Source organism: Legionella longbeachae (assembly GCF_004283175.1).
Lineage (GTDB): Bacteria > Pseudomonadota > Gammaproteobacteria > Legionellales > Legionellaceae > Legionella > Legionella longbeachae.
On sequence record NZ_RXNW01000001.1, the window covers coordinates 288,358 to 403,700 of the forward strand.

Genomic DNA, 115,343 nt, shown 5'->3' on the forward strand with positions numbered 1-115,343 from the left:
AAGAGTTTTCTCAGTTTAAAAATGATGATCTAATAGTACAAATACAAGATTGCGAAGAGGAGCTTACAAAGATTAGTGATTCTATGAGCGAAGCAGCCTACGAAGAAAAATCAGTTAATGAATTGGTAACACATGTTGAATCTAGCATTCTCTATTTAGAAAAGGAATGGGAAAAAATTTTTTCTTTTACATTGGGTATAATACCTCCCATAGAGGTTAATCGTGAGTTGCACCAAGAACTCCAGATACTAAAGAGAAAAATGTATGGTTCTTTGGAAGAAAAAGGACTCAATGCTAAATACGTAACGTTGAAGACTAAAATCGCGGATCAAAAAATTGCGCTGCCGATACTCAAAGAGCTCGCTGAAATTCAAATTAATACCATTAGATTGTTAGAAAAAGCAGATTTAATCGCAAGTTATAGTCCTATTGATAGAAAGCAATTGTATGAAGAAATTAATCAACTGCAAAGCCAGATAGAAAAACGCATGGCCGCGATACGCGAGTTCTCAAATGGCATCGTACAAGAAAAATTTGTTGTTACTATTCAAAAGCTTCAAGAGCTTACTCAAGCAAGAGATACCATAGAACATTTACAAAAATTGAGAAAAATTAATGAAATCTACTCCAGGTTTATACAGAGGATTGAGGCATGCAAGTCCGATATGGTATTAGCTCGAAAGAAATTACTGCGAGAGATTGATGCTTTTACAAATGGAGAATTGGGGGCTTCTTTAAATGAGATTCGTAAAAATAACGATTCTAAGGTACAAAATGAGCTTTTACCAATACTCAAAATGCATGCCAAAATTGATTTCTTTAGCAGACTTTACGCACCTAATTCTCTTTTTGATGAAATGGAGAAAGAGGAAGATAAACAAAACATCTTTAAGCAATTAAATCGGGTAATTGCTGAATATAAAATATTTATTCAAAGATATAATGAATTGCCTCAGCGAGCAGCCATAGTAAAACAAGCACTTTATACCGATATAATAAACTTTCAGCACAGCGAACCTGTAATTACTTTGGAAGAACTTCATGACAATGACGACTCTGAAATCCAGGGACAAATGACTCTGATTTCAAACCTGAAGTCTAATCTGAATGAGTTTATGGCAAATCATAATGAAAAGGAAATCAAAAAGGAAATTGAGTTCGACAACGCGCGAGCAAACCTGGAGGAAAAATATTTTGGAGTAAATTCTATATTTGAAAATTATCTACAGGAGCGTGCTCATACATTTTGGTTTAAGGATTTTTTAAGTTCCCTTGCTTCTTTTGCATTAGGGTGCATTGGTTATAAATCCGATGCACAACTGCGACAAGGTTACCTTGATGAGCTGCACACTTCCCTGCAGTTATATCAAGAAAATTCTAGTGAGAAAAACACTAGGAAGCTGTTTCAAAAAATAAATTATGGTCTTACACAGTTCTCCCCCAGAAACAAAATAGATGAGGAGGGTTATGATAAGTCCCTAAACTCCAAGCTGAGTAGGTTTAGAAAAGAACTTAGGTATGTACAAGAAAAATATGCTGTTCATGAGACAGAGGAAAATCAACATCTTTTTAAACACTACCATCAAATTCAGAACTAATTCAGATAATGTGAATTCTATTTATTCTTCATTTTCCATATCCCTTGCCAGTTCGGTTCAGGAGGTTGTTCCTTAAGTATTTTGCAACGTTTAATATAAAGTTGGGAGGGTTTGTCTTCAGGGTATAACATTAACGCATTTTGGAATGATAAAATTGCCTTATCCCATAAGGCTTCATTATAAAACTCAATACCATTGTTGAAATGATTCAAAACATCAATTTGATTTGGGAATGAGTGTTTATCGTGAAAATCAATAATTTCATAAATTGATACAGGATTTACTTTTCCCTTGACAATAACCTTATCAATTTGTCTTGTCCTATACGTAGATTTTAATTGTTGATATGTGAATTCGCTAATTAAAATATGAACACCGTAGTACTTGCATAAGCCTTCTATTCGTGAAGCCAGGTTAACCCCGTCACCAATCACAGTAAAATCCATTCGTTTATCGGAACCAATATTTCCTGCAACAACCTTATCCGTATTAATCCCAATCCCATGTTTAATCGGTACTAAGCCTCTTTTATTTCGTTTCTGGTTGAAATGATTAAGCGCCTTCATCATAGCAATAGCAGCCCGAACAGCGCGATCAGGATCATCTTCATGGGGAAAGGGATTGCCAAAAACAGCCATGATGGCATCACCAATAAATTTATCCAATATACCGCTTTCTTCATGAATACAATCGACCATCAGTGAAAAATATTTATTTAATACATTAACTGTTTCTTCGGCACCGAGTGATTCAGATATAGAGGTAAAATCTCTTATATCTGAGAATAGAATCGTTGCCAAAGTATTTGTTCCACCAAGGGAAAATTCATTGGATTGCAACAACTTTTCTGCCAAATCAGAACTCATATATCGTGACATGGTCGCTTTCATACGTTTTTCCGAGCTAATGTCCTCAATAATCATAATCACACCCAAACGTTCTTTATTCGCGCTGATTAATGGTACTATGTTGATATTAGCTGTTATTTTGGTACCTAGAATATTCAATTCTATATCCATTAAAGTATCATGATTTAATTGTGAACTATGACTATTTATCGCCATAATTCGCTCAATCAAATTGTTTTTATCATCCTGAAAAAGAAAGGATGCATCCTTAAGGACCAGCTCCTCAGGATCAGATAAATGTAATAATTTCATCCCTGCTTTATTACAAGTTACAATCTGATTATTCTCATTAAGGGTAATGACTGTGCTGGTCATACTTTCTAAAATACTTTCGTTGTAATTTTTTATATTTTGAACTTCTTCAAATAATTTAGCGTTTTCTATAGCAATTGAAATTTGTGAGTTGATGGCAATGAGTTGATATTCATTGTCTTCTGTAAATTCTCCGTGTTTTTTATTTAAAACCTGAGTAACGCCTATTATTTTTCCACTTTTATTTCTAACTGGGGCTGATAATATTGAGCGTGTGAAAAAACCCGTTTTCTTATCAAAAGAAGGGTTAAAACGCAGGTCTACATAAGCATGGGGGATGTTGATTATTTTGCCGGTTGTAAATGTGGAACCTGCTATTCCTAAATGATTAGGAAAACGAATTTCCATCTTATTTAGGCCAATACTCGTTTCTGTATATAATTCACCTGTTTTATCATCATTGATAAATAAGGTTGCTCGTTCGGCATCCAAAGCTAAGGTAATGGTGTCAATTATTTTTTCTAAAAGCAAAGAAAGATTAATTTCTGTAGAAACAGTTGAGATGGTTTCTAATAAATGCATATCTCGTTTGTGCGACTCTTCAATTTGTTCTATTGTTAATTTATTCTGAATCGCCATAGCAGCATGCTCGGTTAAAGCTTCCACCATCAGCACATCAGAATCACTAAACTCCGCATCAATTTTATTTAGCATTTGCGTCACGCCAAGTAGTTTTCCCTCCATGCTTTTTAAGGGGACACATAAAACATTTTTGGTTTTAAAACCTGTAATTTTATCAATATTTTTGTTATGTCGCTCATCAAGTTCAGGATGTGCAATGCAAAGCGATTCATTGTGTGTAAACGACCAACCCGCTAAACCTGAATTATTCAGGATTCGTATTTCAAAATTCAGATCTCCTTGGGCTATAAAAGAATAAAGCTCGCCCGTTTTAGGATCATTCAGAAAAATAGTGCCTCGTTCACACCCAATGACGCAGGAAGTTACATCAATGAGCATGGTTAAGATTTCTTTAAGGCTGGAAGTATGTCCGGCATCTCGATAAATTTGAAATAGCAATTTATAGAAATTTTTTGATTTCATATTTTTAATCGCCAGAGTATTATTCATACTGTTTCTCCAGGAAAAGAGGAGTAAGCCCAGGTCTTTTTTTACTGGTTGACCAAGGGTGATTACTTAACAAAGTTCCTCTCCAATAAAACTCTCATTTCTTTAATTGTTTTTTGTAACTGACGGATTTCATCATTTTTTATTTTTACAATTTCTTCAGTTTTTCTTAAATGTTGCAAAGCAAGATTTTCCAATTGCATTCGAAGCTCAATAATTGTTTTTTCTAATTGATTAATCACTTGATGTTGCTTCATGCGCTCGTGTTCAATTTCTTTTTTTGCTTCCAAATCGATAGTTTCCAATCTCAAACGTAACTCAATAATCGTTTCTTTAAGATTTCTGCATTCACTTTCTAGCTTGAGCAAGGACATTGTTATTCTCCTAGAAGGCATCATATAAATCTAATTTCATCATCTTCAATCCAGGCATTAAGGAAATTAGCCATTACCATTGTGTAGCAAGGCGATTTTCTTAATATCAAGTATAAAGGGATGAGCATTCCGTGGTATCTTGCTGTTTCAGCTAATATTTTACATTTGCAATAATTTAACTTCATTTAATACTATTAAGTTTTTCACTATTGGCCGTAGTTTAAAACAGTTATTTTGTACCGCTCATATTCTAAAAGTGTGGTTCATAAGCTTGGCATCGTCAAACCAAATAGATTAATAACTAATCAAAAAGTTTTAAAAAAAATCGAATACCACAGCTCTTCTATAATGCTATTTTAATCCTACTATTTTTATAGTAGGATCTACTAAAAAAATAGTAGAGTGCATGCATTTTATTTTCCGGAGAAAAAATGTCCCCAAAAAAAGAATCACAAACTTTCGTTCATGATCGTCTTCTTACCGAGGTGGAACTTGAATTAATGAATATTATTTGGAGTCTAAACAAGGTAACGATTAAAGAGGTTGTGTCGCATTTATCCAAAGAAAGACCTTTAGCATATACCACTGTAGCAACAGTAGTAAAAGTTCTTGAACAAAAGGGATTTTTGGAATGTCAAAAAAATTCTTATGCCCATATTTTTGTCCCTATTGTTGCAAAGGCTGAGTATGAAAGCAGGTGTATTGATCATATGGTTACTAATGTTTTTGATGGTGAGCCAGTAGCACTTGTGCAGCGACTTTTAATGGCCAAAAAGTTACAGGATAATGACATTTACGCTATAGAAGAAGCGTTGAAACAATTAATTACTGCCGAAAAACAAACAGAGGAGCAGTAATGTTATTTATTGAAATCTTTTTGAGCATCCATTGCTTACTTTGGGTTAGTTCATGGATCATCGGAACCAGTTGGTTAATGAATCAACCTTCTTTTAAACTTAAACTGGGACGATTTTTATTAGTAAGTTGCGTCGTTTCTCCTTTAATTGTTCAATGTATGAACCCAACGCAAAAAATGGAGCGATTTAACTATATATCATTGGATGCGGTGCAAGAATACGTGACGCGACCTATATTAAAGGGAGAGTCATCAGAGAGTATTCAAGAGTTAGCATCGGCTTTTACAATAAGCAACCTGAATTATCTCCAATTATTTTCGATAATATTTTGTTTGTTAATTTTGGGCCGGGGGTATCGCTTATGTTTAGGTTTGTATCACTTGAAATCAATGATTGCCGAGGCAATACCATATCGAGCATCCGGTAACCTGGTTATTAAAGTCTCTCAGCACTGCCATATTCCTTTTTCAGTATTTTTATTGAATAAAGCTTATATTGTATTGCCAGTATCTTTATTTTCTTCTGCTAAAAATGTACAGATTGCGATCGCTCATGAAGGACAACACCATCGTAATGGAGATTGCTTATGGGCATATTTTATTGAGATCTTATCCATTATTTTCATTGCAAATCCGGGAATTACCCGATGGCGCAGGGTTTTATGCGAATTACAAGAATTTTCATGTGATGAAGTATTGGTTGGCCGCCCAAAAATTTCACCCTATGACTATGGCCACTGTCTGTTTGATGTAGTGCAGACAGTATCTCAATGTTCTTTGTCATCTAACCGAAAAATTGCATGCACGGTGGGTATGGCCGGCAAACAAAACGAAGACTGTACTTTTATCATAAGGAGAATTTCAATGTTATCGTCTTATCCTCGCCATGCATCTCGATCTTTATTAGGAGGAATAGTATTTGCAGGGTTTTCTATTTTAGCGCCTATATGTGTTGCTTATGCAGCAGCAGGCTCTTTGACCACTAAGGCAAAGGCAGTGGATACTTCTCATTTAGATCCTAAAATGCAAAAAATTGCAATGAAAGAAATTAATGAAGCTGTTAAACGATATCACGCTAAATCTGGCGTTATTGCTATAGCTGATCCAAGGACTGGCACTATTATTGCGTTTGCTGAATCAAGCAATAATAAAAATAAAAGTTGGAAATCTCGTGTTTTCTCACCCGGGTCAACTATAAAACCATTTATTGCAGCCGCAGCTATTGATACAGGAGTAAGTACTGAAACAAAGAGTTACGATTGTCAATCACCTTATTATGTAGAAGGTAAAAAATTTACCAACTATAATCCTAATGTGAATTCTGCTTCATTGACAGAGGCAATTCAGAAATCGATTAATATTTGTCTTATCAAAGTTTCTCAAGAAGCTGGCGCTCCAGTAATCCGTAAGAAACTCACTGAATTTGGGTTTGATGTAGACAGTTGGTGGCAGACGAATCAAAATGATGACTTACAATTAGCCATGGCGTCACTTGGTGAAAATATCCCCGTCACTATTGAATCGTTGACAAAATCCTACGCTATTCTTGCTAATAATGGATACCCGTTTAATAAAGCTAATACCCCAGTGGTTTCGGAAACGACCAGAAAATCGATCAATCGCATGCTTGAAAAGGCTGTTGTTAATGGTACCGGAAAATTTGCTGCGATCCCTGGTATTGCTGTAGCCGGGAAGACAGGAACAGTAATCGAAAATAATGAGAGGTATCTTGCCTTGTTTGCTGGATATGTCCCTGCTGATTCACCTCGTTATGCCATGGTAGTTGTCATTGAAGAAGGCCATTTGGATAACAAAGGTGAACTATTGGCTTCTGGTGGCGAATTGGCAGCTCCTGTATTTCATAATGTCGCGATAAACAGTCTGAAATAGTATGGATCAATAAGCTATTTATGGATACGGTATTATTGCTGTATCCATATCCCTATCAATTGAAAATGATGTTGGAATTGTTATGAAAAAATTAAGTTTACTTCTAAGTATGACACTATTATTTTGCGCTAATGCTTGGGCTCAAAAAAACTGCTTTTTAGCAAGGGAAAATCAAACTGTATTAAAACACGAAGGGAATGATTGCGATCAACGCTATACTCCTCAATCAACTTTTAAAATCGCCTTGAGCCTCATGGGCTTTGATTCAGGAATATTAAAGGATGCTTTGCATCCTGAATGGCCCTACAAAAAAGAGTATGAACTTTATCTCAATGTATGGAAATATCCCCACAATCCACACACATGGATGAGAGATTCATGTGTGTGGTATTCCCAAGTACTCACGCAACAATTAGGTATGAAGCGATTTAAGCAATATGTTGATGCCTTTCATTATGGTAATGAGGATGTTTCAGGTGACAAAGGCAAGAATAATGGATTAACCCACGCTTGGCTTTCAAGTTCGCTTGCTATCTCACCAACCGAACAGATGCAATTTCTGCAAAAAATGGTCACTAAAAAACTACCAGTGAGTAAAAGGGCTTTTGAGATGACCAAGGATATTTTGTACATCCAGGAGTTAGCCGGTGGCTGGAAACTTTATGGAAAAACTGGGACTGGTGAACAACGACCAAAAGGCAAAAATCATAAAAGTCCTTTAAGACAGGGGTGGTTTGTGGGGTGGATTGAAAAAGATAACCGCAAAGTTACCTTTGTCAGCCATATCACAGACTGCAAAGAGAGTTTTGCGGGTCTAAAAGCGCGCAATGAAGCATTGATTCAATTATTTTACCTGATTAATGAATTAGAAAAATGATTCATGAGAGTTCCAAATAAAAAGTGCTAAAAAATGCTTGACCCTATTGTTGCTATATACCTTAACTTTGTACTTAAGGAGGGAATATGATGACTCAATGGTTCGTAAAAGATTTAAGCAAATTAACTGGCGTTTCAGTGCAGACACTACATCATTATGATCGTATAGGTCTACTTACGCCCTCGTTGCGACGTGCTAATGGGTATCGTGTTTACTCTGAGAAGGATTTATTGAAATTACAACAGATTATTGCTTTGAAGTTTTTTGGTTTTGAGTTGTCACAAATTAAAACCTTACTTATTGAGGAAAAAAGCGCGCTCAAACATTTTAACAGTCAAGTTCAAGTGCTAGAGCAAAAAGCAGCTGTTTTACTTGATGGGGCGAAGACTTTAAGAAGCATTATTGATTCTGTTGATGCCAATCAATCCATTCCATGGGAAACCATTATTCAATTGATAGAAGTGTATAAAATGACAGAGCATATGGAACATAATTGGGTTAAAGAAATATTTACTCCAGATGAGTTAAAGCAGTATGCAGAATTTGAAAAAGAACTCAAAGTGAATACAACGCTTGAGCAAAAAAAAGCTTTTGAAAACAGTTGGCATCAGCTAGTGGAGGCGGTCAAAAATAATCTGGAACAAGATCCTGGTTCAGCGTTAGGTATTGAGTTAGGAAAAAAGATTATGGATTGGGTGAATGGAGTATATGGTACAAAATATGCCCATTTAAGAACCAAGAAATTCGAAAAGGGGTTTGGAGAAGGAAAAGGTCTTGATGAGGTTGGATTGACACCAGAAATTGTATCATGGATGGATAAAGCGATGGATGCTTACTGGAGAGACCGAATTTATGGAATTCTTGAGCAAATAGGGAAGAAACCTTCTTCAACCATATCTGCTCTGTGGCATGAAATGCTTGTGGATATGTATGGTGAAGAAAATTCACGCAAAAATGCCATATACGAAATTGCTTTAAATGATGATAAAGTGAGTACTCAGGCAAAAGCCTGGCTAAAAAATATTTTAGACTCTTAAATTATGGGTTTTTGATCAGAAAGCGAATCATTACTCTGGTTCGTTTATGCTCAGTAACACTGCATTGGCTTTAAGGAACTTGCATACGTCCGCACTCAAACAAACAGGCGCCAATAGATTGTAAGTTGGCGCCTATGCCTGCAGTGTTATTTCCATAACGGTTACAGAATGGTCTTTAAATTTATCCAGTCCAATTCTGCGCCAGCCAAGACGCGTGTAATAGTCGGGGATAGTTGGATCAAAAGCAAAAAGATAGAGATTTTTAAAACCTAAAGTGAGTGCTTTCTCTTTAGTTTTATCAATAAGTTGTCTGGCGATACCTTGCTTTTGGAACGCTTTAGAAACCACTAAAGAGCCGAGCCATGGTGTTAATTCAGGACGGATACCATCATTGACTCGTAACGAGCACATGCCAACAGGCTTTTGATCCTCAAAAGCAACGAAGGTAATTGGTAATTGTTCTGTGTTTAAATGGTTGTGTAAATTATCTTCTACACGCGAAACAGGTACATCAGGGATCCAAATTTGCCCGAGTTCTTCATGCCAAATTCTGGCAAGCTCTGGAATACTGTCTGAATGATGTTTTAGGTAAGCTATTGTTCTCATGATAAGGCCTGTTGCTTGGATGTTTTCTCATTAAATTAATATTGAAAGGGTAGTGAAGTTCTTATCCAAAATATTCAAGTAAAAAAGTGAAGAAGATAAAAAAAAGTCCCAGAATTAAATAAAATAAAAATTGATCTTGAATGAGTTTTTGTTCTTTTTCTTTGGGCCGAAGCATATTAAACGCAATGAAAAGAAAGACGATGCCTGTTGCTATGCATATAAGTTGTACTATTAAAAATAGGGATATAGACATTTGTAATTCTCAATAAACTTCGCAATTAGTGATTAATTTTTAGTAATATATCGCCATGTGAATTTTATAATATTAAATTATTTAAATTAATTATTCTATTTTAAATTCAATAAAATTCATGATAAAAAACCGTAATATAATTAATGCTTTGCTTGGAAAACTAAACATATGTTAAAGGGCTTAAAAGTAATTGATCTGAGTTCGGTTCTTGCCGGCCCATCTGTAGCTACTTTTTTTGCTGAGTTAGGTGCTTCTGTAGTTAAAATCGAACATCCAATCCATAAAGATGTTACTCGAACATGGAAGCTCCCGGATGAGGATCCTAACTCTGAAATTTCAGCTTATTTTGCAAGTGTCAATTTTGGGAAAGAGTACCTATTTTTAGATCTTACAAAAGAAGAAGATTATCTCAATTTTCTTAATCTTATTTTCGAAGCCGATATTTTAATAATGAATTTTAAAAAAGGAGATGATATAAAGCTGCGGCTACAAGACGAGCTTCTTCTTGGCATTAACCCACGCCTCATCATTGGAAAAATAAATGGTTATGGCGATGACAGTGATCGCGTAGCCTATGATCTTGTACTTCAAGGTGAATGTGATTTTATGGCCATGAATGGTACTTATGATAGCGGTCCAGTTAAGATGCCGGTCGCCCTAATCGATGTGCTTGCTGCCCATCATTTGAAAGAAGCTATTCTTCTTGCACTCTATGCGCGAGAAAAAAACGGGAATGGTAAAGTAGTTACTGTTTCTCTTTATGATGCAGCTATTAGTAGTCTCATGAATCAAGCATCCAATTACTTAATGAGGGGACAGATACCAAAACGTATCGGTTCCCTACATCCAAACATTGCCCCATATGGTGAATTGTTCCGTACCGCAGATGGAGCTCATATAGTCTTTGCAATCGGATCTGATCGGCATTTCAAAAAGTTATGTACGGTTCTGGGGCTCTTAGAGCTTCCGGAAAAAGAAGAGTTTAGCAGCAATCAAAATAGAGTAAAAAATCGAGAGCGACTTGCTTCACTCATTGCGGCACAAACAGAGAAGTTGCAAAGCGAGAAACTTCTCGAAGTTTTACACAGTGAACATATTCCAGCAGGAAAAATTATGGATCTTAAAGAGGTTTTTGATAATGAACGTGCAAAAGCACTCATCCGAGAAGAGTGCATTAGTGATATTCCTACAGCACGTGTCGCATCTTATATTTTTAAATAGTGAGTTATTGAGGTTGTATGTCAGTTTGGAATGCAAAATAGGGTGACTGGAGGGAGTAGGATTTATTGACGAAAACAAAAATATGAGCATCAACAGATACTATTAATTTGAGTAAGAGAATATATAATCGATTTTATTATAGTTATTTTCAAGCAAAGTGATGATGGTTAAGTTTCATGAGTTTCACCAGGTAGAGCATCATTTTTTTTCCTTGATTAGTGATGTTCAAACTGATTATGGTCAAATGATTGCATTCGCTACGGGAGTGCCTACTTCGCATTTGAATCCTGTCATTGTGAAGGAAATAGACGAGCAATTTTTAAAAAGTTTATTTCGGTGTCATTCTTTCTATTTCCCAAAGCAATTACCCTGGTCTTTAGTACTTCCAGAGTATTTGTATCAACCTGAATTGGAAAAGCCTTTGCAATCGCTTCATTTTGCGTACACTGAAAAAGGGGTTGCTATGGAGGCTTTAATCGATTCGATGGTATTTCCAAAGTTTGAGTCCTCGTTAGTGATTAAAGAAATGGTTAGTGATTTAAGTGTCTGGAGCCTTCCATTGCTTTATGGTTTTGAATCAACAATGGAGATAACTGATGCTTATAGAAAAAAACATGAGCTTGCAGCTGCCTCCAGTGCAAAATTATATCATTTTTCAGGTTTTATAGAAGATGAAGCTGTTTGCTCTCTTTCTTTATCTTTATGTGGTCAGCACGCACGCATTGATGATCTTGCTACAATTCCAGCATATCAAAAGAAGGGTTATGCAACACAACTTATCCGTGCTGCAATAGATTTTGCTAAAAGACAGCATATAACCAAGTGCTTTTTAGAAGCTTCGGTAACAGGATTAAGTATCTATCAAAAAATTGGGTTTAAAGAATTGTTCATTAATCGTTATTACGAGCAGATACCACTTCAACTTGAAACACCAAGAATGATCTTACGTTTAATCAATGAAACGGATCTTGAGAACATTGCTGAGCTTAATATGGATGCAGAGGTAAGAAAATTTTTCCCTGATGGTGTCCAAACCCCGCAGCAAACGAAACGAAGAATCAAAGAGTTTATGGCTTTTTACCGCGATTATGGGCTTCCATGCTTTGTGATCTGGAATAAACTAACCCAGGAGTTTATGGGGCGATGCGGTTTTGGTCCCCTGGAAACGGGAGAAATCGAAGTAGGTTATTTGCTCGCCCGCAAGTTTTGGGGGAAGGGATATGCTTCTGAAGCATTGAGTGCCTTACTTAATTGGAGCAGGCATCACATTGATTCGGAGTATATTATTGCATTTGCACCTTTAGAACATAAAGCGTCCCAACGGGTAATGGAGAAATGTAATATGGTTTATTATAAGGTTGATTTAGGGCATGGAATTATGAGTAAATTTTATCGCATCAATAACAAATGACTTTAAAATCAAATGTTGTGTCAAAGAGTCAGCAGTGATTAATAATTTTGGAATACAACATTGACAAAAATTATCATTTTAAATTAAAATAATAATTGTATTTTTTTTACCCACAAGAAGGTAGGTTAAAGCGTCATGAAAATTACATCTTAAGAGCGCCCATTTATAGGGCAAAGTGAACGAAGTCATTTTGACTTTCTGTTTTTTTATTGTCCTGAAAGACATGCTTAAGAGTAAATCATGCACCATAAACCGATTCAATTTAAAGACCTAAGTCTTATATATCCACACAAAACCTGTTTTGAATCCTTTAGTAACCAAGTTCATTTTGGTGAGCGCATTACACTTATTGGTCGTAATGGAGCAGGGAAATCAACATTATTAAAAATGCTTTGCGGTCAATGTTTGCCTTCTAAAGGCGACATTAATGTGCCTGATGATGTTCATGTTGGATATTTACCGCAAGTGATTGAATGTTTTCCAACCTTGAGTGGGGGGCAAAAGCTAAACCAGTTATTGACTAAAATTTTATCCGAAAACGCTAATGTGCTCTTGTTAGATGAACCCACAAATCATCTGGATCATCGCAATCGTCGCTCTTTAATGCGCATGCTGGAGCATTACCCTGGAACACTCATTATTGCTTCTCATGATACGGAGTTAATCAATACCGTCACAGATACCCTATGGCATATTGATTCAGGAAAAATCACTATTTTTAAAGGTAATTATGCGGATTATCAACGCTTGCTTGCTAAGCGAAAAATATCCATAGCTCAAGAGTTAGCAAAACTTGCGCGACAAAAGAAAGAAACACATCGTGCTTTAATGAAAGAACAAGAGCGTACCAAGCGTTCACGCATTCAAGGTGAGAAGAAAATAGCCCAACGCAAATGGCCAACAATTCGTTCTCATACCAAATTAGATAAATCTATTACGACCGGAGATAAAAGGTTAAGGCATATTAACCATAAAAAACACCAGTTGTTAGAGGAACGTTCCGCTCTCTATCAACCTGAGGTGATCATACCCAGATTTAAATTAAACGGTTGGGGGCACCATAAGCCCCTGATTAAAATTCAAGATGCGTCTATTCGTTATGAGAATAAGAACTTGATTTTGGATGATATTCACTTTCATCTTAGGGGCTGTGAACGGGTTGCATTGTATGGAGATAATGCATCAGGTAAATCAACTTTTGTTAAAGCGATATTGGGGGCTCCTAAAATTAAAAGGACGGGTGAATGGATTGTGACCGACGGCACAGCTATAGGATATCTTGATCAACATAATCAGCATTTGAATTCTGAAGAAACCGTATTAGATTTGCTGCGATGCAAAATGCCACATGCTTCTCATTCTGAAATTCGTGCCTATTTGAATGATTTTTTATTTCGAAAAAATGAAGAAGTAGGTATAAAAGTCAAAAATCTTTCAGGAGGTGAAAAGGCTAGGCTTTCTTTGGCATTAATTGCTGCAAGTCCTCCTAAACTACTTATTTTAGATGAGATCACTAATAATGTAGATCTGGAAACACGCACCCACATTATTGAGGTATTAAATGAATTTCCAGGGGCAATGCTTGTCATATCCCACGATCATGATTTTTTAGAATCGATTCACATTGAAATCAAGTATCAGATTTATCAAGGGAAAATACATCATTTTAATGATGCACATAGAGGCAATAAAATATGAATACTCACTATTTACCGAATCATCTGAGCAGTTTTATTTGGCATTTTTTAAAACCCTATAAATCTGTAGTAATTCTATTTATTTTGGTTGCGCTATTGGCTGGATTTTGGGGGCCATTTAATAGCTTATTGATTAAATCGTTCATCAATACTTTGGCAGTAAAAACGGGTACGGACATGTCCTCTTTATATTGGATAGCCGGATTCCTGGTGTTGAATTTTATTGTTTTTGACAACGTGACCTGGCGCACACTTGGATTTTTAAACTATAAATACGAAGCACGTATTAAAAACCAAATTATTAGTCAAACTTTTGAGTATGTGTTGGGAGGAAGTACGCAATTTTTTCAAGATAATTTATCAGGGCGAATCGCCGATCAAATAAAAACACTTGCTGAGAATCTCGAGATTATTTTACATCGAGTGTCTGTGGATTTTCTTCGTGGCGCTTCACTGTTGATTGTGTCATTTATAACCGCTTATTCTGTGAATGCATGGTTCTTTTATATTTTATTATTTTGGTTCATTGCTTTTGCTTCATTTAGTATCTGGATGTCAGCACGGTTAGTCCAATTGTCTGATGACCATGCAAGTTCTGAATCCCAGCTATCTGGACAATTGGTAGATAGTTTGGCAAACCAGTCCAATGTACGTATTTTTTCACAAAAAAAATATGAAGTAGTGCGTATGAATCGCTTCTTTCATTTGGTGCAACAGGCGTTTCAAAAAAAAGAGTTATTTATTATTTTGTTATGCTGTGCACAAGGTGGAATGATCGCGGTCATGATGGGGTTTTCTTCTCTTGCTTTAATCGATTTGTATGGTAAAGGTCTTGTAAGTATCGGTGACTTTGCTTTGATTCTTGGATTGTCCATGGAGCTAGGCCATATGATGTGGTACACGATGTATCAAGTAGACCAGTTTAACCAAGCGCTGGGTAAGGCAAGACAAAGTTTAAAGGCATTAGTGATACCCCATGAAATAAATGATAAAAATGAGGCCGCTCAATTAATAGTGACTCAAGGAAAAATTGAGTTTTCCAGGGTTAAATTTCATTACCACGGTGGATATTCTCTTTTTCAAAATAAGTCAGTGACGATCGATGCAGGCCAGAAGGTGGGTTTGGTTGGGTATTCAGGAAGTGGCAAATCAACGTTTGTGAGTTTGATTTTACGACTTTATGATGTTGTTGACGGTCAAATCCTGATTGATGGCCAAAACATATCCGCAGTGACTCAAGAAAGCCTAAGGCGAACCATTGCAATGATTCCCCAAGACCCAACGCTTTTTCATCGAAGTTTAATGGATAACCTACGCTACGGAAGACTGGATGCTTCTGATGAAGAAGTGATTACCGCCTCAAAAAAAGCACATGCTCATGAGTTCATCAGTCTTTTGCCAGAAGGTTACGATACTTTGGTTGGCGAGCGTGGAATTAAGCTTTCAGGAGGCCAGCGCCAACGCATTGCAATTGCCCGGGCACTATTAAAAAATGCTCCAATTTTAATGTTAGATGAAGCCACTTCACAGCTTGATTCTATAACTGAGTCTAACATTCAGGAGAGTCTCTGGGAATTGATGCAGGGAAAAACAACTTTGGTCATTGCTCATCGTTTGTCAACCCTGCTCCATATGGATCGTATTTTAGTATTTGATAAGGGACATATTGTTGAAGACGGTACACATACTGAACTATTAAAGCTTGGGGGGTTATACAAAACCTTATGGGATGCTCAGGTAGGTGGTTTTTTGCCGGATAAAGAGGACGATGGTGGTAAAGAATCTTTAAGTAATGGTAGGAATAAGTAATTAAAGCAGGACTCGTAGTTCAGCATATGCAGGAGAGAGTAAAACATGTCAAACAAGCAAGAGCAACGGCTCATCGAAGTGCATCCTTATGATGCCAATTGGCCTATGCATTTTTTACAGGAAGCAGGGCAGATTAAAAAGGCTTTAGGTGATAATTGTGTTGAAATTAATCACATAGGCTCAACATCAGTATATGGTTTAGCTGCAAAGCCAGTGATCGATATGATTCCTGTTGTTTTGGATATTAACAAAGTGGATAGTGCCAATGCTGCTATGGAAATGCTTGGTTATGAAGCCAAAGGAGAATACGGTATTCCTTTTCGACGCTATTTCCAAAAAGGAGGTATTCAAAGAACGCACCACGCACATGTTTTTGAACTTGGTAATCCTGAAATTGAACGTCATTTAAAATTTAGGGATTGGATGAGAAAACATCCAGAGGATAGGGACGCTTATGCCAGTTTAAAACAAGACTTGGCACGCCAATATCCTAACGACATTAACGGCTATTGTTTGGGTAAAGAGGATTTTATTACAGCAATCGATAAAAAAGCAGGTTTTAATGGATTAAGAATGGTTAAGGCGTTAACAACACGTGAATGAGGAGCGGCACGCCATTTAAGACAATTTTATTTTTTTGACAAGGCAGGGCTTTCTGATCCCTATACTTGGACTTTTGCTCATGACGCTCATGTTCATTTTGTTTTATACCTGGGTGTTGAAATCATAGGTTATGCACATGTGCAATTATGGTCAAAAGAACGGGCTGCTTTACGCATTATTGTTATTGAAGAAGCAAAAAGAAACCATCAATACGGCAGCCAATTTTTAACTTTATGCGAAAAATGGATTAAAAATCAAGGTTATCAAAGTTTACATGTAGAGTCCTCGCCCAATGCACTTAAATTTTATAGAAATAATGGTTATATCGATATGCCATTTGATGATCCTGATGGTTACGAAGGTGATGCTCGAGATACTGCGGTGGGAAAACGATTATGATTCAGCATGAAATTGTCATTAAGTCATTGGAACTAATCGATATTCCCATTCTTGTTGATGCATTTCAAAAAGCAAACTGGCAAAAAACTGCCTCACTGTTTGAAACTTATTATCAAGAACAGCAGCAGTTTGAACGCGTGATATGGTTCGCTTATTTTGAAGACCAAATTGCGGGGTACGTGACTTTAAAATGGAAGTCTCAATATGAGCCATTTGCTCGTCAAAAAATCCCTGAAATTATGGATTTAAATGTGTTGCCCTCTTTTAGGAAACAAGGAGTAGGCACTACTTTACTCAAAGCAGCTGAAGAAAAGGCAGCTATTCAACATGATGTTGTAGGTCTTGGAGTTGGTTTATATGCTGGTTTTGATGGAGGATACGGGCAAGCACAGCGACTTTATGTAAAACGCGGTTATTATCCCGATGGTTTAGGAGTTACTTATGGTTATAAACCAACTGTTCCAGGAGCGGTTTATCCATTGGATGATGATCTTATTTTATGGTTTACCAAAAAATTAAAATGAGTTTTTATGTTATACTACTGCCAGAATTTAGCAGTAGTATGTAGCCAATCATGTCACGAACGGAACGCCTATTCGATTTAATTCAAATATTACGACGTCATCGATTGCCTGTGAGTGGCAAGAATCTTGCAGAAGAATTAGGTATTAGCCTGCGCACCCTTTACAGAGATATTGGTACTTTGCAATGCCTTGGTGCACCTATTGAAGGAGAACCTGGTATTGGTTATGTGCTTAAGCCAGGTTTTGTGCTACCTCCCTTGATGTTTGCAGATGATGAAATTGAAGCAATGGTATTAGGAGCACGGTGGGTTGCCCAGCGTGCGGATACACAACTTCAACTTGCTGCTCAAAATGTACTTGCGAAAATTTCTGCCATTCTTCCTGATGAATTAAAACGCCAACTGGAAACTTCAGGACTTTTAGTACCTCCAGGAAAACACGCTGAAGGTAAGGACATTGATCTCATTCTCATTCGCAAAGCGATTCGATTGGAACGAAAAATAGAATTAAAATATCAAGATTTACAAAATAATCATTCGACACGAATACTGTGGCCCATCGCAATAGGTTTTTTTGATGAGGTACGCCTTATGGTCGCTTGGTGTGAGTTAAGACAGGATTTCCGCCATTTCAGAGCAGATAGAATACTTTGTTTGTCAATTACAGACCAAAAATATCCAGAACGCCGGCAATCCCTTTTAAAAAAATGGCGTACTATTCATAACATTCCCCAATCTTATTGAATGATACTGACAAAAGCTGACATGTATCTGCTTTATATTCTCCACTAGCTTAACAAAATAATAATCAGGAGAAATCATGTTACTTGATCCAAATTTAGTTCTATTTTACGTGCGCAATTTAGAGGGCAGTACGAATTTTTATTCGGAATTACTCAATACACATCCTATACATACTGAATCTGATTATGTTATGTTTTTATTAAAATCTGGATTACGACTCGGTTTGTGGTCTCAATCTGTTGTTGAACCACAACCTACGCTTCTTGGTGGGGGAAGCGAGCTTGCATTTTTGGTTGATTCTGAGCCTACTGTTGATAAACTTTTTGGGCACTATCAACATAAAGATTTTACGATAATACAACAACCAACCCACATGGATTTTGGGTACACTTTTGTAACCTGCGACCCAGATGGTCATCGAATTCGTTTTTTTTCAAAAAAATGATAATGAATAAATTAGTTGGCTTGTTGCAGCGAACTTACATAATTTAATGTGAGTTCGTGAGAAAGATTTTATTAGATCAAGTACCCATTTGGTTTATTGCAGCAAAAAGCCTGTTTTATGTACCAAGGAATTCAAAATTGGATAAAATAAACATTACAGAATCTTTAGCACAGATTTTAATCGCCCAACAATTTCCCCAGTGGAGCAATTTACCTATAGTTGCAGTGAAAAATGGTGGTTGGGACAATAGAACATTTCATTTAGGTACGGAAATGGTAATTCGCATGCCAAGTAGTGCTGAATATGCCGGGCAAATTGAAAAGGAACAAACTTGGCTGCCAAAACTTGCCCCACAACTCCCTATCTCCATTCCTGCTCCAATTGCGATGGGAAAACCAGACAAAATATATCCTTGGAAATGGTCCATTAATCGTTGGCTTCCAGGTGAAACAGCTCTCTGCACCCCAATTAAAGATTTATGTGAATTCGCAAGGCATTTAGCTTTATTTCTTAAGGCGCTTCAAAGAATTGATGCAACGGGTGGACCTATTGCAGGTTCCCATAGTTTTTATCGTGGTGGTGATTTGGCAATTTATGATGCGGAAACACGAAAGGCCATTGAAATATTGCAAGATTACACGGACGCTCATATTGTAACCGAAGTTTGGGAATACGCTTTAGCTACTCCCTGGAAAAATCCACCCATTTGGGTGCATGGTGATGTGAGTGTCGGCAATTTATTACTCTCCCAGGGAAAATTAACTGCCGTTATCGATTTTGGTCAACTCGCAATCGGCGATCCGGCTTGCGATCTTGCTATTGCCTGGACATTGCTTGAAGGTAAAAGTAGACGCATTTTTTTAGACACACTGGAAGTTGACCTAAATACCCAGGCACGAGGACGCGCTTGGGCTTTATGGAAAGCTATGATGTATCTTGTTAACAAACAATCCGATATGAATTTTGAGGCAAAAAGAGCATTGCGGACTATTCATGAAGTGAGCGTGGATCATGTAGGGCATTTGATATGACAAACGCCCATACAGAATGGGCTATCAGTATCTTAAACGATCTGGGATATGCTCATGACCCCATAAAAACTGAAATAATTCATGATACAGCTTGGTCACAGGTATGTCGTTTTCAAACAAAGTTGGGGATGGTTTATTTGAAAAAAGTCCCAGCTGCATTGTCATTAGAAATGAGTGTGATTCAGTTACTCAGGGAAGAGTTTAATGCTCCCGTTCCGAATATTTTCGCTCATAATCAGGAGCTTAACAGTTTTTTAATGCAAGATGCAGGCATTCCCTTGCATGATGTTTTTATGCAGGAGTTTCAGCCTAATCTTTTAATTGAGGCCATGCACGATTATACAATGCTTCAATTAAATTCAACCGATAGAATACAACTGTTTCTTAACTTGGGTGTCCCTGATTGGCGCTTGGAGAAATTGCCGAAACTGTATGACCAATTAATGGCAGAAGAAGAGTTATTGATAGGGGATGGATTAACCCTGCAGGAACTAAAGCAATTAAAAAGTTTAGATGGGAAATTACAATTTCTTTGTGAACAATTAGCCTGCTTCAAAATTGCTGATACGTTTGGTCATGCAGATTTTCATGATAAGAATATTTTGTTTAATCCAAAAACGCATCAAACAACCCTAATTGATTTAGGGGAAGTTGTTATTACTCATCCTTTTTTCTCATTCGTTAACTGTTTACATCGAGCCACTGAACATTTAAAACTTCCAGTTGCTCAATACAGAAAGTTAAAAAAGGCTTGTTTCAAAAATTGGCTTTTCTTGGAGTCTTCCGTTCAAATATTTGAGATTATTGACATTATAAATCAATGCTGGACGATACATGCAGTGCTAGGAGAGTATCGTTTAATTAATAGTATCGCGTCTACAGCAGTGGAATCTCTTTGTCGTCAAGGACGGTTGAGTTCCAAATTAAGAATGTGGATACAGCAATCAGCGACTCATGGTTGATTATCCAGGGCATCTGATGAACTTTGAATATTTTTTGTGTGTCCATTTAGGGTTTTGCAATGGAAATCAAGAGTCAGCTGATTCTGGATTTTTAATTATTTTCTGCATTCAAAAACGATGCTTGCATCAGTTTCATCAGGCAATGCCTCTCTGTTAAATGCTTTAACTAAATGAACATTACTAAAACCAACTTCTGCAAGTACATGGAGCAAGAAAGAAGGGTCTTTGTAAATACGAATTTTATATTCCTCGACTTCTGTCTGTAGCACCCGGTTGTTGTCAATAAGTTCGTATTTACCTATTGAGTAACACAAGTCTCCATCAAGGATTGCCAATTGACTCAGTAACAGGAGTCTTCCATCATCTTTTAGCCATCTTGATCCTCTCCAAATCCCTAATTCTTTAGGAACTGCATGCGCTGTTTCTACTTCAAATACAAAAAGTCCTTTATCCTCCAAGTGAGTATAAATGGTTTTCAATGCCTTTTGGATATTTACTTTTTCTGTAATGAGTCCAAAGGAACCGCTAGGTATAAAAATCAATTGATATCGATTGGATTGATTAAAAATTTCAATAAAATCATGTCGAACATTGGGTTTAAGATTTTTAATATTTGCTTTTGCATACAGTCTTTGCAACATAGATTGACTTGCATCAAATCCATGCACATCAAAGCCTTCTTCAATTAAAGGTAATAAAAAGCGACCAGTACCACACATGGGTTCTAGAATGGGTCCTCGGGTTTCAATTGCATAACTTCTGTAGAATTCGTACTCACCTTGAGGTGCATCAGGTTTACTTAGGTCGTACACTTCTGCGCAAAGGTTTTGATAAGTGTCAAGTTTTTTCATTAGTACTTTATTTCCATGATAATCCTGTTACCTATCAAATAAAATAGCCACGGCATGAGGACTTTCCTGTTTTTCTAAACATACCACATAGTGCTAGTTATACCAAGCTGGCGATTTTACTTCTAAGACCCAAACTTGTTCAATAAATAGAGCTGTTCTATAGTTATACATGAACGCACAAAGGAATGTTATGATTAAATTCTTTCGTAGAAGAAATAAACGCATCCTTTTTAGCCTTCGATTTAGTATTTTGTTTATTTTCGTTATGTTATTTGTCATTACGACTATTGTAATTGCAGTAGTGCGTTCTATCGCATTTTCAGATGAGTTGACATATACCTCTTTTTCCCTGATGCAGAAGATTGCAAACATTGTGTCGCGTGAAGTAGATGTAGAAGTCAGGCCAGTAGAACTTGCAGGAAGGTTTTCTGCGAATCTGCTCGAAGGCGATGTGTTGAAAAATGATACAACACAACTTGTTCCTTATATATATAATATGATTAGCATAACTAAGTCAGTACCAAGTGCTTATTGGGGGAATGAACAGGGTGATTTTATTTATTTACAACGACACCCTGATGGAACGATTAGCACTGAAATTATTCTTCGACATCTTAAACCAATGTTGCATACGTTGATATATAGGGATATACAAGGTCGTATTGTGAAACAAGAGACTTTACCTGCAACTACTTATGATCCCCGTAAAAGACCCTGGTATTTGAAAGCGAAACAGTGGCGCGAATCGATATGGACCGATATTTATACATTTTATCCTGACAGAAGGTATTATTCCGAGCACGAGAAAGGCATTTCAATTGCTACACCAGCATATTTTAAAGGTGGAAAATTAATGGGTGTATTTGGCATAGATTTGAGCCTGGCATATCTAACTCAGTTTATTACCCATCAGAAAGTAAGCCAGCATGGCTATGCATTTATCATTACAAAGAAGGGGAATTTGATCGCTTATCCGATGCCACCCCTTGCCAAAAAGCATTCACCTATTATTTCTCAACCATTAATTTATAGATCCCTGAGCTTTTATAATGAGTATCACTTGAAGCAATTTAGTTTAACCTACAAAAACGAGACGTATCTCATTAATTACAAGCCTATTTTTAGATTTGCCGAGCAGGATTGGATTATTGGTATCATTGCACCTAAAAGCGATTTTGTGGGTTTTTTGCAACAAATTAATTTTGTAACTTTATTAATTAGTATAATCGCCTTGCTGTTAAGTATTGTAATTGTGTCGCGCTTAAGTACACGGGTTGTGAAACCGATTGACTATCTTGTGCGTGAAACAGAAAAGATTCGTCAATTCAAACTGGAGGGCTCTATTAACGTACCTTCGCGCATCAAAGAAGTGGTTGTGCTGCGTAATGCAATTATCTCAATGAGGCGTGGATTACGACAATTTCAACGTTATGTGCCGAAATTATTAGTACGGCAATTAATTGAATCAGGTGAAGATATTCGTATAGGTGGGGTTAGGAAGCAATTAGTCGTCTTGTTCTCAGATATAGAAAATTTTACTACCATTGCGGAAAAAATGGATCCAACAGAATTGATGGAACAAATATGCGAATATTTTGAGGTATTAACCCAAGTGATTCTTTCTCAAAAAGGTACGATTGACAAGTATATTGGTGACTCTATTATGGCATTCTGGGGGGCGCCTTTACCTGAGGAGTCGCCTTGTGAGTATGCGGCTCTAGCGGCATTACAATGCCAGGAAAAAATTGCGGGGTTGAATGATAAATGGGCACAACTAGGTAAGCCCAAATTTGTTACACGCATTGGCATTCATAAAGGTGAGGCAATTGTAGGAAATATTGGCTCTTTAGAACGTGTAAACTATACTGCAGTAGGAGATACTATTAATATCAGTAGTCGTCTTGAGAGTATCAACAAAGTGTATCAAACACATATTCTTGTAAGTGATACTGTTTATCAAGAAATCAAAGGTAGATTTGTTTTACGAATGATAGATCGTGTAGTGGTAAAAGGGCGTACTGGTGCTCTTTCTATCTATGAATTATTGGGAGATGATTTTGCTCATATTCCATTTGATGTAAAAGCATATCAATCCGAATTTGCTCAAGGTTTTACTGCTTACACAAACAATCAATGGCGAGATGCCATGTTACATTTTCAGCGTTGTTTTACTATTTATCCCAAAGATAAAGTTGCACCACTCTTTATCAAACGCTGTAAACAAAAATTAAATATTAAATAAAAACAATTTTAAGCAATATAGCCCTGCTTTAAATGTACTAATGATTCGTGATGCATTATAATAGATCACTTTGAAAGTAATTTGATATTATGTACTCTAAAAAACAATCACAAACCTTATTCGCACATTCCTTAACTATTTATCCTTTTCGTCAGTATGACCTATTGGAGTTTGCCAAACAACAAGGAAATAGAGGGCTCGATGAAGCTGGTGAATGTCATGCACTTGTTTTGGCATTTTTGAGAGACGATAATACACGAGCGGCGCTTAAGGAAAATAATTTAAAAGTGATTTTACCGATTGTTCATCGAATTAGCTTTAAACTAAATGGCGAAGCATATCGTGAGTACGGATCTGAAAGTCCAGAGTACAATACTTATGAATTACCAGGTACAGAACCAAGACAGTTTTATTGCTCTGTTGACGGTAACAATTTTATTGCGTTACTTGGGATGTTAGCGTTTAATCAGGGTGTTGTATTAAAAATAGGGGCTGAAAAGGTTGCCGCTTCCACGCCACAGTCACCAAATCCTACCCATATGCTGGGGATTAAAAAGACTGGTCATGGTGTATACGAGTTATTTGATCCGAACAAAGGAATTTATAAAGGCAATATAAAGGATGTAGCCTTTAAGTTGTTAGAACAGGTCATTCATTATACCGCTAAACCTAAGATGATAGGGTATACTACGACCCCGATAAAATCTCCGATTATTCACCATAGAGCGATGATTAAAGACGATTACTCTACTACTAATAAACTCATCTCAAAACTATGATATTGTGAGTATCGTTTTTACATAATGTTTTTTTAAGTTGTAATATATCAGACTAGTGAATCATGGGTGATTGACTTGCGCACACTATAATTTACCTTTTGATATTTTAGCTTATCCCCAGTAAACCCTGCTCTTTTAATGTACTCCCAGAACAAGGTGTAAAGTAGGCCAAAAATTATATTAATTTTAAAAGACCTTATCCTAAAGTCACGTTCCATGATATATAATTGGTACCTGATATTTTCTGATAATTCATATATATTAACGGGTCTAGGAGGTAAACTTAGAATGAACGGGAATATACTCTCAGGATCGTAATTTAGAGCGAGCTTTGCTAAAAATACGTTGGCACAAATTTTGCCAATTTTCGGTTGTTGAATTAAATCATATCGAAAATCTATAATGTCATGAGCAATCTGAATAAGCTCGCCTGCCTGAGTGGCTTTAGGATATATTGGTTTTAGTGCCGAATAAGTGAGACCTCCATTGTGCTCAATAAAATCAATAACCTTGGAATCTTTTTTTACAAAATGCACCAATAAAGCCATGTAAGCCCCAGATATCTCAATGTTAACGGTCGCAATTTTTTCTCTTAGCTTCATGTTCTGCTTGGAATTGTAGTGCAACGTTAATCGAGCTTGTAATGCCAGTTTATTGGCAAATAAATTACAGAATGCATGTAATTCTTTTTTTGTAATTAATTTTTGCTCGATAAATTGATTAAGTACTAATAAATCATCCTTATCTAATAGTTTTTTTAAAAAGGAATTTAAATGAATGCCTAAAGATGCATCCCCCAAAGCGATGATCATTTCAGGTGAAGCAGTATCGATAATATCATCTAATTTACTGAAAAGTTTTTTTAAACGGTAAAAGTGCATAGCTTTCCGAACAATGAACCAATAATCCCTGGGATATAAACGCATTACAGATAATACAATCGCTAAACTTATGGGATATTTTATGAATCTGCTGTGTGCTATTGTGTAGACCCAGAGTGACAGACAAGGAATGTTTCTCCAATAACATATGAATTGTGTACCATATTTAGCTAAAAGTAACTGGCTAACCATCATGGCAACTAAGGCTGCGGTGATAATAAAGATTAATTTTGAGTAGGGCGCTAACCCATGAATTAAGTTTTCAAATATGCTCTGCATTGAGGTTCTTAATAGGTTAGTGATAAGTTAATCAATACAAACGCTGGGAGTTTACGCCTTTGGATCCCAAAGTATTTTAATCATTGACTCTAGACTAAGTGACACTTTAATAAGCTTAGTTTGAATTTCTTAATATGTCTAGAAAGAAGAATTGCTGTTTTGACATTTTGGGGTAACAATCATTAGCGATGAGCTATTATTCTAATTGTTTCGGCGGTATGACAGGAATACTGTCAAAATCACATGTACAGTTACTCGTTGCCTCTGGGGGAAGTGGTACTTGGGCGAAATCAGAAGGAAAGCATACTGAGACATTCCAAGCTGAATCACCAGGATTGATAGTGCCTGGCATAGGCCAAAAACGTTTAGAGATATAAGTCTTACCTTTATCACTTTCCCAAAAAATGGGAGAAAATTGTGCACGAAACATTAAACTCTCGGCTTCCGAACAGGTAAAAGTTTCACGCACCCAAGATTTTCCCGAGGGAACTGTGGGCGTTATTAAAACTTTTTCTGTTGCCGCGTCAATTACGTCTACCGTTACATTATAATTAGTCCAACAATTGTCTTTGACCAATGTATAATAGCAAGTAAAAGCCCATAATGGGCAGGAAGAAATGAAGCTTAGAGTGAAAATAAAGAGTCGTGCTAACATGGTTCAATCCTTTCATTAATTAGGTTCTGTTAACCATTTTGCTTTTTACTCCAAAATAACATGTTCATATAAATAAAATGTTAACAGAAGATTCGAGCAGTTGTAAAAAGACTCATTTCATTTTTAAAGCAAAAATTGTGTTAAATTCTGGCATCGAATGTTCATTTTAATTGTAGCATATTTATATTTTCACTGATTTAATCGGAAAATCATTATTTTTAAATGATACCCTTCTATGGAATTATGTGGTTGTTCTAAAGCAGGGCTTAAAAACCAAATAATTTTGGAATCGTTTAAATTTTGTCCTTGCAGGAGTGAATTAATACAAAAATGATTAAGTATCGAATCAATAATTTTAAATAAAACATAATAAAAACAATAAATTAATTGATTATTGGCCAATAAAAAAGTAGGGTTGCGGTTTTGTGAATCCAATCACAATTTATATGTTTTTTAGATCACTGTGAGTTATATCTATTGACGATGTTGTAATAATATGCAATATAGATATTTAATTTTCAATTATTAAAAATAAGTATTTTCAAGGGTCGTTTGTTATGGGTCAACATGCCAAAATTTCATTGTTTAGCGCAACAGCACTTTCTGCTACTGCTATGGTTGGATCAGGATGGCTTTTTAGCGCTCAATTAAACGCTAAAATTGCAGGAAATTATTCTTTTGTTGCGTGGGTTTTGGCAGCATTATTAGTTATGGCGGTTGGGTTATGTCTTGCACAAGTTGCATCAATTTATCCGGTTCGAGGTGCAACTGCTCGCTCTAGTGCATTGTCTCATAATAATATTTTTGGTATGCCTTTTGCTTTTGCCAATTGGTTTGGCTTGATGGTGACTATTGGTACAGAAGCCCAGGCAACTACACAATACTTAGCTGCTGCAATCAATAGTAATGTTTTAATGACGGAACATTCATTGACTCTTTACGGTAAATTATTTGCATTGAGTATCTTGGTAATTTATTTATTAATTAATTACTTTGGTATTAAATTGCTCGCTAAAATAAATAATACGGTCACAGTAATTAAAATTCTGAGCCCTATATTTACTATTGTAGTTTTTTTGATTATGCGTTTTGATACGAGCAATTTTAGTTTGGATACTGGCTCGCAATATGGAGTGGGTTCTGCAATTACTGCGATCATTTCAGCAGGCTTAATTTATTCTTATAATGGTTTCCAATTAGCAGTTGCTTTTGCGAGTGAAATAGAAAACCCCAAACGGAATATTCCTTTATCAATTGTGCTTTCAATTGTCATTGTGATGTTTGTTTATATGCTATTGCAATTATCATTTATGGGGGCTGTACCTCACGATATGTTAGGCAGTGGCTGGAGCAGCCTGAATTTTCATTCGCCTTTGATAAATTTAGCTATGTTGTTAGGCGTGAACTTTTTAGCAATGATCCTGATTGCAGATAGCATAGTGAGCCCATCAGGTACGGGGTATTCTTACTTGGGTGGGGCTTCTCGAATGTTCTATGCTATGGCTAAAGAAGGGCAAATGCCAAAAAGAACGATTACTAAATTACATCCACGATATAACCTATGTCGTCGCTCATTACTCATTAATTTTACTTTAACTGCAATATTTCTATGGAATTCGGACAGTTGGGCTTCATTAATGGTAATTGTTACAGGTTATCATTTAATTGGATATATGGCAGCCCCAATTAGTATGGGCGCTATAAAACCTAATACCAGAATATTTGGGATAATTATCTTTTGTATTCTTGGTTTAATGATGAGTACTTTGCCTGCTGTTGATTTTCTAAAAATGAATCTGTCTATTTCAGTTTTGATGGTAATTTATGGAGCAATACAGATAACAAGAAAAATGAAAGTAACCACATTATTAGTATTATCAACACCATTTCTCACTTATTTGTGGTTAATTTATTTTTATCAAAATATGTATTACATTCTATTAATATCAGCTCTTTTTTATGCACTGATTACTCATAAAGAATATGTCAAATTGTGTAAGGAAACTAAATTGCTGGCTGAAGATGATGAAGTTGTGCTCAAGACCAGTCATAGCACAACAAGTACTCCAATTAATGAAGTGTACCAGCAATAAGTATGAATTATAAAAACAAAGCGAAACAGGCGCTCCTATTGCCTGTTTCGCTTTGTTGCTTGTAATACAGAAAACCGCTGCGGTTTTCGTAGACTGTGTTCCCAAAAATCTAAAAATACAGCTCCGGCGGCTATTTATAAAGCCATAAAGCCATAAACCTATAGCTAAGGATAAATCCTGGGTTTAGCGGAGGTACCTGGTGACTTCTCAGTCCTAATGATCCAGGTCTATAAGGGATTAAAAATATTCTTACTTTCTATCATTTGGGAGCTCTCTCCACCACAAGTAGAGGGGAGCTCGCAATTTGTGAATTTAAAATTAAAATTGCAGGATATATTTATTATAATTTTTGATGTATTGATTTGAGAATTCGTATTGCAATAAGGCGTGATTAATTGATTGTAATAATGAATCATTAGTGAGATTCACAGCGATGCCCAAACCATGACCATAGGGTATGGGCCTACCTACAGTTCTAACTTCCCCTGATGAATTTGCTGCCCAGTAAAGTGCTGAAGGATTATCCAAAATCACAAAATCAATTTTTTCATTCTCCAATGCTTCTAGCATCTCTTCAGTGCTATGTACACCGTAAAACGGCACAATGGTCGGATTTTTTATGTCCATTCCTTTTACTTCATCCTCAAAGATGGAATCACCATCTACTCCTATGCGTTTGTTATTTAAAAGAGCTAAATTAAATGGTTGATGAGCATAAGTGTGGTTTGTAAGAAATCTAGAGTAGGTTAACAAGTAGGGATTACTGAAATTAACCAACTTTAAACGTTCCGGAGTGATTGAAATTGCATTGATTGCCATATCAATCTCTCGTCGATTTATTGCCGGAAGCAAGTCTCTGAATCTCATGGGATGAAAAGTGCAGGCACGATGCATTATATTGCAAAGTGCTATTGCTGTTTCGATATCAAAACCAAAGAGCTCATTATCTGCTCCTTGCATAATGAAAGGAGGATAAAAGCGTCCTATTCCTACTTTTAAAGGTTGATCTTGTGCCTGAACTGCAGCAGTGAAACAAAAGAGTAAAAACAACAAGCCTTTAAAAAATTTCATCAGTATCTTCTTTTACAATATCTGTATTTAAGATAATAAATTAAATCAAAACAAATGGCATCGTCAATTTTTTATTATTATATGAATAATTTAAGAAATTAAAGAAAAAGTGTTGAAAAGGATTAAATGAATTTAATATATCCCCAATGTGAAAACCTTTCTTCTCCTGGATGAGGACTATAGACCTTATTTGAGAATCCGAAGAGATTCACTTTTTTTCTGTCTACCAAAAATGATTGTTTATTTACTTTTATATCCCATAAGAAAAAATGAACGCCCTGATTTTATTAACAATTAGAATATGTAGGTCAAATTGTTTGCTTAATGCTTCCTTAATAATTAATTCGTAAAATATTGTCTCATTTATTTTGGTGGTTATTATGAAAACAAAAGTAGAGTATGGTACTGGATTTACTTTAACCTATGAGGGGGTGCAATTTACTGAGGAAGGAATTCAATATAGTGATAAACCTTTAAGTAAATTAGTAGAGCATGAAGGCAAGATACCATCAAAAACATTTCAATTTTGTGAAGATTTTAATAATGTAGGTGCATTAATCATGCGTTTTCATTTTGGTCAATCGCAACGTAGTGCTTCCTTGACCCAAGTAGTTCGTAGTAATTATAAAGATTATGCGATTGATAAAATAGGAGAAGGGGCTGATCAAACTGATTTTTTTGATGTTCCCCAGGATGTTTCAAACGTTATAAAAGATAATTTAAAACTTCATCAATTGTCTTCATATCCTCTAGGCGAGGCCAAGATTCTTAATCGCCTAACTCAAGCTGTTTATGAGCGAAACTCAATGATATGTGGAGAGCAGGGTTTATTCGGTACTATCCATACAGCAGTTTGGCAGCCCGTACTCGCATTACCAGGCCTGTTGACAAAAAATGATTTTATTTATGTTCCTTGTTTACTTGATATAAGCCCAACAGAATACAAAGAAATTTCAGAAGCCTTAAATGATGGTAATTTTTTATTGGATGAAGATAAGACAAAACTCACTGTAAAAGAGCGTACTATTGATCTTAATTCTCTTTCAGATATTAAAATTCAGCCTCAATTGGAAAAGGGATTATCTTTTCAAGATAATGAATTGTTGGTGACTTCAAAAAAATCCAAAGGAGCACCAGCGCCACTTGGATGGATAATTCATCTTCCAAGTAAAAGGGCTTTAGCGCAAGTTGATACAGAAGACTTGATGAAGCTGATTCGGTTAGCTGAAGGCAAGTTCCATCAACTTACTCCTGCGCAGCAAAAAATCTTAATGTCTGGGCGTCTAGAAGATAATGAGCGCGTACGCGTGATCCAAAATCGTCAACTTAACGTTATGCTCTCAATCTTTGCTACCTTAGAAAAAGACTTTAATTTTGATCCAACACCATTAATAAACAATGTATTGAAACAAATCGCAAAGACGACTCGGAAATATATTGAAGAAACAAACGTCCTCGATGATTTTCTCACTGGTTTTATACAAACAGCGATGATCCAACATTTAGTAGTGACTCAGGAAAAAAGTAAAAGAACAGAACTTCCTGTGGCATTTCAGTTAGGTTTCAAAGCAATAGAAAATAATGCTAAAGCACTGGCCTATGCATTTAATATGAAAGATGGAAATGGGGTTCCTGTACTGCATCTTGATGAAGAAGAATGTTTTTATCAGGATAAAGAACTTCCTGATTTAGGCATGAAAGGAGTGCTATTGGCACCAAGTTTAACTGACAGTAGACACTGCGCTGCATTGCTTTCTACTGCAATTCTTGTTGCCGAGCAAATGATTTTAGAACAATTGCTCACTTGCGTTTTTCAAAAAGAGAGTAATGAGGAATATCTCCACACATTTCAATCGTTGCTTAAGATATGTCAAGGTAAAAATAGCCAAAATGCTTATGAGGATTTATATCGCTTAGCATCCAAATGTAAAGAGTCAGAAGATGGTATACCGCTATTGGGATTGCAATATGAGCATTGTGCTGAATTAATCACCGCACTTCGTTCTTACATAGGAACTGATGTGCTAATACATTTTGCGTCACAATTAGGCACAGAAGAACACTCAACTCCAGAAAAAATAGTGGGAAACATACCTCCTCTTGATCAAACTGGGTTGATTAAAAGTTTGGAACACTTACATTTAATTTGTTCAGAATTACAAAGTCTACCCGGAATATCTGCAGCAAAGGTTGGTTCCGGTGGTGCGGTTCTGGGAACATCGTTGATTATCGCAAAACTTTTTCCCGATTTGGCAAAATCACTTGGGATTAATGAGAATCAGGCGGTGACTGTACCTATAAAAACTGACCGAGAAATAGACAAAAAATTGATAATCCCAACATTGTCTGCTTGTCCATATCTTAAAGCAAAGCAAAGAGAATACAATGCGCCTTGTAAAAATAGAAATACCTTTTTCATGGAAAATAAGGTTAAAACAAACACTACAATGGATCTTGGTATAAAATCTGAAGTGGAACAAAAGATATCAAGTTCTAAACAAAAATCCTCATCTTTGTGTAAGTTTTTTATAGGTACAACAATTACTACTCTTGGAATAGGCGGTACGATTTTGGCTTTAGGTTTGGGTAGTTAATATAAAATTCGATATAAATAACCTGTGTTCACGATAAGAAAGCAGGGATGTTGGGGCTGGGGAATTGTACACCATCTGTAAGCGGTATGCAGTAACAGAACGCGCATATATCCCCAGGTTTCCACTGTCATTGACTAAAATATTCGTTAAACCCTCATCCCTTACATAGTTCTGGATAACGGTTTAACTACAATATGTAGTGACTCCGCGGCGGTTTTCGGGATCATTTAGCGATTTATGATCGTTAAAAATATAATTTTTAGGTTAATCATTCAGGAGTATAGCCCGCTGGCTTTTCTGATCCCTCGCCAAAAAAATATTTTTGCATTTCTTCTTTTAAAAAGTCGCGTGCCCTGGCTTCCATTAAGTTCAAGCGATATTCATTTATAAGCATGGTTTGATGACTTAGCCACATATTCCAGGCTTGCTTGGATACTTCATTATAAATTCGCTCTCCTAATGTTCCTGGGAAGGGAGGTTTTAACATGCCTTCAGCATCTTGTTTCAATTTACAACAATGCACTATTCTGTTCATATTTGCCTCTTATTCATAACAACGTGCTATAGTTTACGTGTTATTTGGCAATTTTGTACTGAAAATTACTTTTTATTTTTAGTCCGAACGATGTTTCGCTTGGGCCAATAAAATATGTTGTGAAAGAATTTGTTCTTGTTCACTTGTTAACTCATTAAATGATACTGCAGTACGATAAGTATGTTCAGTTTGGTATTGACTGTAAACTACAGTGCCCTCAACTATTATAGGTATCATTTTAGGTTTGGTATAAATTACTAATTTTAAACGTGTTTTCTCTTTAATAAGATCTGGCGTTTTAAATGCCATTCCCCCCAGGCTTATATTGACTTTACGCAAATGAATCGTATTCGTCATGAGCATTTGTCGCGATAAATAATCAATTTTTGCATTGAGTAAATTAAGATAATGAGCTATGGTTGGCTCCTTGAGCGCTATAACTTGGGTTAACTCTGCCATTTCATAATCAATCTCTTGAAAATAATGCGCTGCTTCCAGGTACCGTTGTCCATTTTTTCCTAAGAGTTGCTCCACAACTGCTCGATCGGGACATAACTCCCCCGGTTCTAAAATTTGATAATTAAAGTAGATATGATCTTCTACCCGAAAATGTTGTCGTCTTTCATGTATAGGCATAATAGCTCCATTTACTACCTTTTAAGGAACAAATTAGCTCACTTGGAATTAAAGAGAGAATTTAATTTGTTCTTGTTCATTGATTTCCTCGGTATTTGCTACATCGAGTAACGTTTCTTTTGTAATAGTATAAAGTCCTTTTTCTAATTCAGTTCTAATAATTATAGGATCAACTTGATTTAATTCACTATATTGTGTTTTTGATGCTAATAAAACCGTAAAAGATTGGGGGGCACGTAATTTGTGGATTATCTTTTCTACGGTATTTGATAATTCACTACTTTCTTGTTTTGCCTCAATGTAATTTTTTGTGTTATTAATTCTTTGAATGCACTCATCCAGAAAACATATAAATTGAGAATCATTGATTTTGTTGTGTTTGATTGCCTCCATAACCACAGCATTAAATTCTGATACTCTATCCAATTTTAATGCAGCAATAAATGCATCATTTAATTGAGCTGGAATATCTAAAACAGGCATGAGCTTCTGCAATTGTTGTTGGGCTTCAAAGTAGAATTTTTTAAGTACGTGTTTACAAAATCCTTTATCGTAAGCTGTTGTGAGGTAGGTCTTGAGTTGAGTTTGGGTTTCAGTAATAAACATTATTTTTTCCTCCTTAGATGCCGTATCACAATTCATTTTTGTACGATAGGAGGCAATAGTATTTATCACTCGAGACCTGTTTCCCACCTTATATGCGTCTTTAATGACGATTAAATCCATAAGATCTATATAGTCGGTGTAGGGATCTATGGTTAATTGATGTTCAGGGTGAAGTAAATCTTCAGTTAATCCCATCAATAGTTCTTTAGTTATAAGTATTGTTTTGGCTGAGTTCATGACTGGCGAATCGCTTTTGCTGCGGCGTTTAATAAACTCAACCATAGCTGTAGAAACTTTGTCATCAAAAGTGAGTTCAATAGAGCCATTGTCTAAATTATCTATTTTTTTAATTGTGTTGAATTGTCTGTATGTCCATGGATTCTTGTAGGGGCGCCCATCATCACTAAATAGGATTGGGTTATGCATCAGTTTTTCGAAAATCAATGCTTGTCTTATCTCCAAAGAGCTCACTTTGCCTGTAGTTTGAGGAAATAAATTTTCTAGTGTTGTTATACGTTCTTTTATTTTTGTTTTAAGTATCTCGACATCACTTTTTAGAATTATTAAATTGTTTAACTGAGTGGTAAGTTGATTGTACTTTTCATAACTTATATTTTTTTTAAGTTTATGCTGAATTTTAATTATTTGCTGATGATATTGCCATGCAACATGATTTACATACTGTATAAGTTTGTCTTTTAAATTTTTTAGTTGCATGATGCTTTCAAATTTTGAGTTAAATGATGAATCTTCAATAATGGTGCGATTACGCCCCATGCCATGGCGAGTATGTTTTCGAATGAATTCACCAGGTATTAAACAAAGGCGTGAGTCAAGAATGAATTTGTCAGTGGTCATCACGGATTGATCAAAAATAAAAAGCGATTTTCCATCTTTTAATGCTTTGTTTTGACAATTACCACCTATTGTATCGGGATCACTACATATATAAAATAAACTCAGTGCGTTACTGAAATCCTCAATAAAACAATCGGCTTCCAGGCCTTCACCTATAGGTTTAATCGTTGAATAATGCGTATAGTTTTTTCCACTGAGCCATGATGCAAATGATTTTCCCGAACAGAAATCACTTAATAAACGTATATCGGAAAAAAGAATAAATAGTGCGGGATGATTATTATAGGCAATTGAAGTTGTAATAGCGGTATCCAGTCCCAATAAGCGAGAAATATTAAGTGCTATTGCTTCATGTTGAACCTCTCTGATATCACCGTATTTAGGCAATTTTATTATAGCCTCTGTACAAAGCTTATATCGTTCTCTGGAAGTATAATAATTCTCTATAAGAAAGTGCTCTGGGCATTCACAAAGATTATGTAATTGCTTTTTTACACTCTTTAAACTGACTAAAGGAATTTTTTCTGTAACCCCGCCTATATCTTCAGCTAGAGTACAGTAGTTGAGCTCATGGTCATCGTCTTGAGCGATACATATCTGCTTCAATTCACTAAGGTTCTTGAGATCTTGTAAGATAGTTAACAATTTTTTTATTTGTTCTTTTTGGGAATCATTATCAAGTAGGAGCATTTCTCCTTGCAATCGTGATATGTGGGAACTGATTTGCGAGGTGCATGAGACATCAAAAGTTATTGGTTCAGGGAAAGCTTGTACTAAAGAATATAATTTTAACTTGCTATTTAAAACCAATTCATTTAGTTCTGGTTCTAGTTCAGTAAGCATCCTGGTTGGGCGCGCATAATAATTATCGTTGGGTAATGCAACTATATCATGTGCATTTAATGTATAATGTATACCTTCTTCAGCTTTTTTAAGACTAATTTTTTTTAGAGTTGGAGGAGAGCCAGGTTTAAAAGCAGTGGCGTATTTAATGATGCCACAATATTCTCGCCATTGGTTTGGATCTGATTCGAGAGTTTCAAAATTAAATAGACCGTTTTGATTCTGTTCAATATATTCTAATAAAATATCCAGATCAGCGTAAAATGCTAAATCTTCATCCTTTAGCTCCACTGCAACAGGATTTTCACTTTTTTCGGTTAAAAAGCGTTTCATAATCCTATTCTTTTGCCCCAACTCCATTTGCCTGTGTCCTTGTGAAAAAATTAATCCAACTTGCTTATAAATATAGACAATTTTGATGCATTTGGTCAAAAAGAATTAAAAATAGCTTCAAGATTAAATTTTATTGCAATGTAAAAAATAAAAGAGCAATTGTTTATGCCAATTACAGAGAAAAATACTACTTAAATAGCTTGTTTTATGCTTTAATATCTACTATTACCAGCTAAAAAAGGTTTGTCATGACTTTTGTAGTAACAGAAAGTTGTATTAAATGTAAGTACACTGATTGCGTTGAAGTTTGTCCTGTTGACTGCTTTTATGAAGGCCCTAATTTTTTGGTTATTCATCCCGAGGAATGTATTGATTGTGCATTATGTGAACCGGAATGCCCAGTGAATGCGATTGTTTCCGAAGATGACTTAACCCCCGAACAGCAGCAGTTCAAGGAGTTAAATGCCAAGCTTTCTAAAAACTGGCCTAATATTACATCTAAAAAAGATGCACCTGCAGATGCTAAAGATTGGGAAGAGGTTAAGGATAAACTCCAACATCTACAAGAAGAGTGGTAGAAATAACTTCACTTATCCAATCATGTAAGCGAGCTTTAGGTGAAAAAGGTCGGCTTTCTACAGCAATACCTGGGTTTATAGCCCGTGCACCACAATCTGATTTGGCTGTGGCGATTGCTGCAGCAATAGAAGAAAAATCTATTCTGGTAGCGGAAGCAGGAACTGGGACAGGTAAAACGTTCGCTTACTTGCTACCTAGCTTATTAAGTGGAAAGAAAACTCTCATTTCTACTGCCACTAAAACCTTACAAGATCAACTTTATCAAAAAGATTTACCGACCCTGGTTAGAGCATTAGGATTATCAGTACGCGTTCAAAATCTAAAAGGTAGAGCCAATTACATCTGTGAATATCGTGTTGCGTTATATTCTGAAGAAGGGCAATTTCAAACCCCACAGTGTGCCCATGAAGTAGCTCATGTCCGAAGCAAACTTTCCCAAATGAAAAATGGAGATCGCTCTGAACTACCCGAGCTTAGTGAGGATTCTCCAGTTTGGCCTTATGTAACTTCAACAGTGGATAATTGCTTGGGTGTTGAATGCCCTCATCATGAAACATGTTTTTTGGTTAAGGCCCGGAAGAGGGCGCTTGAGGCTGATGTAGTAGTGATTAATCATCACCTTTTTTTTGCTGATTCACGTTTAAAAGAAGAGGGATTCGGTGAATTATTACCAGGAGTTGATGTCGTTATTTTTGATGAGGCACATCAACTTGCTGAAATAGCGACCCATTTTAATGGAGAGCGAATTGGTACGCGGCAATTTCGTGATTTACTCGATGATCTTATCAAAGAATGGCCTGTCTTGGATCTTGCAAACCAACCCTTGAAAGTTTTGAGCCACAAAGCAGATAAGTTAATGGATGAATTATTAATAAGCTTACCTGCAGAGGAACGAGTAAGTTGGGAAGAGATAAAGCGAAATAAAACGTTTTTAGATATTTGGTCTCGTTGGTTGGCATTGAAAGATGAATTATTGGAGTGTTTCAATAAGATCTCACTTTCTGAGTTTCCTGGTGTTGCACGTTGCAAAGAGCGATTAGTCGATTTTGCCAGGATTTTATTGATTTTCACTGAAGAAACTAACGATAAAATTAGGTGGCTGGAGCGCTTTAAACATACTTTAGTTTTTCATGCTACCCCCTATGATGTTGCTAAATCATTTAGCGAATTACTAAAAAGGCAATCGTGCACTTATGTATTTACTTCCGCAACCTTAACAATGGCAGATTCTTTTGATTGCTTTTGCAAGCCCTTAGGTCTAGATGGGGTCCAGACTTTAGTATTGCCAAGCCCCTTTGATTACCAACAACAAGCATTGTTATATTTTCCAAGAGGATTACCCGATCCTAAGAATATTACTTATAATGAATTATTAATAAAACGAGCCATTCCACTTATCGAAGCCTTAGGCGGACGTAGCTTTTTTTTATTTACCAGTCACAAATCTTTAAAACAAGTTGCTCAAATTATATCCAGCAATTTGAATTATCCGTTACTTATCCAGGGAACTGAGGCAAAACCTATTTTATTAGAACGCTTTAGGCAATTAGGGAATGCTGTTTTGTTGGGAACTTCAACATTCTGGGAGGGAGTTGATGTAAAAGGAGAGGCATTATCTTGCGTTATCATTGATAAAATACCTTTTTCTAGCCCCGTGGATCCTGTAATTCGTGGTAAAATGAGCTATTTGAAGGAAAAAGGATTATCTGGTTTTGATGAGTTATCTTTACCAAGTGCAGTGATTGCTTTAAAACAAGGAGTGGGGCGTTTAATTCGGGATAACACGGATAAAGGGGTATTGATGATCGCTGATCCACGACTTACTGGTAGGGAGTATGGCAGGCGAATATTGGCAAGTTTACCCCAATTACCAAAAACCCGGGATGAACAAAGAGTACTTCAATTCATTAGAGAATTAGAGTTGACCAATGAAGCTATTAGCGATTGATACCTCGACTGAAATAGCCAGTATAGCGTTGCTGACTGGAAATGAGTTACTTTGTGAGGAACAAAGTAACCCTAAAACACATGCACAATTTATTTTACCTATGATTGATAAATTAATGGTAAGTGCTGGTTTGCAAATGAAGGAGCTTGATGGCATTGTATTTGGACGTGGGCCAGGAAGTTTCACTGGCTTGCGCATTGCCTGTAGTATTGCCAAAGGATTAGCTTATGCTCATGATTTGGGATTAATTCCCGTAAGTAATTTAGCCGCTATAGCGTGGTCAGCTCGTCAACAAATGCAGGAGTTGCATCTACCTGTATTAACTGTATTAGACGCGCGCATGCATGAAATGTATTGGGCTTATTTTACTAAGAATCAATGGGTCGCAGAGGAAAGGGTCAATTCAGTACATGAAATAAATATACTTGCAGAGCAATCTGTAATTCTTGCTGGAGTAGGAATTGATTTATATTGGGAAGATTTTACTTCCAAGACTAAATCTCTTGTCCGTGAAAAATTGCTTATATATCCTTCTGCCGCCGCTATGATTCAATTGGCTCAATTTTCTGCATTAAAACCTGTTTCAGCAGCTTCGGCCCAACCTGTATACATCCGAAATAAAGTCACCTAGGAGTCTTTCATGGATAAAAAATTATTGGAACTATTAGTTTGCCCTTTATGTAAAGGAAAATTATTATTAAAAAAACAAGAACTAATCTGTAAATTTGATCGGCTGGCTTTTCCTATTCATGATGATATTCCTGTCATGTTGGAGCATGAAGCTCGAGTTATCCCCCTGGAAGAAAAAGATAAATTAGAAACAAAGCATTAAGGACGTTAACTCATATATTCTAACCTGCATTCAATGATTTAAAAACTTTGGTGGAATTTAATGCGCGGAGGGCTGGGTGATAATTACTTTGTTTCACCCTCGCCATGAAAAATTATTTCACTAGGGTCTGTTGACATTTCACCAGCCCCTACGTGCCGCGGCTTGTCCGCGGCATCTAGTAGATGGTCAAATTTAAATCTGCACTATCTAATTCATTGATTAATGAGAGCAAACTCATAATATAACGGTTCTCACAGCAAGTATAAAACGAGTTTGCAATGCTTAGACTTATGCTCAATGATGAGTATTGGTCAAAGCTAAGGGAGCTCATGCTACAGCATCGTATTTATGACAAGCCAAATCTTCGCATGATAATGGAGGCAATGTTGTATCGCATGCGAGTTGATTGCCCTTGGCGCGACCTGCCAGCAGAATTTGGATGCTGGAATTCAATCTATCAAAAATTTAATCGATGGTCATCAAAAGGTAAATTGATGGCGATATTCAAATCACTTTCTCAAGAGCCAGATCTTGATTGGGAGTTTATTGACGGCGGTATGGTAAAAGCGCATCAACACAGTGCAGGAGCAGCTTCTAATGAAAATCAAGCTATAGGAAAATCTAGAGGCGGCAATACAACAAAAATTCATATGGCTGTTGATGCCTATGGCTTACCTATTGATTTTGAAATAACAGGTGGTGAAGTGCACGACTGTAAAGTGGCACCAGAATTTATCGAAAAATTACCTACGGCGGGCCACACTGTTGCTGACAAAGGCTACGATAGTGACGAAGTAAGAGATACAATTCAAGACAATGGAAAATAAATTTAATCGAGGGACTTAATCCTGATTGGCGCGATCTATATAAAGAAATTTGCCAATGATTTAGATCCACTAGATGCCGCGGACAAGCCGCGGCACGTAGAGGGCTGGTGAAATGTCAACAGACCCTAGTTTGTGATACTCTTGCACTTATAAAAATGGATTATTGCTTGGTGATGTATTTTTTACGCCAAAACAATAAAAATGCAGGAATCATCATCAATACAATTCCCATCGAAAAGACAAATCTAAAATGTGATGCGCTGCCAAAATTCATAAATTCAACTGGGGGAATGAATCCTACTATTAAAGTCATGGTGCAGCCGCATAATCCTAAAATACACGTTAAATAATAGCCGATTTTTTTTCCGGGTATCGCAAAAGGCCTTTCAATATGCGCAAATTTACTTTTTAATCTCCATGCAGCGATAAACATCAAGACATACATCATAATATAAAGCTCTGTACTTAATGCTGTAAACAACCAATAAATAGCATTCACGGTTGGAAATAATAAAAACCCACTACAAAGAAGGGTTACCAGGATGGCTTGAATAATTAAAATTCTTGAGGCAACACCACGCTTATTTAGTTGACACAAAAAATTAGGCAAGAAATTGTGGTTGGCTGCCATAAGCAAGCCTTTGGCAGGTGAAATAATCCAATTAATCATACTTCCTAAACTGCCTAATAACAAAAGCACTATAAGAATAGGGAGTAACCAGGTTAAGTTATAAGCATGTAAAAAATTATTAAAGGCTTGTAATACGCCATCAATAAGGCTTATTTTTTCTTTAGGAAGTACAAAAGCAATTGCTAGAGAGCCAAATATCATTGTGGTTAAAATCAATAATACAGAAAAAAACATCGCTCGAGGAAAGTTTTTCTGCGGGTTATCCACATTACGAACGTGAACTGCTGCAAGCTCCATACCTAGAAATGAAGTCATAATTGCAGTGAGTGATACCCATGATTGACTGTCACTCCATTGGGGCAGTAAATGAGTCAGACTTAAATTAATTGCTATGGGATTGCCTTTAATGACCCAGACGGCTGCAAGAAAAATAATAAATCCCATAGGAATAATCATTCCTAAAATGGCGCAAAGACCTGCAAAATTCGCTGAAGCGCGTAAACCCGATAAAGCAATAAACGTGAGCGACCAAAAGATAATGAGAATAACGGAAATCAAATAGTATTTATTTTGCGCAAGTTCGGGGTTAATTAAATAAGCGAGTACCCCTGCAATGAAGGATAAAATGGTTGGATACCAGACTAAAGTATTAATCCATTGTAACCAAATGGTAAAAAAAGCGAGATTTTCACCGTAGGCATGTTTTACCCAACTGTAAATTCCTCCTTCTTCATCAGACCAGGTTGATGATAATTCAGCTGAAACTAATGCAACCGGGATTAGGAATACAATTGCCGAAAAAATAAAGAAAAAAATTAATGAAGAACCGAATAAAGCTGTTCCTGGCAAGTTTCTGATGCTATCAATTGCACCAGTAATCAATAAGACCAAAGCAAGGACAGATATTTTTTCAGAAGACCAATTGTTCATTAATTAATTCTATTTGTTAAAATGCTATACATTATATAGGAAGTTATTGATTGATGTTACATTTTTTTATCCTGCCCATGCATCTTTATTCATTTTTAAGAAAATTAACTATTCTAAAAAATTTTTTTGTGGGTACCGGATAAGGATTTTATTAGATCCTGTGTTTGCTTGATTCCGTTCTGGCTGAGGGGTACTGCCATTGACTTGGGATTTGTCGTCGTCCTCGCGAAAGCGGGGACCCATTTTGATAAGACACAATGTTCCAATAAAAATGGATTTCCGCTTTTTTCGAAAATGACGAACCAGTAATGATTCACTATCTTGGCGAGGTCACGACTCGTCCTTTTTAAATCCGCCCTTACATGCTGGAGATTGCGTAACAGTTTTGTTTCTTTTTTCCCATTCATCAGGAGTAAACAAATGCATGCTTAACGCATGTAATCCAAGTTCAAATTCTTTGTAAAGCAACTTATTTAATAACCTATGTCGAGCAATTCGCGATAAGTCATTGAAATGAAAGGATACAACGGTCACTTTAAAATGGGTTTGTGCGCCTTCAGGCACATGATGATTACCTGACTCATCCTCTACATTTAAATAAACAGGTGTTAACTCCTGATGTAATAATTCTTCAATACGGTTTTTACGCGACATATTTAACTCAACATTTATTATTGTTCGATTGATATTATATCTTAAAAGCCACTAGAACCGGGCTTTTAAGATATAGGTAGATTAAGAACGGCAATTCGCAGGGACATATCGATTATTTGTAGCAGGATTATTAACTGTACAAGTCCACGTAATTGCATCGGTTGGCGGAGCGCCGGCCTGTAAAGCATTACCGCCAGATCGAGGCGTTAAAGTAAGTGTAATACCCTGCGCTAACGCAGTGTAAGTTATTGTAATTACGCCAGTCCCATTGTCTACAGCGATATTGTTAACGATAGGTGTCTGTGCAGGTGCGACCCAGCCTTGACTTAATTGGGCAGCACCGCTTGATGCGTTTTCAGAAACTGTAGTTTTTGCTGCGGAGGCAAGGCTTAATCCTTCCGTAACGCGAGCTCTTACTACATAATCCTGATAGGCCGGAATAGCTATTGCGGCGAGAACACCAATGATTGCCACTACTATCATCAACTCAATTAAAGTAAAACCTTTTTGCTTCATTGTTAGCTCCCTAATTAATTACATCCATAAATATATAAATCGATCACAAATAGGTCATACAACGATACAACTAACCTTATCCTGGTAGAAAAAGATAAAGTCCTATTTGATCTTTTTACGTTATGCTAAGTTTAGCAGAAATCCTTTAAATATGTATTATATTTACATTTATTGTTTTGATTTATGTTTAAGTTAAATATAAATATTTTTGGAATAACCTAGAGTAAACGGGTGAAGCATAACCGAAGATGAGTATAAATAATACTCGGTTATGCTCGCTCCTATAAGTTAACTATTTGCCTTGAAGTACTTTGGGTACTAATTTATTTTTTAAACGAACATAATCAGGAAGTCCATTTACATAATCAGGATAAGCTTCGCCTTGAATCAATGGCGACAAATAGCGTTTGCATGCTTCTGTGATTCCCATTCCATCAGCAGCAATGTATTCTTTAGGTAAAGCTTTCTCTTGATTGGCAACATCTGCCAAGGCTGCATGACCAATAGACCATTGATAGGGTTCATCTTGTTCGCGTACGATAATGGGCATAACAGCATTGTAGCCTTTAACGGCAAATTCTACGGCGGCTTTGCCTAGGGCATAGGCCTGTTCCAAATCAACTTTAGATGCAATATGTCGCGCTGCTCGTTGTAGATAATCAGCAACTGCCCAGTGGTATTTATAATTAAGCTCGGTTTTAATGAGTTGAGCAAGAACTGGGGCAACGCCTCCTAATTGGGCATGTCCAAAGGCATCTTTTAATCCTGCATCACTTAAAAACTTACCTTCTGTATTTCGAATTCCTTCTGAAACAACAACAACGCAATATCCATAAGTTTTGACGCATTCATCTACTTTGCTCAAAAACCTTGCTGGCTCAAAGGCGACTTCAGGTAACAAAATAATATGGGGTGGCTCTTCAGGATTTTGGCTGGCTAAACCACTTGCTGCTGCAATCCATCCTGCATGTCGTCCCATGACTTCGAGAATAAAAACTTTTGTTGATGAGGCAGCCATAGAGGCAACGTCGAACCCTGCCTCTCGAGTAGATACGGCAACATATTTCGCTACGGAACCAAAACCTGGACATGCATCTGTAAAAGGAAGATCATTATCTACAGTTTTTGGTATGCCAATACAGGTGATGGGATAACCCATATTGGCACCCAATTGTGATACTTTATAGGCAGTATCCTGGGAGTCACCACCCCCGTTATAGAAAAAATAACCTATATTATGTGCTTTAAATACTTCAATGAGTCGCTCATATTCAGCCCCGTCATTTTTTAGTTTGTAACGGCAAGAACCAAAAGCACCGGAAGGGGTTTGTAATAACTTAGCTATATCTGCGTCACTTTCCAGTGATGTGTCAATAAGCTCTTCATTTAATGCCCCGATGATTCCATTTTTGGCAGCATAGACCTTTCCTATGTGTTGAGGATAGAGTTTAGCTGTTTGGATAACTGCACAAGCGGAGGCATTAATGACCGCCGTGACACCTCCTGATTGAGCATATATCGCATTTTTTATAGTCATTTTATCTCCTTGTTCATTTGAGATGCGCATATGTATTACGCTAAGTTTTTATTTTTTGATTTTCGTATTCACTAATCACCGCATCGATGCTTTGAATTAATTCTGCGAAAGGCATAGCTAACTCTTCGATTGAAGCAGCATGCGCAGCAAGTTTTTCAACCTGAACTACTTTTTTTTGTAACGTGGGAACACCACTAAAACAACATGCTCCATGAAGTTTATGCGCCACTTCGCCCAGTTGCTTCACATTTTTTTCATGCATTAATTGGATAAACTCTTCACGATTTTTAAGCAATTCTTCTACAAACCGAGCAAGAAACTCTTCAGCAAGTGATTGATTTCCTGAGGCTTTTTGAATACATAGTTGCCAATCTATTGCTGAGTGTTTTGCTTTATCTGCAATACGTAAAATTTGAATTAATAATTGTTTTTCGTCTATAGGCTTTTGCAAACAAAAATTTACACCAGCTTTCTTTAAATCAATATCATTAACATCTCTACCATTTGCACTAATCAATACTATTGGTGTATGACGATTAAACTCTGATTTTTGGCGGATAAGTCGAGCAGCTTCCAAGCCATTTATTTTAGGCATACGCAAATCAAGCAAGATGAGACTGAATTTCTTTTCATTACACACCGATACGGCTATTTCGCCATTATCAACGGATGTAATGTTGGAACGAGTCCCTAATAAAGAATCAAGAAGCATTTTATTTACTGGATTATCTTCAGCTATAAGAAGATCAGGATGTAAGAAACGTAATTGTTCCCTTAAACCTTCTAATTCATGGTTAACCGACTTTTCAATATTTTCCTGATTTGTTAATGACTCAATAATATCTTGGAGTTTTTGGATGCTAATGGGTTTATATAAAAATCCCTGTGCTCCAAGTGCTGCATAATCATTGATAAGCCATTTAGAGATTAATACATAGGGAAAATAATTATGTTCGGCTATTAGCTTGGTAATTTGCTGTTCGTAGCCTTTATTGATATTAAGAAATGCGATTTGGCAGTCTTTATTGTCTTTCAGCTCTTTCGCGAGTTGATTGAGTGAACTTACAGCGATACATTTTATTCCCCAATATCCTAAGCCATTACACAGGGCTTCCAATTGCATTGGGTTATCGTCAAAACAAAGCATTTTGAAATGCGCAAAAGGATGCACTTGATTTCTTTCAACTTCATAAGCAACCAATTTTTCAACCTTGATATAAGCGGTAAATACAGAACCTTTGTTGAGTTCGCTGGCGAAAGTAATACGGCCTTTCATTTCCTCGCAGAGTTTTTTGCAAATTACCAAGCCAAGTCCGGAGCCCCCATAACGACGGGTAATACTTGTATCTGCTTGATTGAAGGCTGTAAATAATTTGCTTTGGTCTTCAGGAGAAATACCTAGGCCTGTATCAGTAATTGTAATGCATAAAGTGTAATCTTTTTCCGTTTCCTGCTCCACATTGGTACGGATTAATACATATCCATGATCGGTAAATTTAACAGCATTAGTTACCAGGTTGCTAATGAATTGTTTCACCCTGAAGGGATCCCCTAAAACAATTTTAGGTACGTTTAGTTCTGTTATAGGAATTAAGTCGATTCCCTTCTTATGGGCATTAGGTGCTGCAAGAGCGAGTACTTCATCAATACAATGGCGAATATTTAACGGAATACAATCGAGATGAAGTTTTCCTGCATCAATTTTTGAGAAATCGAGAATATCATTGATAATCCCTAATAAGTCTTGTGCTGATGATTTAATTGTTTTTACATAATCCAGTTGTAATGGATCGAGTTTACTTTCAAGCAAAACGTTAGTAAAACCAATAACTCCATTCATCGGCGTACGAATTTCATGGCTCATATTGGCTATGAACTCAGATTTTTGCCGACTTTTTTCTTCAATTTTTTTCTTTTCGAGGGAGAGTTCAATATTTTTTTCTTCCAAGAGTTCCAAACTTTGTTGTAAATCAGCCGTGGCTACCTCAATGTGGTGGTTTAGATCACGTATCGTTTCAAGGTGTTTTTTTTGCAAATGGGAACATCCCTGTTCAATTATGCCTAATTCACCAGAGCTTGTTGTTTTTATTTCTGTTTCAAACTCGTTACGCAAAATTTGTTTCATGCTTCGTCGTAAACGAGAAATAGGTAAATAAATTTGTTTGGAGAGAAAGTAGTGAATGGTTAATCCTACTAATAACCCAAATAAAGTAATGAAAATAGTGACAATAAGCATCTGATAACGTTTGATTATCATTGAACGAGTATCAATATCAAGAGACAACCACCCAAGAATGTCATCAGCACGGGATGCCATGGGACTTAAAATATTTTTAAAAGAAGAATTGGAATACAAATTGAATTTTGGAATCGTAACCGGCGCGATAAAATTAATAGTAAAGGGGTTAATTTGTTTACTTTTGATGTAATCCCCGGTGAATTTAGGTGCAGTAAATGGTTTGTTAAGCGAATGTTTGCCACCACGATAAGCAAGGAGTTGACCGTCGCTACTATAAAAAGCAAGTGCTTTAACTTCGGGGTTGATTGTAGAGGCATTGATTAGGCCTTGTAAGGTTCGATCGTCCCCACGCAGCATAGCATACTGGGCAGCCGGAAGTAATTGCCGGATATATGCTTCACCAAGGCGAGACATGTGTTGTTTTAAGTCATTACCAAACAACCCATTATAAAAAATGGCAAGGAGTAGGGCGACGAGAAAAACAGGAATTAAAGTAGTAATTCGTAGTTGATACTTTATACCAATGCTTTTCAAGATGATTCACCAGATGGTTGGGATATTATATTTAAGCGCATTGGGAAAAAACGAATCTTCCCCTTTCACCCAGACTATAAAGTCAGTTATTATAGCCCGATTATTTTATTCCTTACAATGTGGAAGTGATTATGACTGTTAGAACCCGATTTGCACCTAGTCCAACTGGATATTTACATGTAGGTGGAGTGAGAACGGCTTTATTTTCATGGCTTTATGCAAAACGTCATCGAGGTGAGTTTATTTTGCGCATCGAGGATACCGACCAGGAACGTTCCACTCAAGAGTCTGTCCGCGCCATTTTAGATGGTATGGCTTGGTTAGGTATGGATTATGATGAAGGACCTTTTTACCAAACGAAACGCTATGACAGATACAATCATGTGGTACAACAGTTATTAAATGAAGGTAAGGCATACCGGTGTGAATGCAGTAAAGAACGCCTGGAAGCTTTGCGAGAGTCTCAAATAGCAGCCAAAGAAAAACCTCGTTATGATGGCCATTGTCGCAATAAAAACTTACCTGCTTCTGATGCTCCATTTGTCATTCGCTTTAAAAATCCAGATCAAGGTACCGTATCTTTCCACGATCAGGTTTATGGTGAAATACACGTTGCGAATAGTGAACTGGATGATTTAATATTGATACGTTCCGATGGGCATCCTACCTATAATTTTGCGGTGGTGATCGATGATTTAGATATGAATATCACCCATGTAATTCGAGGCGATGATCATATTAACAATACACCAAGACAAATCAATTTATTTCAAGCATTAAATGCACCTATCCCTGTATTTGCCCATTTGCCAATGATTTTAGGGGAAGATGGCAAGCGTTTGTCCAAACGCCACGGCGCAGTGGGTGTATTGCAGTTTAAAGAATTAGGTATTTTACCGCATGCATTGTTAAATTACCTGGTGCGTTTAGGTTGGTCACATGGGGATCAGGAGATTTTTAGTATCGATGAGATGATAGCCTCTTTTGATTTGAAGAATGTGAGTCGAGGGGTTTCAAGTTTTAACTACGAAAAATTATATTGGCTTAATCAACATTATCAAAAGAATGATCCGGTAGAGGATGTGGCTGAAGCGTTACATTGGCATTTCGAAAAAGAAGGAATTAAACTAGATAAGGGGCCATCATTAACTGATTTAGTGCCTATCCAGGCTGAGCGATGTAAAACTTTAGCTGAAATATGCCAAATGAGTACGTATTTCTATACTGATTCAATTGAATATGACGAAGCCGCGGTGAAAAAACATTTGAGGCCTGTTGTTTTAGAGCCATTAACTGCGCTTTATGAACGCTTAAATGCAGTAGAGTTATGGGAAAAGGAGCATTTGCAAGAATGTATTAATGATATCAGTGCACAATTTGATATCAATATGGGGAAAATTGCTCAACCCTTACGAGTAGCAGTAACTGGTTCGGGTATGTCGCCACCAATTGATATGACCTTGATGCTATTGGGTAAAGAAAAAGTATTAACTCGCCTTGCCTATGCGTTAGAACAACTGAAAATAAGATCGGGTGCCCAGTTATGAAATTAAAATTACCTCAATTTGGTTTAGCGTTAACCTCATGTTTTGCTTTTTATATTTCACCAGTGTTCTCTGCTACCCCTAATACGTCAAATAATTTTAATCAGCAGTTTCAAAAGGAAATCAATGATTATTATGAGAAGTATCATGAAAAGGAAAAATTTACAGCGATTGCCGCCTCAGTATTGATTCCTCAAAATCGGACAAATAACAAGCAAGAAATTCAAACTGTAGTACATGGTACTATTGGTTATCCTCCTTTATCCCAGCCAATTACTCCAAACAATTTGTTTGACATTGGCAGTATTACTAAATCATTTACCTCGTTACTATTATTGCAATTGCAAACAGAAAATAAATTAACTTTGGACGATAAATTAGGTAAATGGTTGCCGCAATACCCAAATTGGAAGGATGTAACTTTACGTCAATTATTAAACATGACTAGTGGCATTCCAAATTATTCTGAAGATAAAGAGTTTTCGAAAAAAATGGAGGCTCATTTAGATACAGTTTGGACTGATGAAGAATTACTTGCTTATGCACATCCTGAAAAGCCACTTGTCGCTAAAAAAGAAAATCAATTTGAATACTCTAATTCTAATTACATTTTGGCCGCATTGGTTATAGAAAAAGTCACTCAAGATACCTTTGCAAACCAACTAAAGCTACGAATTATTAATAAAGAAAATGGGTTAAATAATATGTTTTACCCAGCAGGCCCGGATGGACAAGCGGTTACAAAAGCAATTAAGGATCTAAGGGTCCATGGTTATTATTACGATGAAGAAAAGGATAAACTGATTGATACAATTGGAAATGACTTGTCTTGGGCTGGTGCAGCTGGAGCTATAGTAGGCAATACTGAAGATGTACTGCATTGGGTGCAATTGCTTTATCATGGAACCTTAATTAATCCAATTTATAGAGAAAGCTCTTTGGCTGAATTAGAGTCCGTTGTTTCTATGAAAACTGGGAAAACAGTTCCTGAAGTAACAGAAAATGATCCGCTGGGGTTTGGTTTGGGTGTGGCTTCTTATTACGATAAAGGACTTAAGCAACGTTTTTGGTTCTATGAAGGCAGTACCTTGGGGTTTAGGTTCACCTATACTTGGCAGCCTTGTAATAATGTGACTACGGTTGTCGCTTTAAATAGCAAAGGGGGAGAGGGAGATCCTGATTCTAAATTGGGTGATGCAATTAAGCAGGCGAATGTCAATTTATATAAAATTATCTTGAAAACTTATCCTGAATTAAATTGTATTGGTGATTGATGCTTATTGTATGAATGATAAATCACGAGCAAATTTGTAATCAATTGTTACTACAGAGTGTATTAAATAAATACATAATGTGGTTTTTTATTTGTATTTTTGCTAGAATTTGCTCGTTTAAGGCTAAATATGCTCAATTATGTCAATTATAATTAATTCTAAAACGGATAAATTTTTTATTTCAATCAATAAAAAGGGCGTTCATTCATTTATAATGTTGGGCATTTATGACCAGAATAGAGCCAGACATTTATTATGCCGTGTCGGAAAATTTGGTGATAATGACGATAAAGAGCCAAATTACGCTTTAGCGATAAAATTTCTGTGTAATGCGCTTTTTTATAAGAATAAAGCTAAGCTAGGGGATGAAGGTATTACACGAAATGCTAAAGGATCAACCCCTATAACGTATCAAGCTTATGATATTACGTATGACCAATATTTGGAATTTATACAAATATTAGAATCGTTACAAACGGATAAAAATAAGTTCTTTTGTTATAAGCCTATGGCCACAAACGGCAATGAGATTACCCTGGAGCTTAGCACTGATTTAATTTTTCCTCCTCAATCAAAAAATAAGATCAAAGAAAATGTCAATGAACTACACGTTGGAAATACGTGCAGACATTCAGCAATAGCCTTGGTAGAGGCAACACAGCATGCACCAGTCACCTCTATGGTATCTTCATCTTTTTTTATTGGTTTACCTTATAGCACTGTATTAGATTATGGTAAACCCAGTGAAAATATTCCATTTTATGTTTTACCTGCTCCTCCCATTACTTTTTCTGAATTAGGACTAACCAAGACAAAAATAATTACTAAATTATACCAACGCATGGAACGCATGTTATTGCTTGAAACAAATTCTCAATCGACCCAGGATAAGTTTTTGCGTTTAAAGGAATTGTATTTGAATATAGTAGGCTCACAGAGACAATTGTCTCTTTCTGAATTACTGCAAAGTATCCAAACCTGGAAACAAGATAATGAATTCATACTTACTGCTTTACGGAAAAGATATTTTTGGGATTCATTTTTCACCCGAAAATCGGCTACTATGAGTTTAATTGAAGAAGTAGAGCGTGATCTTCAAGTAGCAAAAAAGTATAACTTTTAGCTTTTTTGGTGTGAGCACATTTATATTGATTATAACGTTTGTCATAAGGAGTTGAAAAATGAAGCTGTATTATACTAAATCCGCATGTTCATTAGCAGTGCGCATTGTTCTTAATGAGTTAGGGCGTACTTTTCAGGAGGAAGAAGTTGATTTAAAAGCAAAAAGAACAAAAACAGAGGAAAATTATTTAGAGATAAATCCTAAAGGTGCTGTTCCTGCGCTTCGTTTAGATAATGGTGATGTCCTTACTGAAAATCAAATTATTCTGCAATACTTGGCAGATACCACACCTGGTCAAAAGCTTTTAGCCCCTGTAGGTGATCTCATGCGTTATCATACCCTTGAATGGGTCAATTATATTGCAACAGAATTACATAAAACGGTAGGTATGTTTTTTCATCCTAATTTACAGGAAGAAACAAAAAGTTTGTTTATGTCTCTAGTCATGGCAAGATTGAACTTCATTAATGAACATCTGGCCAAAGGTCCATACTTAATGGGGGAGCACTTCACTTTACCTGATGCTTATTTATATGTCGTTTTAAGATGGGCCCATTATTTTAAAATGGATCTTTCAGCCTATAAATATTTAGAACGGTTTATGAACGTTGTGGGTGATCGTCCAGCTGTTGTGACTTCGTTACAACAAGAAAAACTGTGATTTGACGTTCGATTTAAAAAAAGTATTCTTTTTTAAGTCGGGCGCGGTTAGGTTAATTTATTGTCGGAGATAAGCGTGTCTGTAAAAGCTGATTTTCAAGGTGGGTTGGATCTTAATTTTTTTGCAAAACGTGAATTTGAACCCACCGAAGGTGTGGCGCTTTCAAAACAGGCACCTATTATAGCTCGAAATGCAGCGCGCTTTTTGATGATGGGATGGACTGATTCGTGGACTCAATTTTTGACCCCAACTGTACTCCATGCTGTTTTTGTAAAACGGGATCATGAGTTATTAAGGGAATTACGCCTTGCTTTTCAGCAAGGCTTTTTTGAAATTTTTGAGCAACTAAAAGAAAAAGAACTTACTGAAGAACAAAAAGAACAAGTTCAACTTTATCTAAGTAATTGTTTAACCTTGTTGCCTTACGGTGATTTAACTCCCTATGAATCAATTAAAATTCCTCAGCACATTGAAGGGAAATGGGAGATGGTTGAATATCAAATTACCCCTATTGAGTTAACAGAAGCATCCGGTTGGCGACGCTTTTTCATACAGGACAAAGATCGTGTTTTTGCATATGGTTTAGAACCTCTTTTTCAAAAAAGAGCTGAATCTCATTTAATTTTCATGGGCACTACTTATCCTGCTGGTCAAGGTTTTGTGCCGCAAATTAATACTGATTCCAAAGGTTTTGAAACGGTAGGTAAATCTTTATATCGAACAGGTCGAGCAAGAATTCAAGAGTGGTTATCCCGGCAAGAAAATAGTATTCATGTGTGTGGCGTGAGCTTAGGGGGATCGCTAAGTTTATTACTTGCTATCGATCAAGGGAATTATAAATTATCGAGAGTTGACGCATTAAATCCTGCAGGACTTCATGATGCTTGGTCTAAAAGTCGATATGACAATTGGGATAGCCTTAATGATAAACCCAGGGTAGTAGTACAAAAACAGGGGGATGATCCCGTTTCTGCTTTTGGGATTTGGAAAACAGATTGGGACATTTTCCATGTGATTCCGCCTCAAGATAAACGTGGTCCTATTAGTTTTTGCGATCATTTTCTTAATTATGCTGGTTTTGCAGATACTCAATTTGAGTACATCAAAGCAGAACAAGATAACTCCAAACGTTTGGCACGTAACTTTTGGCTTTATTCTCTTGGTAGAGGTCTGATTTATTATTGTTTTCTTACACCTTATACTTATTTAGTGCGTCCTTTAATTAACCTGGTGTCACATAACTGGCTATTGTCAGCGCACATAGCGACATTTTGTATCGCTGCAGGTCTTACGATTGCTGGAATTATACCAGGAATCGTTTTTTTAGGAGTTGCTGGCGGTTTATTAGCAAGCAGTCTCATTTGTTCCACACTAACCTTTATGAAAAAGGACTCAAAAGAATCCACTACTAAGAATCAGTATGTAGAAAAAGGTCTTGCAGAGTTACATGATCCATCACTACCAAGAAATCCAAGTCTGGATATCTATAATGAAGATAATGCGGTAGAGGTTGATTTTACTTATCAGCAAATACATACTTATTACCAGCTAATGCGAACCTTGAAAAACAAGAATTTTATTCCATGTGAAGAAAAGGAGAGCAAGCATGTAAAAGGAATAACCAAAAAAGCATTACTGGAAAACAGCCAAAATCCAAAATATGCAGATGTAGTTATTTCTTTTAAGGTAACTAAGGCTAAAGCTGCGCACATGCAACATACTTTGTCTTTTGTGCAAAAGTTAGGTTCTGATAATGAACAATTAAAGTCGATAGTGGAAAAAAGTTATTCAAGCTATCGTATCGGCAAATATGCCTAGGAAACAATAAATTTCGAGTGCAGCACAGAAAGTCTTGGAAAAATATTATTTATTGCTTTAAGTTCTCTTTGATAAGAACATGAGCCTAGAGTTTTATCTTTGATAATGAATGAGCCTAATATTATTAACAAAATGAACACGGAGGTTTATTTTGCTTACTGGAACTGTTTTTAAAGGAGGTCTTGACCTAAAGTTTTTTGAACAAATGGAGTTTGAAGATATAGATGGAGTAGAATCCCCTCACCAGGACGCAATTTTGGCGCGTAATATACTGCGTTTTTTTACAATGGGGTGGACAGAATCCTGGACTCAATTTTTGACACCATCCGTTTTTTATTCCTTTTTTGTACAGCGTAATTCCAACTTATTAAAGGAAGTACGTTTTGCCATGCAACAAGGTTTTTTGGAACTCTTTAAGCAGTTATATGGTAAAGATTTGAATTCAGTGCAACATGAGCAGGTTCAACTTTATTTGAGTAACTGTTTGTGCATGCTTCCCTATGGTGATTTAACTCCTTATGAATCCTTTAAAATTCCTCAGTATATCTCAGGGTATTGGGAATTAGTTGAGTATCAGGTGACTCCAATTGAGCTCACTGCAACATCAGGTTTACGTAGTTTATTTATATACGACCATGACCGAGTTTTTGCTTATGGCTTGAAGCCTCTCTTTCACAATAATGCAGAATCTCATTTAATTTTTATGGGCACAACTTATCCTGCAGGGCAAGGTTTTTTAACTCAAATAAGAACCGATGCGAAGGGAGTTGAATCAGTAGGTTCTTCCTTGTATCAAATGGGTAGAGAAAAGATACATAAATGGCTAAATCAGCAGGAAAATACCATTCATGTATGTGGAGTAAGTCTTGGAGGAGCATTAAGTTTATTGCTTGCTATCGATAACGGAAATTACACATTATCAAGAATTGATGCGTTAAATCCGCCTGGTCTTTATGAACCTTTATTTAAAAATGAGCATGATTATTGGGATGAATTAGACGAAAAGCCAAAAGTAGTGATCCAAAAACAAGGTGATGATCCGGTTTCAGCATTTGGACTCTGGAAAAAAGAGTGGGAAATTTTGCTGGTGACGCCACCTAAAAACAAACAGGGACCTAATGCTTTTTGTGACCATTGTCTCAATTATGCTGGGTTTGCAGATACCGAGTTTAGATATGTTGCTGCAGATTACGATAATTCCAAACGAAAAACATCCTACAATTTAATCAATGCCCTAGCGAGATCCATTATTTATTATTATTTTTTAGTTCCTTACACTTATTTTTTTCGTCCGATTACTTATTTTGCCTTCAATAAGTTATTTACAAAAGCTGATAATATGACCTATAAAGAAAACTCTGAACTGGCTAAAATTCATCAGCCCATGCTTTTAAGAAACGCCCCCATGGATATGTATCATATTAATAATTCAATCGAAATGAGTCTTACTTACAAACAAATCAATACTTATTATAAAGTGATGCGATGTTTGGTGAAGAAAAAAGAATATATATCGAATCAAGAATCTGAAAGCAAACATGTTAAAGGTGTGAGTAAAAAGACTTTATTGGAAAAGAGCTTACAATTTCAAGAGTTGGATAGCGTTGTTTCCTTTAAAGCAACCAAAGCTAAGGCGGCTCATATAAAACATACGCTAACCTTGGTTCATCAGATAGGTATTGATAATCAGGAACACTTAAAACAAATTGTGGGAGAGAACTATCAGTCATATCTCCTTGGTAAGAGTCAGGGGTAAATTGTAACAGGGAAATTACACGCCCATTCACTTAAGGAACTTGCTATTGCTTTTCTAAGCGCATAGGCGTTAATTTAAGAAAGAATCGACTGCTCTGTGCGACAGCGAGGGGGCTAAAAGAAAAATACTTGCTCGAAATCTCATCTAACAGCATTCCTTTTAATAGAGATCCCTCTGCTTTCACAGAGGGTGAAAATACTCTTATTTATGAGACTTGCTTTTAACAAGTTGTCTGATTAGATTCAGACAACTTTTCAAAAGCGATAGATAAGATGTGCTGCAACAGAATAAAGAAAAGGATAATAGGCATCTACCGGACTAAGCTGTGATTCACCATAACCGGCAGTAAAATTTCCAGCTATTTCACCCATAATGTGTTCTGTAAAATTATAGTTTACTCCAACAGTAAAAGTAGGCCCAGGGTTCCAATCGTTAACTACAAGATCTCTACGATGAACCCCCGCGACTCCAGCACCCGAGAAAATTTTCATGTTAGAATGAGGAACAGGTACCATCAATTTACCAATTAAACTGAGTGTTTCGGTATGAGTGGTCAAAGTTTCAGATCCATCATGAAAAAAACTGAAGAGGCTTAGGGGATCAAAATGAACGTTTGCGTCAGCAAAGTGCATATAACTTGCTTCAATTGCAAAATAATGCGTAAACTCATATCCTGCCATAACGCCCCAAGCGCTGCCTCCCTCTTCAACTTCTATTGGAGTGGATAACATCAATGCTGCATTTTGATTTTCTTTAGATGGAACTAAACCATCCCATGTAGTTGATCCATAACCAGCGATGGCACCAAAATAAAAAGGATGGCGCACGGGTGTTTCTTGATGTGCCAAACAAAAAGGCCCATACAACGAGAGGCAAACTAATAGTGATAACTTTGATTTTTTGACAAGCACAATAAATACTCTAAGAAATTATATTAATTAATCAGAATTTGTGTTGGGCCTAAGCCCAACTATGAAATGGCGCTTTGCTGAACAAGAAATTTAAAACCTCTCGCATACAGTAGCGCAGCGTATTTTTGTATCAGCATTATGTTGTTCACCAGTACCTGACTTATAACATGTCCAGTTAGCAATACAATCTTCAGGCGTGGTTTCCTTTTGAGCTAAGGGTGAGCATGCTTTCTCCAACGTACCATAAATATTTATCATTTGTTTATATAAAAACTGCATGTTTTGACATATGTATGGAGGCAATCCTTTAGCAGTACAATGACAATTTGCAGTTGCTTTAAAAGAAGAGCAAAAATTTGGGTGATCGATTGGTAACGCTTTACCACAGGCAGCTGAAAAAGTAACAGAGCTAAATATAAATAATAATCCTGCAAAAATTGTTCTTATCATTCTTATTCATCCTCATATAGATTAATAACTGCGGTTACTGTATCAGAAAAATAAGTGTCCTGCAAAAAGAAATCTTTGATGTGTGGATAAGTGAAGCAGACTATTAGGCACTAAATTTTAGGCAGGATTCGATCCAGCCATTTGGGTAAATACCATACCCAATTTTTAAAAATTGCCATTGTTGCAGGAACTAAAAAGCTCCTTATTAAAAACGCATCAACAAAAATAGCTACCGCGATCCCCAGGCCAAATGCTTTAACCATCAATACATCAGCGACTAAAAAAGAGCAGCTTATTACTATAACGATAAGTGCAGCACTAGTAATAATGCGACTGCTTTTTTCAATTCCGAAGATAATGCTGTTATTATTATGCTTGGTTAACTGGTGAGCCTCTTTAATTCGGGATAATAAGAATACTTCATAGTCCATAGAAAAACCAAATAAAGCACAAAATATAATCACTAATAAACTGATATCCAACATATTTTGGGGCTGAAAATTAAGGATTTGAGAAAAATAGCCATCTTGAAATACAAGTACCAGAGCTCCATATGAGGCGCAAAGGCTCAACAAAGTCATAATAATTGCTTTTAGTGGTAAGAATATTGACCGTAATAACAAAAGAAGTATCAAATAAGAAAAAACCATAATCCATAAAATGGAATAAGGAAGAAAATGATAGATACTTTTCAGCACATCGCTATTACTTACAGCCGTTCCAGTGAGTTCCATGGTTAGTCCTGGACCAACTTTCATATGATATAATTGAGTAATCAGTTTTTTCGTCTCCGGCGAGTTCGCAGGATATTTGCTAACAACCCGAATTACTGTCAAATGCTTGGTTGTTGTCGTCTCTAACAATCGTCTTACTTGAGAATCGAGTAATTTTTTATTCATGTGATATAGAGTGTAATATTGGCTTTTTTTCACATCTGAATCACTGCTGATGATGCCATTAACTTCTTTGACTAAAGGATTTTGCTCTAGTTTATGGACGAAATCATATATCTTAGACAGATTGTGGCGAGATAAAATAGGTGAGGAAGGGGATTCAACTACCAAAACAATAGGATTAAGTTCTTCAATATTAAATTTTTCTGCGTAAGTATCATAAAAAGCCCTATTTTCCGAGTTTATAGGAAATATTCGGTAATCTGATATTCCAAAATTGGCTTTTAAAAATGGATATCCCAGTAATAATAAAAATATAAGTATGGGAAAGAAAAATCGATAAGGATGGTTAACCACTCGTTCTGCTAGCCAACGCCAATAACTGGAATGGTTTTTATTTCTAAAGATACGTACGGAGAGGAAATTTATTTTTGTTTTTAAAACAGCAAGTATTGCTGGTAAAAGAATAGTCGAAATTAATACGGCATAAAATACTGCTGCCAAGCCACCTACAGCAACCGAAAAGAGGATATTAACCGGAAACAGAAATAAGGCACTAAGACTTACAAATACAGCCAAGCCACTAAAAAAAATTGCTTTTCCCGCTGTTTCTTGACTTGTTCCGATGGCTTCTTCGACACTCGATCCATTTTTCAATTCATCTCTAAAGCGACTGATGAAAAATAATGAATAATCCAGACAAAGACAAAGCCCTAACAATAAAGCAATATTAATCGTGAATATAGAAAGGGTAAAAAAATGGCCTAAAAAGTACAGGGTAGTCAAAATAATTAATGCACAGCCTCCTCCCAATATAATGGGGAGAGTTGCCGCTACTACGGAGCCGAACACGACGACTAAGGTAACGATCGCTACGGGTGTAGCAATGAAATCTGCTTTATATAGGTCTGTTTGTGTTTGTTTGTTTACATTTTGAACAAAAAGAGGCTCTCCTCCAATTTGCATGGTCATATTGGAGGGTTTTTTTATGGAATCTTTAAATTGTTTTAATAGTTGATCATTAATTGGTTTGTTGGTTTTTATTATGATTACGGCATAAGCTGTATGTTTGTCTTTAGAGATTTGATGTTTATCATCAGGGTAAATTATTTCATGCTTAATCGGAAAATCTTCCAGCTCGGATAATGATTGCTTCATTTTTTTCTTAAACAGAGTGCGAGTGGCTAAAAGTTTGGGACTGTGATACATGACAATAAATTGATTTTTATCATCATAACCAAGCTTCTTATCCATATAGAGTTCTGCTTTCGCACTCTGCGAGGTTTCATCAACAAAGCCCGTTGTTTTAAAAGGAGCGATTATGTGCGGCAAAAAGGGAATACAAGACAAGACGACGAGTACCCAAAAAATTATAATGGGCCAACGTAATTTATTAATTAACTTTCCTAATCGGTATGACAATGTTTTTTTTGACATTTTTCTAGCCGGAGTTTCCAAACTCATAAAAATTAATGACTCTCTAAATATATTAGTATAAATTAATCAGTATGTGTAAATTAATGAGAAAATGATACTTATGCATCATTATGATGATTTAATCAATCTTTTTGAGATTTGTTTTGCTAAGGAATACAACACAAAACTTGTAAAAGGTAATGATGAGCCTATTTATTTACCCGCGGATGCAAAGCGCCCCTTCCATGCTATATGTTTTGCCCATGGTTTTTTTAGTAGCGCCTTACATGAATGTGCTCACTGGTTAATTGCTGGGGAAGAACGTAGAAAATTGGTTGATTTTGGTTATTGGTACATGCCTGATGGGCGTAATGAAGAGCAACAAGCAATGTTTCAATGTGTAGAAGTAAAACCACAAGCACTAGAATGGATACTTTCCAAGGCTTCGGGTTATAAATTTCATATAAGTATTGATAATTTAAATGGTGCTGAATCAGATACAATATTATTCAAACAATCTGTATATCAACAGGTGATACATTACTGTAAACACGGCTTATCACAACGTGCAGAAAAATTTCGAGTTGCTTTGTGTCGTTTCTATAATCAACCTCTTGTTTTGAAAGAGAAAGATTTTTCTTTAGACGAGTTGCAATAGTTATCGCAGTGCATCAAATAATGTATCAGGCGTTCCTGAAGATGGGCTAATTATCATTTCTGATGTGCATTTATGGGTTTATTATGAGGATCATGAAGCCTATGTAGAAGCTGCTTGCCGTGAAAAGCGTTTCAAAAATTGGCGCAGACAATGGCAGTTAAATAGGATTGAGGAGATTAATCCAGAATGGCGTCATCCAGATGAAGAAATCTGCCATTGATCCAGAGAGCGCCTGGATGCCGCAAACAAGTCGCGGCACGTAGGGGGTAGGGATGAATTGTCAGCACGCCTTAATGTGTTTGCGGCTTATTCCTAATGATGGAGCACAACACCTGTGGTCCAATCCAGATTTTTTATTGAAGAAATATAATTTACAGGCTGGGTGGCAGGGATCCCATAACCGTCAACCATTAATGCATGATAAAATGCAGGTAAGAGACAGAAAGATTCTATATACTCATTATCAGGAAATTGAGTGCTCAGACCGTCCCATTGTTGATGACAAATCAAAGAGTTTGCCTGTTGTAATAAATCCTGATTGGTAATTTTATTATTTTGAAATTGGAATGGTTCACTCTCAACAAGATTAGCTAATCCTCCGATAGCGTACCACTTGTTAACAGGATTGGCATTAAGTGTAGGTTGTACTTCGTTTTGGACTTTGTGCACATGGTTGATTAATGAAGATACCTCCTGCTGACATTCAAGAGCATCCCCTTGTCCCAAGTTGCCACCCGGAAGAGGATAGCCGTCTGCAAAGCATGCGTTTGTATCAAGCAACTGATGTGTTACCTCGTTTTGTCCGAGTCCAAGAAAACTATGGACGAACAAATTAATATGTTTGCCATAAAGATCTAATTCTACCTGTGAATTATTATTGGTTTTTGTATTTTTTTGTATCGGGAAAGCAACTTGCACCGAAGCTCCACCAATATCCATGACTCCGATGGGTTTGGCTGAGGGTGATTTAAGTGTACCAATATGATAATTTACAGCAAGCCAATCGTATAAAGCTTCATCGTTCCCAGTAATGGTTTTTGCTTCAATAAGTTGCCATACACGATTTTGGTTAAACCAGCTTTGTATTTCTTTATAGTAAAATTTCTGTTTGGTTTGCGGTATAAGACGCATTCCACCAGTTGCATAAAAATAAACAGGAATTTTTTGCTCAGGAGCTCCGGAGAAGAGGATGGTCAGATAGGCATCTATAGTATTTTGATTCGCTTCGATTGTTGCAAGACCCGGTTTGATTTTGTTAGACCATATTTCATGAATTTGCGACGGGCTATTGGTTTCATCTAGATCATAGGCAAAAATATGTGCTCTTGAGCCGGTACTTCCTGCATCAACCACCGCAATACATTGATGTTCAGTACATGAATCAGGTTCAGCATAAACATCGATTACTGCAAAAATAAAAGAAATAAAAAACCAAAAACAGCGCATAGCTAAAGAACCCCAGCAAAAGTTTCCAAATGATACATTATGTATTTTTTATTTTCAATATGATATCATGCAGAAAAATGATGTGCTATTTTATTTCGTTTCGTAGTTTATTTAATTAGAATTATCAAATCGTAGTCTTGATGAATCACAAGATACCAAGCTAAAACATCTGTATTTTATTTAAAACATAGATAAATTAGATCCCACGTAAAACATTGAAGTGTCTCTAGCTTGATATTTATGTACCATTAGACAACAACCCATTACTTTTTTAATATTTTTCAGGCAGTGATTATCATGATGATGAATCAAGAATATAGAGGCTCTATTTATGCAATTTTATCTGGATTTCTTTACAGTTTTATCGGCTATTTTGGTATAAGCGCAATTAATGGCCATTTGTCTGCAAGCACAATGCTTTTTTGGCGCTTTTTGATTTCAAGCATCATCATTTTATTTATCATGTTGCCAAAAATAAATGAAAGCAGAGATTCCTATAAAAACATGTTTCTTGCTTTTTTAACGGGTATATTTTTTTATGGAATATCTACTTGGCTTTATTTTTTAGCCTCTTTATATATAGGATCAGGATTGGCAATGGTAATTTTTTTTACTTATCCTGTTGTCATTATGCTATTGAATTATTTTTTTTATGGCCAATCGATTCCGCAAATTTATTATTTAGCAATCCTAATTATTTTATTCGGCATGGTATTCATGGTGGATTTAGATGCATCATTTAACCTATGGGGTATGGTGTTCGCTATTGCCTCTGCATTTTTTTACGCCTGTTACATCATTGGAAGTAAACGAAACGTGCTCTCTCCTAATATGTCAACATTTATGGTTTGTCTAGGATGTACGGTGACAAGTTTTTTTGTTTCATTTTTTAATCATTCTTTTGTTGTTCCAACATCCATAACGGTTTGGACTCATTTGTTTGGAATATCTATTATCGCAACAGTAATACCTATTTTATTGTTTTTGTATAGCTTAAAGTACATTAGTTCAGAAAAAGCTTCTATTTTATCCGTCTTAGAGCCAGTATTTGTAGTGGTTTTTGGTGTGTTACTTTTGGGCGAAAAAATTCAGCTTTGGAGTGTAGTTGGTATGTTTTTCGTTTTAGCTGGCGCAGTGATAACTTTATTTAGTCACAAAATAAATCTGAGTCACTTGAGAGTTCTATCAATGCGCCGTGAAAATGTTGGGTAAGTGTTTAATGGAGTGCAACGTAACGTGGTTGCATTGCACTTTTTTTACCCGTTGTATTAATACCAACTTCCATTACATCCACCACAACCCCCACAGTCTGTAGCACAAGTTCCGCAACATGGGTTACTCGAACAGTTCGCCATAAAGGCAGCTGAACACACTATAATTACAGCCATTATTATTTTTTTCATACTTATCCTTGTTGTCGCCTGTATATTAACTATACTCTAAGTTTTTGAATTTAACCAATTTAGATCAAAATTTCTTCAAATTGTAGCCATTGCAATTTCCATAAGTTATAAATAAGTAATTGATTTTTTTTTGTATTTAAATAGGTGGTCAGCACTTTATAAGATAAGTAGCGATTATTAGCAATATAATGCAACAAATCCTTGTTCACTCCCTTTGCATCCCACGCGCTCCCATTGATAAAAAATTGATATTCAGACTGCTCATTTTGATTTTGATACGCAAATCGGCATGAAGCATCCCTTATAAGATTTAATCCTTCTTTTATTTCTTTGATAAAATCTGAAATATCAATTAATTCATCTTCTTCCAAAGGGACTGGTAATTGGAGTTCCGCCTGTTGATCGAGCCGTGTTGCAAAACATCCAAACCACGTTTGCATCGTTTTTTCATCATTGATTACTTGCTGTAATAATTTTTGAGCATTGAGCCAGGCAGAGGGGGGGATTTCGGACGTGTTTTGCAAATTAGACCAGTCTGGATCCTGATACAGATTTTTGAATAAGCCCTTTTCAGATAAATAGTCGCTGAAACTTTCTAATAATTCTTGCCCCTGGTAACTTCGGTAACCGAATGAGTAAGTCATGCACTCGTCAGATAGAGAGATACCATGATGACCTACATGTGGAGGAAGGTATAACATATCTCCTTCTTCAAGAATAAAACGCTCTTCAACATCAAATTGACTCATGATACGTAACTCAAGGCCTTTCATATAATTTTGGTTATTACACCCCTTCGTAGTTAGCGACCATTCGCGTTTTCCTTTTGCCTGATATAAAAACACATCATAGTTATCATAATGCGGCCCGACACTGCCATGAAGAACCGCATAGCTAATCATAATATCGTCGATCCGCCATTGTGGAATGAAATTAAAATAATCAAGCAAGGCATAAACTTCAGGAATTAATCGATCTACACCTTGCACGAGTAAGGTCCAATGGGTAGATGGTAAGGTACTAAAATCATTTACAGAAAATGGTCCACGTTTTAAATGCCAATAAGGCTTTTCATCAGGAGTTTCAAAGACCAGACGGCTTTCAACATCCTCTTCCAGTGCAAGTCCAGCAAGTTCATCAGGGGATAAGGGATGTGTGAATTCTGGCAAAGCCTTACGAATCACTAGAGGTTTTTTTTGCCAGTAGTCACCAAGAAAAGTATTTAATGAAATTTGCTGCAGATTGATCATTTATTGCGATTACTCCCATAAGGTCAGCTGGTATAGATAATCTATATGTCAATGGACATTCTTTTTCTAGATCCAGGTGCCGTTCATCGTGTCTGAGAAATTCATAAAACGTTTCAATGAAAAATGCTTTTATGATTCCCATAATTAGCCTAATTTGATTGAAGGATTCGTTCTAATTCCCCTTTGGCTTGCCGGGAAAAATTAATTAAATCGCTTTCCTTATCAAAAAAGTCAAATGAGCGAATTAATGTCGCTTCATCATGTTTTTTGAAGGCCGCCGTTTTTTTCTGTATATCTTCTGATTTATAGCCCAGGAATTTCATAATTTGTTTGGTCATAGTCAAAGAAGAATCAAATAGCTCTCTAATAAAGAAATCCACACCAGCTCGATGCAATTCATACGCATGACGACGATTACGTGCTCTCGCATAGATTTTTAGGTGGGGGAAATGGTATTTGGCTAACTCGACTATTCTTAGATTTGCATCAGGGTTACCTACAGTTACAATTAATAGTTTTGCATGTTCAGCACCAGCACTTTTCAACAAATCCAGACGACTTGCATCGCCAAAATGGCCAATGTACCCATATTTTCGGAGTAATGCAATTTGCTCAGGATTTTTTTCCAATACAGTAAATTTAATTTTCTCTCCATTGAGCAAACGACCAATGATTTGACCAAAACGCCCATAGCCTGCAAGAATAATGCCATTTTTCTCATTAATGGAGTCATATTCACGTTCAGGTACGATGCTCATAAATTTAGGTATAATATATCGATGGTAGATAAGCAACAAAAAAGGTGTGGCAAGCATGGATAACGCCACAACAAGAGTACAAAATGATGCGTTGTCATTGCTGATTACTTTGGTTTTACTCGCATAATCAAATAAAACGAAGGCAAACTCACTACCTTGGGATAAAGCGAAAGCAAATCCTAAAGTTTGCAATTTAGTTAAATCAAAGACGCGTCCTAAAACGGCAAGAATAAGCGCTTTGATGCTAATTAATGCAAGAACTGCTGCAAGAATGATCAACGCTTTATGGGTAAAGAGAGAAAAATTCATCCCCATTCCTACTGAGACAAAAAATAATCCGAGTAAAATCCCTTTAAATGGTTGGATATCTGCATCAACTGCATGTTTGTATTCAGAATTGGCCAATACAACCCCCGCAATAAATGCACCTAGGGCTGGGGATACTCCTATTGATTCCATTAATAAAGTAATTCCTACCACTAAAGCAAGAGAAAAAGCAGTAAATACTTCGCGCAAGTTTGTTTTTGCCATGATAAAAAATAAATGCCGGGACACAAAATGACCAATTAAAATAACCGCTCCAACTACTCCTGTTATTAAAAGAGCATGCATCCAACGAGGAAAATGCATAATAAATGCTGCTTCATGGGTATTGATTTTAATAGTTCCATACTGTTCAAGTAGAGGAATGATGATTAATATAGGAATTACGGCAATATCTTGAAATAACAATACGGCAAATGATGTTTCACCTTCAGCCGTTTTCAATAGATTTTTTTCTTGTAGCATTTGTAAAACAAGGGCTGTTGATGAAAGGGATAAAGCCATGCTTATCGCTAAAGTTTCTTGCCAAGCATACCCTAACAGAATCCCAATTGCGGTGAGTATGCTCGTAGTTAAGATAACTTGCAATCCTCCCAGGCCTACGATAAGCCGTCTAAGTTTCCATAACATCGCAGGCTCTACTTCCAAACCGATAAGGAACAACATCATAATCACGCCAAACTCACCAAAACTCATAATTTGTTGTGAGTTTTCTATGAGTTTGAATCCGAAAGGCCCAATAAGAATACCAACAGTGAGGTATCCTAGTACCGAGCCTAATTTGAAACGGCTAGCAATAGGTACCATAATACTCGCTGATACTAGAAAAATGAATGTATTAAGTAACATGTGATTATTCATAATTAAACCTGGTTATTATTTGGCATGACAGTTTTTAAATTTCTTACCACTGCCGCAAGGACAGGGCGCATTACGCGCAACCTGGAGCTTAGGAATTTTATTTAAATTTGGCTTATGTACGCCGCATACATAATACCAACGACCATTTTCTTTATGAAACTCGCTTACTTCATGAATGAGTTGCATCTGATTTTGTTCGGAAAAGCGCGCGGCAAACTCGACAAAACCAACATTTGTAGCAGGGATCTCTGACTTAATTACTTTTAAGTCAATCCATTTAACGCGCTTAGCCCATTGGGCGGCTTCAAATTCATTAAAACCTATAAGCGCTTTTCCTTTCATGGTGCATTTGATGTACTCAATTTTTCCCAGGCTGTATGCTGTATATCGTGAGCGCATCAACTGCTCAGGAGTTTGTGGCATTTGATGGCTATCAAGATATAAACCACAACATTTTTCATACGTATTTTGTGATCCACAAGGACAAAGTAACATGGTATGATCCATAGCGAAACATAAATCTAATTTTTGGGATTATAGATTATATTCGATATAGTATTAAATTTTTACTAAATTACACGATTATTTAGGGTAAATGAATGAATTCCTACTTATTCACGCAAAATATAGAGCAAATTAATCATCAAGAAAGTATTAGCCGATTAGAGGAGGGTACTGTTTTATTTTTTCCTAGATACTTTTATACCTCTATAGATCCCGATTTGTTCTCTGAAAATATCCTGGATGGGAGTCGTAAAAATATAAGCTACGATATCCGTACTAAAAGGCTCGGTGCTTATAAAAAAGAAGTTAATGGTTTGAATGATAAACTTTTATCGATGATGCATGGTTATGCTGAATTTGCGCATCAATTAATTCAGAGTGTGCTCCCTTCCTATGTCCCTCATTTACAATGGGGAAGAACCAGCTTTAGGCCTGCACAAGTTGAAGGCCGTGTTTCCTCAAAACGTAAAGATGATACTCGTTTACATGTTGATTCGTTTTCAGCAAGCCCAGTCCATGGGTTAAGAATTTTACGGGTTTTTTGTAATGTAAATCCAGATAACGAACCTCGAATTTGGAATCTTGGTGAGCCATTTACAGATGTACTTCATCGTTTTGGCCCCAAAATCGCATCTTACAGTAAAATCAAAGCAAAAGTTCTCAAATTTGTTAAAGCAACCAAAACCTTGCGTTCACCTTATGATCATTATATGTTGCATTTACATGATACGATGAAACTTGATGATTCGTATCAAGCAAATGTCAACAAGATCCAGATTGATTTTCCTGCCCAAAGTACTTGGATAGTGTTTACTGATCATGTGTCGCATGCGGCGCTTAGTGGCCAGTATTTATTAGAACAAACTTTTTATCTTCCAGTTGATAATATGGATAATCCCGATTTTTCACCACTGAATCAATGGAAGAGGATTCGTCCAGAATTGCAGGATACTCAAGTTGTTTTATAAAATACTTAGTGCCTGTTGACCATTCATCCCCCTGCGCGGTGCGACTTGTTCCTGAGAGATGGTCACAAAAAGTGATCATAACTTTTTGAAAAGTAGGATGAATATTTTTTGAAGCGCATGAAGATATGTGATTCAATAGTGTTTCGGAACTTTATAAGGTTTATCATCATGCACTTGATTGAATGATTACCTAAAACATTCGCAGAGCAACTATCCCAAGTTCATAAAAATAGATTAAAGAGTTGAATGAGTACCAGCGAAGTAGCAGACTGCAAAACCCGCTTATCTAGGGTATGGACTTTTAACTGACAAAACAAAAGTACCCGCTCGCTTTGTTTTATATAAGGGAAATCCCAAGAATAGAGCAAGGCTTTTGATTTTCAAGCGCATTCTGCTAAATCTACCTCCATTTTATCCATCGAGTTCCTTGGAAAACCCGTGTTGAAAAAAAAGCTTCTTGTGACTCAAGAGAGCTTTCAGAGTTTGTTAATGATGCTTTATCAATGCGCTATTCAAGCACAACATGGAGTCTCTCAGATGTGATTCTATTTTGTGAGGATTTCTCAGGAACAAGTTGCGACATCTACGCGGTGGGGATGAATGGCCAAAATGCCTTAATAAGGTCTTTTTAATATTTTATGTTTCTTCATATATTTTTCAATTTCTTTAGGTGTAAGTGGTTCACTGAAAAGAAAACCCTGAACTTGATCGCAATGTTGTTTTTTTAAAAAATCCAATTGTTCTTGACTTTCAACTCCTTCAGCAATCACTTTAAAATTAAAACTTCGTGCCATAGAAATAATCGCTTCTATAATCACTCCATCACTATGTGAGGTTGGTATACTTTGGACAAACGATTGGTCTATTTTTATGCAGTCAATGTGGAGCTGTTTTAGATAGTTGATGCTGGAGTTTCCAGTACCAAAATCATCTAGAGCAATTTTTATTCCTAATTGTTTCAGTTGATTTAGCATGTAAATAATATCTGGATGTGTTATAACAACATTCTCCGAAATTTCAAATTCTAAATGGTGCGGATTTAACTGATATTCATTTAAAGTGTTTTTAACAAAATCAATGAAATTAGGTTGCAGTAATTGTCTGGAAGTAATATTGACGGCGACTTGAACATAAGGCAAGTTTTTTTTATGCCACATGTCTATTTGTCGACAGACCTCTCTAAGAATCCATTCCCCAATGGGTATAATGAGGCCAGTTTCTTCGGTAAATGGAATAAAATCCATAGGAAATATTACACCTTTTTCAGGATGATTCCATCGAATTAGTGCTTCAACAGATAATAATCCTTGTTGATCAATATTAAATTGTGGTTGGTATGCTAAAAAAAATTCATTATTATTCAGTGCATTATGTAATTCAGCTTCTAATAAAAAGCATTGTTTATAGTGTTCATATAATCGAACATCATAAAAAGAAAATTGATTTCCTCCTTGTTCCTTTGCCTGATACATTGCCAAATCAGCATTTTTTAATAGATCATTAGCTGTTTCTCCGTCTTGAGGATAGATACTTATTCCTAAGGCAGTAGTTATAAACAAATTTCGATTTGTGATTTTGAAGGGTTCCTTCAGAGAGTTTAAAATTTTATTGGCAATTGTATAAACAGTATCAACGTCATCTATATGACAAAGCATAACAAATTCATCGCCTCCCATCCTTGCCAGGATATCCCCATCTTGAACTAATAACCCCCATCTTTGTCCAATCATGCGTAATAACGTATCACCAACTTCATGGGATAGACTGTCATTAACCAGTTTAAATCGATCCAGGTCACAATAAAGTATTGCAAATTTTAGTTTTAGATTTTGTGCATTATCGATACTTGCTCGTATCCTATCGATTAATAAAGCGCGATTGGGTAATTGGGTTAAGGGATCATGAAGTGCTTGATAGGTAAGTCTTTTTTCAAGATTAGCGCGTTCGGTGATATCATGAAAACTCCATACACGCCCAATGATAACGTCATATAAACGATGTGGAAGAGAATAACACTCTAGTGTCTTGCCATTTTTAAAAGACACGACAGTACTGCTGATTTGATTAATATTTTTTTTAAGGCGGTTAAGTTCTTCCAAATATTTTTTAGGTTTAAAGAGCTGATTGAGCATATGATATAAGATGATCAATCCATCATTAATTTCTAGCATGGCTTTTGGAATAGCCCACATGGAAACAAACCGGGAATTACAATCAATTATTTTATAATTTAGATCCGTAACTAAAATTCCATCTGTGGATGACTCAAAAGTTGAACGTAAAATCGATAAAGATTGTTGTAAAGATTTAGTCTGTTCTGCTACAGTTTTTTGGAGATTTTTTTCATGATGTTTCGCATTATTCGTCAAAATCCATTTTCTTGTTAAAGCACAAGCCAGTTGCCTTACTACAACAATATCGAATGGTTTTTTCAAAATAAGATAATTGTCACCCATTCCTAATTCTTTTACAGTTTCCCCCCAACTGAAATCAGAATACGCGCTACAAATCACTATTTGAATGTCAGGATCAACTTTCCACATTTGCTTAATAGTGGTGATCCCATCCCACCCCGGAGGCATTCTTATATCAACAAAAGCTAAAGCATAATGTATTCCTTTTTCCAGATCTTGTTTTATCTTTTTTATTGCCTCATGTCCTTGGGATGCTGTATTAAAAATAAATTTAGGTAAAAATTTATCTATATCGGAGTTTTCTGATTCATTTAAAAGAGACTCATCAAATAATTGTTGTTCATAATAATCGAGCTTTGCTCTGGTAGTTGAGGAGGAAAGGACTTTAATAAAATCCCTATGAATAGAGGAGTTATCGTCAATAATCATAATGTGTAATGGTATATCACCCATAAATTTCTCCTTGCCCCTTTGAATCAGTAATGGGTAATGTCAGTCTAAATTGTGCGCCACATCCTTCTCCCAGGCTTTCGGCAAAGAGTTCACCTCCCATTTCTTTGGCGGATAATGCTGAACTATGCAAACCAAAGCCATGACCGTTTTCTTTAGTGGTGAATCCGAAGGCAAAAATATGCTGTAAATCTTCTACTTTGATGCCAATTCCATTATCTTTAACTATTATTTGTACGGAATTCTTTATTTTTTGCACACTTATTTTGATTTTTTTTGTTGGATTAGATGTTTTTTCGAGTACAGAATCCTTCGCGTTTTGAATCAAATTAATTAATATGTGTAACAGTTTCGATTTATCAACGAAAATCAACGGGGCGGGTTTAAATTCTTTGATGAAATTAATTTCTTTTTTGCAAGAATTCATTGTGATATTTAATGCACTATCAATTAGCTCAGGAATATAAACGGACTCCCTAAAGCTTGAGATCCCACCAATCGATTTTTGCATGTCTACTATTTGATTAATATGTTGCAAGTCGTGCTCTAAGTTTTCTATTTCAAAATTATTTTTTTCTTCTTCTTCCATGATAACTTTAGAGAGCGATAATAAAAATTCAGGAATAATCATACCTTTGGGATCATGACTTAAAAAATGGGCTAAATCAGTCTGATGTTGCTCAATCATAGATATTACTTTCATTAGTTTTTTATAATAAGCTTGTTTGTAACTGCTTTTTACTAAAGAAATCGAAACATTAGCGCTGTTTAAAATATTGCCGATATTATGAAGAATAGTAGTGGCAACTTCTGCCATTCCAGCCCGGCGCGCGGTAGATGAAATTTGTTGATTTAATTCTTTAATTTTTTCTTCAGCTATTTTATTTTTATGTATATCAATCACAATTCCCGTAAGTTGTTTGTCCGCTTCAAGACATTGCACAATTGCTCGATACCAGCGGTAATCTCCATCTGGATTTTTTACTCGCATCTCACACTCATAATCTACTTTTTCATTTAAAGCCCTTTCTACTTTTTGAATAAAATCAAATCGGTCTTGTTCGTGAATCAATTCTATAAACTCATTAAGGGTAGGCGGTTTGTTGATTGGATTTAAATGAAATAATTTGAATAACTCGTTTGACCAAATGGTATAATCCGTATTTCCATCATAGGACCAATATCCTAATCCAACAATATGTTGCGCTCGTTCAAGTTTTTCATTTAAATTCATCATTTCTCGAGATGAAATTGCTATGGATCGTTCATGCATATAACGTTCTTGATCTATTTCTATATAAGCGTTGTTAATATGATTTAAAAAAGTTATCCATTGTTCTGTGCTTTCCGGTTTTTGATTCGGATCAATTTTCGACCTGGCAAGCTGTCTTTGTAATAATTTATGTATGTCCATAATAATTTTATAGTTCACGTATTGTGGTTATCGTCATTGTTTGATTATGTAATTCGCAATTTCCAACTGCATAGGGTGATAATTCGCCATAAGAATAAAACCCTATTTGTGTTGAACCTTCAGGTAAAGCGGAAAAAGTAGATTCAATTTCCTCTTCAGTCCGGACCCCTAACAGAAGTCTTCTTCCTACACAGCTAATATCAATTGCAAGAACCGGGCCTAATTTTTTATACCCATTTGAAAGCATACGATTGTTCGCTAAGTTTCCAGCTTCATGAGCACTCTCAATTAAGCGATCGAAATTTGCGCGCATTAATTGTGCATACCAACCAGTTGGGATATCCCCTGCAAAAACCAGCGATTGTTCTTTTTCATCAACGGCTAAAATGGTGCGGACTAATTGCATATCATCAGGAGCGTTAGGATCATGAATCGCCAAAGGATAAAGCAATCCTGATGAGGGTAATTCAGAAGCTTTTTCGCCTAAATATTCCTTATAAAGTTGCAGAGCAGGCCGATAGTCAAGTTCATATAAGATATTGGCTTCAGAGCGAGTGATCCGGCGGATGGGGCCAAAAATATCCCATCCTCCTTTTGAAGCGTGGCCAATTTGAACTTTTGAACCATAAAACCCAACAGCAACCACGTAGTTATCGAGAATTTTATTATTTAATATGGTCCAGGTTTTTTGAAAATTGCTCCCATCACCTGCTAAGCCACCGGTAATAATTAAATTACTAGATTCTTTAGCTGTATTTAAACCCTTTACTAATTCAGATCCATTAACGTTCAGTCCATCAGAGAGTACAAAAATACTGCGTAATCGAGTATCTTTTAATTGATCCGCAATTAACATACCCGTATTTTTTGACTCGTTACTTTGATTTACTTTGGCTTTTGCAAGTTTTAAAGTCGTACGATCGAATTTTGCCACTACAACAGCAATACTGTGATCAAAAAGATAATTACCAAAAATTTCACCCGAGGTGGAGCAACCTATTATTTTTGATTGAGAATAAAAATCAGCTAATTGCAGTATTGGCATATGAAAATTATAAAATTCTGGGGCTGCGAAAATGAGAACCAGGGTATTTGCTGAATCGAGTTCAGGAAATTGATTTAAGCTCCATCCTTTATTTTTAAAGAACTGAAATGCTTTAATTTCCATACACACCTCTTGGCTTGTAATTTAACTTTTTGGTTGAATAAATTCCATTATTTAGAAGTATAGTGGTTATCTTGTTTTTTTTCAGGGACAACGAAACATGAAATAATCATCGACCATAACGATTTTTTTGCTACCCAAACAAAAATTCGATATGATGAGTTCGATTAATTTGTGGAAGGAACGAAGCTTTTATGGAAGGAGAAACATCACCTGCCAAAAATAATAAAAAAATGGTGAGTTCTAAATATTGGCGAGAGCGATTTCCATCAGAGAACTTTTTAGGGGTGATTATCATTGTAATCACTTTGATTGCTTTGTTGTGGTTCTATATTGCCCATAAAAAACCAAAAGACATTGGCCCCAAACCTATACCTATAGTTGCTGGGGTTTCTACGACTCGCGACGTACCTATATACCTTTCTGCTTTAGGGACAGTAACACCAGTTTATACGGTGTCTGTTCAATCCCAAATCAATGGCATATTAATGAAAGTGCTTTTCAAAGAAGGGCAATTAGTCAAAAAAGGACAGTTACTGGCACAAATTGATCAACGTCCTTATCAAGCCTTACTGACGCAGTATGAAGGAAACTTAAAAAGAGATTCTGCATTGTTAGCCAATGCCAAAATAGATTTAAAACGTTATCAAAAATTGTGGCAGGAAGATTCAATTTCACAGCAAACATTAGCGACGCAACAAGCATTGGTAGAGCAATATGAAGGAAATGTTAAATCGGATTTGGGGTTAATTCAAAGTACTAAAATTAATCTCATTTATTGCAATATAACTTCGCCAATTGATGGACGAGTTGGATTACGATTGATTGATCCGGGTAATATTGTACAAATATCAAATACACAAGCCATTGCTGTTGTTACTACTATGGATCCAATTACTGTGATTTTTCCTATAGCGGAAGATTATGTACCGCTAATAGCTCCAAAAGCTTATGGTGATAAGGAAATGGACGTTAATGTTTATGATAGGCAACAAGAACATTTGCTTGCAAAAGGAAAGTTGTTAGCTTTAGATAACCAAATCAGTACGACTACTGGAACAGTAAGGCTAAGGGCTGTTTTTAACAATGAGGAAAAAAAATTATTCCCTAATCAGTTTGTTAATGTGAAAATCCTGGTTGATACATTACATGGTGCTACGGTTGTACCAACAGCCGCTGTCCAACACACAACTACAGAAGACTTTGTTTATATCATTAATTCAGATCATACCGTAACAACTCAAAAAATTGTATTAGGCCCCACAAGTGGCGATGATACTGTGATTAAAAGTGGTTTATTACCTGGCAAAAAAATTGTAATTAATGGTGCTGATAAATTAATTAACGGATCTAAGGTGCTGATACAAGCCGAGCATTCTCAAGAAATATCTGTTAAAACAGCAAGCATATCCGTTTCTTTGTTGGGGTGACATGAGTATATCAGGCCCATTTATCGTAAGAGCAATATCCACTTCATTATTAATGTTTGCTATCTTCCTTACAGGGGCTTTATCTTACAAATTATTACCTGTTTCTGCTTTACCTGAGGTTGAATATCCAACGATTCAAGTGTCTACGTTTTATCCTGGTGCCAGCCCAGATGTGATGAGTACAACGGTCACTGCACCACTTGAACGCCAATTCGGTCAAATGCCGGGATTGGATCAAATGACATCAAATAGTTCAACAGGCTCCTCGATTATCACCTTGCAATTTAATTTGGACATGAGTCTTGATGTAGCTGAGCAAGAAGTGCAGCAGGCTATTAATGCTGCAAGCAGTTACTTACCCACAGCTCTTCCCAATCCACCTGTATACAGCAAAGTAAATCCCGCAGATACACCTATTCTTACCTTGGCTTTAACTACAAATACCTTACCTTTAACCAAAGTCGAGGATTATGCGGAAACACGCCTTGTCCCTAAAATTTCTCAGTTATTAGGTGTTGGTTTAGTCAGCATAGGCGGGGGGCATAGGCCGGCAGTCCGCATCCAGGCAAATCCTGATGCTTTATCCGCTTATGGATTAACTATGGAAAACATACGAACTTTAGTTATGGCATCTAATGTTAATGCAGCAAAGGGAAATTTTGATGGGCCAAGGTTAGCCTATACAATTAATTCTAATGACCAATTATTATCTGCTGCTGATTATCGACCATTAATCATCGCTTACCAGAACGGAGCACCTGTTCGTTTATCTGATGTAGCTCGTGTAATTGATGGATCAGAAAATGATATGCAAGCAGCATGGATGAATAAAGAGCCCGCGATCATCATTAATATACAGCGCCAACCAGGAGCTAATGTTATCGAAGTAGCCCAACGCGTCAAAAAACTACTCCAGCAAATGCGGGTAGCAATTCCTGCGGGTGTGGATGTAAAAATACTTACTGATCGTACCACCAGTATTCGTGCCTCGGTAGAAAATGTCCAATTGGAACTGCTTTTGTCAGTAGTATTAGTGGTGATGGTAATTTTTTTGTTTTTGCGCAAACTCTCCGCAACTATTATTCCAAGTATTTCAGTACCATTGGCACTTGTAGGTACCTTAGGACTCATGTATTTGCTCGGCTTTAGTTTAAATAACCTCACATTAATGGGGTTAACCATAGCTGCGGGTTTTGTAGTCGATGATGCGATCGTCATGATTGAAAATATTATGCGTTATATTGAGATGGGTGAAAAACCTATAGATGCTTCGCATAAAGGAGCTGCTCAAATTGGCTTTACCATTATTTCATTATCCATTTCACTGGTTGCCGTATTAATTCCCTTACTTTTTATGGGAGATGTAGTAGGGCGGTTATTTCGTGAATTTGCACTGACTTTAACAATAACCATCGCGATTTCCGCTTTTGTCTCTTTAACGTTGACTCCTATGCTTTGCTCTCGAATTTTAAAACCTCATAGTGAGAGTCATGTAACACGGTTAGAGCAGTTTTTAGAGAACAAGCTAAACTATCTTGTTGATTATTATAAGATTTCTCTGGGGTGGGTTCTTTCGCGACAAACATTAATATTATTGGTTTTTTTTATCACCGTAATCATCACCAGTATCTTATTGTATCTTATCCCTAAAGGGTTTTTTCCGATTCAGGATACTGGGGTTATTCAGGGAGTTTCCGTAGCATCCGACTCTGTTTCTTTTAACGAAATGGCTAACCGTCAGCAAGCTTTAGTAGAAGCAGTACTTTCTGATCCTGCTGTAGAAAATGTTTCTTCATTTATTGGCATAGATGGCACTAATGTTACCTTAAATAATGGACGCATTTTAATTAATTTAAAACCTTTAGATGAACGTCTTGGTGTCACCGAGGTGATGAATCGTTTGCGGTCTAAAGTTCAGCAGGTTGTAGGTGCAACTTTATACATGCAACCAGTGCAAGATCTAACAATAGATACACTAACAAGCCGTACTCAATTCCAATACAGCATTAGTGCCCCTGATAAGGAAGAAGTTACTAAATGGTCTAATTTAATGTTAGAAAAAATGCATCAAATCCCCATTTTAAAAGATGTGAATACGGATCAACAAAATAATGGTTTGGTGACCGCAATTGATATTGATAGAGATACTGCATACAGACTTGGAATTACCATGCAGATGATAGATGATACTTTATATGATTCTTTTGGGCAGCGACAAATATCCATTATGTTTACTCAACGTAACCAATATCGGGTTGTGTTGGAAGTGTTCCCTTCGTTACAAAGAGAATCAGTTGCTTTTGATAATATCTATATTAATTCTACGATAACAACTACCCCAAACAGTACAGTAACTACTGCCCCTGTCCCTAATTCTCCTACAACATCTTATAGGGTGGCAAATCCATCAGTATCCAGCTCACTAAATCTTGGATCTACTACAGGGGTTAGTATCAGTGGTTCCGTACCCATCAAGGCTTTTGCCAATTTGAGACAACAAGTAGCGCCATTAGTAATTGCTCATAAGGATCAATTTCCCTCGGCAACACTCTCATTTAATCTTGCTCACAATGCTTCTTTAGGAGATGCTGTAACTCAGATAGAGGCCGCAAAGAACAGTCTGGGACTCCCATTGAGTGTAGAGGCTGATTTTCAGGGAACAACAAAAAGCTTCCAAAAATCACTTGCCAATCAAGGTTGGTTGGTATTTGCTGCTATTATAGTTGTCTATATTATCTTGGGTGTGCTTTATGAAAGTTATATTCACCCCTTGACCATTTTATCTACTTTACCTTCTGCATCTATGGGGGCATTACTGGCATTATATCTCTCAGGGAATGAATTATCCATTATTGCTTTGATTGCAATTATTTTGTTGATTGGTCTTGTCCTAAAAAATGCGATCATGATGATTGATTTTGCCCTTGAGCAAGAACGCGAATACAAACGTAAACCTAAGGATGCAATTTATGAGGCTGCTTTATTACGTTTTAGACCGATTTTGATGACTACTATGGCCTCCATGCTCGGAGCAATTCCCTTGGCTTTAAGTCATGGCATAGGAGGAGAGTTACGTCGTCCTCTGGGTATTGCCATTATTGGTGGATTAATTGTAAGTCAGTTAATCACTTTATATACTACTCCTATTATTTATCTTACTTTTGATCGTATATCGCGTAAGGTAATGGGGCATGGTAAATACAATCCCGATACTTCGGAGGCTGGATTGTGAATTTATCATCTTTATTTATTAAGAAACCCATAGCAACTATTTTGTTGGCGTTAGGTTTAAGTTTTGCGGGAATTCTTGCCTTTGATTTATTGCCTGTAGCTCCATTACCTCAGATTGATTTTCCGACCATTACTGTACAAGCCCAATTACCCGGAGGAAGCCCAGAAATCATGGCAACTTCGGTTGCTGCACCATTAGAACGACAAATAGGGCGAATCGCGGGAATTTCTCAGCTTACCTCTTCCAGTACTTTAGGGCAAACAAGCATTATCGTTCAATTTGATTTATCACGTAATATTGATGGGGCAGCACGGGATATCCAAGCAGCAATTAATGCTGCAATGAGTCAATTACCTACAAATTTGACGAACAATCCGACTTATCGCAAGGTGAATCCTGCTGATGCCCCGATTATGATTCTCGCATTAACATCGGATAAGTTTACTCCTGGGCAATTATATGATGTGGCATCGACTCTGTTACAACAGAAAATTTTGCGTATTGAGGGAGTAGGTCAGGTAAACGTGGGGGGAAGTTCATTACCAGCAGTACGAATTGAAATAAATCCTACAGCTTTAAATAAATACGGAATAGGACTTGGTCAATTAGGGACAATAATTGCAAATGCTAATGTGAATTTGGCAAAAGGACAACTCGTTCATGATCATACTGTTTCAGTAATTAAAAGTAATGATCAGATGCTCAAGGCATCAGAATATGCTCCGCTGATTATTAGCTTCTTCAATAACGAGCCTGTGCGGTTATCAGATGTAGCCCATGTCTATGATTCTGTGGCTGATGTGCATACGGCTGGTTTAGCAAATGGAAAACCTGCGGTACTCTTGGTTCTATTCAAACAGCCAGGAGCAAATGTAATTAAAACCGTCGATCGTGTAAGAGAAATTTTACCGCAAATTGAGGCTTCTATGCCAAAAAACATCCAATTAAACATTTTAATGGATAGAACCTCTACAATTCGTACGTCATTGCATGATGTAGAACTTACTCTACTTATTTCCATGTGTTTGGTTATTTTTGTTACATACCTTTTTCTTGGCAGTTTTAGAGCAATGATGGTTCCAGGTATTGCTGTACCATTGTCTTTACTTGGAACTTTTGCTGTTATGAAATTATTAAATTACAGCCTTGATAATTTATCGCTTATGGCTTTAACCATTTCTACAGGATTTGTTGTCGATGATGCTGTCGTGGTATTGGAAAACATTTCTCGCCATATTGCACTGGGTAAAAAACCATTCCAAGCTGCTTTTGATGGCTCCAGAGAAATTGGTTTTACGGTACTCTCCATTAGTATTTCATTAATTGCGGTTTTTATTCCAATTTTACTGATGGGGGGGATTGTCGGCCGCTTATTTCGTGAATTTGTAGTCACGCTATCTATCGCCATACTAATTTCACTTGTTATTTCATTAACATTGACTCCAATGATGTGTTCCCGAATGTTACATGAAAATGAGGGGGAGCAAAGTAATTTTTTTATGCGTTTTACCGAACGAGTACGATTACGTTATGCTAATGGCTTACATTGGGCATTATTTCATCCAAGATTCATGTTAGTTCTTATGTTTGCTACGATTATTTTAACTGTTTATTTATTTATTATTATTCCCAAAGGTTTTTTCCCGCAACAAAATACAGACAGGATCGCAGGGACTTTGCGAGCAGATCAAGATATCTCCTTTCAAGCCATGAGGAAAAAATTAAATCAATTCGTTTCAAAAATTAGTGAAGATACTGCTGTCGCAAATGTTGCAGCATTTATAGGAAGTGGTCCAGGGAATAATACAACAAATACCGGCACTGTATTTATCATGCTAAAACCACAAAAATCAGATAGTCCCACGAGTGAACAGGTTGTCAGCCGTTTGCGAAAAGAATTATCTTCAATTACTGGTGCAACCTTATATATGCAGTCTGCTCAAGATTTAACTATTGGTGGTAGAGCTGCTGCAGCCCAATTTCAGTACACGGTTTCTGCGGATAATTTACAAGATCTTGCGATTTGGACTCCTCGTATCATGGAGCAGTTATCAAAAATTCATGGAATTGTTGATTTGAATAATGATCAGCTTAATCATGGCTTACAAACCTATGTTAATGTAGATCGTGATACTGCATCACGTTTTGGCATTACGTCGCAAGAGATTGACCGAGTACTTTATCACGCTTTTGGGCAAAGTCAGATTTCGGTGATGTATATGCCAATGAATCAATATTATGTGGTCATGAATGTTGCTCAGAAATATTGGCAATATCCTTCTGTTTTAGATGAAATTTATGTCAAATCTGCGTCGGGTTACGAGGTTCCTTTATCTGCATTCGCTGAGTTTAAACCAGGATCTACTTTATTATCTGTAAACCATCAAGGCCTGGCTCCTGCGGCAACATTTTCATTTAATTTAATTCCAGGAAGTTCTCTTGGTGGAGTAGTAAATAAAATTACCGCAATGGTTAATAAATTAAATTTACCTCCGACCATGCGTGGCGCTTTTCAAGGTACTGCACAAGCGTTTCAAGAGTCTTTTGCAAATGAAAAATATTTGATTTTAACTGCTATCCTGGCAGTTTATATTGTACTTGGAATGCTTTATGAAAGCTTGGTTCATCCTATAACAATTTTGTCTACTTTGCCTTCAGCTGGGGTTGGAGCATTATTGGCATTGCTATTATTTAAGTCTGATCTGAGCATTATTGCACTTATTGGGATGATTCTTCTGATTGGGATTGTTAAAAAAAATGCCATTATGATGATAGATTTTGCTTTAGAGGCGGAACGTCTGGAAAATAAATCCCCACGTGATGCGATCTATGAAGCAGCGCTATTGCGATTTCGTCCAATTATGATGACTACAATGGCAGCTATACTTGGTGCTATGCCATTAATCATTGGTTTTGGTGTGGGTTCCGAATTACGCCGTCCCTTAGGTATTGCAATAGTAGGAGGGTTAATTATGAGTCAATTATTAACACTCTATACTACTCCTGTAATTTATTTAACATTGGATTCTGCTGGAATCAGGGTTCGTAATTTTATGAAACGGTTTAAATTAAGAGGTGCTTATGGACACTCGTAACCTATTTAGCTTGGGAAAGGCGAAGTCCAACCCGGAAATAGAGTGTAATCAAAAATTCCATATCACGTTGAGCCGCCACTTTTTATTAAAAAAATTTACAATTTTAACTTTTGGATTATTTTTACTGACTTCATGTATGGTTGGTCCTAATTATGTTCCTCCAAAACTAGTTGTACCACCGCAATTTAAAGAAGCCAAAGGAAAAAAAGTCATAGGAGCCAAGCGTAAAAATTGGAAACCTATTAAACCTCAAGATGATATAGAGCGGGGTGAGTGGTGGAAGATATTCAATGATCCTGTATTAAATGAATTGGAAGATCAGCTTTATCATTACAACCAGAGCATTGTCAGTGCAGAAGCCAATTTTAGCCAGTCACTGGCGATTGTGGATCAAGCACGCGCTAGTTTATATCCAACCTTAATTGGTGCGGGTAGCCTATTTAGACAGCGGCAAGCAGGAGGATCTACAACAATTATCAGTTCCACAGGATCTAGTGAAGGTACGGCGACGACGAATATTATACCTACAGCGTCCGTAACAACTATTTATACTGGATTTTTGAATGCAAATTGGGAACCTGATATTTGGGGAGTAGTTCGCCGGACCATTGAAGCAAATCTTTCCTTAGCTGAATCGAATGAAGCTTTAATTGGCGTGACCCGTTTATCCGCTCAAGGTGCTTTAGCTCAATATTATTTTGAGCTTCGTACATTGGATAAAAGTCAAAAATATTTAAATGAAACAGTAATTGCTTATCAAAAGCTGTTACAGTTTATACGTAATCAATATGCCTCTGGTGTAGCTTCTCGTGCTGATGTAGTTCAGGCGCAAATTCAGCTTGAGACCGCTCAAGCATCCGCGATTAATAATGGTATTTTAAGAGGCCAATATGAGCATGCCATTGCTGTGCTTATGGGAAGACCGCCTGCCTATTTTTCATTAAAACCCGCAATTGTAAGATTGAAACCGCCTCCAATCCCTCTGCAAGTGCCTTCTGAATGGCTTGAGCGTAGGCCGGACATCGCACAGGCAGAGAGATTGGTACAACAAGCAAGTGCATTGATTGGAGTGGCTATTGCAGCTTACTTTCCAACACTGACCTTGACAGGCACCACCAGTGCCGCAGGTCATAGTTTTCATGAGTTGATTCATAAACCATCAATTAGTTGGTCTGCTGGAATGCAAATAGCTGAGACTATATTCGATGGTGGATATCGTGCAGCAGGGGTACGAGCAACAAAAGAACAATATAGAGCTCAAGTGGCAAATTATCGGCAAGTGGTACTCAATGCATTTCAAGATGTTGAAGATAATCTTATTGCATTACGACTTTTGAAGCAGCAAAGCATGGTGCAAGATAAACAAACAGCTGATGCCATCTATGCACTTAAGCTCACTAAAAATCAATATAAGGCGGGAACTTTACCTTACGCTAACATACTTACCGCTCAGATTAGCGCACTGGCAGCAGAACAAGCAGCGACACAGATAGACGGATTGCAAATGGCATCGGCGGTGGGTTTAATTAAATCACTAGGAGGTGGTTGGGTCGCAAATACGGCTTTACCTCCTAAAATAAATAATCAAAAAAGATAGCGGCTGCTCGAGCAGATCATAGCTGATTGTCACTTGGCAACATGATGAAAAATAAATGAATTTTATTATTTAAACTGTGACTAAAATAATTGACTTCAATTTATTTACAGGATAGCATGGCCAATATTTACTCATTATGGGGGATTTATGCTGGGATTAGCAGTCTTAGATGATTTATCTTATGTACTGGATAGTAGTAATGATCTGCCTGATGATTTTTGTTTTTCTGGTGAGTTAAGACGATGTATTGTAACGTACAACAAAAGACCGGGCTTTTTTAAGCCATACCAAAATGCCAAAGAATTTGCTGATGGAGTAATTGCACCTGTTGTTTATCCACTGGGATTAGCCTTTTTAGGAACGATGGGGTCTCTTGTTACTGCCATTGCACCTTCTATTTGTGTAGGTAGTTTGCTTTTTGCAGTTGGTGCTGCTGCTTTTGGTGCCTCAGAAGTCAATGATAATGCCCTGGATGTTGCTGCGCTTTCATTATATATTACAGGTTATGCGCTTGTTTTAACTGCAGCAAGTTTTTTATTAGCAATTATTACCATTCCTTGTTCGTTAGCTTCTTTGGTTACGCATACTCTTTCTACTGTAGGTTCACAGCTCATGGATTATATGGATGATAATATAACGACTGAAAATAAAAATGCGATTTTTTAAGGCTCAGTAAAATCAAAATATATCCATTGAGAATTAAATAATACAATAATTTTTGGTGCTTGGGGGGATTGTGCCGGCGTTTACCCGTTTATGTAAAAATGTCCACATTAGTGTAGCTCATAATACAGTGACTCTATATGTTCCCAAAACAGTACCTTGGTATTCGTTGTATCAGCAAATAATGCGATCACATTATTATGACTCCACTCAATCTGTACTAAAACCTATTTGGCCCTTACAGATATATAATCCATTTGATCCGCAAGATCCTTTTGTCAAAAGGTTATCGCCGGTGAAGCCAGTTCATCGTGATAATCCGGATCATGAATATTATCATGATGATGCATTAGACAAAGAAATTACGCATTTTCATATGAAGTTTACTAGAAATATTAGTGCCCAGGATTTCGAGGTGTTTTTAACTATTTTAGTTGAAAAAGATATAATTGATAGAAATGAAAAAGAAGCTTGCTTCATTGCGTATATCCATGCAAGCCAGGATACAGTAGCGAAATTTTATGATGAGTTGGCTGTGGTTCAGCTAAAGGCACTTGCATTGAGTGAAAAAGCTAAAACCAATCCCAAAATGTATCAGAAAGCTGCAGAGGCGGCTGGAGAGCTCTATGATACTCTAAAGAATGAAGCAAGGACTTACTTCAACAACAAAAATGTAAGAAGTTATGAATTATTTCGTACTAATTGCAAAAATGCCATAAAAAAAGCATCGATTGAACTCAAAAATCATCGTGGTTGGGGTGATGTACTACTTAATGTTACTGCAGCTATTCTTGGGTTGGGGGTTTTTTATGCTGTTGCTCTAGGGATTAACTATGCGTGGACCCATGGAGAGCATTTGTTTTTCCATTGTGATACGGATTCTATCAGAAAAATTAAAAAGCTCGATGAAGCTCAATCTGCGCTCTTGAGGATTTAACACGTGCATTTTTGTGTATTGAATTTTCGATGTGTGGATTTTGCGAATCAGATGACAATATATTTTTTGTTTAAACTACTACGGCATGTCAACACGCCCTTAAATTGAATCAGGATGTATTTTCGAGTACTATTCTGTTTCCTTTATAATCTCACGAATTTTATTTAAAGTTATGTCTAAAGCTAAAATTCTTGTTGTTTGGTCAAATTATTACGAAGAGCTCGCTGAAAAACAATTAGCGAGTTGTTTAGAGTTGTTAAAATCATCTGAATATGAGTATCAAATTGAAACAGTAAATGCCGGAACTTATGAAATTCCAGCGGTTATCCAATATTTTCATACTCATAATCCATTTGATGGTTACATTCCCTTAAGCTTATTACTCAAAGGCAAAACGGATCATTATGAGTTCATTTGGGAGCATGTTAAAGAATGCTTTATTGAATTTGCTATGAAGGGTTTAATGATTGGTAATGGTATTATTTCTGCTCCTAGCATCGAGTTATTGCGTGAGCGTGTTGAAAATGGTGAGAGAGTGAGAGAAGCGTTCCAAGCAGTTTTGTATCTCACGCAACTTACAAAGAATAAATCATAATCAATGGCAAAAATTTTAATCATTTCATCTTGCATCCATAAAGAATTAGCGGCTCTGCAACTTTCCAACTGCATTGAGCTCGTTAAAGATTCTAATTATGAGTATCAAATTGAGTCTTTACAAGCTGGAACTTATGAGATTCCTTTCGTTATTAATACGTTTCAGAAAAAAAATCCATTCGATGGCTATATTGCTTTAGGGCTGGTTTTGAATTCAAATAGAGATCACTATAATTATATTATGTCTCATATTAATACTTGTTTTACCCAATTTGCATTAAATGATGTTGTTGTAGGCAACGGAATTATTTCAGGTTTCGATTTGGATGATTTATCTGACAAAGTAAAGAGTTCCAATCCTTGTTTTTCAGCTTATACATCAGCATTTAATGCGGTGGATTATTTAATCCAATTAAGAAATCGGATTTTGTAAAATAAAGGAACCTAGTCATGTTTCAATGGTTAAAAGCATGGCGGCAAAAAAAAATTATTCAATGCTCTCATATCGCTGAAGCGGAGTGGAATGATGCATTTCAGCATTTATCGCTACTTCAACGCCTGAACAAAAAGGAAAAAATAAAGCTTAAGCAGTTGGCAATTTTATTTCTTCACTACAAATCATTAGAAGGGGGCAATAATTTTCAGGTCACTACAGCAATGCAGGTAAGTATCGCATTACAGGCTTGTCTTTTGATTTTAAATCTTGGGTTAGATTGGTATGATGATTGGGTTTCCGTAATAATATATCCCGAGGCTTATTCCCGGCAAAATAGGGTGATTGATGAGTTCGGTATCGAGCATCTAGGAAATGCTCATTTAAGTGGTGAATCATGGCAGCGTGGTCCAGTCGTACTATCATGGAATGATGTACTGCAGCATGGCGGGGCTGATGGGCGCAATGTAGTAATCCATGAGTTCGCACACAAATTAGATATGCAAAACGGCAGGGCAAATGGATTCCCTCCGCTCCATAAAGGTATGTCCGCTTTGCAGTGGGCTACTGGATTTAATGATGCTTATAATGATTTTATCAATCGCATACAACAAAATGATCCTATCCCTATTAACCATTATGCTTCTACATCTCCTGCTGAGTTTTTTGCAGTTTTAAGCGAGTTGTTTTTCGAAAGACCTGAAATTATCAGGCTTTATTATGCCGAGGTTTTTCAGTTGATGGTTCAATTTTACCGCCAAGATCCACTAATAACCAAATAAATTTCACCATTTAAAATTATATTTAGTGTCTCTGGAGCCCCATCCATCAATAACACGTACATCTAGTTGTTTATCTGAAATTAGATTGAATTGAATGCGTGAGCCCCAGTAGGGATTGTAAAAATTAAAATCATGTTGGATTTGTGCAGTTTTAATCGAGCAATAAAGAACTCGTGGTTCAGGAGCTCCAAGTCCATCACCATAGCCTAAATCCAATTGTGTTGATCCTTCAGTATTTCCCCCTGATGTTACTGCGCCAAGACCATTACATGTAATCATAGCAAATTGAGAATGTTGGTTTTTTAATATTAAACAGCTTCTATAATGGGAGCAAGGTTTAGCAAAACCTATACTTGTAATTAAAATTAAGCTAATAAAAGTATAAAATTTCAACATTATTCTAACTGATTTATGAGACAGCATTATTTCTATCATGGCAATTAAGTTTTTGTCAACAGACCCCGTTGACTATTAGAAATAACGCGAGTAAATGCTTGAGTAAGTACCATCTTTTGCCATAGCATCCAATGCACTATTGATTCTAGCGAGAAGAGCCTCTTGATTGGGGTTAGCTATAATGCCATAACCCATACCGAATGGTATCGGTTTGCCAACCAGCTTAAAATTGTCTGGGTTAGTGTGTACCCAATAGGATGCACCAATAAAATCAAACATAATTAAATCAATATCATGATCGGCTAAATCTCTTAACATATTTTGCTGATTATTATAGCTGATCACTTTTATGTTATCATACTTTTGCTCAAGAATGGATTTGAACACTGTTCCAGCTTCAATACCGATGCGTTTTCCTGTATTGATGTTAGTGATATCTATATTAGAATCAATAGTTGTTAATAATTGGGCTTGAGTTTGTAAATAAGGGAGGCTAAATGAATAATATGCAAGTCGTTCTTGAGTAATAAAAAAACCATCTATACCTAAATCAATTTTTCCTGTTGCTACTGCTTTCATAATTTCTTCAAAGGTCATAGGCTCATAGACACACGTAGCTTTAATTCGATGACAAATTTCATTGAGGAGATCAATTTCAAATCCTGTAAATACATTATTTTTAGTTGCGCGCATTTCCATGGGGGGGTTGAATGTTGATGTCCCAATAATGAGTTTGTCTGCAAATAGGCTTGTGCTCATTAGAGTATATAGAAGCAAAGTTATTAGTATCTTCATAAAAGAACCCCCTTGTATTTTATCTTGAAAAGGTCGCTCCTCTTAAATTTTCCTTGATTTCTATCAAATAAAATTAACTCATTAACAGAGAAGTATCACATCATCCTTTTCTTATGATCAGTTTATGCCACGAGAAATGATACTGCAAATATCATAGGGTATTTGCAATCATATCATCATGACCTAGCCAAATTATACTGAATAACTTAAAGAAGATACTTGATGATTTTCTTCGTATATTCGATTAGTTTTGTTAGCAAGCATGTTTTGTAGTGGTATATTTTTAGGAATGAGTTCTTCTTCATGGGTTAAACGTGCTTCATATTTTAAGAGCTCACTGATTTTGAAAAAGCGTTGTGTTTGATAAAGCGATTTTTGGTGTTCCGTATTTTCTAATGCTCTGATAGTGGGCTCTGTAGTTTGTAACTCTTGTTGTATCTTTGCAATTTGTTGTTTACATTCCTCTTGAATTGAGGACATCAGTTCATGTTTTGTTTGCTGTAAGTGAATTTTTATAAACCCCCTTCTTTTCTCATCAAGCAATTGATTATGTTTTCGTAATTCCTCGATACACTCAATTTCTTCATTTTGAGTGGCTTGTATGAGCTGGTCATATTTTGCGATTAATTGATTAAAGTAAATAATTTTTCCTTGATGATAAACAACTTGACTCATTAATGAGGCACTTTCTATATAGCCGCAATCAGGCTGTTGTCTACGTTCTTGCGCTGCTTTAATTCTACTTCCTGTTTCAAATATTTCGTTTTCTTGTTTGTGGATTAACTCCTCAATATTGTGTATTTTACTGCGAATATCTTCAATATTCTTGCTAATTCTTGATTGCTCATTAATCAAAGCAATAAAAAATTCATCCAGGTTGGTATTTAGCATCAATTTTAGTTGACCAAGATCGACTGGGTTTTTGGTCCAATCCCATTGGCTCATTTCATCAGTCTGGGTGAGTCTTTTTTGAATGAATTCTGGAAGTTCTGATCGATCAATATTGCTGCTATTCCAATCTTCAGCTTCAAGTGCTTTTAATCTAAGTAACTTCTCAAATTCTGCACGTTTTCGCATAGGAAGAACTTCAATTGCACGTTTATCAGATAAGTTAAGAAGCTCTTCTTTATTTTCTTCAAGTATTATCTGTAGTTTTTTGAGTTCATTGCGTTCATTTTCTATTCGGGATAAGAAGGCTGATTGATATCCGGTAAACCCTCCTTTTAATGGTGCATCTGCCACTTGTATTTCTATATAGGACTGAATTCCATCAGTACCATTTTGAATGCGAATTTGCTCAGGATTGACATGCAATAAATGCGCAAATTGAGTCTTTTTTTGGACAAATAAATTGGTCAGAGAGTCTTGGTGTAATCCATCAGTTTTATTTAATTCATTAATTGAAACAAGAAGATTCTTTTTCAATGCTTTAAGTTGATTTGAATAAGGCTTGTATGCTTCATAAGTACTAAACCGTTCTGTGGCTTCATAGAGTTCTTGTACTATATGGCATGGATTATTCTGACTTTGATAACTTATTTTAAGTAATGTTTCTTTTAGATGATTCCAAATGGGATCATAAGTTTCGAAGAAGTATGGTGATGTACTTGCCAAATAATGACGAAATGTGCTGATGTGGTGTTCAGAAATCACTTTATCATGACAGTTTTTGCGGAATTCAAGATCACAATGTAGTGGATGAGTTAATGAGTCTATTGCATTCAAGGCATCATTAATCACATTGCGAGGGGACGAGTGGCCTACTGAAAAGAGGTACTTATTTTTTAGAGTTGCGTGCTGTTTCTTAAGCTCAATATAGAGAGCCTGAATTTTATCTTTGTCCTGGCATGAGGCTCTTACATTCTCGGCTAGCTCATAAAGAGTCGAGGCAGCTTCCTTGGCTACAGTACGTTCAAATAAGGCATGAAACGGTTCGGGCTGTTCTTTTACCCAGTTGAATTCCGCACAAAGACGTTGAGCCAGTTGTTTCATTATTTCTTCGTTATAATTTATTTGGAGATTTTTTAAATGCATATCTGTAGGTAAACCTGAATTTTGATATAAAGTGCAAAAATTAAGGACCAATCCTTGAATTTTAAATTGTTCAACTAATGGAAACTGACAGGTTGCTTTGCAGTGATGGAGCATTAATGACTTCATTTGAAGCAGCAAATCTTGTACTTTATTGCGATCCGCTTTCATCAATTTCTTTTGATAGAACTGGATAATGCTTTCAGTCAGTTCTTCCTTTTCCTCGTTGTATAAAAATTTGTTTTTTTTCTCAATTACTTTATTAATCATATTGGTGATTATTTCAGGTATAAATGAGGCGTTTTGTGAGTAAGTTGGGAAAAATTTTTCTATTGCTTCGGGACAAACAGCGCAGAACTCTCCAATCAGTCTGGGTAGGATCTGTTTGCTTTGAGCAAGCACCAAGTCTGTTTTCACTTGGCCAATCGGTTTCGTGTAATCAAGCACGGCTCCAGCTTTATCAGCAATAATTGTTTCCAGATTTTGTTGTATTAATGCCTTGCTTGCTTCTGTAAATGGTTTGGATTTTTGCAGTAATTGAGTTTGTAAATTCAATTCTTGAGCGAAGTCTAATTGTTTTAAATATTTTAGTCTTAGACTTTGTTCGTTAGTCATATGTGTTGCTTTTTCTGCTTTAGCCGCCCATTTTTCTTCGCGAGCAGTTTCCCAAAGTTTACATGCAATGTTTTTAAATTGGTTAATGCTTGTAGCGAGAGTACTCTCGGAGGTACTCGTTTCCTGAGAACGGGTTAGCTCCCCTAAAAGTGCTTCACGCCACTGATAAAATTCAAATTGTATCCTAGGGTCGTCTGGGTAAAGTTCAAATAATAATCCTTCCCAGGCTTCAATTTGTTGCATCAATATATGTTGTGCTTCATCAATTGCCTGCGTGTATAGACCATCGATAGTCGCTTGTGATTTGATTTTATTTCTTAGTAGTTCAACAGCACGTTCATTAATGCGTTGGCGTCTCCAGGGAAAAACATAATAAAAAAATTGGGTTAATAAATCTTTTGGTGGTTTAACTTGGTATATAGGCAGCCATTCGCCTGGCTTACCATTTCGTGCGGCACGTCCAGCAATTTGAGTGGTCATTCTTTCGGTATCGGGATAGGTTTGAATGACAAATAAGCCTTTAGGATGATCTCCTGTATTTATATCGATCCCTTTTGCAAGCATCGCAGTACCCACTGTAATGGTATTGACTTGTCCTGCTTGTTTAATGATGCGATCCAGTTCACTAGTATTTTCTTTTCCGGTGATAATTTGAATTTTAAAGCCTTGATCTTTATAGGCTTTTAAACTGGTACCAAGTGCTTGCGCCTCATCAAAGTCCTCACTAATAACAAGAATAGGTTGTGTTTGAGTGAGGCTCCAATTTTCAATAGCGCTTTTAGTTTGCGTAATTAATGCTTCACGCTCCGCATAAGTTTGAATTTCAGTATCAGGATTGATTTCCATTGTTGGTTTAGTAATAGGACATTTAATTTTGTCCAGAGTTTTATGCATCGCTTGAATGGTTTCTTCACGATTTAAAGTAAAAACAGGTTTATGATTGATACGTCTATCACCAGCGTAGGGGGCAACACTAATTGCTTGTGTACCGATTGCGGTAGCCAGGCTTTCTAATTCACGTTTATCCCCTGGTGTTGCAGAAATACCAAGTAGGCGCCCATTCGTATTTTGGTAAAATTTGATTAAACCTCGGGCAGATTGGTTGGCTAGTACTGAAGGAACTGGATCAATAACAAAATATTGAGCCTGCTCTTTTCTTTCAGCTTTCAAACGAGCTTGTAATGCTTGCTGTACTGCTTCTGTGAAAATAGAGCCTGCTTTAGGAGTACTACGTACTAGGGGTACACAAATAATTTTTTTTGTTGCTTCGTGTCCTGAATCATCTTTTTCTTTAAGGGGTTGAATAATATAATGTTTGTTTTCTACAAGGGTTGCTGCAATACAACTTGCATGAATCCATTGTTTTAGGTGAGTATTGCTTGAGGCCATCAAATAATTTTGCTTTTCGACACTACCCCTAAATTGTTCATTGATTTCCTTATTTAAAAATAAACGAAACTGTTCCAAATCTTCTTCTTCATCCCAAACCTTGCCTTGTGCTGGATCGGTATTGCGAAATGTAGCTAGATTGATAAATTGATAGGCAAGAGGATAAATCCATTCCGCAGGATTGTTATCTAAGTTTTCATTTTCTGCAACTAATTTATATAGGGTTACTTGGTCTAAAAGGGCATCATCACATTCATCGAGAACAACGTGGATCGGCCCATTTGTTTCAAGAAATTTTTCCTTTTTAGATTCTTTTGTAGACAAGCGGAAAAAAGCCATATCTTCAACTGTAGAACAGTTGATTCCATTATGTTTATAAATTTCAGGGGGGCTGTCACGTTGAATAAGTGCTGTGTCAATTTCTAAAAATTTGAAAAATGGTTCGCAATTATTTTCGAAATCACGAATTAACAGTTGTGGGTTAGCTGTGCACTGATCAACGGTTCCACCTTGGATCCATTGTAGGACTGAGAGCATGGGGGTATTGATGCTTTTTCCTTCCCCAGTTTTAATACGCATTAATAAATTGGAGGATGGATCATTTAGAGCAAGTAAAAGAATAAGCATTTGTGTTGTGTTTGGGAACAATCCTGTGGTGCGAAAATAAATTTCTCTAAGATAGGCTAAAAGTTCTAAATAGGTGATTTCGACTTGCTCAGGATCAATTGATTTTGAACGTAGCTGTGTAAGTAATGTTTTTGCTCGCTCTTTTAAATCCTGTCGTGAACTTACAGTTAATTTTTTTAGAGTTTTAAAATCATTAGGATTTAATGGATCGGTATAGCCTAAAGTTTCGATAAAAGTTAATTGCTTTGCAAGTTTCAATTGCATTGATTGAGGTAAATCTATTTCATGAAGTAAATCGTGCAAGCTTATTAACGCTTCTTTTACCCTATCAGTTGCAAATTGTTTGCTTAGATCTCTTTGTTCTCCTGTTTTGGCAAAGGGATTCGTATCAAAGCTCAAACAATAGGCGCGAAGTTTCTCCGAGTCATGGGCAAGTAATGCAGAATTTAAGCTTTGAGTATTAGGGTAGGGTGGGGTTGCAAATAATTTTAAGACTTGATCAATATCTTCTGACGAGCGTCGTCCTAAACCTTTAGTGACTTCCAGTAGAGCGAATAAGTTGACTGTATAGTCTTTTTTGCTTTGGGCAAGACCGGTTAAAATTGTTGCAATTTTTGCTCTATTTTCTGCGTTGATTTGAGTAAATTGTTGGAGAATAAGGGGATAGGCATTGAGATCTTGCTCGCGATTTTCTGGTGAAAATCGGTCTAATAAAGCAATACAAAGTTCTGCTGGACCTTGCTTATGAGTTAGGAATAATTGAGTTTGCTGTACTAGACTCTGTACGAGCTCTGGAGCAGTTGCTCCTGAAAGCTCTGTCAAAATATGAATTATTTTTTTTATAATTAAAGACTTAATGTGCTCCGGAAGATTCGATTTTTTTAATTCATTTAATGCAGCTAAAGGGAAAGGGCTGGTGCTTTTTAAATTATGAGCCATGCTCATTTTAAAGAACATAACTTGAGCTTCATGATCGAGATCATTTAACTCGAAGAGCTCAACTAAACCATGAATTCCTCGTTCAATGGCCGCACTGTCTGCATCAGGATTTTCTTCTAGAGCTTGTGTTGTTAATTTTAAATAGAGATCTAGATTTTCGATCTCTTCTTGAATTAACTTAGTAATCAAAATTTGTTTTTGAGTATAATTTAAGCGGCTTAAAGCCCCTGTATTTAACTGCTTATAGATTTTATTGAATTGCTCAGGTAACCGTTCATGAATATCAATAAGCAAATTGAGATAATTGGCAATGGATTCAATTTTGTTTTTATATTCTTGTAAGGATTGATCAGAGGGTGCATTTTCTACAAGCAAGGTTGCTTCATTAAGAATACTGTTTTCAAACTCGGGATCTTGGGTATTGAGTTGTTGAAGTGTTTTCTTTAATGCGGGTAATACTTTCTTCTGAATAAGTTCTTCTTTAAAAAAGAATGTTAAGGAGTGTGTATCATTAAATGCAGCCATCCAAGAAAGACTGGTATTTATATCTAAATCTTTAACTAGAAGTTTATTTTGTGGATTACCAAAAAATGCATTCATTTCAGAAATAAACAACCCGTGCAATTGACTTAAGATAGTTGCAAATGCTGAGCCTGTAGTATTGTCATTTGCACTTCTTTTTCCGGTAAGCAAGAAACTTAAAATATATTCCCCTTTCGTTTTTCCAAGAATACCTACTCCGTACATTCCATTGAGTAATATAGGTTTTTTTTCTTCAAAAAAACGTAATTTTTCAATAACATCTGGAAACTTGGGGGTTGGGCTTTGTAATAAAATAACTAAATCATTTACTGCATCAAAAAGTGGTATTAATTCTTGATTCAGTTGCTCCCTTAATTGTTGAGGTACAATAAAACTTTGTAGATTTTTTTGTAATACCGCTTTGAGGGAGTCGATTTTAAATGCAGCGCTTCGTTTTTTTATTGCATCAACTAATGCATCGACAATCAGGTCATCAAGCTTGGAAATATCGCCATTGCCTAGCACACAACCTGGCAAAAGATTTTTTTCAATAATGTATTCTTTTATCCACTCTTCTTGTTTCTCAACAGTTTTAATTTCAATTGGAATAGAGTTTGGCGAGTTTGCCAGTGTTTCCAGGAGTGTTTGAATTTGTTCAATTTTGGGCAGTGATTGTGATTTAGAGATATTTATTTGACTTAAAACACTCGAAACGATTTCTCTAAAGGCTTCACCTTTTTGGGTATCTAAATTTTGTAGTGCTAATAAAAAATTATTAATGTTAGGCTGGGTTAAAACGGGTTCATTAAGTTTTGCTAATAGTTTGATAAGATCAGCGGATAAAATCTGGCGATTCTCTTGTAGTATTGTTGTGAAAGAGTTTATAACAGAAATAGGATGCAGGCTGTCCTCGGGTGATGGTGCAGTTTTTTGAATGCGTTCTTGTAGAATGTTAAATAGCTCAAATCCTTCATTCTCTAAACAAGAGATAATTGGTTCAATCAGATCATCTTTAAAATTTTTATTGGGAAATGCGTCTTTAATTTCAATGCATAATTTTAATAAAAAATCGATTTGAGCTAAAGAAGGAACGGGTTTTAATTTAAAACAGCGAGAAAATGCCTGTAATAAATCGTTTCGCGGATTTTGATGTAATTGTTGTAATGAGTGAATACAGCTTGTTATGTTTTTTTTCCATTGTTCGATGTTATGAGTTGTTTTGTTGGCAAAAGTGCAGGTTAAGATAAAAATTAATTGCTTTCTTTGCAATGGTGTCCAGGAGTTGAGTTTTTCAATCTCATGGAGTTGGGTTTGAATATCGGACAGTCTGATTTCTTTTTTCCAATTTTGTCCCATATATCTAAATAACCATGGTGTGAGTTCACAATGTTCATTTTCGATTTGCTGGTAAATGAGTTCTGGATCACTAATCGTATCTTCAGGACTGTCTAGTTTCATGCAAGAAGCTACTTGCTTAAAGTGTTGAGGGGCAGATTTTTGGGTCATCGCATAGTGTACGCCCATTGGCCCCCAATTAAGTTGAGTTAAAGAAAGACACTGTTCTTGTGGGTTTTCTGCATGTTCTATAACATCTAATACTCGATTTAATGTAATAAGAAGATGTCCTTTATGTTCAATCGGGCATGGTTTAGGAAGGGTTAAATTTTTTTCTACGATTTTAGGGAGAAATACTTGAGTATAAGCCTCAAAAAAAGTGTTAAAGTCAAAACTACATTTATCATAGTTCAGATGGGCATTGGCTAAACCATTCCACCATTCTTTTTGTTCCGCAGGAAGATGGACTAATTTTTGAAGATTTTTAATGCCCCGGGTGGTCAAAAGTGAGTTTTCTACTTCTGGATTCTCGAGAAACTCGAGACTAATTTTTTTATTTAAGCATGAATGAAGCAACCTTACTAATAAAAGAGTATGTGCTTCACCACCCAATATAAATTGTTTGCACAAAAATGGAACTATAATTTGGATTTGTTTTTGAGAAATAATAGATTGGGTAGTGGGTTTAGTAATTTGCAGTAATGCTTTGAGTTCCTCTTCATATTTGGGGAATAAACTGATTAACGCATTTTTTTGTGCCGTTGAGTAAGAGGTGTTCATTAGTAAAGCGAGGGTGCTTTGAGATACATCGGGTAATAAACAGGTTATGAGTTCTGTAGGGGGTAAAATCAGTGGAGCTTGATTTTTAAGTGTAGGGGCTAATGGGGAGGGAAGCCTTCTTGGCGTATCTGTATAACAAAGCGCTTGTTTGTCTTTATTAAAATAAAATCCTTTGGGAAGATTATTGGGAATAACTCCATCTTTAAATGCATACGAAAATTCTTTAATTTTTAATAGAGCGGATTCCTGGAAGTGCTTGATACCCAGGGCTTTAAGCTGCTGGGTAAGTATAGGAAACTCGGGCAATTCAGCAGAAATTAGGATGGGATTTTCCGTTATTAGATGTTCTATGTGTTCTTGCCGAGTATCCTTCTGAATGCTGGGTGGTTTAGGTAACATAAAGCCTTTTTGAATTTGGATACGCGCGCGAACAGATTGCAAGTTTGTAGTCAATGCTTTTTTTAAAGGATAAATTTTAGGCCCACTCAAGGTGTTTTGGAGAATTGTCTCCGCTGTTTTATTTAATACCGTTCGACGTGCGCTTAGGGCGAGTTGATTTGAAATTTCTTCATTGCCAGGGATTTTAAAAATAAAAAGGCGTTTGCGTGGTTCGCTAATAAAATCTAATAAAGTATCAAAGTCCTTAGAAGAGACGTGTTCTGGATCAAGTTCAATTTCTACAGGGTTATAATTAACCTCAGTTTCATATGAAGAAATCAAGTTTTCCAGTTGGGATTGAAGGTATTTATTTTTTGAAGAGTGATCCACAACAAAACTCCTGTAAAATTTGGGAAAATATTCAGAAATACTTCATCTTTGTTCAGCAAATACCTGGCAAAAAAGAAAAATATCTGTTCTTTTTTCATTAAAATTGATTTCATTATAATGAAAAAATAGGAATGTACAACGAATGCCATGTAGATTAATTACTCATAAAAATCTTTTTTAAATCATTTGTTAACGAAAGTGGAGGTTTTATTAACCTTGATAGGGTGAGGGCTCTTTAAGTGTTTCTTGTAGCTCAAGCGAGCTATAAACAGCTTTATTAATATTGGCCGGAACATCGCATTAATTATTTGAAAATTTTATTTGCTCTGTAATTTTATTTGACTCCTCCAGGGTTTTAATTTCAGATTAGTTATCTTTAATCGTTTGTTGCTTTGAAAGCAAATCCATATGATTGACTATATCTTGGGCATTGTAAGCATAACGTAAACCCAAGTGGGTTTGCCGGTCTTGTTGAGAAACGTCTGAAAGAACATCTCCAATATGACAAGGTTCACCAGAACTACTTACAACTTTATCGGGTAATTCAATGGTTTGTTTGGTGAGATTTTCTAATTTTTTGGGTTCATCTAAAAATGCAACTTTGATTTGAGAAATATCGACATTTTTTTCTGCTAAATGCTTTAAAGTTTCATATATATTTTTAACGCTTGGCCTATAATGATCACTATAACAAGTAATGATCTCGATTTGACCGTTTTTAATTTTCATTTCACCCGCGCCTAATACCAATCCACCTTCAGTCATGGTGGAGTGAGCTACTTTATCTGTTTTATCTTTATGATTAAAAAGATATATATTTCCATCCGCGTTAATCGTAAAAGCGCAATATCCTTCTTTTCCATGAGACAACCTATCTGATGTATCAGCACGCGTTGTTGTTAATTCTCTATCATACCTTACAATTCGCCCCTCTCGAATTAGTGAACGATGAGGATCGCGCTCTTTAGGTGCGAGCATCTTTGTTTGTCCGTTGCTGTCTTTTGTCACACATGTCGTTAATATTTGTTACGTTGGTTCCTTGCTCTATGCAGTATTGATTTAAGTCCTTTTTAAGGGTTTCTAGCTCCTGGACAACTTCATTTTCATCCTTTTCATCAACTTCCGGACCGAAAAGCCCATCATTAAAGCTGGCTATGTATAACCTGAAATCAACAATAACATTAAGTTTTTCTGCAAGAGACTCTGCCTGTTTGTATTGAGATTTATATTCATCAATTTGATTGCCGATCTCAACGTTCATAGATTACACCAATTGATACACACATATATAATATGATAGTATAATGACCAAGATGGAGTTAAAATGAATACTTACGGCTAGATAAGGCGCCTCCACAAATAATTAAGCTTAGTAATACAGGGACTAATTCGGGGTTGGGCATTATAGAATGAATGCTATCTTATTTTTCTAAACTTATGACGAATAGGCTCGTATAATTTTGGACTATAACAATTCAATTAGTTTAATTTAATCATATAAAGTAACAGTTTTGGGGATTAAAAGTATCTTCTTTTGGAAAAATGCAAAATTTACTTGACAGAGCTTAGGTAGCTCATTAAACTGCGAACCTAATTTTGGGGTTATAGCTCAGCTGGGAGAGCGCTTGCATGGCATGCAAGAGGTCGGCGGTTCGATCCCGCCTAGCTCCACCATCAACATCTTAGATGTTGATGGAAAAAAATGTTCCAGGTCCCCATCGTCTAGAGGCCTAGGACACCGCCCTTTCACGGCGGGAACAGGGGTTCGAACCCCCTTGGGGACGCCATTTTTTTGTATAGATAAGTAGTATTAAGTAGTATATTTAGTTCCAGGTCCCCATCGTCTAGAGGCCTAGGACACCGCCCTTTCACGGCGGGAACAGGGGTTCGAACCCCCTTGGGGACGCCACCATTAAGATCGGATGCCGTTAGCTATAAAATCTCGATCAATGCTACACTTTTATCAATTCATATTTGCGCAGAGTTACAACCTTTCAAAAATTGTCCTGGTGTTAAATCCAAACAATCGTTCATGCATTCTATATGCATATTCATCAGTCATATTGGCGATATAATCACAAACAATTCTATAAGCAGCTGTTTCATCTGCAGATTCTTTAAACAAGATTCTATTTTTATTATCCAATAAACTGCCTGGATTTGAGCTGATGGCATCAAATAATCTAAGTACTACTGTTTGCCCGCCATACTCAAAAGTGCGTGCCTCTTGAGAGTCGATAACATTAGTGTAGATGCATTGTTTTAAATAATGGAGCAGTGCATCTGCTTCTGGAATTAATGCAAGATTGTATTTAAGTAGACTATTTTCAAAATTTTCGTTTGTGATAATGATCTGCGTAGAAGTGATGAAGTAGTTGACCATTTCGCCAATAGTTTGTTTTCTTGAATATAAATCTGATGAAAATAAAGAATCAATGAGATGAGTTTTTCGATGGTTTAATGAAGTATTAGCTAAAAGTAGTCTGAATTCTTGAGTATCTAGATGAGCAGGATTTATGAGTCTTAAATGGATGGCATCTTCGAGATCATGAACTCCATAAGCAATATCATCGGCGATATCCATGATGGAACAATCAAAGCTATGATAAGCGGATTTACCCATTTTTGTCCCTTGGGGAATTTGTGTTAAAGATTGAAATAACTCTTTATCGCTATTAGAAAAAGGAGAGAGTAGCCAATCAATTTCCCGCTGTTCGCAATCAAAATAAGCTTTAGGAGGCAACCAGTCGTTAATTTTGATGGTTTTATGAATGGACTCATGGACAGGGGGGTGTTGGGGTGCAACAACAGAGGACCGTTTTACTGGATATTTGAGTATACCAAGAAGTGTACGCCGGGTTAAATCAAGGCCATAAGTCCCATAGCTATTTTCAACTTTAGTAAGTAGCCTTAATGTTTGTCCATTTGCTTCAAAACCACCATAATTGCGCATCATATAATTCAGTGCTACTTCACCTCCATGACCAAATGGTGGATGGCCAATATCATGAAGTAAACATATAACGGAGATAAGATCATCATTAGGTAATAAACCAGAAAGCATTGAATGCTTTTCTCGAGTTATTAAAAGATTATGTACAATACTACGGCCTATTGAATCTACTTCTAAAGAGTGTGTGAGACGAGTACGATGGAAATCTCCTTCATCAGTTCCTAAAATCTGTGTTTTTCTTTGTAATCTTCTAAACGCGGGACAATGGATGACTCGTGTACGATCCCGTTCGTAGGGATCCCTATGATCTTGGGAGCCTCTTTGATTGGTTTGTCCTGAGCGCCTGTGTGTCCACATAAGTTATTGCCCTAATAAAATCAATTACTGTAAGACATTATTTGTTCTTTAACAACACAAAATCCTAAAGTTTTTTCTAACTTTGTAGATATAGTAATTAAATAATATTTGTAAATATTCATCGGTTGAATACAAGGTTTGAGCAATGTAACGCATAAGAAGAATTATAAATTAGGGGAGTGATCATGAATGATACATTTAAATTTACGCTTATAGGGATTTGTGCTTTTGGTATGTCTTCTTGTTCTATGATGGATAGGAGTGAATATCCTAATTACCCGACGTATATTTATGATCCGTCACAACCATATACATTAAATAATTATAATACGATTAATTATGATTATAGTTATCGGCAAAAGCAAGAAGTTGTGGTTCCTGATTCGTATCATGTAGGAGAACTTCATTCCCCGGTATCATTTAAGGATAGGGATCAAACTTGGGTCAATAGCCAGAATCCTCAAGGTTATACGATTGAACTGGCTGAAGGAGAAAAGGCATCTCAAGTAGCACAAGTCCTCTATAAAGCTCCAAAAAATGATCGTATGGCTCAAGTAAAATATGACCGTGATGGTAAAACTCACTATAAAGGAGTATATGGTACTTATACAAGTGCCGAAGAGGCTCAAAAGGCACTTAATGCATTGCCACCGGAAATTAAAAATGGAGCTTCGGTGATTAATTGGAATAGCGTACAACAATAAATATGGTTGGATTGAATTGTATTCAATAAGGGGTAAAAATGCTCTACCATACTTATGTTTTTTTAATTATATGTCTCGTTTCTGGTTTTATTGCATATAAAGAAACAAACCCTACATCTTTATTGATTGCAAGGGTTATTTTCTCAGTGTCTTTAATTGCGCTTTTAGCGCATGCGCCACACCCTGAAAATTTTTAAAAAAATTGCACTTTTAATACAATTATGTCGTTTTTTCTGTAGCACTAATGAGGATCATTAAACGAGTTATGCCTGGTGTTTTTGTGCGATCCGCCTCAAACTGCTTTACTGTGATAGCATATCCTTGATTAATTTTTTCTAACCAAGCAATAAACAAGTTAAATGCAACCGCATCAAAAGTGAGTTGAATATCACCGGAGCCTGTTTGTTGCAACTGATAAGGAAATTTCAAGGTAGGATCATTTTTAAGTTGAGTTGCTAATGCAGTTAATAATTGACTGTTACTCACTACTTGTTTCGTTTGTGTTGTACGACCTTGTTGCTTTATTTTTTTCATCCACTGTAAGGTGTTGATTTTATCAACTAATTGTGTCGATTTTTGGTTTACACGATTATTTAATGGGGTATATAAAAAAAGATAGTATATGTAAAGAATAAGACAAAGTCCCGTTCCAATGAGCATCCATTTTTCTCTTTCATTAAGAGTACTTAAATAAGATTTCATGATAACTCCAAAGTTGCAACAACTTGTTGCTCATGGGTAGAAGCTTGGGTTTGTTTTACCTTTAATTGAAGTTTTTTTAATTCATTCTCTAACTCCTCCAGGCTGGCAAAGTCCGTACTTATTAGAGTCACTGATAAAGTTTTATTTTGAAATCGTAATTGCTCTAAAGTAATTCGATCATTTTTCATTACTTTGGCAAATTGATTGAGCAAAAACCAAAAACGATTTTGATCTTCCGCATTGTTATTTTTTAACAATTGTGTAATACGGAATTTAGGACTGATAATCTGTTTTGCATCAGGAAAAAATTCATGATAGATCACGGCGATCTGATCATCAATTTTTTGAGTTTGCTTATTTAATGAATGTAATTGAATAGCATTCACTGATAAAAGCGATATTAACCAAAGGCAAAAGAGTGCAGCGGTAAGTAGATATTTCTTCTTCAGTAAATCTGTTTTATCTCCATGCTGCATTTCACCTTGACAGAGATTCATTAATTTAGCTTTTAAGAGTCTTTGTGCAATCCAGACAGATGAATCCTCCTGTTTTTGAGGAAGGCTGGAGTAAGCAGAGGGGCTATCTGTAAAAAGCAGGGGCTGTTGATCAGGATGATTTTTAAGATAGATGTCAACCAGCTCTTCTTTAAGAGCACCTTTAAATTCATCAGTATTTATAAGTAGGGTTGCCTCATTAAAGCAAAGTTCTTTGGGTTCTAAAGCAAACCAATCCAGGGTAATTCCTACAAATTCTATGTCATGCTCATGAAGCAATTGCATCAGGTAGCGAATTCTTTGCTTACTTACAACGGTAATTAAATATTGGTTATTTTGATATCTTGCTCTATCAAATGCAAAATGCAACTCATCTACCGGTTGTGCTAATTTGTCTTCTAGTGCATAAGGAATCGCGGCTCTGGCCTTGCGTTCTGGAAGCCACGACAATTCAAGATTAAATAGGCTTGCTTGTTCGCTAGTTTCAATGACTAAAGTCTTACAGTCATTTTGTAAGGTTTTAATTTCAATAAAATCACGTTTTGCAGGTGGAACAATTAATGTTCCATCTGCATTAATTTTCAGACAAAAACATCCGTTCTCATCAAGATGTTTTGTGAATAGAAAAAAGGTATCCATTCCTAAGTATAAGCTCTATGTTTTTTGTGATTCATTGCTGTCCAGTGCTGTTTTAGTTGTTGTGCCAATAAATAAACTACAAGCGCATATTGAGGGCTTGAATTGTAACGAGTAATGACAAAGAAGTTTGGATAGGCTATCCAATATTCATTTCCTTGAGCAGTAGTAAGTTCAATTAAACCGGCTCTTGAGGGATGATTATGCGCAGCTGTTACAGGCCTTACTCCATTTGCTAATAATTGTGAATAAGAATAATTCGCTGTTCTAGGATTCATATGAATGTACTTATATTGTTTTCCTCGTAATACAGCATGCTGTGCAATTCCATCATTTGATTTCCAGCCATGATGATAGAAGTAATTTGCAATACTTCCTATAGAGTCATCGTTATTTGTAACTAAGTCACGTTTACCTTTATTATTAAAATCAACAGCAAAATTACGATAGCTACTTGGCATAAATTGAGGTTGGCCTATAGCACCAGCATAAGATCCCTTGTATTGTGTTGCAGGAACTCCATGTTCACGACAAAGAAGTAAGTATTCTTTTAGCTCCTTGGTGAAATAGGGGGAGCGTTTTGGGTAGTTGAATGCCAGTGTTGCCAAGGCATCAAGAACTCGGTATTCACCTTGCTTTTCTCCGTATAAAGTTTCTACGCCTAAAATTGCAACAATAATTTCTGGAGGAACACCGTATTTTTTTTGTGCCTTTTCTAAAGCTTTTCTATTCGCTACCCAATAATTTAGTCCACTATTTAATCGGGCAGGGGTTAAGAAGATATCTCGATATACATCCCAATTTTTCTTTTCATAAGGTTTTTCCATGGACTCGATAATTTGAGGTTGAATTACCACCTGATTCATAGTAGCGGTTAGTTCCCTGGCACTAAAATGGTATTGCTTCACCATGCTTTTAATAAAAAGTTGGACATCCTTTCTTTGTGTAAATGCAGTATCTGAATAAGTTGAAAAAGAGAAAAAGAACAGTATTAGTGCAATAAACCCCAGACTATGTGCTCGTCTCATAGCATACTCTATATATTTTAAAACGAAGGAACAAATTTTATTAAAAATATGATGCATTAGCAAATACTTTCAGCCCGGGCATATTTAAGCTAAAATGCGCTATTTGCAAAAAGGTTATTACAGTTGAGTGATTTAAAGCGAATTCGTAATTTTTCAATTATTGCCCATATCGACCATGGTAAATCAACCCTGGCTGATAGATTTATTCAAATTTGTGGCGGTTTAACTGAACGTGAAATGAGTGCACAAGTTCTTGATTCTATGGACATTGAACGAGAACGGGGAATCACAATTAAAGCTCAATGTGTTTCCTTAAATTACATGGCAAAAGATGGTAAAACCTATTTATTAAATTTTATCGATACACCGGGCCATGTGGATTTTAGCTATGAGGTGTCTCGTTCACTTGCTGCTTGTGAGGGGGCAATTTTAGTTGTTGATGCTGCTCAAGGCGTTGAAGCACAGACCGTTGCGGTATGTTATACCGCAATTGATCAATCATTGTCTGTATTGCCAGTGCTTAATAAAATTGATTTACCACAAGCAGAACCAGAACGCGTTATTTCTGAAATTGAAGATATTATCGGTGTAGATGCACACGATGCAATAAGAGTAAGTGCCAAAGTTGGTTTGGGAGTAGAGGATGTGCTTGAGGCATTAGTCAAACATATTCCCCCACCCGAAGGTGATATCAATGCCCCATTACAAGCATTAATTATTGACTCATGGTTTGATAGCTATCTTGGTGTAGTTTCTTTGGTACGCATCGTTAATGGATCAATACGCAAAGGTGATAAGATGCGAGTGATGTCTACTGGTCGCTCTTATGAGGTTGATCAAGTAGGTATTTTTACTCCAAAGCGCACTAAACTTGATGCGCTCAATGCAGGGGAAGTAGGTTATGTTGTCGCTGGAATAAAAGAAATCCAAGGGGCTCCAGTTGGTGATACATTGACTTTAGAAAAAAATCCTGCAGAAAAAGAGCTGCCTGGATTTCAACGAGTTAAACCTCAAGTTTATGCTGGCTTATTTCCTATCAGTGCTGATGATTTTGAGGCTTTTCGGGAGGCTTTAGCTAAATTAAGTTTAAATGATGCTTCATTATTTTACGAGCCTGAGTCATCAGAAGCATTAGGTTTTGGTTTCCGTTGTGGTTTCTTAGGGATGCTGCATATGGAAATTGTGCAGGAACGTCTGGAAAGAGAATATAATTTAGACTTAATTTCTACAGCACCCACGGTAGTTTATCAAATAGTGACGCAAAAAGGGGAAACGTTACTTATTGATAATCCATCCCTTCTTCCACCAATTCCACAGATTAAAGAAATGTATGAGCCTATAGTCAGAGCTAATATATTGGTACCTCAAGACTATCTTGGTTCTATTATCAACCTGTGTATTGAACGGCGTGGTGTACAGGTAAATATGACTTACAGTGGTCGGCAGGTTTCCGTAACGTATGATATTCCTATGAGTGAAGTGGTTTCAGATTTCTTTGACCGTTTAAAATCTGTTAGCCGTGGATACGCTTCATTAGATTATAATTTTCTGCGCTTTCAGGAAGCAGATTTAGTAAAAATGGATATTTTGATCAACAGTGAACGTGTTGATGCTCTTTCTGTCATTGTTCATCGCTCTTCGGCACATAGCCGTGGTAAATTAATTGCAGAAAAAATGCGTGATTTGATTCCACGACAAATGTTTGATGTAGCAATTCAAGCAGCATTGGGAAGTCATATTATTGCTCGACAAACAGTTAAAGCTTTACGTAAAAATGTTACTGCAAAATGCTATGGTGGTGATGTGACACGTAAACGAAAATTATTGGAGAAGCAAAAAGCGGGCAAAAAGCGTATGAAACAAGTAGGTCATGTGGAAATACCTCAAGAAGCATTTATGGCTGTTTTTCAAACAGATAAAAAGAAATAGGCGTACATTTTAGGAACTAAGTTTATGAATTTTGCTTTAATACTAGTTGTCTTATCTTTTATCAGCGGATTTATCTATCTGCTTGATATCCTATTTTGGGCAAAAAAACGCGGACAGGATCAACAACCGACTAAGATTATTGAATATTCGCGTTCATTTTTTCCTGTGTTTTTTATTGTTTTGATTTTGCGTTCTTTTCTCATTGAGCCGTTTCGTATACCATCTGGATCACTTGAGCCAACCTTATTGGTTGGGGATTTTGTGGCAGTGAATAAGTTTATTTACGGCTTGAGGCTTCCCGTGTGGGAAAAGAAAGTTATCTCCATATCCGACCCTAAAGTTGGCGATATTGCTGTATTTCGCTGGCCCCCTGATCCATCTTATGATTATATCAAAAGGGTGATTGGCATTCCGGGCGATAAAATCAGTTATCACAATAAGATATTAACTGTAAATGGAAAGGAAGCAAAACAGACCTTTGTTGAGTACACAATCGATGAGAGCTCTGGAAAAGCAGTATCTAAGTATCAAGAAAATTTGAATGGAGCGGTACATGACATATTTATAAGGACAGATGTCCCTGCTGTAGATTTTGACATTGTCGTTCCTGAAGGCAATTATTTTATGATGGGTGATAATCGAGATGATAGCGCAGATAGCAGGTTTTGGGGATTTGTACCTGAACCTTATTTAAGAGGAAAAGCATTTTTGGTCTGGATGAGCTGGAATGGAAAAACAGATAATGTACGTTGGTCAAAAATTGGAAAATTAATCCCTTAGGTAAGAAGTAAAATCAAGATTATTATAAATTAAGTCCTAAGGATTAGTTTTGATCGTTACGAGGAATTGTGCATGAATAAACAGCAGGGAATGACTTTTATAGGGACAATACTGACTATAGTGGCAATCGTTATGGCCGCAACAGTAATCATGCGTGTTATACCTGTTTATTTGCAATATTATTCTATAATTAGGTCGATTAATGATTTGAATTCAATTCCCGCATCAAATTTCACGGGGGATTCAATGCAGGATATTAATGAGTTGAAAAGTGCTTTGGATAAACATCTTGATATTAATGGAATAAAAAGCTTAAATGAAAATCAATTAACTATAGAACCTCTCGGGGCTAATAAATTTATGGTCAGGTTAAAATATAAAGTGATAAAGCCTTTAATATATAATGTGAGTTTATTATTTGATTTTAATCATACTGAAGAGGTGGTAGCAGGCAGTGAAAATTGATTTAGAACGTTTATGCCGACGATTAGGCTATCACTTTAAAAATAGTGCATATCTCAAACAGGCGTTGACTCATTGTAGTGTGGGCAGTGAAAACTATGAGCGTTTTGAATTTCTTGGTGATTCTATATTAAGCTTTGTCATAGCAAATGAACTGTTTCATCGGTTCCCCTTACAAAGCGAGGGTCAATTAAGTCGTTTGCGTTCGTTTCTTGTACGAGGTGAGATGCTGGTCGAGTTAGCTAAAGAAATTGAGCTTGGTGATTTTCTTTTTTTAGGTCAAGGCGAATTAAAAAGTGGCGGGTTTCGTCGAGCCTCGATTCTTTCTGATGCACTAGAGGCTGTTTTTGCAGCTGTTTTTCTGGATGGTGGAATAGATTGTGCAAAGGAAGTAATTCTAAAATTATATCGTATTCGACTCGAAAGTCCTAATCTAAATGACTGCTTAAAAGATGCCAAAACGCAATTACAGGAATATTTGCAAGCAGAAAAAATTCCTCTTCCAGAATACATATTAACTAAAATTGAAGGCGATGAGCACAATCAAATTTTTTATATTACATGTTCTGTTAATGGTATGAAGCAACAAACCTTTGGCCAAGGATCCAATCGACGAAAAGCAGAGCAGTTGGCGGCTAAAGCAATGTTAGAGCGATTACGTTCAGTTGCGCCGTAACCCTATATGTATTGCATGCGGGGTTACACCTAATGGCGTTATTTCTTAAATCAAATCTTCTAAATTACTGCCTATCTCTAGCCATTCTTCTTCTACTCGATTTAAAGAAGAATGTGTGAGGGAGCGTTTTTCTAAGAGTTGATTTAATTTATTTTGTTGTTTACTGTCCTCATAAAGACGAGCATCACTAAGTTGCGTATCGAGTTGAGTGATTTCAGTTTGATATTGTTCGATGAGTTGCTCTAATTTCTTCAGTCGATTTTGTAATGCTTTTTTTTCTTTGTAATCATTTGCCGATGAACAAGATGTGATTTCCTTGATTGAGTCTTTGGTTTGCAACCAAGAATAATAATCATCCAAATCACCATCAAAAGCCTGGACCTTTTGCTGATAAACTAAATAATAACTATCTACGCTGGTTTTTAACATATGGCGATCATGAGAGATCAAAATTAATGCACCCTCATAACTTTGCAATGCGAGTTCAATTGCTGAACGCATTCCCAGATCCAAGTGGTTAGTCGGCTCATCCAACAACAGTAAATTAGGTTTTAACCACACAAGCTTAGCTAATGCAAGGCGAGCTTTCTCTCCGCCAGAAAAGTGGTGAATGGTTTGTACTGCCATATCACCTGTAAAATTAAAGCCCCCCAAAAAGTCGCGTATAGCTTGCTCACGTACCTCTGGAGAAAGTATTTGGATTGTTTCGACTGGACTTAGATTACAATCCAATTGTTCTAATTGGTGTTGCGCATAATAACCTATTTTTAAATGTGCCGAACGGTGAATTGCGCCACTCAAAATGGATAAAGATCCGGTTAATGTTTTAATAAAAGTTGATTTACCTTCACCATTGGGTCCAAGTAAGGCTATCCTATCGCCGGGATTAAGAGTTAGATTTATTTTTTTTAAAATAGGTTTTTCGGACTGATATCCGGCGTCAACCAGGTTGCATTGTATTAAAGGATTGCTTGCACGTGGGCATGGAAAAAATTCAAAAGAAAAGGGGGAGTCAATTTGGGCGGCTGCAATAATTTCCATGCGCGCAATTGCTTTGAGACGTCCTTGCGCTTGTTTGGCTTTGGTGGCTTTAGCTTTAAAACGATTTACAAAAGACATCATATGATTGATTTTAGCTTGTTGCTTTTCATGCAAGGCTTGCTGTAATGCTAACTGTTGAGCATGAATGTTCTCAAAACAACTATAATTTCCACTATAAAGAGTAAGATTTTGTTTTTCAATATGCAAAATATGAGTCACAAAAGCATCAAGAAACTCACGGTCATGAGAAATAAGGATAATGGTGCTTGGACTTTGCTTTAAAAAACGTTCAAGCCAAAAAATTGCTTCCATGTCCAAATGGTTAGTCGGTTCATCAAGTAGAAGTAAATCAGCCGGTTTCATTAGGCAACGCGCGAGATTTAAGCGCATACGCCACCCTCCTGAAAAGCTGTTGACCGAAGCTTGATGTTGTTTCGCATTAAAACCCAGTCCTGACATAATTGTTGCTGCCAGGGCGGGCTTACTATATCCTGCAGTATGGTTTAGCTCTTCGTGACATAACAATACTTCAGCATCATTACCTGACTTTTCCGCTTCTTTTAAGCGCTGACATAATTTAATATAACCATCATCACCACCTAATACAAAGTCCAATGCGCATTCATCGCTGTCAGGTAATTGCTGGGATAAATGGCTAATAGTGAGTTGGGGATTTATTAAAAACTCACCCGTATCAGGAGTTAATTTTTTTAGTATAAAATCAAATAATGTTGATTTGCCACAGCCGTTATGTCCAATAAGGCCGATTTTTTGTTTTTCATAAAGAGTAACATTAACCTTATCCAATAAAATTTTATTGCCGCGGCTTAAAGTAATTTGACGAAGAGTAAGCATGATAAACTTATTAATTATTAATAAAATTAGAGACACAAACTAGATAGTTTAAATTAATGAGTATCTTAAGTGGCGCGTAGTCGATCTGAATTGGGAATGCTATATCTATTACTCAGAATAATCGGCTTATGCAGCGCCCTACGTAGTTACGGCTCAAAATTATACTTTCAATTTTCTAATTCTATCATAAATCTATTCAACTTGGTTCTGGCTCTATAGTTTTTTTCCGGGCTGATTGGTGTCGCTCATTTTTTTCAATATCGATATAGCGATCTGTAGTTGCACTGCTGCTATGGCCGGCGTCATCACGTACATGTTCACGTGGACGGATTTTTACATCTTCAGAAATTCCGGTATGCCTTAGCCAGTGGACAGTTGCTGCCGCTAAATTGTCAGCTTCTTCAGCATGACCCTTGATACGCAATTGCTCTTCAGCAAGGTCAAAGCACTGTTGAATAATTCTACGGATGGGGGCCGTATCACTCATAGGACCATTACCTCGAATTTTAGGGATGAGGGGGGAGTTGTCAGCAGATGAAGGAAGATGGGTTAATCCTAAGAAACTACGCCACCGTATCAAACTCTCTAACATTGCATCACTTACCGCGATTTGACGTTCCTTATTCCCCTTCCCAACAGTGGTAAACCACCAGTTTCCATTGCTGTCTTTAGCAAAGTTATTCATACTTGGTATCCAGCGATCGCTGGCAACCAGCTCAGATATTCGCAAATACATCCCAAATAACATGCTTAACATAAAACGAGTTCGCTCATGTTTAATTGGTGAATCATAAGCAAGATATTCAGCCGCCTCCAATACCGCACTCCATTGAAGGAGACTTAAGCGGCGTATAGGCGCATTTTGCTGTGCCTTACGAATAAACTTACTTTTTTGCCGAATTAAGCTTACTGGATTGGCAACTAAATATTCTTCTGCGATTAAAAAATTAAATAATGTACTTAAAATGGCGAATATTTCTTGGACGGCACCTTGTGATAAATTAAATTGTTCAATTGCTGGTTTTTGACCTCTCTTCAGTGACGCTTTACTCAAAGTTACTACAAATGGTCTCCAATCCTCATTAGGGATACGTTTTCCATCTTTTTCTATAAAGCGAGGAACCTTTTTTAAACTTATCCAGCCATTAGGCGGATTTTGGCAAAAGCGGATGTATTGTTCTATATCCTCTCGTTTTAATTGATCTAATGTAGAATTTTTAATAAGCCACGTCCATTGTAATAATCGTTCAGTCTCTCTTCGGTAACTATTGAATGTTCCTTGGCTACCTGTATAACTTTTAAGGAAACTCAAGGCGTAGTTAAAATCGTTTTTAAATCTTGCGTCAGGAAGTACAACATGTTCCTGATTTCTATGTAAATGATTAAGGTTATCAAAGATAGGCAGCAGTCTAACTTTCATTATTTTGGGATGTTAAATGAATAATTATCAATGCTAGCTGAAAATGAAAAAAGATACGAGTGATCAATTCAAAAAGTAAACGTTGACTTTGATTTTTTCTATGTGATTCAAATGATCTCACTTTGGTTATTAAGTGTAAACGAAAAAAGAAATAAATTAAAAAATATGAAAATTTAATGATTTAGGATATTGACCTTAATGATGGCAGCTAGTATTATCAGCGCTCTGTCCTTGGGACGGGTTTTCGGGGTGTAGCGCAGTTTGGTAGCGCGCCTGCTTTGGGAGCAGGATGTCGGGGGTTCGAATCCCTCCACCCCGACCAATTTTTTTGCGCCCGTAGCTCATCTGGATAGAGCATCGGCCTTCTAAGCCGAGGGTAGCAGGTTCGAATCCTGCCGGGCGTGCCAGCCCAGATCATTTCATAAGAGTTCTGGCAAAAAATTATGGTGAGCGTAGCTCAGTTGGTAGAGCCCCGGGTTGTGATCCCGGTTGTCGTGGGTTCGAGTCCCATCGTTCACCCCATTTGAAAAACAAATGGTTTTAACACGAAAGATTTTATTTCGGTCTTTACAAGACTGGATTACTGATTGATAATCCAACCTGATTTGCGAAAGTGGCGGAATTGGTAGACGCACTGGATTTAGGTTCCAGCGGGGCGACCCGTGAGAGTTCGAGTCTCTCCTTTCGCACCATTATCATTATAAATTCCATGAGGTGAAATTAATGCAAGTTTCGGTTGAGACCCTAAAAGGTTTGGAACGTAAGGTAACAGTTTCTGTACCTTCAGAAAAAGTTGAGGAAGAAGTGAGCTTACGTCTCAAGAATCTTGCTCGCAAAGTCAAGATAGATGGTTTTCGTCCTGGTAAAGTACCTTTACATGTTGTTACGAATCGTTATTCAAACAGCGTTCGCGAAGAAGTTGCTCGCGATATGGTTCAGTCTACTTTATACGAAGCATTACAAAAAAATGAATTAGTTCCCGCCGGTTATCCTTCTGTAGAACCTGAACAACTTGAAAAAGGTAAAGATTTTAAATACAGCGCTACGTTTGAAATAATGCCTGTATTTGAGATTGCTGAATTAAACCAAGCTCAGGTTGAGTTATCACGTGCAGAAGTCACTGATAAAGACGTTGATCATATGCTTGATAAACTTCGTGAACAAAATAAAGTATGGGATGATGTTTCTCGGGCGGCCAAAAAAGACGATAAAGTTGTAATTGACTTTACCGGTTTCCTTGACGATAAGCCTTTTGAGGGTGGTAGCGCAGAGGGGCATGAATTAGTTCTTGGTTCAGGAGCAATGATCCCTGGTTTCGAGGATGGAATTATTGGCAATAAAAAAGAGAAACCATTCGATATTAAAGTTACTTTCCCGGCTGACTACGGACATAAAGAACTAGCAGGTAAAGAGGCAGTTTTCAATATCACCATTCATAAGGTAATGGAAGGAAAGCTACCTGAGCTAGATGATGCATTTGCTGAGAAATTTAATATTAAAGAAGGGGGAGTAGAAGCTCTCAAAAAAGATATTAAAGAAAACATGACCCGTGAATTAGATCGTCGTGTCAGTATGATGAACAGAGAAAAAATGTTTGATAAGTTAATGGAAGTTAATGATGTTCCATTACCTACCGCATTGATAGACAAAGAAATTGAACATTTAAAGCATGACATGTATCATCGAATTTTCGGACATGAGCATCATGAAAATGAAAAAATTCCTGATTTTCCACGTGAGCTTTTTGAGGAACAAGCTAAACGCCGTGTTCATCTTGGTTTACTCTTCTCTGAATATGTTAAAAAACATCAAATTGTTCCAGATAAAGATAAAGTAAACGCGATGATAGAGAAATTTGCTGGAGCTTATGAAAACCCAGATGAGTTACGTACCTGGTATCAAAATAGTAAAGAGCATATGGCTGAAATCGAAGCTCTTGTTTTAGAGGAAATGGTTGCAGATAAAATCGCTGAAGATGCTAAAATTGAATATCAATCAAAGGACTATGATTCAGTAATGAATCCTAAATCAGCGACTGAAGCGACAGAGAAAAAAGGAGAGTAAGTATATGTCAGGCTATTCAGAGAATATCATTCGTAATGCCAGTGGATTAGTACCTATGGTTATTGAACAAACCTCAAGAGGGGAGCGTTCATATGATATTTACTCAAGATTATTAAAAGAACGGATCATTTTTCTTTTAGGTGAAGTTGAAGATCATATGGCTAATTTAGTGGTTGCTCAATTGCTGTTTCTTGAGTCTGAAAATCCTGAAAAAGACATTTCTCTCTATATAAACTCACCTGGAGGCGTAGTCACGGCAGGATTGGCAATTTACGATACTATCCAATTTATCAAGCCTGACGTGAGTACCTTGTGTATAGGGCAAGCAGCAAGTGCTGCTGCTTTATTGCTTTGCGCTGGAGCTGATGGAAAAAGATTCTGCTTACCAAATTCGCGAGTAATGATTCATCAACCTTTAGGTGGTTATCGGGGACAAGCAACTGATATCGAAATTCATGCACGTGAGACTTTAACTGTAAGAGAACGATTAAACAATATAATGGCAAAGCATACTAAAAAAACGCCTGATCAAATTATGCGTGATACAGAGCGTGATAATTTTATGAGCGCAACACAAGCCGTTGAATATGGTCTTATTGATAAAGTACTTTATGATAGAGAATCAGCGAGCAAAACAGAATAATTATTTTTTAAACCAAAGTTATTTTATGATTCGTTAACTTGAGTCAAAACGCCTTGATTGTATAATATCAAGACATTTTGATTTGGATGAGATATTGTTAATGCAATTCATTTTGCTTCCTACGTTTCCTGCATTAAGTTGATATACGTAGTATTGCAGGAGGTAACTGTCAATTGACACTAGTAGAGTTATAAGCGGAATTTTAGAAAACTGAGCCGCAATTGCCAGGGGGCTAATACTTATTTATTCATAAATTTGATAGCTCCTACATATGCGGCTCATGTTTTTTAGAGTACTATAGTTTATACTGAATTACAGTGGCATATCTTTTTCTGATTGACTAATATTTTACATATATTATCTTTACCGATAATCTTTGTAAGAAGGGGTTTGGTATGAGTAAATCCGGTAACGGAAGTGGTGAAAAAGTTTTATACTGTTCTTTTTGCGGAAAGAGCCAACATGAAGTAAAAAAGTTAATCGCAGGTCCATCTGTATTTGTATGTGATGAATGTGTTGAGCTATGTAATGATATCATTCGTGAAGAAACACATGATACACATGAAGAAGCTGAGGTCCAGTTACCCTCACCTCAAGAAATTTCAGGTTTCTTGGATGAATATGTAATAGGACAAGCACATGCAAAAAAAGTTTTGTCTGTAGCTGTTTATAATCACTACAAGCGGTTACAACACAAAAGTGAAGATGGTGTTGAGCTTGGAAAAAGCAACATTTTACTTATAGGACCAACAGGAAGTGGAAAAACCCTTTTAGCGCAAACATTAGCTCGTATTTTAAATGTTCCTTTTGCAATGGCGGATGCGACTACACTGACTGAAGCAGGTTATGTTGGTGAAGACGTAGAAAATATTATACAGAAACTTTTGCAAAAATGTGATTATGATGTAGATAAAGCGCAGCATGGCATCGTATATATAGATGAAATTGATAAGATATCTCGAAAATCCGATAATCCTTCAATCACTCGCGATGTTTCAGGTGAAGGCGTGCAACAGGCACTATTGAAGTTAATCGAGGGAACAATTGCCTCCGTCCCACCTCAAGGTGGACGTAAACATCCACAACAAGAATTTTTACAAGTAGATACTTCAAATATTTTGTTTATTTGTGGTGGAGCATTTGCTGGTTTAGAAAAAGTAATCAGGGAACGAAGTGATAAATCAGGTATAGGTTTTTCTGCACAACTGAAAAACAAAAAAGATACAAATGATGAAATTTCTAAAGTACTTAACCAGTTAGAGTCTGATGATCTTATTAAATATGGGCTAATTCCAGAATTCGTTGGAAGGCTGCCTGTAGTTACTACCTTGCAAGAACTTGATCAATCAGCTCTCATTGATATTTTAACTAATCCTAAAAATGCGTTGACGAAACAATTCCAATCTCTTTTCAAAATGGAGGATGTAGAGCTTGAGTTTAGGGATGAAGCATTGGTAGCAATTGCTAAAAAAGCTTTAGAAAGAAAAATGGGTGCTCGAGGCTTGCGCGCAATACTTGAAAATATTCTTTTAGACACAATGTATGAATTACCTTCTCTTGAGGGAGTAATTAAAGTTGTGGTTGATGAGAGTGTTATAACTGGCTCGTCAAAACCGATTCTTATTTATGAACAAGACGGGATGAAGAGTGCAGCAGGCGGCCAAGAGTAAGCATTTTTACTCTGTATCTCCCCTGCACATAATGTAGGGGAGAAGTTCATATAATGGACTTTCTTAATTATAAAGCTTTGATTTCTTGCAATAACTCTCCCTTCCTTTTAAATTATAAGTTAGTAGTCTTTAAAATATTAATTTTAAGTTTTCTGTTTAAATAAGGGTTCATTATGTCCATTGAAAATAAAGAAAGTTCGAATGAGACTGAAAAAATGTCCAACATACCAGTATTACCATTAAGAGACGTAGTGGTTTACCCTCATATGGTTATTCCTCTTTTTGTTGGCCGAGGAAAGTCAATTAAGGCCCTGGAAGCGGCAATGGTTGATAACAAACATATCTTTTTAGTAGCACAGAAAAAATCATCAAATGATGATCCTAGCGAAGGTGATATTTTTCAGGTAGGTACATTGTCGAGTGTGCTGCAATTATTAAAATTACCGGATGGAACCGTTAAAGTTTTGGTCGAAGGAGAAAAACGAGCAAAAGCTAAAGAATATCACCAGACGGAAGGATATCTTGAAGCAGCACTTGAGGTAATGGAGGATGAGAATGCAGCCATACAGGAGCCAGATATAGGCATTTTAATGCGTTCCCTCATGTCGCAATTTGAGCAATATATTAAGCTTAATAAAAAAATTCCTCCTGAGGTTTTATCTCCTCTAGCTGGCATTGAAGAACCTGGTCGTTTAGCCGATACCATAGCCGCCCATCTCACTTTAAAAATTGATGACAAGCAAGATTTATTAGAAACTTTAGATGTGGGGACTCGTCTAGAGCGCTTGATGTCTGCAATTGAGAATGAAATTGATCTATTACATGTCGAGAAACGCGTAAGAGGTCGTGTAAAACGCCAAATGGAAAAAAGTCAGCGTGAGTACTATCTCAATGAGCAAATGAAGGCTATTCAAAAAGAGTTAGGTGAATTAGGTGAAGAAGGCAATGAAATTGAGCAACTCGAAAAATCAATTAATAAAGCCGGTATGCCCAAAGAAGCAAAAGAAAAATCACTTGCTGAGTTGCATAAGCTAAAAATGATGTCACCCATGTCCGCTGAGGCTACAGTTATACGAAATTATCTGGATTGGATGCTAGAGGTACCGTGGAAAAAAAGAACAAAAATTCAGTTTGATTTGCTAAAAGCTGAAAAATTATTAGATAAAGAACATTATGGATTAGAGCAGGTTAAAAAACGTATTATCGAATATCTTGCTGTTCAACAACGCGTAAAACGTCTAAAAGGTCCTATCTTATGTTTGGTAGGGCCTCCAGGAGTAGGTAAAACTTCATTAGGGCAATCGATTGCTAATGCCACAGGACGTACATTTATACGTATCGCTTTAGGCGGTGTTAGAGATGAAGCTGAGATCCGAGGCCATAGAAGAACGTATATTGGAT

General features: G+C 36.4%; 87 protein-coding genes, 7 tRNA genes and 2 pseudogenes (2 of these 96 only partly in view). 59 read left to right on the forward strand and 37 right to left on the reverse strand.

Features of this window, described 5'->3' with window-relative positions:
• Positions 1-1,598: the 3' portion of a hypothetical protein gene (locus EKG34_RS01145; protein WP_003632097.1), read on the forward strand. The gene continues 1,024 nt to the left of window position 1, outside the view; the window shows 1,598 of its 2,622 coding nt (coding positions 1,025-2,622); its start codon lies off the left edge, out of view; its stop codon occupies positions 1,596-1,598.
• Between the two features lie 17 nt (positions 1,599-1,615).
• Here the strand turns inward: EKG34_RS01145 and EKG34_RS01150 are convergent, their stop codons facing one another.
• On the reverse strand, positions 1,616-3,889 hold the full coding sequence (locus tag EKG34_RS01150) for an adenylate/guanylate cyclase domain-containing protein (RefSeq protein WP_003632096.1): 2,274 nt from the start codon (positions 3,887-3,889) through the stop codon (positions 1,616-1,618).
• Positions 3,890-3,951: 62 nt separating this feature from the next.
• A complete protein-coding gene (locus tag EKG34_RS01155; protein WP_003632095.1) occupies positions 3,952-4,260 on the reverse strand; it encodes a hypothetical protein in 309 nt (102 codons plus the stop codon).
• Positions 4,261-4,691: 431 nt separating this feature from the next.
• Here EKG34_RS01155 and EKG34_RS01160 point away from each other — a divergent pair, with 431 nt between their 5' ends.
• The 4 genes from EKG34_RS01160 (at position 4,692) to EKG34_RS01175 (ending at position 8,920) form a co-directional block, all read left to right on the forward strand.
• Positions 4,692-5,117, forward strand: a complete 426-nt coding sequence (locus EKG34_RS01160; protein WP_003632093.1) for a BlaI/MecI/CopY family transcriptional regulator — start codon at positions 4,692-4,694, stop codon at positions 5,115-5,117.
• Positions 5,117-7,006, forward strand: coding sequence for a M56 family metallopeptidase (locus tag EKG34_RS01165; protein ID WP_003632091.1), 1,890 nt, complete (start codon positions 5,117-5,119; stop codon positions 7,004-7,006). The genes EKG34_RS01160 and EKG34_RS01165 overlap by 1 nt, the downstream gene beginning before the upstream one ends.
• A gap of 82 nt (positions 7,007-7,088) precedes the next feature.
• Entirely contained in the window at positions 7,089-7,883 is a 795-nt protein-coding gene (blaOXA, locus tag EKG34_RS01170) for a class D beta-lactamase (protein WP_012979006.1), read from the forward strand.
• 89 nt (positions 7,884-7,972) lie between these two features.
• Positions 7,973-8,920: a MerR family transcriptional regulator gene (locus tag EKG34_RS01175; RefSeq protein WP_012979007.1), complete on the forward strand. Its 948-nt coding sequence runs from the start codon at positions 7,973-7,975 to the stop codon at positions 8,918-8,920.
• Between the two features lie 132 nt (positions 8,921-9,052).
• Here EKG34_RS01175 and EKG34_RS01180 read toward each other — a convergent pair whose 3' ends face one another.
• Positions 9,053-9,526, reverse strand: coding sequence for a GNAT family N-acetyltransferase (locus EKG34_RS01180; RefSeq protein ID WP_003632088.1), 474 nt, complete (start codon positions 9,524-9,526; stop codon positions 9,053-9,055).
• A 421-nt stretch (positions 9,527-9,947) separates the two neighbouring features.
• On the opposite strand from EKG34_RS01180, the gene EKG34_RS01185 reads away from it, so the two are divergent.
• The 11 genes and pseudogenes from EKG34_RS01185 to EKG34_RS01235 all read left to right on the forward strand — a co-directional run bounded on the left by EKG34_RS01185 (position 9,948) and on the right by EKG34_RS01235 (position 20,624).
• Positions 9,948-11,000 (forward strand): CaiB/BaiF CoA transferase family protein, encoded by a 1,053-nt coding sequence (locus EKG34_RS01185; RefSeq protein WP_003632086.1) that lies wholly within the window; start codon positions 9,948-9,950, stop codon positions 10,998-11,000.
• 160 nt (positions 11,001-11,160) lie between these two features.
• Complete coding sequence (locus tag EKG34_RS01190; RefSeq protein ID WP_003632085.1) at positions 11,161-12,411, forward strand: GNAT family N-acetyltransferase; 1,251 nt, start codon at positions 11,161-11,163, stop codon at positions 12,409-12,411.
• 240 nt (positions 12,412-12,651) lie between these two features.
• Positions 12,652-14,109: an ABC-F family ATP-binding cassette domain-containing protein gene (locus EKG34_RS01195; RefSeq protein WP_003632084.1), complete on the forward strand. Its 1,458-nt coding sequence runs from the start codon at positions 12,652-12,654 to the stop codon at positions 14,107-14,109.
• Complete coding sequence (locus EKG34_RS01200; RefSeq protein ID WP_003632083.1) at positions 14,106-15,917, forward strand: ABC transporter ATP-binding protein; 1,812 nt, start codon at positions 14,106-14,108, stop codon at positions 15,915-15,917. Before EKG34_RS01195 ends, EKG34_RS01200 begins: the two co-directional genes overlap by 4 nt.
• Before the next feature lie 45 nt (positions 15,918-15,962).
• Positions 15,963-16,520: a GrpB family protein gene (locus EKG34_RS01205; protein WP_003632082.1), complete on the forward strand. Its 558-nt coding sequence runs from the start codon at positions 15,963-15,965 to the stop codon at positions 16,518-16,520.
• A gap of 48 nt (positions 16,521-16,568) precedes the next feature.
• Positions 16,569-16,919: pseudogene (locus EKG34_RS01210) on the forward strand (GNAT family N-acetyltransferase); the annotation flags it as partial.
• Positions 16,916-17,443 carry a GNAT family N-acetyltransferase gene (locus tag EKG34_RS01215; RefSeq protein WP_003632080.1) on the forward strand — a complete coding sequence of 176 codons (528 nt, stop codon included), beginning with the start codon at positions 16,916-16,918 and terminating at the stop codon, positions 17,441-17,443. The pseudogene EKG34_RS01210 and the gene EKG34_RS01215, both read left to right, overlap by 4 nt.
• A gap of 50 nt (positions 17,444-17,493) precedes the next feature.
• Positions 17,494-18,186 carry a helix-turn-helix transcriptional regulator gene (locus EKG34_RS01220; RefSeq protein WP_003632078.1) on the forward strand — a complete coding sequence of 231 codons (693 nt, stop codon included), beginning with the start codon at positions 17,494-17,496 and terminating at the stop codon, positions 18,184-18,186.
• A 76-nt stretch (positions 18,187-18,262) separates the two neighbouring features.
• Positions 18,263-18,631, forward strand: coding sequence for a VOC family protein (locus EKG34_RS01225; RefSeq protein ID WP_012979009.1), 369 nt, complete (start codon positions 18,263-18,265; stop codon positions 18,629-18,631).
• 56 nt (positions 18,632-18,687) lie between these two features.
• Positions 18,688-19,662, forward strand: coding sequence for an aminoglycoside phosphotransferase family protein (locus tag EKG34_RS01230; protein WP_003632076.1), 975 nt, complete (start codon positions 18,688-18,690; stop codon positions 19,660-19,662).
• Entirely contained in the window at positions 19,659-20,624 is a 966-nt protein-coding gene (locus EKG34_RS01235; protein WP_003632075.1) for an aminoglycoside phosphotransferase family protein, read from the forward strand. The genes EKG34_RS01230 and EKG34_RS01235 overlap by 4 nt, the downstream gene beginning before the upstream one ends.
• A 95-nt stretch (positions 20,625-20,719) precedes the next feature.
• Here the strand turns inward: EKG34_RS01235 and EKG34_RS01240 are convergent, their stop codons facing one another.
• The gene (locus EKG34_RS01240; protein ID WP_003632074.1) at positions 20,720-21,475 is read right to left on the reverse strand and encodes a class I SAM-dependent DNA methyltransferase; all 756 of its coding nucleotides are present in this window, start codon (positions 21,473-21,475) and stop codon (positions 20,720-20,722) included.
• Positions 21,476-21,665: 190 nt separating this feature from the next.
• On the opposite strand from EKG34_RS01240, the gene EKG34_RS01245 reads away from it, so the two are divergent.
• Positions 21,666-23,717: an adenylate/guanylate cyclase domain-containing protein gene (locus tag EKG34_RS01245; protein WP_003632073.1), complete on the forward strand. Its 2,052-nt coding sequence runs from the start codon at positions 21,666-21,668 to the stop codon at positions 23,715-23,717.
• An 89-nt stretch (positions 23,718-23,806) separates the two neighbouring features.
• Positions 23,807-24,496, forward strand: a complete 690-nt coding sequence (locus EKG34_RS01250; protein ID WP_003632072.1) for a hypothetical protein — start codon at positions 23,807-23,809, stop codon at positions 24,494-24,496.
• Between the two features lie 47 nt (positions 24,497-24,543).
• Here EKG34_RS01250 and EKG34_RS01255 read toward each other — a convergent pair whose 3' ends face one another.
• Positions 24,544-25,656, reverse strand: a complete 1,113-nt coding sequence (locus EKG34_RS01255) for a hypothetical protein (RefSeq protein ID WP_003632071.1) — start codon at positions 25,654-25,656, stop codon at positions 24,544-24,546.
• A gap of 196 nt (positions 25,657-25,852) precedes the next feature.
• Positions 25,853-26,311 carry a hypothetical protein gene (locus EKG34_RS01260; RefSeq protein WP_003632070.1) on the reverse strand — a complete coding sequence of 153 codons (459 nt, stop codon included), beginning with the start codon at positions 26,309-26,311 and terminating at the stop codon, positions 25,853-25,855.
• Positions 26,312-26,868: 557 nt separating this feature from the next.
• Here EKG34_RS01260 and EKG34_RS01270 point away from each other — a divergent pair.
• Entirely contained in the window at positions 26,869-28,404 is a 1,536-nt protein-coding gene (locus EKG34_RS01270) for an APC family permease (RefSeq protein ID WP_003632068.1), read from the forward strand.
• Positions 28,405-28,722: 318 nt separating this feature from the next.
• Here EKG34_RS01270 and EKG34_RS01275 read toward each other — a convergent pair whose 3' ends face one another.
• Complete coding sequence (locus tag EKG34_RS01275) at positions 28,723-29,475, reverse strand: transporter substrate-binding domain-containing protein (protein ID WP_003632066.1); 753 nt, start codon at positions 29,473-29,475, stop codon at positions 28,723-28,725.
• A 380-nt stretch (positions 29,476-29,855) separates the two neighbouring features.
• On the opposite strand from EKG34_RS01275, the gene ceg17 reads away from it, so the two are divergent.
• Positions 29,856-32,069: a Dot/Icm T4SS effector Ceg17 gene (ceg17, locus tag EKG34_RS01280; protein WP_003632065.1), complete on the forward strand. Its 2,214-nt coding sequence runs from the start codon at positions 29,856-29,858 to the stop codon at positions 32,067-32,069.
• 268 nt (positions 32,070-32,337) lie between these two features.
• On the opposite strand, the gene EKG34_RS01285 is transcribed toward ceg17, so the two are convergent.
• From EKG34_RS01285 to EKG34_RS01295, 3 genes are all read right to left on the reverse strand, one after another.
• Positions 32,338-32,604, reverse strand: coding sequence for an oxidative damage protection protein (locus EKG34_RS01285; protein WP_012979012.1), 267 nt, complete (start codon positions 32,602-32,604; stop codon positions 32,338-32,340).
• Between the two features lie 78 nt (positions 32,605-32,682).
• Positions 32,683-33,240: a PilZ domain-containing protein gene (locus EKG34_RS01290; RefSeq protein ID WP_003632062.1), complete on the reverse strand. Its 558-nt coding sequence runs from the start codon at positions 33,238-33,240 to the stop codon at positions 32,683-32,685.
• A 48-nt stretch (positions 33,241-33,288) separates the two neighbouring features.
• Complete coding sequence (locus EKG34_RS01295; protein ID WP_223800009.1) at positions 33,289-35,880, reverse strand: hypothetical protein; 2,592 nt, start codon at positions 35,878-35,880, stop codon at positions 33,289-33,291.
• Between the two features lie 248 nt (positions 35,881-36,128).
• Here EKG34_RS01295 and fdxA point away from each other — a divergent pair, with 248 nt between their 5' ends.
• From fdxA to EKG34_RS01320, 5 genes and pseudogenes are all read left to right on the forward strand, one after another.
• Positions 36,129-36,458, forward strand: a complete 330-nt coding sequence (gene fdxA / locus EKG34_RS01300) for a ferredoxin FdxA (protein ID WP_003632060.1) — start codon at positions 36,129-36,131, stop codon at positions 36,456-36,458.
• Positions 36,452-38,407, forward strand: coding sequence for a DNA repair helicase YoaA (gene yoaA / locus EKG34_RS01305; protein WP_003632059.1), 1,956 nt, complete (start codon positions 36,452-36,454; stop codon positions 38,405-38,407). The genes fdxA and yoaA overlap by 7 nt, the downstream gene beginning before the upstream one ends.
• Positions 38,388-39,038, forward strand: a complete 651-nt coding sequence (gene tsaB, locus EKG34_RS01310; protein ID WP_003632058.1) for a tRNA (adenosine(37)-N6)-threonylcarbamoyltransferase complex dimerization subunit type 1 TsaB — start codon at positions 38,388-38,390, stop codon at positions 39,036-39,038. The genes yoaA and tsaB overlap by 20 nt, the downstream gene beginning before the upstream one ends.
• A gap of 9 nt (positions 39,039-39,047) precedes the next feature.
• The gene (locus EKG34_RS01315) at positions 39,048-39,239 is read left to right on the forward strand and encodes a Trm112 family protein (protein ID WP_012979013.1); all 192 of its coding nucleotides are present in this window, start codon (positions 39,048-39,050) and stop codon (positions 39,237-39,239) included.
• A 278-nt stretch (positions 39,240-39,517) separates the two neighbouring features.
• Positions 39,518-40,054: pseudogene (locus tag EKG34_RS01320) on the forward strand (IS5 family transposase); the annotation flags it as partial.
• Between the two features lie 172 nt (positions 40,055-40,226).
• Here the strand turns inward: EKG34_RS01320 and EKG34_RS01330 are convergent.
• The 5 genes from EKG34_RS01330 to letS all read right to left on the reverse strand — a co-directional run bounded on the left by EKG34_RS01330 (position 40,227) and on the right by letS (position 47,110).
• Positions 40,227-41,627: an APC family permease gene (locus EKG34_RS01330; protein ID WP_003632056.1), complete on the reverse strand. Its 1,401-nt coding sequence runs from the start codon at positions 41,625-41,627 to the stop codon at positions 40,227-40,229.
• Between the two features lie 330 nt (positions 41,628-41,957).
• Positions 41,958-42,281 (reverse strand): BolA family protein, encoded by a 324-nt coding sequence (locus EKG34_RS01335; protein ID WP_003632054.1) that lies wholly within the window; start codon positions 42,279-42,281, stop codon positions 41,958-41,960.
• Between the two features lie 81 nt (positions 42,282-42,362).
• Complete coding sequence (locus EKG34_RS01340) at positions 42,363-42,797, reverse strand: pilin (protein ID WP_003632053.1); 435 nt, start codon at positions 42,795-42,797, stop codon at positions 42,363-42,365.
• A 292-nt stretch (positions 42,798-43,089) separates the two neighbouring features.
• Entirely contained in the window at positions 43,090-44,334 is a 1,245-nt protein-coding gene (locus EKG34_RS01345; protein WP_003632052.1) for a 6-phosphofructokinase, read from the reverse strand.
• A 40-nt stretch (positions 44,335-44,374) separates the two neighbouring features.
• A complete protein-coding gene (letS, locus tag EKG34_RS01350; protein ID WP_085956275.1) occupies positions 44,375-47,110 on the reverse strand; it encodes a two-component system sensor histidine kinase LetS in 2,736 nt (911 codons plus the stop codon).
• A 128-nt stretch (positions 47,111-47,238) separates the two neighbouring features.
• On the opposite strand from letS, the gene gltX reads away from it, so the two are divergent.
• From gltX to EKG34_RS01380, 6 genes are all read left to right on the forward strand, one after another.
• A complete protein-coding gene (gltX, locus tag EKG34_RS01355; RefSeq protein WP_003632050.1) occupies positions 47,239-48,654 on the forward strand; it encodes a glutamate--tRNA ligase in 1,416 nt (471 codons plus the stop codon).
• A complete protein-coding gene (locus tag EKG34_RS01360) occupies positions 48,651-49,925 on the forward strand; it encodes a serine hydrolase domain-containing protein (RefSeq protein WP_003632048.1) in 1,275 nt (424 codons plus the stop codon). Before gltX ends, EKG34_RS01360 begins: the two co-directional genes overlap by 4 nt.
• A gap of 139 nt (positions 49,926-50,064) precedes the next feature.
• Positions 50,065-51,048, forward strand: a complete 984-nt coding sequence (locus EKG34_RS01365; RefSeq protein ID WP_003632046.1) for a hypothetical protein — start codon at positions 50,065-50,067, stop codon at positions 51,046-51,048.
• Positions 51,049-51,106: 58 nt separating this feature from the next.
• Positions 51,107-51,709 carry a glutathione transferase GstA gene (gene gstA / locus EKG34_RS01370; RefSeq protein WP_003632045.1) on the forward strand — a complete coding sequence of 201 codons (603 nt, stop codon included), beginning with the start codon at positions 51,107-51,109 and terminating at the stop codon, positions 51,707-51,709.
• 75 nt (positions 51,710-51,784) lie between these two features.
• Positions 51,785-53,527, forward strand: coding sequence for a hypothetical protein (locus tag EKG34_RS01375; RefSeq protein WP_003632044.1), 1,743 nt, complete (start codon positions 51,785-51,787; stop codon positions 53,525-53,527).
• Between the two features lie 151 nt (positions 53,528-53,678).
• On the forward strand, positions 53,679-55,283 hold the full coding sequence (locus tag EKG34_RS01380) for a hypothetical protein (RefSeq protein ID WP_003632043.1): 1,605 nt from the start codon (positions 53,679-53,681) through the stop codon (positions 55,281-55,283).
• A 254-nt stretch (positions 55,284-55,537) separates the two neighbouring features.
• Here the strand turns inward: EKG34_RS01380 and EKG34_RS01385 are convergent, their stop codons facing one another.
• The 3 genes from EKG34_RS01385 to EKG34_RS01395 all read right to left on the reverse strand — a co-directional run bounded on the left by EKG34_RS01385 (position 55,538) and on the right by EKG34_RS01395 (position 58,974).
• Positions 55,538-56,194, reverse strand: a complete 657-nt coding sequence (locus EKG34_RS01385) for an outer membrane beta-barrel protein (protein WP_003632041.1) — start codon at positions 56,192-56,194, stop codon at positions 55,538-55,540.
• A gap of 90 nt (positions 56,195-56,284) precedes the next feature.
• Positions 56,285-56,644 (reverse strand): hypothetical protein, encoded by a 360-nt coding sequence (locus EKG34_RS01390; protein WP_003632040.1) that lies wholly within the window; start codon positions 56,642-56,644, stop codon positions 56,285-56,287.
• 110 nt (positions 56,645-56,754) lie between these two features.
• Positions 56,755-58,974 (reverse strand): MMPL family transporter, encoded by a 2,220-nt coding sequence (locus EKG34_RS01395; RefSeq protein WP_105166089.1) that lies wholly within the window; start codon positions 58,972-58,974, stop codon positions 56,755-56,757.
• A gap of 100 nt (positions 58,975-59,074) precedes the next feature.
• Here EKG34_RS01395 and EKG34_RS01400 point away from each other — a divergent pair, with 100 nt between their 5' ends.
• Positions 59,075-59,611, forward strand: a complete 537-nt coding sequence (locus EKG34_RS01400) for an elongation factor P hydroxylase (protein ID WP_003632038.1) — start codon at positions 59,075-59,077, stop codon at positions 59,609-59,611.
• 312 nt (positions 59,612-59,923) lie between these two features.
• On the opposite strand, the gene EKG34_RS01410 is transcribed toward EKG34_RS01400, so the two are convergent.
• A complete protein-coding gene (locus tag EKG34_RS01410) occupies positions 59,924-61,057 on the reverse strand; it encodes an acetate and sugar kinases/Hsc70/actin family protein (protein ID WP_003632036.1) in 1,134 nt (377 codons plus the stop codon).
• A gap of 300 nt (positions 61,058-61,357) precedes the next feature.
• On the opposite strand from EKG34_RS01410, the gene EKG34_RS01415 reads away from it, so the two are divergent.
• The gene (locus tag EKG34_RS01415) at positions 61,358-62,269 is read left to right on the forward strand and encodes a DMT family transporter (RefSeq protein WP_012979017.1); all 912 of its coding nucleotides are present in this window, start codon (positions 61,358-61,360) and stop codon (positions 62,267-62,269) included.
• A 56-nt stretch (positions 62,270-62,325) separates the two neighbouring features.
• Here EKG34_RS01415 and EKG34_RS18800 read toward each other — a convergent pair whose 3' ends face one another.
• The 4 genes from EKG34_RS18800 to EKG34_RS01430 form a co-directional block, all read right to left on the reverse strand.
• Positions 62,326-62,460, reverse strand: coding sequence for a hypothetical protein (locus EKG34_RS18800; protein WP_258956462.1), 135 nt, complete (start codon positions 62,458-62,460; stop codon positions 62,326-62,328).
• A gap of 59 nt (positions 62,461-62,519) precedes the next feature.
• Complete coding sequence (locus EKG34_RS01420; protein WP_003632032.1) at positions 62,520-63,710, reverse strand: cupin domain-containing protein; 1,191 nt, start codon at positions 63,708-63,710, stop codon at positions 62,520-62,522.
• A 149-nt stretch (positions 63,711-63,859) separates the two neighbouring features.
• Complete coding sequence (locus EKG34_RS01425; protein ID WP_003632031.1) at positions 63,860-65,653, reverse strand: monovalent cation:proton antiporter-2 (CPA2) family protein; 1,794 nt, start codon at positions 65,651-65,653, stop codon at positions 63,860-63,862.
• A gap of 15 nt (positions 65,654-65,668) precedes the next feature.
• Complete coding sequence (locus tag EKG34_RS01430; RefSeq protein WP_003632030.1) at positions 65,669-66,148, reverse strand: YchJ family protein; 480 nt, start codon at positions 66,146-66,148, stop codon at positions 65,669-65,671.
• A 104-nt stretch (positions 66,149-66,252) separates the two neighbouring features.
• Between EKG34_RS01430 and kdoO the strand changes: the two genes are divergently transcribed.
• Positions 66,253-67,125, forward strand: coding sequence for a Kdo hydroxylase KdoO (gene kdoO / locus EKG34_RS01435; RefSeq protein ID WP_003632029.1), 873 nt, complete (start codon positions 66,253-66,255; stop codon positions 67,123-67,125).
• 614 nt (positions 67,126-67,739) lie between these two features.
• On the opposite strand, the gene EKG34_RS01440 is transcribed toward kdoO, so the two are convergent.
• From EKG34_RS01440 to EKG34_RS01450, 3 genes are read right to left on the reverse strand one after another with little or no spacing between them, the layout of a single operon-like run.
• A complete protein-coding gene (locus tag EKG34_RS01440) occupies positions 67,740-69,992 on the reverse strand; it encodes an EAL domain-containing protein (protein ID WP_003632028.1) in 2,253 nt (750 codons plus the stop codon).
• Positions 69,985-71,403 carry a sensor histidine kinase gene (locus EKG34_RS01445; RefSeq protein ID WP_003632027.1) on the reverse strand — a complete coding sequence of 473 codons (1,419 nt, stop codon included), beginning with the start codon at positions 71,401-71,403 and terminating at the stop codon, positions 69,985-69,987. The genes EKG34_RS01440 and EKG34_RS01445 overlap by 8 nt, the downstream gene beginning before the upstream one ends.
• 7 nt (positions 71,404-71,410) lie before the next feature.
• On the reverse strand, positions 71,411-72,571 hold the full coding sequence (locus tag EKG34_RS01450; protein ID WP_003632026.1) for an FIST signal transduction protein: 1,161 nt from the start codon (positions 72,569-72,571) through the stop codon (positions 71,411-71,413).
• Between the two features lie 191 nt (positions 72,572-72,762).
• On the opposite strand from EKG34_RS01450, the gene EKG34_RS01455 reads away from it, so the two are divergent.
• The 9 genes from EKG34_RS01455 to EKG34_RS01495 all read left to right on the forward strand — a co-directional run bounded on the left by EKG34_RS01455 (position 72,763) and on the right by EKG34_RS01495 (position 85,331).
• Positions 72,763-73,998, forward strand: coding sequence for an efflux RND transporter periplasmic adaptor subunit (locus tag EKG34_RS01455; protein WP_003632025.1), 1,236 nt, complete (start codon positions 72,763-72,765; stop codon positions 73,996-73,998).
• A gap of 1 nt (position 73,999) precedes the next feature.
• Positions 74,000-77,230 (forward strand): efflux RND transporter permease subunit, encoded by a 3,231-nt coding sequence (locus tag EKG34_RS01460; RefSeq protein ID WP_003632024.1) that lies wholly within the window; start codon positions 74,000-74,002, stop codon positions 77,228-77,230.
• Positions 77,227-80,325: an efflux RND transporter permease subunit gene (locus EKG34_RS01465; protein WP_003632022.1), complete on the forward strand. Its 3,099-nt coding sequence runs from the start codon at positions 77,227-77,229 to the stop codon at positions 80,323-80,325. The genes EKG34_RS01460 and EKG34_RS01465 overlap by 4 nt, the downstream gene beginning before the upstream one ends.
• Positions 80,312-81,922 carry an efflux transporter outer membrane subunit gene (locus EKG34_RS01470; protein ID WP_003632021.1) on the forward strand — a complete coding sequence of 537 codons (1,611 nt, stop codon included), beginning with the start codon at positions 80,312-80,314 and terminating at the stop codon, positions 81,920-81,922. The genes EKG34_RS01465 and EKG34_RS01470 overlap by 14 nt, the downstream gene beginning before the upstream one ends.
• Before the next feature lie 147 nt (positions 81,923-82,069).
• Entirely contained in the window at positions 82,070-82,588 is a 519-nt protein-coding gene (locus EKG34_RS01475) for a hypothetical protein (protein ID WP_003632020.1), read from the forward strand.
• Positions 82,589-82,658: 70 nt separating this feature from the next.
• Positions 82,659-83,522: a hypothetical protein gene (locus EKG34_RS01480; RefSeq protein ID WP_105166035.1), complete on the forward strand. Its 864-nt coding sequence runs from the start codon at positions 82,659-82,661 to the stop codon at positions 83,520-83,522.
• 172 nt (positions 83,523-83,694) lie between these two features.
• Positions 83,695-84,117 carry a 6,7-dimethyl-8-ribityllumazine synthase gene (locus EKG34_RS01485; RefSeq protein WP_003632018.1) on the forward strand — a complete coding sequence of 141 codons (423 nt, stop codon included), beginning with the start codon at positions 83,695-83,697 and terminating at the stop codon, positions 84,115-84,117.
• A 3-nt stretch (positions 84,118-84,120) separates the two neighbouring features.
• Entirely contained in the window at positions 84,121-84,549 is a 429-nt protein-coding gene (locus tag EKG34_RS01490; RefSeq protein WP_003632017.1) for a 6,7-dimethyl-8-ribityllumazine synthase, read from the forward strand.
• A gap of 17 nt (positions 84,550-84,566) precedes the next feature.
• Positions 84,567-85,331, forward strand: coding sequence for a M90 family metallopeptidase (locus tag EKG34_RS01495; protein WP_012979019.1), 765 nt, complete (start codon positions 84,567-84,569; stop codon positions 85,329-85,331).
• Positions 85,332-85,334: 3 nt separating this feature from the next.
• On the opposite strand, the gene EKG34_RS01500 is transcribed toward EKG34_RS01495, so the two are convergent.
• The 5 genes from EKG34_RS01500 to EKG34_RS01520 all read right to left on the reverse strand — a co-directional run bounded on the left by EKG34_RS01500 (position 85,335) and on the right by EKG34_RS01520 (position 96,789).
• Positions 85,335-85,754 (reverse strand): hypothetical protein, encoded by a 420-nt coding sequence (locus EKG34_RS01500; RefSeq protein ID WP_240920654.1) that lies wholly within the window; start codon positions 85,752-85,754, stop codon positions 85,335-85,337.
• Between the two features lie 48 nt (positions 85,755-85,802).
• Entirely contained in the window at positions 85,803-86,522 is a 720-nt protein-coding gene (locus EKG34_RS01505) for a transporter substrate-binding domain-containing protein (protein ID WP_003632012.1), read from the reverse strand.
• Between the two features lie 192 nt (positions 86,523-86,714).
• On the reverse strand, positions 86,715-95,528 hold the full coding sequence (locus EKG34_RS01510; protein ID WP_012979021.1) for a preprotein translocase subunit SecA: 8,814 nt from the start codon (positions 95,526-95,528) through the stop codon (positions 86,715-86,717).
• 366 nt (positions 95,529-95,894) lie between these two features.
• Complete coding sequence (locus tag EKG34_RS01515) at positions 95,895-96,506, reverse strand: hypothetical protein (protein ID WP_003632006.1); 612 nt, start codon at positions 96,504-96,506, stop codon at positions 95,895-95,897.
• On the reverse strand, positions 96,493-96,789 hold the full coding sequence (locus EKG34_RS01520) for a hypothetical protein (protein WP_003632004.1): 297 nt from the start codon (positions 96,787-96,789) through the stop codon (positions 96,493-96,495). The genes EKG34_RS01515 and EKG34_RS01520 overlap by 14 nt, the downstream gene beginning before the upstream one ends.
• Positions 96,790-97,126: 337 nt before the next feature.
• Between EKG34_RS01520 and EKG34_RS01525 the strand changes: the two genes are divergently transcribed.
• The 3 genes from EKG34_RS01525 (at position 97,127) to EKG34_RS01535 (ending at position 97,437) form a co-directional block, all read left to right on the forward strand.
• Positions 97,127-97,202, forward strand: a tRNA-Ala gene (locus EKG34_RS01525).
• A gap of 37 nt (positions 97,203-97,239) precedes the next feature.
• Positions 97,240-97,315, forward strand: a tRNA-Glu gene (locus EKG34_RS01530).
• 46 nt (positions 97,316-97,361) lie between these two features.
• Positions 97,362-97,437 (forward strand) — tRNA-Glu (locus EKG34_RS01535).
• A 75-nt stretch (positions 97,438-97,512) separates the two neighbouring features.
• On the opposite strand, the gene EKG34_RS01540 is transcribed toward EKG34_RS01535, so the two are convergent.
• Positions 97,513-98,838 carry an anti-phage deoxyguanosine triphosphatase gene (locus EKG34_RS01540; protein WP_003632002.1) on the reverse strand — a complete coding sequence of 442 codons (1,326 nt, stop codon included), beginning with the start codon at positions 98,836-98,838 and terminating at the stop codon, positions 97,513-97,515.
• A gap of 185 nt (positions 98,839-99,023) precedes the next feature.
• Here EKG34_RS01540 and EKG34_RS01545 point away from each other — a divergent pair, with 185 nt between their 5' ends.
• Positions 99,024-99,542: an SPOR domain-containing protein gene (locus EKG34_RS01545; protein ID WP_003632000.1), complete on the forward strand. Its 519-nt coding sequence runs from the start codon at positions 99,024-99,026 to the stop codon at positions 99,540-99,542.
• A gap of 219 nt (positions 99,543-99,761) precedes the next feature.
• On the opposite strand, the gene lspM is transcribed toward EKG34_RS01545, so the two are convergent.
• The 3 genes from lspM to mltB are packed head-to-tail and all read right to left on the reverse strand — an operon-like array spanning position 99,762 to position 102,402.
• Positions 99,762-100,244 (reverse strand): GspM family type II secretion system protein LspM, encoded by a 483-nt coding sequence (gene lspM, locus EKG34_RS01550; RefSeq protein ID WP_003631998.1) that lies wholly within the window; start codon positions 100,242-100,244, stop codon positions 99,762-99,764.
• Positions 100,241-101,377: a type II secretion system protein GspL gene (gene gspL / locus EKG34_RS01555; RefSeq protein ID WP_003631997.1), complete on the reverse strand. Its 1,137-nt coding sequence runs from the start codon at positions 101,375-101,377 to the stop codon at positions 100,241-100,243. Before gspL ends, lspM begins: the two co-directional genes overlap by 4 nt.
• A gap of 2 nt (positions 101,378-101,379) precedes the next feature.
• Positions 101,380-102,402 (reverse strand): lytic murein transglycosylase B, encoded by a 1,023-nt coding sequence (gene mltB / locus EKG34_RS01560; RefSeq protein ID WP_003631996.1) that lies wholly within the window; start codon positions 102,400-102,402, stop codon positions 101,380-101,382.
• A gap of 123 nt (positions 102,403-102,525) precedes the next feature.
• On the opposite strand from mltB, the gene lepA reads away from it, so the two are divergent.
• The 4 genes from lepA to rnc all read left to right on the forward strand — a co-directional run bounded on the left by lepA (position 102,526) and on the right by rnc (position 106,249).
• Entirely contained in the window at positions 102,526-104,331 is a 1,806-nt protein-coding gene (gene lepA / locus EKG34_RS01565) for a translation elongation factor 4 (RefSeq protein ID WP_003631995.1), read from the forward strand.
• Between the two features lie 24 nt (positions 104,332-104,355).
• Positions 104,356-105,111: a signal peptidase I gene (gene lepB / locus EKG34_RS01570; RefSeq protein WP_003631994.1), complete on the forward strand. Its 756-nt coding sequence runs from the start codon at positions 104,356-104,358 to the stop codon at positions 105,109-105,111.
• A gap of 72 nt (positions 105,112-105,183) precedes the next feature.
• Positions 105,184-105,576: a DUF4845 domain-containing protein gene (locus EKG34_RS01575; protein ID WP_003631993.1), complete on the forward strand. Its 393-nt coding sequence runs from the start codon at positions 105,184-105,186 to the stop codon at positions 105,574-105,576.
• Positions 105,566-106,249 (forward strand): ribonuclease III, encoded by a 684-nt coding sequence (gene rnc / locus EKG34_RS01580; protein ID WP_003631992.1) that lies wholly within the window; start codon positions 105,566-105,568, stop codon positions 106,247-106,249. Before EKG34_RS01575 ends, rnc begins: the two co-directional genes overlap by 11 nt.
• A 45-nt stretch (positions 106,250-106,294) precedes the next feature.
• Here the strand turns inward: rnc and EKG34_RS01585 are convergent, their stop codons facing one another.
• Both EKG34_RS01585 and EKG34_RS01590 read right to left on the reverse strand, forming a co-directional pair.
• On the reverse strand, positions 106,295-108,145 hold the full coding sequence (locus EKG34_RS01585) for an ABC-F family ATP-binding cassette domain-containing protein (protein ID WP_003631991.1): 1,851 nt from the start codon (positions 108,143-108,145) through the stop codon (positions 106,295-106,297).
• A gap of 196 nt (positions 108,146-108,341) precedes the next feature.
• Positions 108,342-109,565: a tyrosine-type recombinase/integrase gene (locus tag EKG34_RS01590; RefSeq protein ID WP_003631990.1), complete on the reverse strand. Its 1,224-nt coding sequence runs from the start codon at positions 109,563-109,565 to the stop codon at positions 108,342-108,344.
• A gap of 245 nt (positions 109,566-109,810) precedes the next feature.
• On the opposite strand from EKG34_RS01590, the gene EKG34_RS01595 reads away from it, so the two are divergent.
• The 8 genes from EKG34_RS01595 to lon all read left to right on the forward strand — a co-directional run.
• Positions 109,811-109,887: transfer RNA gene (locus EKG34_RS01595), tRNA-Pro, on the forward strand.
• A gap of 8 nt (positions 109,888-109,895) precedes the next feature.
• Positions 109,896-109,972 (forward strand) — tRNA-Arg (locus EKG34_RS01600).
• Positions 109,973-110,011: 39 nt separating this feature from the next.
• Positions 110,012-110,087: transfer RNA gene (locus EKG34_RS01605), tRNA-His, on the forward strand.
• 85 nt (positions 110,088-110,172) lie between these two features.
• Positions 110,173-110,257, forward strand: a tRNA-Leu gene (locus tag EKG34_RS01610).
• Positions 110,258-110,288: 31 nt separating this feature from the next.
• Complete coding sequence (gene tig, locus EKG34_RS01615) at positions 110,289-111,629, forward strand: trigger factor (RefSeq protein WP_003631989.1); 1,341 nt, start codon at positions 110,289-110,291, stop codon at positions 111,627-111,629.
• A 4-nt stretch (positions 111,630-111,633) separates the two neighbouring features.
• The gene (gene clpP / locus EKG34_RS01620; protein ID WP_003631988.1) at positions 111,634-112,272 is read left to right on the forward strand and encodes an ATP-dependent Clp endopeptidase proteolytic subunit ClpP; all 639 of its coding nucleotides are present in this window, start codon (positions 111,634-111,636) and stop codon (positions 112,270-112,272) included.
• Between the two features lie 395 nt (positions 112,273-112,667).
• A complete protein-coding gene (gene clpX, locus EKG34_RS01625) occupies positions 112,668-113,942 on the forward strand; it encodes an ATP-dependent Clp protease ATP-binding subunit ClpX (protein WP_003631987.1) in 1,275 nt (424 codons plus the stop codon).
• A gap of 173 nt (positions 113,943-114,115) precedes the next feature.
• Positions 114,116-115,343, forward strand: partial view of an endopeptidase La gene (lon, locus tag EKG34_RS01630; RefSeq protein WP_003631986.1) — the 5' portion only. It continues 1,214 nt past the right edge of the window; only the first 1,228 of its 2,442 coding nucleotides appear in the window; its start codon is at positions 114,116-114,118; its stop codon lies off the right edge, out of view.

Excerpts from the sequence above, each read along its gene's own strand:
- EKG34_RS01150 (WP_003632096.1), bottom strand. The coding sequence starts at position 3,889 with ATGAATAATACTCTGGCGATTAAAAATATGAAATCAAAAAATTTCTAT.
- EKG34_RS01155 (WP_003632095.1), bottom strand. The coding sequence starts at position 4,260 with ATGTCCTTGCTCAAGCTAGAAAGTGAATGCAGAAATCTTAAAGAAACG.
- EKG34_RS01160 (WP_003632093.1), top strand. The coding sequence starts at position 4,692 with ATGTCCCCAAAAAAAGAATCACAAACTTTCGTTCATGATCGTCTTCTT.
- EKG34_RS01165 (WP_003632091.1), top strand. The coding sequence starts at position 5,117 with ATGTTATTTATTGAAATCTTTTTGAGCATCCATTGCTTACTTTGGGTT.
- blaOXA (WP_012979006.1), top strand. The coding sequence starts at position 7,089 with ATGAAAAAATTAAGTTTACTTCTAAGTATGACACTATTATTTTGCGCT.
- EKG34_RS01175 (WP_012979007.1), top strand. The coding sequence starts at position 7,973 with ATGACTCAATGGTTCGTAAAAGATTTAAGCAAATTAACTGGCGTTTCA.
- EKG34_RS01180 (WP_003632088.1), bottom strand. The coding sequence starts at position 9,526 with ATGAGAACAATAGCTTACCTAAAACATCATTCAGACAGTATTCCAGAG.
- EKG34_RS01185 (WP_003632086.1), top strand. The coding sequence starts at position 9,948 with ATGTTAAAGGGCTTAAAAGTAATTGATCTGAGTTCGGTTCTTGCCGGC.
- EKG34_RS01190 (WP_003632085.1), top strand. The coding sequence starts at position 11,161 with ATGATGGTTAAGTTTCATGAGTTTCACCAGGTAGAGCATCATTTTTTT.
- EKG34_RS01195 (WP_003632084.1), top strand. The coding sequence starts at position 12,652 with ATGCACCATAAACCGATTCAATTTAAAGACCTAAGTCTTATATATCCA.
- EKG34_RS01200 (WP_003632083.1), top strand. The coding sequence starts at position 14,106 with ATGAATACTCACTATTTACCGAATCATCTGAGCAGTTTTATTTGGCAT.
- EKG34_RS01205 (WP_003632082.1), top strand. The coding sequence starts at position 15,963 with ATGTCAAACAAGCAAGAGCAACGGCTCATCGAAGTGCATCCTTATGAT.
- EKG34_RS01215 (WP_003632080.1), top strand. The coding sequence starts at position 16,916 with ATGATTCAGCATGAAATTGTCATTAAGTCATTGGAACTAATCGATATT.
- EKG34_RS01220 (WP_003632078.1), top strand. The coding sequence starts at position 17,494 with ATGTCACGAACGGAACGCCTATTCGATTTAATTCAAATATTACGACGT.
- EKG34_RS01225 (WP_012979009.1), top strand. The coding sequence starts at position 18,263 with ATGTTACTTGATCCAAATTTAGTTCTATTTTACGTGCGCAATTTAGAG.
- EKG34_RS01235 (WP_003632075.1), top strand. The coding sequence starts at position 19,659 with ATGACAAACGCCCATACAGAATGGGCTATCAGTATCTTAAACGATCTG.
- EKG34_RS01240 (WP_003632074.1), bottom strand. The coding sequence starts at position 21,475 with ATGAAAAAACTTGACACTTATCAAAACCTTTGCGCAGAAGTGTACGAC.
- EKG34_RS01245 (WP_003632073.1), top strand. The coding sequence starts at position 21,666 with ATGATTAAATTCTTTCGTAGAAGAAATAAACGCATCCTTTTTAGCCTT.
- EKG34_RS01250 (WP_003632072.1), top strand. The coding sequence starts at position 23,807 with ATGTACTCTAAAAAACAATCACAAACCTTATTCGCACATTCCTTAACT.
- EKG34_RS01255 (WP_003632071.1), bottom strand. The coding sequence starts at position 25,656 with ATGCAGAGCATATTTGAAAACTTAATTCATGGGTTAGCGCCCTACTCA.
- EKG34_RS01260 (WP_003632070.1), bottom strand. The coding sequence starts at position 26,311 with ATGTTAGCACGACTCTTTATTTTCACTCTAAGCTTCATTTCTTCCTGC.
- EKG34_RS01270 (WP_003632068.1), top strand. The coding sequence starts at position 26,869 with ATGGGTCAACATGCCAAAATTTCATTGTTTAGCGCAACAGCACTTTCT.
- EKG34_RS01275 (WP_003632066.1), bottom strand. The coding sequence starts at position 29,475 with ATGAAATTTTTTAAAGGCTTGTTGTTTTTACTCTTTTGTTTCACTGCT.
- ceg17 (WP_003632065.1), top strand. The coding sequence starts at position 29,856 with ATGAAAACAAAAGTAGAGTATGGTACTGGATTTACTTTAACCTATGAG.
- EKG34_RS01285 (WP_012979012.1), bottom strand. The coding sequence starts at position 32,604 with ATGAACAGAATAGTGCATTGTTGTAAATTGAAACAAGATGCTGAAGGC.
- EKG34_RS01290 (WP_003632062.1), bottom strand. The coding sequence starts at position 33,240 with ATGCCTATACATGAAAGACGACAACATTTTCGGGTAGAAGATCATATC.
- EKG34_RS01295 (WP_223800009.1), bottom strand. The coding sequence starts at position 35,880 with ATGAAACGCTTTTTAACCGAAAAAAGTGAAAATCCTGTTGCAGTGGAG.
- fdxA (WP_003632060.1), top strand. The coding sequence starts at position 36,129 with ATGACTTTTGTAGTAACAGAAAGTTGTATTAAATGTAAGTACACTGAT.
- tsaB (WP_003632058.1), top strand. The coding sequence starts at position 38,388 with ATGAAGCTATTAGCGATTGATACCTCGACTGAAATAGCCAGTATAGCG.
- EKG34_RS01315 (WP_012979013.1), top strand. The coding sequence starts at position 39,048 with ATGGATAAAAAATTATTGGAACTATTAGTTTGCCCTTTATGTAAAGGA.
- EKG34_RS01330 (WP_003632056.1), bottom strand. The coding sequence starts at position 41,627 with ATGAACAATTGGTCTTCTGAAAAAATATCTGTCCTTGCTTTGGTCTTA.
- EKG34_RS01335 (WP_003632054.1), bottom strand. The coding sequence starts at position 42,281 with ATGTCGCGTAAAAACCGTATTGAAGAATTATTACATCAGGAGTTAACA.
- EKG34_RS01340 (WP_003632053.1), bottom strand. The coding sequence starts at position 42,797 with ATGAAGCAAAAAGGTTTTACTTTAATTGAGTTGATGATAGTAGTGGCA.
- EKG34_RS01345 (WP_003632052.1), bottom strand. The coding sequence starts at position 44,334 with ATGACTATAAAAAATGCGATATATGCTCAATCAGGAGGTGTCACGGCG.
- gltX (WP_003632050.1), top strand. The coding sequence starts at position 47,239 with ATGACTGTTAGAACCCGATTTGCACCTAGTCCAACTGGATATTTACAT.
- EKG34_RS01360 (WP_003632048.1), top strand. The coding sequence starts at position 48,651 with ATGAAATTAAAATTACCTCAATTTGGTTTAGCGTTAACCTCATGTTTT.
- EKG34_RS01365 (WP_003632046.1), top strand. The coding sequence starts at position 50,065 with ATGTCAATTATAATTAATTCTAAAACGGATAAATTTTTTATTTCAATC.
- gstA (WP_003632045.1), top strand. The coding sequence starts at position 51,107 with ATGAAGCTGTATTATACTAAATCCGCATGTTCATTAGCAGTGCGCATT.
- EKG34_RS01390 (WP_003632040.1), bottom strand. The coding sequence starts at position 56,644 with ATGATAAGAACAATTTTTGCAGGATTATTATTTATATTTAGCTCTGTT.
- EKG34_RS01395 (WP_105166089.1), bottom strand. The coding sequence starts at position 58,974 with ATGTCAAAAAAAACATTGTCATACCGATTAGGAAAGTTAATTAATAAA.
- EKG34_RS01400 (WP_003632038.1), top strand. The coding sequence starts at position 59,075 with ATGCATCATTATGATGATTTAATCAATCTTTTTGAGATTTGTTTTGCT.
- EKG34_RS01410 (WP_003632036.1), bottom strand. The coding sequence starts at position 61,057 with ATGCGCTGTTTTTGGTTTTTTATTTCTTTTATTTTTGCAGTAATCGAT.
- EKG34_RS01415 (WP_012979017.1), top strand. The coding sequence starts at position 61,358 with ATGATGAATCAAGAATATAGAGGCTCTATTTATGCAATTTTATCTGGA.
- EKG34_RS18800 (WP_258956462.1), bottom strand. The coding sequence starts at position 62,460 with ATGAAAAAAATAATAATGGCTGTAATTATAGTGTGTTCAGCTGCCTTT.
- EKG34_RS01420 (WP_003632032.1), bottom strand. The coding sequence starts at position 63,710 with ATGATCAATCTGCAGCAAATTTCATTAAATACTTTTCTTGGTGACTAC.
- EKG34_RS01425 (WP_003632031.1), bottom strand. The coding sequence starts at position 65,653 with ATGAATAATCACATGTTACTTAATACATTCATTTTTCTAGTATCAGCG.
- EKG34_RS01430 (WP_003632030.1), bottom strand. The coding sequence starts at position 66,148 with ATGTTACTTTGTCCTTGTGGATCACAAAATACGTATGAAAAATGTTGT.
- kdoO (WP_003632029.1), top strand. The coding sequence starts at position 66,253 with ATGAATTCCTACTTATTCACGCAAAATATAGAGCAAATTAATCATCAA.
- EKG34_RS01440 (WP_003632028.1), bottom strand. The coding sequence starts at position 69,992 with ATGGGTGATATACCATTACACATTATGATTATTGACGATAACTCCTCT.
- EKG34_RS01445 (WP_003632027.1), bottom strand. The coding sequence starts at position 71,403 with ATGGACATACATAAATTATTACAAAGACAGCTTGCCAGGTCGAAAATT.
- EKG34_RS01450 (WP_003632026.1), bottom strand. The coding sequence starts at position 72,571 with ATGGAAATTAAAGCATTTCAGTTCTTTAAAAATAAAGGATGGAGCTTA.
- EKG34_RS01455 (WP_003632025.1), top strand. The coding sequence starts at position 72,763 with ATGGAAGGAGAAACATCACCTGCCAAAAATAATAAAAAAATGGTGAGT.
- EKG34_RS01460 (WP_003632024.1), top strand. The coding sequence starts at position 74,000 with ATGAGTATATCAGGCCCATTTATCGTAAGAGCAATATCCACTTCATTA.
- EKG34_RS01470 (WP_003632021.1), top strand. The coding sequence starts at position 80,312 with ATGGACACTCGTAACCTATTTAGCTTGGGAAAGGCGAAGTCCAACCCG.
- EKG34_RS01475 (WP_003632020.1), top strand. The coding sequence starts at position 82,070 with ATGCTGGGATTAGCAGTCTTAGATGATTTATCTTATGTACTGGATAGT.
- EKG34_RS01485 (WP_003632018.1), top strand. The coding sequence starts at position 83,695 with ATGTCTAAAGCTAAAATTCTTGTTGTTTGGTCAAATTATTACGAAGAG.
- EKG34_RS01490 (WP_003632017.1), top strand. The coding sequence starts at position 84,121 with ATGGCAAAAATTTTAATCATTTCATCTTGCATCCATAAAGAATTAGCG.
- EKG34_RS01495 (WP_012979019.1), top strand. The coding sequence starts at position 84,567 with ATGTTTCAATGGTTAAAAGCATGGCGGCAAAAAAAAATTATTCAATGC.
- EKG34_RS01500 (WP_240920654.1), bottom strand. The coding sequence starts at position 85,754 with ATGCTGTCTCATAAATCAGTTAGAATAATGTTGAAATTTTATACTTTT.
- EKG34_RS01505 (WP_003632012.1), bottom strand. The coding sequence starts at position 86,522 with ATGAAGATACTAATAACTTTGCTTCTATATACTCTAATGAGCACAAGC.
- EKG34_RS01515 (WP_003632006.1), bottom strand. The coding sequence starts at position 96,506 with ATGCTCGCACCTAAAGAGCGCGATCCTCATCGTTCACTAATTCGAGAG.
- EKG34_RS01520 (WP_003632004.1), bottom strand. The coding sequence starts at position 96,789 with ATGAACGTTGAGATCGGCAATCAAATTGATGAATATAAATCTCAATAC.
- EKG34_RS01540 (WP_003632002.1), bottom strand. The coding sequence starts at position 98,838 with ATGTGGACACACAGGCGCTCAGGACAAACCAATCAAAGAGGCTCCCAA.
- EKG34_RS01545 (WP_003632000.1), top strand. The coding sequence starts at position 99,024 with ATGAATGATACATTTAAATTTACGCTTATAGGGATTTGTGCTTTTGGT.
- lspM (WP_003631998.1), bottom strand. The coding sequence starts at position 100,244 with ATGAAATCTTATTTAAGTACTCTTAATGAAAGAGAAAAATGGATGCTC.
- gspL (WP_003631997.1), bottom strand. The coding sequence starts at position 101,377 with ATGGATACCTTTTTTCTATTCACAAAACATCTTGATGAGAACGGATGT.
- mltB (WP_003631996.1), bottom strand. The coding sequence starts at position 102,402 with ATGAGACGAGCACATAGTCTGGGGTTTATTGCACTAATACTGTTCTTT.
- lepB (WP_003631994.1), top strand. The coding sequence starts at position 104,356 with ATGAATTTTGCTTTAATACTAGTTGTCTTATCTTTTATCAGCGGATTT.
- EKG34_RS01575 (WP_003631993.1), top strand. The coding sequence starts at position 105,184 with ATGAATAAACAGCAGGGAATGACTTTTATAGGGACAATACTGACTATA.
- EKG34_RS01585 (WP_003631991.1), bottom strand. The coding sequence starts at position 108,145 with ATGCTTACTCTTCGTCAAATTACTTTAAGCCGCGGCAATAAAATTTTA.
- EKG34_RS01590 (WP_003631990.1), bottom strand. The coding sequence starts at position 109,565 with ATGAAAGTTAGACTGCTGCCTATCTTTGATAACCTTAATCATTTACAT.
- tig (WP_003631989.1), top strand. The coding sequence starts at position 110,289 with ATGCAAGTTTCGGTTGAGACCCTAAAAGGTTTGGAACGTAAGGTAACA.
- clpP (WP_003631988.1), top strand. The coding sequence starts at position 111,634 with ATGTCAGGCTATTCAGAGAATATCATTCGTAATGCCAGTGGATTAGTA.
- clpX (WP_003631987.1), top strand. The coding sequence starts at position 112,668 with ATGAGTAAATCCGGTAACGGAAGTGGTGAAAAAGTTTTATACTGTTCT.